The following is a 96,563-nucleotide window of genomic DNA, read 5'->3' on the forward strand; positions in this document are numbered from 1 at the left end:
AGGTCAGCGTAAAGTTTTTCGATACATTCTGGCAGGTTAGCGGATTAAGAGCGCAAATAATGTCCCGTTGGTACCATCCGTGGTTTGGCGTACCACGTTATTCCAGGTAGAATGAGCGGCTATTTCATTTAAAGCTGGTTAAATAATGCATCAGGAAAAAGATCTCTCCACCTGGCAGACATTCCGTCGCCTCTGGCCGATGATCAAGCCGTTCAAACCCGGATTGATTGTGGCTGCGGTAGCACTGATACTGAACGCGGCGGGAGATACATTAATGCTGTCCCTGTTAAAACCGTTACTGGATGACGGCTTTGGCAAGGCTGACTCCTCCGTGCTGCTTTGGATGCCACTGGCGGTGATTGGGCTGATGTTAATCCGCGGCATCACCAGCTATATCTCAAGTTACTGCATCTCATGGGTTTCCGGTAACGTGGTCATGGGGATGCGCCGCAGGCTGTTCAGCCACATGATGGGGATGCCGGTCGCCTTCTTCGATCAGCAGTCCACCGGGACGCTGCTCTCGCGTATCACCTATGATTCTGAACAGGTTGCTTCCTCCTCCTCCAGCGCGCTGGTGACCGTTGTGCGAGAAGGGGCCTCAATTATCGGCCTGTTCATCATGATGTTCTACTACAGCTGGCAGCTGTCGCTGATCCTGATTTTACTGGCGCCGGTGGTATCCTTTGCGATCCGCACCGTTTCCAGGCGCTTCAGAAACATCAGCAAAAGTATGCAGAACACCATGGGCCACGTCACGACCAGCGCCGAGCAGATGCTGAAGGGACACAAAGAAGTGCTGATTTTTGGCGGTCAGGAAGTGGAAAGCGAACGCTTCAACCGCGTCAGCAACCGTATGCGCCAGCAGGGGATGAAGCTGGTTTCCGCCTCCTCGATCTCTGACCCGATTATCCAGCTGATTGCTTCGCTGGCGCTGGCCTTTGTGCTGTATGCCGCCAGCTTCCCCAGCGTGATGCAGACCCTGACGGCCGGTACCATCACCGTCGTATTCTCCTCGATGATCGCCCTGATGCGCCCTCTGAAGTCGCTGACTAACGTCAACGCGCAGTTCCAGCGCGGAATGGCGGCCTGCCAGACGCTGTTCAGCATTCTGGATACTGAGCAGGAAGAGGATAAGGGCACTCGCGTCATTGAACGCGCAAAAGGGGATGTGGAATTCCGTAACGTGACCTTTACCTATCCGGGCCGTGAAGCGCCCGCGCTGCATAATATCAACCTGGCTATTCCGCCTGGAAAAACGGTCGCGCTGGTTGGCCGCTCCGGCTCCGGGAAATCCACCATTGCCAGCCTGATGACGCGTTTCTACGATATCCAGCAGGGCGAAATCCTGATGGACGGCTACGACCTGCGCGAATACACGCTAAGCTCCCTGCGTAATCAGGTCGCGCTGGTCTCGCAAAATGTGCATCTGTTTAACGATACGGTGGCTAATAACATCGCCTACGCCCGTAATGAGCAGTACAGCCGTGAAGACATTGAAAAGGCTGCCGTTATGGCTCACGCGATGGACTTCATCAATAAGATGGACAAGGGGCTGGATACGGTCATCGGTGAAAATGGCGTGCTGCTCTCTGGCGGTCAGCGTCAGCGCATCGCTATTGCCCGTGCACTGCTGCGTGACAGCCCAATTCTGATACTGGATGAAGCCACCTCCGCGCTGGATACCGAATCCGAGCGCGCAATTCAGTCTGCTCTGGATGAATTGCAGAAAAACCGCACCTCTCTGGTGATCGCTCACCGGCTTTCTACCATTGAAAAAGCGGACGAGATCATCGTGGTGGAAGATGGCCACATTGTTGAGCGCGGCAGCCACAGCGATCTGCTGGAGCAGCGGGGCGTGTATGCCCAACTGCATAAGATGCAGTTTGGTCAATGATTGAACGCATCTGGAGCGGCCGCTCCGCGCTTTACCTGCTGCTGGTGCCGCTAAGCTGGCTGTACGGGCTGGTCAGTAACCTGATCCGTCTCAGCTATGTCTGGGGCTGGCGTAAAGCTTGGCGCGCGCCGGTTCCGGTGGTGGTGGTCGGTAATCTTACCGCCGGTGGCAACGGCAAAACGCCGGTGGTCATCTGGCTGGTGCAGGCCTTGCAGCAGCGTGGCTTACGCCCAGGCGTGGTTTCACGAGGTTACGGCGGTAAGGCGGCAAGCTATCCGCTGGTGCTGGACAGCCGTACCACTACCGAGCAGGCGGGTGATGAGCCCGTGCTGATCTTCCAGCGTACCGCCGCCGCCGTTGCCGTTTCTCCAGTCAGAAAAGAGGCCGTTGAGGCGCTGGTCGGGCAGGGAAACATCGATATTATTATTACCGACGACGGCCTACAGCATTACGCGCTGGCAAGAGACTTTGAGATCGTGGTGGTGGATGGCAAGCGTCGCTTCGGTAACGGCTGGTGGCTCCCCGCAGGCCCCATGCGGGAGCGGGCTTCCCGGCTGAAAAGCGTCGATGCGGTGATTGTAAATGGGGGGGAGCCTTTGCCAGGCGAGCTTCCAATGCAGCTGGCGGCTGGTCATGCTGTGAATATCAACAGCGGTGAAGCCCGGCCAGTAGCCCTGCTTGAGAAGGTGGTGGCGATGGCGGGCATCGGTCATCCTCCGCGGTTTTTCGCCACGCTTGCCCAGCAGGGCGTGACGCCGCTCAAAGCGGTCCCGTTCGCCGATCATCAGGCTTATCAGCACGCCCAGCTTTCTGCGCTGCTGGGGCCGGGAGAAACGCTGCTAATGACCGAGAAGGACGCGGTAAAAGCTCGCGCTTTTGCTGACGATAGCTGGTGGTATCTGCCGGTAGATGCTGAGCTTCCTGAGGCTGCAGCCAGCTCGCTACTCAATAATATTATCGCGCTCACTTCTTCCCACAGAGGCTAACACGCTGAAAAAACGCGCTAACTTTTTCGCAGCGCGGCGATAAAGGCGTTAAACTCAGGACATCTTTGTGATGAAGGTGCATTATGTCCGCTCTCCAGCTTTCCCTTGCTCAGGCCCGTCAGCTGCATCTTGCTGCTCAGGGACTGCTTCGTCCTCCGAAGCGTAAAGCTCGCTTTGATGACCTGTTAAGCGCCATCCGCCAGATGTCCCTGCTGCAAATCGATACAATCCACGTTGTCGCCCGCAGCCCGTATCTGGTGCTGTTCAGCCGGCTTGGAGATTATCCTCAAGCATGGCTGGACGAGGCGTTAAGCCAGGGCCGCCTGTATGAATACTGGGCGCATGAAGCCTGCTTTATCCCTATCGAAGACTACCCGCTGCTGCGTCACCGCATGCTCAACCCGCAGCATCTCGGCTGGAAATATAACAGTGAATGGGTTGCGACCTGGCAGCAGGAGATCGCCGATCTGCTGAGACATATTGAGCAAAATGGCCCGGTACGCTCGGCCGACTTTGCCGCGCCGGAGGGGCAAAAGCCCGGCTGGTGGTCATGGAAACCACACAAGCGCCACCTGGAGAATTTGTTCACCGCCGGTGAGTTGATGGTGGCGGAGCGGCGTAATTTCCAGCGCGTGTATGATTTGCGCCAGCGGGTGATGCCGGACTGGGACGATGCGCTCCATGCGCTGGAGGAGCCTGCTGCGGTGATGGCGATGCTGCGCAACAGTGCGCAGAGTCTCGGCCTGTTTCGTGCGGCCTGGCTGGCCGATTATTATCGGTTGAAGCGGGCGCCGGTAAAAGAGGCGCTGGCGGAATGGCTGGCGCAAAAAGAAGTGATTCCTGTTGAGGTTGAATCGCTTGGGGAAGGCTATCTGCATACTTCGCTGCTGCCGTTGCTGGAAGAGGGAACGCGCGCGACCTATACCACGCTGCTTTCACCTTTTGATCCGCTGGTGTGGGATCGCAAGCGAGCGCTGGAGCTTTTTAACTTCGACTACCGTCTGGAATGCTATACGCCAGAGGCGAAGCGGCAGTACGGCTATTTTGTCCTGCCGGTTCTGCACCGGGGGGAGCTGAAAGGCCGGATCGATGCGAAAATGCTGCGTAAAGAAAAGGTCCTGCTGGTCAGGCAGTTCTGGCTGGAGGAGGGCGTGCGGCCAGGGCAGGGAATGCTCACCGATCTGCATCAGGCTCTTTCGCGCTTTGCCCGCTGGCAGGGCGCCGAAAGCGTGGCGCTGGACAAAATGCCGGAACCGCTGGCCAGTGCATGGCAAAAAGGGTGGACGCTGTGACATCTCGCGAGGCGAGGAGTAACCGCTCCCTTGCCAGCTATGATATTCTAAGATCCTGTCTGACCGGGTCCACCAGGGAGAAACCATGGATCATCGTTTACTTGAAATCGTTGCCTGTCCTGTTTGTCACGGCAAGCTGTATTACATCAAAGACCAGCAGGAGCTTATCTGCAAGCCTGATGGCCTCGCTTATCCTGTGCGCGATGGCATTCCAGTTCTGCTGGAGACCGAAGCGCGCGCGCTGACGTTGGAAGAGATCCACCCATGAGTTTTATTGCTATTATCCCGGCGCGCTATGCCTCAACGCGGCTGCCGGGGAAACCGCTGGTTGATATTCAGGGCAAGCCGATGGTGGTGCATGTGATGGAGCGGGCGCTGGAGTCCGGCGCCGACCGCGTCATTGTCGCTACCGATAACGAAGAGGTGGCGCGCGCCGTAGAGGCGGCGGGCGGAGAGTTTTGCATGACCCGCCCTGACCATCACTCGGGAACGGAACGCCTGGCTGAAGTGATCGATCGTTACCAGTTCCCTGACGACACGATTATTGTCAACGTGCAGGGCGATGAACCGATGATCCCGCCGGTGATCGTTCGCCAGGTAGCTGAAAACGTGGCGCAGAGTGAAGCCGGAATGGCGACGCTGGCGGTGCCTGTTGAAACGGCAGAGGAGGCATTTAATCCTAACGCGGTAAAAGTGGTGATGGACGCCAAAGGCTATGCGCTCTATTTCTCGCGTGCCACCATTCCCTGGGACCGTGAACGTTTTGCTCAATCGCGCGAGACCATCGGCGAGACCTTCCTGCGTCACATCGGGATTTACGGTTATCGCGCTGGCTTCATCCGCCGCTATGTCAGTTGGGAACCCAGCCCGCTGGAGCAGATAGAGCTGCTGGAACAGCTGCGGGTACTGTGGTACGGCGAAAAGATCCATGTGGCCGTTGCGAAGGCGATCCCCAGCGTTGGCGTTGATACGCCGGAAGATCTGGCGCGCGTGCGCGCCGCTATGCAGTCCTGGTAATCCCGTCGGGGCCAGCGACTGGCCCCCTCTCCACTTTGTTTAAAGGAGGAGTAAATGGAACAGCTCCGCTCAGAACTTTCTCTGGTATTGGGCGAAACCCTCAGCCGTCTCGAATGCATCAGCGAGCAACCCTGGTCCAGCCTCTACTCGCTCTATGATCAGCAGGGACATTCGTTTCCGCTGGTGGCAAAGTACTTCAACGTCAAAGGCATCGCGGCGCAGGAAGCTTATAAGCTTTCCATGCTGGCGCGCGACAGCACGGTGCGCCTGCCGACGGTTTATGGCCTGATCGTCAGCCAGCAGCCGCCGCAGCATGAGGTGCTGCTGATTGAGCGGATGGGGGGCGTGTCGGTCGAAGCGCCAACCCGCACGCCCCAGCGCTGGCTACAGCTACAGGATCAGATCGTTGCCGCCCTGCTGGCCTGGCACCGAATCGACAGCCATGGGTTGGTGGGCAGCGTCGACAGCACCCAGGAAAATAGCTGGGTGTCCTGGTATGCGCAAAGGGTGGAGGTGATTTGGTCTACGCTCAACTTTATGCGGCCCGACGGGCTTTCCATGGAGCAGCGGCGAGTGCTGTATCGCAGCCGTGAAAATCTGGGTAATCTGCTGGCGGATTTTAACGATCCCTGCGTATTGGTACACGGCAATCTCTCCCTCGGTAACATGCTGAAAGAGGCGTGGAGTGACCAGCTACTGTCGATGATTAACCCCGGCATGATGCTTTGGGCGCCAAGAGAGTACGATCTTTTCCGGCTGTGCGAAGAAGGGCTGTCGGAATCTTTGCTGTACCATTATCTGAAGCAGGCGCCGGTGGCCGATGGTTTCGTTGCCCGGCGCTGGTTATATACGTTATGGGACGAGGCCGATCGTCTGATTCATACCGGCCAGTTTGATTCATCCCGCTTTGAGCGCGCGGCAGCGTCACTGATTCCCTGGCTCAGCTGAGGGCGTGTCGCCGGAGGTTAGCGCCTGCCAGCTTCTCCCCAGCCACTCATAAATTGCCCGATCGCTGTGACCAAGCCAGACCGGAGAGGGGATCGCCCGTTCCCAGAAGTTCAGCGGCGAGGTAATGGCCAGCTGATTAGCCGGAGCCGGTAACGGGTTCAGGCCCTGCTGCTGGAAAAAGATCATCGCCCGCGGCAGATGGGAGGCTGAAGTCACCAGCAGGAAAGGGCGGTTTGCCACCACTTTAGCCACTTCAGCCGCTTCCTGGCGCGTGTCCCTTGGCTTATCCAGCGCCACGATCGCGTCAGGAGGTACGCCTAACGACTGCGCCACCCTTGATGTTACCTCCGCAGAGCTGACGGGATTGCCCGGCGCGGCTGCGCCGGTGAAAATCATCTTTGATCCAGGATTCTGCCGCCACAGGCGGATACCTTCGACCAGCCTTGGCAGGCTGTTGCCGATCATATTGGAGCCTGGCGCCCAGTCTGGATTCCAGGTATAGCCGCCGCCCAGCACGACCACGTAATCCACCTGTTGCTGGTTTCGCCAGGTCGGGTAGCGGCTCTCGGTCGGCGCCAGCAGGCGATCGGCGATCGGCTGCAAGCTGATCAGCGCCAGCATCAGGCAGCCTACGGAGAGGATAATTTTCCCGGTTTTCTGCCAGCGGCTGAACCAGAGCAACAAAAGCGCGATTATCATCAGCACCAGCAGCAAAGGCAGCGGCAGCAAAAGACTACCGACGAGTTTTTTTAAGGCAAAAAGCATGAAAACGGACTCCTTTTGTCCGAAAAAACGCCACCCGAGAGCCTGGCGATGACTGAAAGGTTCATTCCTGGTCAGTGTATGTCAAAATAGCCTCAGGTTTCATCCACTCACCAGCCGGGAACAGCTATGCAGGATCGCAACTTTGATGATATTGCCGAAAAATTTTCGAAGAATATCTACGGTACCACCAAAGGGCGTATCCGCCAGGCGATAGTCTGGCAGGAGCTGGACGAGATCCTCGCCACTCTGCCGCAAGGGCCGCTCCAGGTGCTGGATGCCGGAGGGGGAGAGGGACAAACCGGCTGTGGGCTGGCGGAGAGAGGGCATCAGGTATTACTCTGCGACGTGTCCGGGGAGATGTTGCAGCGCGCACGCGTTCATGCTGAGGAAAAAGGTGTGAGCGGGAACATGCAATTTAAACAAATTAGCGCACAGTCAGTCGCTCAACATTTGGATAAGCCAGCCAATCTGGTATTGTTTCATGCTGTACTTGAATGGGTCGCCGAACCTGAAGCCGTATTAAAGGCGCTGTATGATGCTCTGGCCCCAGGCGGCGTGCTGTCGCTGATGTTTTATAACCTCAATGGTCTGATGATGCAGACGCTGGTGCTGGGCAATTTCGGCTATATGCAGGCCGACTTGCAGAAACGAAAAAGAAAAACGCTATCGCCAGATTACCCACGCGAGCCTGAACAGGTGTATCGCTGGCTACGGGAAGCTGGCTTCATCGTTGAGAATAAAGCCGGCGTCCGCGTTTTTCATGACTATATGCGCGACAAACACAAGCAGAGTGAACGATTTGAGGAAGTTCTGGCGCTGGAGAAACGCTTTTGCCGCCAGGAGCCATTTTTAAGTTTGGGCCGTTATATCCACGTTACCGCGCGGAAACCCTTAAACAGGACGAACCATGAGTGAATTTTCCCAGACCGTACCGGAGCTGGTCGCCTGGGCGCGAAAAAATGACTTTTCCGTCACCTTGCCTACCGAACGCCTGACGTTTTTACTGGCGATTGCCACCCTTAACGGCGAGCGCATGGATGGCGAAATGAGCGAAGGCGAACTGACCGACGCCTTTCGTCACGTCAGCGAAGGATTCGAACAAACCAGCGAAACCGTTGGGGTCAGGGCCAATAATGCCATTAACGATATGGTGCGTCAGCGCCTGCTCAATCGCTTCGTCAGCGAACAGGCTGAAGGCAACGCGATCTATCGCCTGACGCCGCTGGCGATCGGCATTACGGATTACTACATTCGCCAGCGCGAATTCTCCACGCTCAGGCTGTCGATGCAGCTTTCCATTGTTGCCAGCGAGCTTAAGCGCGCCGCCGATGCGGCCGACGAAGATGGCGACGATTTCCACTGGCACCGTAACGTGTTCGCGCCGCTGAAGTACTCGGTGGCGGAAATCTTCGACAGCATCGATATTACCCAGCGCATCATGGATGAGCAGCAGCAGGCGGTGAAGGACGATATCGCCCAGCTGCTGAACAAAGACTGGCGCGCCGCCATTTCCAGCTGCGAGATGCTGCTTAATGAAACGTCCGGCACGCTGCGCGAGTTACAGGATACGCTGGAAGCCGCAGGCGACAAGCTTCAGGCTAACCTGCTGCGCATCCAGGACGCCACGCTAAGCAGCCCGGATCTGGGCTTTATCGATAAGCTGGTTTACGATCTGCAAAACAAGCTGGATCGCATTATCAGCTGGGGCCAGCAGGCTATCGACCTGTGGATCGGCTACGATCGCCATGTGCACAAATTTATCCGCACCGCAATTGATATGGATAAAAACCGCGTCTTCGCTCAGCGTCTTCGCCAGTCGGTACAAACTTATTTTGACCATCCCTGGGCCTTAACCTACGCCAATGCTGATCGCCTGTATGATATGCGCGATGAAGAGCTGACGCTGCGCAATGAAGAGGTGATGGGCGAGCTGCCTTCTGAACTGGAATACGAAGAGTTCAATGAAATTCGCGAACAGCTGGCGGCGATGATTGAAGAGGCGCTGGCTATCTACAAAGCGCAGCAAAAGCCGCTGAATCTGGGCGCGGTGATGCGTGACTATCTGGAACAGTATCCGCGCGCGCGCCATTTTGACGTGGCGCGAATTGTCGTCGATCAGGCCGTCCGCTTAGGCGTGGCCGAAGCAGATTTCTCCGGCCTGCCAGCAGAATGGCAGGTCATTAATGATTACGGAGCCAAGGTGCAGGCGCATGTCATCGATAAATATTGAACAAGTGATGCCGGTTAAACTGGCCCAGGCGCTCGCCAACCCGGTTTTTCCAGCGCTGGACAGCCAGCTGCGCGCCGGTCGCCACATTGGTATTGAAGAGTTGGATCAGCATGCTTACCTGATGGATTATCAGGAGTATCTGGAAGAGTTTTACGCGCGTTACAATGTGGAGTTAATCCGCGCGCCGGAAGGCTTTTTCTATCTGCGTCCTCGCTCCACCACGCTGATCCCACGCTCGGTGCTTTCCGAGCTGGATATGATGGTGGGAAAAATCCTCTGCTATCTCTACCTCAGCCCTGAGCGGCTTGCCAATGAGGGTATTTTTACCCAGCAGGAGCTGTACGATGAGCTGCTGTCTCTGGCGGATGAGAACAAGCTGATGAAGCTGGTCAACCAGCGTTCTACCGGCTCCGATCTCGATCGGCAAAAGCTACAGGAAAAAATGCGTGCCTCGCTGAACAGGCTGCGCCGCCTCGGCATGGTGTGGTTTATGGGCAACGACAGCAGCAAATTTCGCATTATTGAATCGGTGTTCCGTTTTGGCGCCGACGTGCGCAGCGGTGACGATGCCCGCGAAGCACAGTTAAGAATGATCAGAGATGGCGAGGCGATGCCGATCGAAGGCGGCCTGGCGCTTAATGATGAAAGCGATGAGGACGATGAGGCGCAGAACCCGTCGTCGGATAACGCGGAGAATGAGTAAATGATTGAACGCGGAAAATTTCGCTCGCTGACGCTGGTTAACTGGAACGGCTTTTTCGCCCGTACCTTTGACCTTGATGAGCTGGTCACCACCCTTTCAGGCGGGAACGGCGCGGGTAAATCCACCACCATGGCGGCCTTTATTACCGCGCTGATCCCCGACCTGACGCTGCTGCACTTCCGCAACACCACCGAAGCCGGAGCGACCTCTGGCTCGCGCGATAAGGGACTGCACGGCAAGCTGCGCCCCGGCGTCTGCTATGCGGCGCTGGACGTGGTGAACTCGGTGCATCAGCGGGTGATCGTCGGCGTACGCCTGCAACAGGTGGCTGGCCGCGATCGAAAAGTGGATATCAAGCCTTTCAGCATTCACGGCCTGCCGATGTCGATCAACCCGACGGAGATTCTGACCGAAACGGTCAATGCCCGTCAGGCCCGCGTGCTGCCGCTTAGCGAACTGAAAGAGAAGTTCGAGGCGATGGAAAGCGTGCAGTTCAGGCAGTTCAACTCGATCACCGACTATCACTCGCTAATGTTCGACCTGGGGATCGTGGCTCGTCGTCTGCGCTCCGCTGCCGACCGCAGCAAATATTACCGTCTGATTGAAGCCTCGCTGTACGGCGGTATCTCCAGCGCCATTACCCGCTCGCTGCGTGACTACCTGCTGCCGGAAAACAGCGGCGTGCGTAAGGCTTTCCAGGATATGGAAGCCGCGCTGCGCGAAAACCGCATGACGCTGGAAGCCATCCGCGTCACGCAGTCCGATCGCGACCTGTTCAAGCACCTGATTTCTGAAGCCACCAGCTATGTTGCGGCGGACTATATGCGTCACGCCAACGAACGCCGCATTCACCTGGACGGCGCGTTGCTGAACCGTAACGAGCTGTTTGGCAGCCGCAAGCAGCTGGCGGCTGAACAGTATCGCCATGTAGAAATGGCGCGCGAGCTGGCCGAACACAACGGCGCCGAGAGCGATCTGGAAACCGATTACCAGAGCGCCAGCGATCATCTGAATCTGGTGCAGACGGCGATGCGCCAGCAGGAAAAAATCGAGCGCTATGAAGGCGATATCGACGAGCTGACCTACCGTCTGGAAGAGCAGAACGAGGTGGTGGCCGAAGCTCGCGAAGTGCAGGAAGAGAATGAAGCCCGAAGCGAGGCCGCCGAGCTGGAGGTCGACGAGCTGAAAAGCCAGCTGGCGGACTACCAGCAGGCGCTGGACGTGCAGCAAACGCGTGCCATCCAGTACCAGCAGGCCCTGCAAGCCTTGCAGCGCGCGCAGGAGATTTGCCGGGTTGCCGACCTGACGGTCGACAATGCCGAAGAGTGGCAGGATACCTTCCGTGCGAAGGAGCAGGAAGCGACAGACAAACTGCTGCAGCTGGAACAAAAGATGAGCGTGGCGCAGGCAGCGCACAGTCAGTTTGAGCAGGCCTTTGAGCTGGTGGGACGCATCGCCGGCCCGGTCAGCCGTTCCGACGCTTATCAGACTGGCCGGGAGCTGCTGCGCGATGCCAGCAATCAGCGCTATCATGCTGACCAGCTCCAGTCTTTACGCTCCCGCGTCTCGGAAATGGAGCAACGCCTGCGCGAGCAGCAGGAGGCGGAGCGCCTGCTGAACGAATTCTGCAAGCGTCACGGTCAGCAGTTCGAACCGCAGGATCTGGAGGCGTATCAGTACGAACTGGAAGCCCGTATTGAGCAGCTTTCCGAGAGCGTTTCGGCGGCGGGCGAACGCCGCATGGAAATGCGTCAGGAACTGGAGCAGGTTCGCGAACGCATTGCCCGCCTGCTCAAACAGGCGCCTCACTGGCACGCCGCGCAGGAGATCCTGATTCAGCTCGGTGAGCAAACCGGCCAGGCGCTGGAAAGCAGCCAGCAGGTGACCGAGTACATGCAGCAGCTGCTGGAGCACGAGCGTGAAACCACGGTTGAACGTGACGAAGTGTCCACCCGCAAGCGCGAAGTAGAAAAGCAGATCGATCGTCTTAGCCAGCCCGGCGGGGCGGAAGATGCGCGGCTGAATCATCTGGCCGAACGCTTTGGCGGCGTGCTGCTGTCAGAAATTTACGACGATGTCACCATCGAAGATGCGCCTTATTTCTCGGCGCTGTACGGACCGGCGCGCCACGGTATCGTGGTTCCCGATCTCTCTCTGGTGCAGGAGCTGCTGGATGGTCTGGATGATTGCCCGGAAGATCTCTATCTGATTGAGGGCGATCCTCAGTCATTTGATGACAGCGTTTTTAACGTTGAAGAGCTGCAAAAGGCGGTGGTGGTCAAGTCTGGCGATCGCCAGTGGCGCTACTCCCGCTTCCCGAAAGTGCCGCTGTTTGGCCGCGCCGCACGCGAGAACCAGCTTGATCTGCTGCGTGCGGAGCGCGAAACCCTGGCCGAACGTTTTGCCACGCTGTCGTTCGACGTGCAGAAAACGCAGCGTCTGCATCAGTCCTTCAGCCGCTTTATCGGCAGCCACTTAGCGGTGGCCTTTGAGGCCGATCCTGAAGCCGAAATGCGGGTGCTCAACCTGCGTCGTGGCGAGCTTGAGCGCGGCCTGACTGCACATGAAAGCGAAAACCAGCAGCAGCGTCAGCAGTTTGACCAGGCGAAAGAGGGCGTGGCACAGCTGAACCGCCTGATGCCTCGCGTCAGCCTGCTGCTGGATGAAACCTTGCAGGATCGCTATGACGAGCTGTTGGAGCGGCTGGACGAAGCGCAGGAAGCCGCGCGCTTTATCCAGCAGCACGGTAATCAGCTGGCGAAGCTGGAGCCGCTGCTTTCCGTACTGCAAAGCGATCCGGAACAGCATGAGCAGCTCAAGCTGGATTACCAGCAGGCGCAGCAGGTTCAGCGCGATGCCCGCCAGCAGGCCTTTGCGGTGACCGAAGTGGTGCAGCGCCGCGCGCACTTTGGCTACGTTGATTCTGCCGGGATGCTGGACGGTAACAGCGATCTGAATGAGAAGCTGCGCAAACGCCTGGAACAGGCCGAGTCTGAGCGCGCCAGCGCTCGCGAGCAGATGCGCAGCCATCAGGCGCAGTTCACCCAGTATTCGCAGGTGCTGGCATCGCTGAAAAGTTCCTATGATGCCAAGCGCGATATGCTGAAAGAGTTGCAGCAGGAGATGCAGGATATTGGCGTGCAGGCCGACGCCAGCGCCGAAGAGCGCGCGCGTCTGCGTCGCGATGAACTCTATGCCGCGCTCAGCAACAACCGCGCCCGCCGCAATCAGCTTGAGAAGCAAATCACCTTCTGCGAAGCGGAAATGGACGCGTTGCAGAAAAAACTGAAGCGCGTCGAGCGTGACTACCACCAGGGGCGCGAGCAGGTTGTCCATGCTAAAGCGGGCTGGGTGGCGGTGCTGCGCCTGGTGAAAGACAACGGCGTCGAGCGCCGCCTGCATCGCCGCGAGCTGGCCTATCTGGGCGGCGAAGAGCTGCGTTCAATGTCGGATAAGGCGCTGGGTGCGCTGCGTCTGGCGGTAGCCGATAACGAGCATCTGCGTGATGTGCTTCGCCTCTCCGAGGACCCGAAACGTCCTGAACGTAAAATTCAGTTCTTTATTGCGGTCTATCAGCATCTGCGCGAGCGTATCCGTCAGGACATCATCCGTACGGACGATCCGGTCGAGGCGATCGAGCAGATGGAGATCGAACTGGGGCGCCTGACGGAAGAGCTAACCGCGCGCGAGCAGATGCTGGCTATCAGCTCACGCAGCGTGTCTAATATTATCCGTAAGACTATTCAGCGCGAGCAAAACCGCATTCGCCAGCTGAACCAGGGCTTGCAGGCGGTAAGCTTTGGTCAGGTGAAGAGCGTTCGCCTCAACGTTAACGTGCGCGAAACGCATTCGATGCTGCTGGACGTGCTGTCCGAGCAGCACGAGCAGCACCAGGACCTGTTCAACAGTAACCGTCTCACCTTCTCTGAGGCGCTGGCTAAGCTGTATCAGCGTCTCAACCCACAAATTGATATGGGCCAGCGCACGCCACAAACGATTGGGGAAGAGCTGCTGGATTACCGTAACTATCTGGAAATGGAAGTTGAGGTTAATCGAGGTTCAGACGGCTGGCTGCGTGCGGAAAGCGGTGCCCTGTCAACGGGTGAGGCTATCGGTACCGGGATGTCGATTCTGGTGATGGTGGTACAAAGCTGGGAGGAAGAGTCCCGCCGCCTGCGTGGCAAAGATATCTCTCCCTGCCGTCTGCTGTTCCTGGATGAGGCCGCGCGCCTGGATGCCAAGTCTATCGCCACGCTGTTTGAATTGTGCGATCGCCTTGAAATGCAGCTGATCATCGCGGCGCCAGAAAACATCAGTCCGGAGAAAGGCACCACCTATAAGCTGGTGCGTAAAGTGATTAATAATATTGAGCACGTACATGTGGTCGGGCTACGTGGTTTTGCCGCCGAGCCGACGGCAGCCAACTCCGCTACGCCGGAAGAGAGCCAGCAGGCCTCTTCCTGAAAAAATTCTGCCGGCAGATATAGTAAATAATCGGTCGGCGGATTACTCTAGCCGACGGCATCGGCTGTATTTGCAGCAAATGCCGTTTTCTTTTTCTATACTGATAACAATGACTAAAAACAGATGCAGCCATCTGTTTGGCACTTAACCTGGAGGCAAGGGATGATGCTGGCAAAATCATGTTCTGGAAGGTTGACGCTGCTGGGCGTATGTCTGGCGCTGGCGGCAGCACAGATGCAGCCAGCCATAGCGGGGATCCCGCCAGTTTCTGCTCCTGTTAAGCCTGAATATAGCGTCTCACAGGCTCAGAGCCAGCTGTTGTCCGTACTTCCCGTCGGCTATAAGCCTTACTACCTGACCGCACTGGCTCCGCTGTATTCCGGCAACGCTATGCAACCGATGTGGCAGGATCGTCAGGCCGTTCAGCAGTTCCAGCAGCAGTTGGCCGAGGTGGCTATCTCCGGCGTGCAGCCGCAGTTCAATCTCTGGGTCAAGCTGCTGACCGACCCTTCGGTCACCGGCATGGCGCGCGACGTGGTGCTGTCAGACGCGATGATGGGCTACCTGCAATTTGTCTCTACCGTGCCGGCTAAAGGGGAAACCTGGCTGTACAGCAACGTACCTTACAAACTGGCCGTACCGACAATGTCGGCGATCAACCAGTGGCAAAGCGCGGTTCAGCGTGGCGGAACGGGCGTTTTTGTCGCCTCTCTGGCCCCACAGCATCCGCAGTATGTCCTTATGCACCAGGCGTTGAAAACGCTGTTAGCCGATAATCATCCCTGGCCGCAGCTGGCCGGGAAGCAGACGCTGAAGCCGGGACAGCTGAGTGATGACGTCCCGGCTCTCAGAGAGATTTTACAGCGTACCGGCATGATGACGGCTGGCTCTGATGCGCCAAAGCCTGACGACGATGCCGTGCCAACCTCCAGCGTTCCGGCGGGCTTTGTCGATGAGGAAGTGGCGGTCAGCCCTTCGGCCACGCCAGTGCCAGACAGCCCGAACACCCAGGCTAATACCCCTGCGCCAGCTGGCCAGGTTCAGGGCGAAGCGGCCCCGGCCAACCCCACGCATATTTATTCGGCAGAACTGGTTGAGGCAGTGAAACGCTTCCAGCGCTGGCAGGGGCTGGAACCCGATGGCGCTATTGGCGCAAGGACCCGTGAATGGCTGAACGTTTCGCCTCAGCTCCGTGCTTCGCTGTTAGCCCTGAACATACAGCGTTTACGCCTGCTGCCTGACGATATGCATAACGGGATTATGGTCAACATCCCCAACTATTCGCTGATCTACTACCTGAATGGCAGCCAGATACTGGCTTCCCGCGTTATTGTTGGGCGTCCAGATCGTAAAACGCCGCTGATGCGCAGCGCGTTAAACAACGTGGTATTGAACCCGCCGTGGAACGTGCCGACGACGCTGGTCCGTCAGGATATTGTGCCGAAGGTGAAGCAGGACCCGGCCTACCTCTATAAGCATAACTACACGCTGCTTTCCGGCTGGAGTAGCGATGCCGAGGTGATCGATCCGTCGATGATTGACTGGAGCATGGTCTCTGCCACTTCGTTCCCGTATCGCATTCGTCAGGCACCAGGCGCCACCAACTCGCTGGGGCGTTACAAGTTCAATATGCCCAGCTCCGATGCGATTTATCTGCACGACACGCCGAACCATAATCTGTTCCAGCGGGATATTCGGGCGCTGAGTTCTGGCTGCGTGCGGGTAAATAAAGCCTCGGACCTGGCCAACCTGTTGTTACAGGATGCGGGGTGGAACGACACCCGAATTTCCAGCACGCTGAAAGAGGGCGATACTCGCTACGTGCCGATTCGTCATCGCATCCCGGTCAACCTCTACTATCTGACTGCCTGGGTGGCTGACGACGGTAAGGCGCAGTATCGTACAGATATTTACAATTATGATATGACCGCGCGCTCGGGCGTACAGAGCATGGCTGCGGCTGGTCAATTAATGCTCTAATGGTTGATTATGCTGGTATTCCCCTGCTATGCAGAGCGTGGACGCCGCGAACGGGCGTTGAGATAAGATGAATAAATCCCAACGCCCATCACATTTCGCGGGTTGACTCAATAGTTTTACCCGGTTATGGTTCCCGACGGTGACGTTTTGCACCATTTCAGAACAATCCAGCCAGGTAATACTGATCAATGAATGACTTCGACTCTCATCGCCGTAAGTGGTTGACCCTTGGCGGGGCCGCATTAGGTTTTGCGCTGTTGCCGCGACAGGCTTTCGCCTCACTCTCCACTTCCCGCCCTCGTATATTGACACTGAATAACCTCAATACCGGTGAAACGCTCAAAACGGAGTTTTTTAACGGTAAAAGTTACGACAAGGATGAGTTGACGCGGCTGAACCATTTTTTCCGTGATTACCGTGCTAACAAAGTCAAAAGCATTGACCCTCATCTGTTTGATCAGCTCTATCGCCTGCAGGCGATGCTGGATACGCGTAAGCCGGTGCAGCTGATCTCCGGTTACCGTTCACTGGCGACCAACAATTCACTGCGTACCCACAGCAAAGGCGTAGCGAAACACAGCTATCACACGCTGGGGCAGGCGATGGATTTCCACATTGAAGGCATTTCATTAAGCAACGTTCGCAAAGCCGCGCTTTCCATGCGGGCGGGTGGTGTAGGATACTATCCGAGTAGTAACTTTGTGCATATTGATACCGGGCCAACGCGGCACTGGTAAGATGAAATTCCGGTGGAGCCATGGCTCGCTGGTAACGGAGCGTTATGGACTATCAAATTATTCCGGTGACGGCGTTCGCGCAGAACTGTTCGCTGATCTGGTGCCCCACTACGCAACAGGCGGCTGTGGTTGACCCAGGCGGAGATGCCGAAACCCTTCAGGCCCGCATTGCCGAACAGGGCGTTACGATAACGCAGATTTTGCTGACGCACGGTCACCTTGATCATGTGGGCGCGGCGGCGGAGATGGCCGCTTTTTATGGCGTCCCGATTGTGGGGCCGCATAAGGCCGATGCCTTCTGGCTGGAAGGCCTGCCGACCCAAAGCCAGATGTTTGGTCTTCCGCACTGTGCCCCGCTGACGCCAGACCGCTGGCTGGAAGAGGGGGAAACCGTGCAGCTCGGTAACCTCACCCTTGAGATTCTCCTTTGTCCTGGCCATACACCCGGCCACATCGTCTTTTTCGATCGCGCGTCGCGCCTGCTGGTGTCTGGCGACGTCATCTTTAGCGGCGGCGTTGGGCGCTCTGACTTCCCGCAGGGCAGTCACGCAGACCTGATAGCCTCGATCAAGAACAAGCTTCTGCCGCTGGGCGATGATGTTACCTTCCTGCCAGGACATGGCCCGATCTCCACGCTGGGCCGTGAAAGGATCGCCAATCCTTTCCTGCAATAAATTTATTAAGCCGTGCGGCTAATAGCGAAAAAAAAGCCTGCTGATTAGCAGGCTTTTTTTGTTCAGACGCTCAGGTTACAGCACTGCGACAATCGCCTCGCACAGCGGAGCCATATTATCCGGCGTCATTCCCGCTACGTTCACCCGCCCGGAGTTCACCGCATAGACCCCGAACTCTTCACGCAGGCGAATCACCTGATCCTTCGTCAGCCCGCTGAAGGAGAACATACCGTTCTGACTGATGATAAAGCTGAAGTCGTCCTGCGCACCTTTTTCAGCCAGGGTATTCACAAACAGCTGACGCATACGCTGGATGCGCTGACGCATCTCGGTCAGCTCCTGTTCCCAGATGGCACGCAGCGCAGCATTGCCAAGGATGGTCGCCACGACCGCCGCGCCATGCGCCGGTGGGTTAGAGTAGTTGGCACGGATAGTGGCTTTCACCTGGCTGAAGGCGGTGTCCGCAATGGCGGACTCGCTGGCGACCAGGGTGAACGCGCCAACGCGCTCATTGTACAGACCAAAGTTCTTGGAGTAAGAACTGGCGACGATCAGCTCCTGATGGCTGGCGGCGAAAATGCGCAGGCCTTCGGCATCTTCTTCCAGACCGCGGGCAAAGCCCTGATAGGCGAAGTCGAACAGCGGCAGCCAGCCGTTAGCCAGCGACATTTCAGCCAGCTGAGTCCACTGTTCAGCCGTAGGATCGATACCGGTTGGATTATGGCAGCAGCCGTGGAACAGCACGATATCACCCGCCTTGGCGGCACTCAGAGCGCTAACCATGCCATCGAAATCGAGGGCGTGAGACGTCGCGTTGTAATACTGATATTCACAAACTTCCAGCCCAGCGGATTCGAAGACGTTTTTATGGTTAGGCCAGCTTGGGTTACTCACCCAGATCCGCTTTGCGCCGGTCTGAGTGGCAATAAAATCTGCGGCTACACGCAGCGCGCCGGTTCCACCTGGGGTCTGCGCCGTGCGGGCGCGCCTGGCGCTGACAATGGCGCTGTCGTTGCCGAACAGCAGCTCCTGAGTACACTTGCCAAAGTCGGCCAGGCCATCAATGCTCAGGTAGTTTTTGGTGGTCTCATTCTCCAGCAGATACTGCTCAGCTTTTTTCACGCTAGTCAGCACCGGCGTTTTGCCCGTTTCGTCTTTATAGACGCCAATACCCAGGTTGATCTTATTTGGGCGGTCGTCGGCACGGAAAAGATCGGCTAAACCAAGAATAGGGTCGGCGGGTGCGGCTGCAATGCGTTCAAACATAGTCGAAGTCCGTTAGGCTTAATCTAAGGCGAAATGAGGACTCAGGTTACCGCCACGGCGCACAAATTGCCAACCGTTTGCGTTAAAAATCGCGGGGAAATACCGGGGAAAGATCAAAGCAGAGGAAGATAGCAGGCTGAGGCAAACAAAAACGGGGCCGAAGCCCCGTTTTAGTACTCTGCGGCGGTGAACTACATCACCCCGACAGGCAATTAGAACTGGTAAACCAGGCCAACGGCTACGATGTCGTCGGTGTTCAGACCCAGTGGGTTGTCGTCATCCAGCAGGTTGATCTGGTAGTCCACATAGGTAGACATGTTTTTGTTGAAGTAGTAAGTCGCACCGACGTCAACATATTTGTACAGGTCAGCATCGCCAACCCCTTCGATATCCTTGCCTTTAGACTGTTCGTAAGCAATGGATGGACGCAGACCGAAGTCGAACTGGTACTGAGCTACGATATCAAAGTTCTGCGCTTTGTTAGCAAAGCCAGTTGCGTCATTGTTGTTCGCGTTGGTGATCCAGGTAGAATTACGGTTTTCACCATAAGAAGCGGCCAGGTATACGTTGTTCGCGTCATATTTCAGAGCGGTAGACCACTGCTCAGTTTTGTCGCCTCTACCGTAGGTCAGCTGGTTCTGTTCGTTGGTGCGGTCGCCAGAAGCATAAGCACCTACGATGGCAACGCCGATTGGTGAGGTATAAGAGGTTGAAACACCCCAGCCGTCGCCGTTAGCACGACGTGGATCGTCGGTACGCTCGTTTTTGCCCTGGTACTGTACAGCAAAGTCCCAGCCGTCAACCAGGCCGAAGAAGTTGGTGTTACGGTAGGTTGCCAGACCACTTGAACGGCCAACCATGAAGTTATCAGAGTAACCGGAATAACCACCGAACTCTGGCAGCATATCGGTCCAGCCGATTGCATCGTAAACAACGCCGTAGTTACGACCGTAGTCGAAAGAACCGGCATCGCCGAATTTCAGACCAGCAAAGCCCAGACGGGTTTTGTTGCCACTCTGCGCGTCATCTCCGCCTTCAGAATTGTTCGCCTGAATGTTGTATTCCCACTGACCATAACCAGTGATGGTATCGTTGATCTGGGTTTCACCTTTGAAACCAAAACGCACATAAGACTGGTCGCCGTCGTTGCCGCTATCGTCAGAGAAGTAGTGCAGGCCATCAACTTTACCGTACAAATCCAGCTTGTTGCCGTCTTTGTTATAGATTTCTGCTGCATTGGCTGCGCCAGCGGCTAACAGTGCTGGGATAACCAGTGCAAGAATGTTGCGCTTCATCATTTTTTATTACCCTCATTGGAGTTATTTGGACACCTGCCACTGCCATCAACAATTCTTTACAGAACCCTGAAGAGAGTTTGGTGTCTTCCTGTGTCTGCACGCATCTTTCCATTCACTGAAGGGATAATCTAGCCCGAAAATGCTACTAATCTCCTGTTCTGGTTACAAGAGGAAAATATGTATTACAAAATGTAAAAAATGCGGAACTTTGTGAACCATATCTAAATTTACAAAAATAAAAAAAGGCCAGCAGAGCTGACCTTGAATATATATATGAATTTCTTATGTTTAATGCACAAATTCAGAAGGTGGCGTTTCGCGGCGTTCTTGGGAATGCGATAACATCTCTTACATTTTGCACGCCGGTGACATAGGCGATTAACCGTTCGAAACCTAATCCAAAACCAGAGTGGGGTACGGTGCCATAACGACGTAAGTCACGATACCACCAGTAATCTTCCTTATTCAGCCCCATTTCCGCCAGGCGGGCATCCAGCACTTCCAGACGCTCTTCACGCTGTGAACCGCCGATGATTTCACCAATGCCTGGCGCCAAAACGTCCATTGCCGCTACTGTTTTGCCATCGTCATTAAGACGCATGTAAAACGCTTTAATATCTTTCGGATAGTTTTTCACCACTACCGGTGCTTTAAAGTGTTTTTCGGCCAGATAGCGCTCGTGTTCTGAAGAAAGATCGATGCCCCAGGACACCGCGTTTTCGAACTTTTCACCGCAGGCGATCAGGATCTCCACTGCTTCTGTATAATCTACCTGAGCAAAATCTGTGGTTACAAAACGTTCCAGGCGGGTGATGGCATCTTTGTCTACGCGCTCGGCAAAGAATTCCATGTCATCACGACGCTCTTCCAGCACGGCTTTAAACACGTACTTGAGCATCGCTTCGGCCAGTGCCGCGTTGTCTTCCAGATCGGCGAAGGCCACTTCAGGCTCCAGCATCCAGAACTCTGCAAGGTGACGGCTGGTGTTAGAGTTTTCCGCCCGGAAGGTTGGGCCAAAGGTGTAAATCCTGGAGATCGCGCTGGCGTAAGTTTCGCCGTTCAACTGGCCGGACACGGTCAGGAACGCCTCTTTACCAAAAAAATCCTGGTCATAATTGACCTTGCCTTCCGGCGTGCGCGGCAGGTTTTCCAGGTCCAGCGTGGAAACGCGGAACATTTCGCCAGCCCCTTCGGTGTCCGAAGCGGTGATCAGCGGCGTGGAAACCCAGAAGAAGCCCTGCTCATCGAAGAAGCGATGCAGCGCCTGCGCCAGCGTATGGCGAACGCGCGCCACGGCGCCAATCAGGTTGGTGCGCGGACGCAGGTGCGCCACTTCACGCAGGTATTCAATGCTGTGACGCTTGGCGGCCATTGGATAAGTATCGGGATCGTCCACCCAGCCCACCACTTCAACCGCCGTGGCCTGAATTTCATAGTTCTGGCCTTCGCCAGGCGATTCCACCACTTTACCGGTAATGATCACCGAGCAACCGGTGGTCAGTCGCAGCACTTCATCCTGATAATTATTCAACGAATTATTGACGACAGCCTGGACGGGATTAAAGCAGGAGCCGTCATACACGGCGATGAAGGAAATACCAGCTTTTGAATCTCTTCGTGTACGTACCCAGCCGCGTAGGGTGACCTCATTGTCAACCGCGACCCGGCCTTGCAGTACATCCGCTACAGGCACAACGCTCATAAAAGTCTCTCACTATTAATCAGGATTAAAAAAATACCCCGGAGTTGGGGTAGTGCTATGTTACTTACCCGAAGGCGAGACACAAGCAGAATTCGTGGTTGTGCGGGAGATTTATTCGCGGGGCGGCAGGCGGGTAAAGGAGAAGAGGGGAGCCCCCTTCTCCTGGCGTTGCGTCACTAGCTGGCTTTTTTAACCAGCGGCAGATCGAAGGCTTTACGCAGGGCGCGGACGAAGGCTTTGTCCTGGCAAATCGTTTTGCCCGGGCTGTCGGAGAGCTTGGCAACGGGCTTGCCGTTACACTCCACCAGCTTGATCACGATGTTCAGTGGCTTAACCTGGGGGATATCGCAGGTCAGGCGCGTGCCAATGCCGAAGATGACGTCGGCGCGCTGACCAAACTGGCGATAAAGCGCGACGGCTTTGTCGAGGTCCAGGTTATCGGAGAACACCAGCGTCTTGCTGCGCGGATCGATGCCCAACTGCTGATAATGCGCGATGGCTTTTTCGCCCCATTCTACCGGGTCGCCGGAGTCATGGCGCAGCCCCTGGTAATGGGTGGCAAAGTGCTGACCGAAATCGCGCAGGAAGGCATCCATAGTAATGCAGTCGGTCAGCGCAATCCCCAAACTGTCCGGGTACTCTTCCAGCCAGGCATGTAGCGCTGCGCGCTGGCTGTTAGCCAGCACCGGGCTAATCTGCTGATGAGCCTGGAACCATTCGTGCGCCTGCGTCCCCACGGGCGCAATATGCAGGCGACGGGCGATATCGTAGTTGCTTGAGCCAATCAGCCACGGGAATTCCTGCTGCAGTGTGCTGACAATGGCTAACTGCACATCGCGCGAGAAGCGGCGGCGGGTGCCGAAGTCCATCAGCTTAAAGCGCGACATATCAAGATCGTCGGTCAGCGCCTTAAAGTCGGTCAGCTTGCTTTGCAGACGCGCTACCGCCATCTCAGGCTTGACCAGCGGCGAGCGGTGGCGATGCACCACTTCGCTGATTAAGGCCAGCAGCGGCACCTCCCACATAATGACCTCCAGCCACGGGCCGCTGATACGAATATCCAGCTTGCCCTGATGGTTGCGGACCTGAACCTGAGACGGGTCATAGCGGAACTGGCGCAGCCAGGCCAGATAGTCCGCCTTGAAAAAGGGCAGACCAGCCAGATAACCGGCTTCTTCATCGGTCAACGCCAGCGTCTCCATGGTCGCGATCTGCTGGATAATCTCATCGGCATAAATACCCAGTAAATCGTCGCCCCGGCAGCGGAACTCGGCCACCACGGAAACGTTCTGGTAACGATGGAAAACCGCTTGCTGCATATGAAGCTTGTAGGCATCCGTGTCCAACAACGTGGTCAGGATCGGGGTAGCATGTCGTGTCATGGTGCGTTTCAGCATCCTCTGGCGAAGAGCGTTATCCCTGGTTCAAAAATTGGAAAAGACGCAGGAGTATAACTTGATTACTCATTTATTGAACCCGATCACAGCACAATTCAGCGGATAAGATCGAGGGCAATCCGTGCGCTTGTTAATGAATTGTGTCTTTTCGGGCGAATCCCCGGCGACGGCGTGATTCTACGTGGCAACATCGGCCTAACAAGAATAGACTTGAAAAGGTTAACTAATTATCGACGTGAGAAGGACTTATGACGCAACTGCCGCAAGCCAAAAATCGCCATGATTATCGTACGCCTGATTATACCATCACCGATATCGATCTGACTTTTATTCTGGATGCCAGCACTACGCAAGTGACCGCCATCAGCCGCGTTAAACGCCTGGGCGCCGAAGACGCTGAGCTGCGTCTGGACGGCGAGGATTTAACGCTACTTTCGATGGAAATCGACGATCGGCCCTGGCCGCATTATCGCGAGGTCGAAGGGGCGCTGATTATCGGACAGCTGCCGGAAACCTTCACGCTGAAGATCGTCAACGAAATCCATCCGGATAAAAATACCGCGCTGGAAGGCCTTTACCAGTCCGGCGAGGCGCTCTGTACCCAGTGTGAGGCCGAAGGCTTCCGCCATATCACCTGGTATCTTGACCGGCCTGATGTGCTGGCGCGGTTCACCACCACGATTATTGCTGAGCAGACGCGCTATCCCTATTTACTCTCCAACGGCAACCGCATTGACAGCGGGCAGCTGGAGGATGGCCGTCACTGGATGAAGTGGGAAGATCCGTTCCCGAAACCTTGCTATCTCTTTGCGCTGGTCGCGGGTGAATTCGACGTGCTGCGCGACAGCTTTAAAACCCGCTCAGGGCGTGACGTTGCGCTGGAGATCTTTGTCGATCGCGGCAATCTTGACCGCGCCGACTGGGCGATGACCTCGCTGAAAAACAGCATGAAGTGGGATGAAGAGCGCTTCGGCCTGGAGTATGACCTCGACATCTTTATGATCGTCGCGGTGGATTTCTTCAATATGGGCGCGATGGAGAATAAAGGCCTGAACGTCTTTAACTCTAAATACGTGCTGGCGAAGGCAGAAACGGCTACCGACAAGGATTACCTCGGCATCGAGGCGGTCATCGGCCATGAATATTTCCACAACTGGACCGGCAACCGCGTCACCTGCCGCGACTGGTTCCAGCTGAGCCTGAAAGAGGGACTGACGGTGTTCCGCGATCAGGAGTTCAGCTCTGACCTCGGCTCCCGCGCCGTGAACCGCATTGATAACGTGCGGGTTATGCGCGGCGCACAGTTTGCTGAAGATGCCAGCCCGATGGCGCATCCTATCCGTCCGGAGCAGGTGATCGAGATGAACAACTTCTACACCCTGACGGTGTATGAGAAGGGTTCAGAAGTGATCCGCATGATGCATACGCTGCTGGGCGAAGAGAACTTCCAGAAAGGGATGCAGCTCTATTTTGAGCGTCATGACGGCAGCGCGGCAACCTGCGACGATTTTGTCCAGGCGATGGAGGATGCCTCCAACGTCGATCTCTCCCAGTTCCGTCGCTGGTACAGCCAGTCCGGCACGCCGGTTCTGACCATTCGCGATGATTACAATCCTGAGCTGGAACAGTACACGCTGCATGTGACGCAGAGAACGCCAGCCACCGCCGACCAGAAAGAGAAGAAGCCGCTGCATATTCCGCTGGATATCGAACTGTATGACGGCGAAGGGAAGGTTATCCCGTTTCAGCATAACGGGCACCCGGTTCACCATGTGCTGAACGTCACCGAAGAGTTCCAGAGTTTCGTCTTCGACAACGTCTATTTCCAGCCGGTGCCCTCACTGCTGCGGGAGTTTTCAGCGCCGGTGAAGCTGGACTACAAATGGAGCGACGCTCAGCTGACCTTCCTGATGCGCCACGCGCGCAATGATTTTGCCCGCTGGGATGCCGCCCAGAGCCTGATGGCGACTTATATCAAGCTGAACGTCGCGCGGCATCAGCAGGATCAGCCGCTGTCGGTTCCACTGCACGTTGCCGATGCGTTCCGCGCGGTGCTGCTGGAAGAGAACAGCGATCCTGCGCTGATGGCGCTGATCCTTTCCCTGCCGGGTGAAAATGAAATTGCCGAGCTGTTTGAAACTATCGATCCTCAGGCGATCGCCGGGGTGCGTGAGTCGCTGGTTCGCCTGCTGGCAACTGAACTGGCTGACGAGTGGCTGGCGGTGTACAACGCCAGCCACACTGCCGAATACCGCGTCGACCATGCTGACATCGGCAAACGGGCACTGAAAAATGTCTGCCTGGGCTATCTGGCCTTTGGCGATGCGGAGCTGGCGGACAGGCTGGTGCAGGCGCAGTTTAACCAGGCGAACAACATGACCGACTCGCTGGCGGCCATGGCCGCTGCGGTGGCGGCGCAGCTACCCTGCCGTGAAACGCTGCTGGCGGCGTTTGATGAGCGCTGGCATCAGGATGGCCTGGTCATGGATAAATGGTTCGCGCTTCAGGCCACCAGCCCGGCGGCGGACGTGCTGAGCCGCGTCCGTGCGCTGCTGAGCCATCGCTCCTTTACCCTGAGCAATCCGAACCGCATTCGCTCGCTGATCGGGGCTTTCGCTTCCGCTAATCCTGCTGCGTTTCATGCGACGGACGGAAGCGGGTATCAGTTCCTGGTGGAGATCCTCACCGATCTGAACACGCGCAATCCGCAGGTTGCCGCGCGGATGATCGAGCCGCTGATCCGCCTCAAGCGTTATGATGCGGGGCGTCAGGCTTTGATGCGCAAGGCGCTGGAGCAGTTGAAAGGGTTGGATAAACTTTCCGGCGATCTTTACGAGAAAATCAGCAAAGCGCTGGGTGCCTGAGCAGGCTGAAATAAAATGGGAAGGGGCGAATGAATATTCGCCCCTTTTTTTAACGCTGCGCGAAGCGCTTTTCCGTTTCTACCGGCGAGCGCTTCATCACCCGATCCAGCACTTCCGCTTCAAGTTCTGCCAGCCTCACCGAGCCTTTGCGTCTGGGACGGGGTAAGTCTACCGGCAGGTCCAGCCCAATATTTCCCTGTTCAATCAGCAACACCCGATCGGCCATCGCCACGGCTTCGCTGACGTCATGCGTCACCAGCAGTACGGTGAAATGGTATTTTTGCCACAGGGACTCAATCAAATCCTGCATCTCAATGCGGGTCAGCGCATCCAGCGCGCCCAGCGGCTCGTCCAGCAGCAGCAGGCCCGGACGATGGATCAGCGCGCGTGCAAGCGCCACGCGCTGCTTTTGCCCACCGGAGAGCGCGGCAGGCCACTCTTTGGCGCGATCTGCCAGACCTACCGCTTCAAGCGCCTCCAGCGCGGCCGCTTTCCATGTTTTCCCCTTCAGACCGAGGCCAACATTATCAATGATGCTTTTCCACGGCAGCAGCCGCGCATCCTGAAACATCATGCGCGTATCGTCCCTGGCCTCGCTGAGCGGCCCGTTGCCGGCCAGCAGACTGCCGGAGGAGGTTTTTTCCAGCCCGGCCAGCAGACGTAACAGTGTGCTTTTTCCACAGCCGCTGCGTCCCACGACCGCCACAAACTGGCCAGAAGGAATATGCAAATTGATATTATTTAATACTGTCCGGCCCTTGTACTGCTTGCTTACGCCGTTGATCACCAGCGGCGTACCGGCATTGAGGCGAGCCGGAGAAGGCGTTAATTCGCTCATGCGTTTTCCTCTTTCAATTGATAGGCCGGGTGCCAGCGCAGCCATACGCGTTCAAGCAATTGTGCGCTGACGTCAGCAAGCTTACCGAGCAGGGCATAGAGAATGATGGCGACCATCACCACATCGGTTTGCAGGAACTCACGGGCATTCATCGCCAGATAGCCAATCCCTGAATTGGCGGAGATGGTTTCGGCGACGATCAGCGTCAGCCACATCAGCCCCAGGGCAAAGCGCACGCCAACCATGATCGAGGGCAGGGCGCCAGGCAGCACCACCTGAATAAATAAACGCCAGCCGGAAAGTCCGTAGCTGCGGGCCATTTCTACCAGACCACGGTCAATGTTGCGGATACCGTGGTAAGTGTTCAGATAAATGGGGAACATGGTGCCCAGCGCGACCAGGAAAATTTTTGCGGACTCATCAATGCCAAACCACAGGATCACCAGCGGGATCAGCGCCAGATGCGGTACGTTACGCAACATTTGTACCGAGGTATCCAGCAGCCTTTCTCCCACTCGCGACATGCCGGTGATCAGCCCCAGCAGCAGGCCAATCGAACCGCCAATACCGAAGCCAATCGCGGCCCGCCAGCTGCTGATCGCCAGATTCTGCAACAGCTCGCCGCTGACCGAGAGTCGCCAGAATGCGACGGCGATAGACTCCGGCGAGGGCAGAATTCGGGTAGAGAGCCAGCCGATCTGCGAGGCGATCTGCCAGACGGCGATCAGCAAAACCGGCAGCGCCCAGGGGACCAGCTGGTTGCCAATACGGGTAAGCTGTTTGTTCATCGTCACCTCTAGCTCTGCGAAACTTTTTGTGGAGTAAAATCGTTAGCCACCGCTTCGCCGTGGGCTGTAACCACTCGCGGCTGCGGAATTTCCGGTACCGCCAGATCCAGATGTGGGAACAGCAGCTCACCGACGCGATAAGCTTCCTCAAGGTGCGGATAGCCGGAGAGAATAAAGGTTTCGATGCCCAAATCGGCATACTCCTGCATTCTGGCCGCCACCGTTTCACCATCGCCGACCAGCGCCGTGCCTGCTCCTCCACGAACCAGACCCACACCAGCCCAAAGATTAGGGCTGATCTCCAGCTTGTCGCGGCGACCGCCGTGCAGGGCCGCCATGCGCTGCTGACCTACGGAGTCGGTTCTCGCCAGAGCCGCCTGGGCTTTTGCGATAGTGGCATCGTCGAGGTGTGAGATCAGGCGATCGGCGGCCTGCCAGGCTTCTTCGTTGGTTTCACGCACAATCACATGCAGGCGAATGCCGAATTTCACTTTGCGCCCCAGAGCGGCCGCTTTCTCCCGTACCTGAGCAATCTTCTCTTTCACTTGGGCTGGTGGTTCACCCCAGGTCAGATAGACATCAACCTGCTCAGCGGCCAGATTCTGCGCCGGTTCAGACGAGCCGCCAAACCAAAGCGGCGGGCGCGGCTGCTGCACCGGTTTGAACATCAGGCGGGCGCCACGAACGTGGACATGTTTGCCTTCAAAATCTACGGTTTCCCCCTCCAGCACGCGGCGCCAGACGCGCGTGAACTCGGCGGATTCGGCATAGCGTTCTTTATGGTCGAGGAACACGCCGTCGCCCGCCAGCTCTTCGGCATCGCCGCCGGTGACCAGATTGAACAGGGCTCTGCCGTTTGACAGCCGATCGAGCGTGGCAGCCTGGCGAGCGGCCTGGGTAGGCGATATCACGCCCGGCCTTAACGCCACCAGAAAGCGCAGCCGCTGGGTGACCGGAATTAGCGAGGCGGCGACCAGCCAGGCATCTTCGCAGGAGCGTCCGGTGGGGATCAGCACGCCGCCAAAGCCGAGGCGATCCGCAGCCTGAGCAACCTGCTGCAAATAACCATGATCGACCGGACGCGCGCCCTCAGCCGTACCTAAATAGTGTCCATCGCCGTGGGTGGGTAAAAACCAGAAAACGGAAAGGCTCATGGCGTAATTCCTTATTGATTAGCGCTGGTGGCGTGCCAGATGCGATCGGCAATCTCGACTTTCACCGGCATTAAATGGCTGCTGTAAAACAGATCGGCGGTTTGCTGCTGTGCCCTGGCCGTTTTTTCACTGACCGGCCCGATAGTGGTTGGCGGGCGATGGTCCAGATAACTGGCGATAACCGGCTTCGGTAACCCCATTGCCTGGGCAAGCAAATCGATACTTTGGCTACGATTGCTGATCGTCAGCGCATCGGCCTGGCTGAAGGTGGCGAGAACCTGAGTGATAAAGGCCCCGTTGGCTTCGGTAAAGGGTCGGGTAGCCAGATAGAACGAACCGGTTTGGTTGAGCTGGCTGCCGTCGGTCAGTACCCGCACATTCCCCTTTAGCAAGGCGGCGGAATAGTAGGGGTCCCAAATCGCCCAGGCATCAACATCGCCCTGCTGAAAGGCGGCGCGGGCGTCTGCCGGCGTCAGGTAGGCCGGTTGAATATCGCTGAACGAAAGCCCAGCCTTTGCTAAAGCTCTCAGCAGCAGGTTGTGCGAGCTGGAACCTTTCTGAAACGCGACTTTATGGCCTTTCAGATCGGCCACGGTTTTGAACGGACTGTCTTTGGCAACGAGAATCACCTCGGCCTTGGGCTTCGGCGGTTCAGCCCCGACATAGAGCAGATCGGCGCCGGCGGCCTGCGCAAAGATCGGCGGAATATCTCCGGTGCTGCCGAGGTCAATGCTATTAACATTCAGCGCTTCGAGCATCTGCGGCCCGGCGGGGAACTCCACCCATTTGATTTGCGTGGCAGGGAAACGCTGTTCCAGCAGGTGGTGCGATTTGGCCAATACCATGCTGACCGAGCCTTTCTGGTAGCCGATGCGGAACGTTTTGGGCGCGTCGACCGGCGCTGCCATTGCCGTGCCTGCCAGCAGGCTGGTTAGCGTAACGGCGGAAAGAAATCGTGCAAAAAACCTCATCAGGTCGTCCTTAAACAGCAAGCGCCAGCGGCTGATGGCGACGCGCCAGCGCCTGCCAAAACGTTTCCATCGACTCGTTAATTCGCTCCTCAAGGATTGGCGAAAGCTCCGGCTGACGATCGTAATGCGTTATCTGGCTGTCATCGGCGAACACGCCATGCAGGATCTCCTGAGCTTTCAGGGCGCTGAGCACCGGTTTAAGCGCGTAATCCACCGCCAGCATATGGGCGAGGGTCCCGCCGGTAGCCAGCGGCAGCACCACTTTATGCTCCAGCGCGCGTTCAGGCAGCAAATCCAGCAGCGTTTTCAGCGCGCCTGAAAACGAGGCTTTATAAACCGGGGTGGCCACGATCGCGCCGTCGGCCTGTTCCAGGTCCTCTTTCAGCGCCAGCAGGGCTGGAGAGTCGAAGCGGGCGTACAGGAGATCTTCGGGCGCGAAGTTATGCAGATTCCACGGAATGACCTCAACGCCACGCTGTTCAAGCAGGCGCTGACAGACGGTAAGCAGGGCAGTCGAACGCGAAGGATAGCGAGGACTTCCGGCCAGAGTAATAACGCGCATAACCTCTCCTTATAACTAAAAGTTATTGAACTGACGTTTTCTTAATTCGATGGCTCTATCCTGACAGAGCGCCCGGAGAGGCTTAAATGATTTATCTGGCATAGGTAAGTCGTTAAGCGGATAAGGAAATCGTTTGTTGGCTAATTAATAGGCAGCAGGTTTCTATTGCAGCAATGTTTTTAATTATGTATTACTAATTTTTTACATACAGACCAACTATGACATAAGGAATAACAAGTGAAAAAAGTACTTTTGGCTGTTAGCGCTGCTGTAATGCTGCTCTCCGTAGCAGGTTGTTCATCTACTCCGAATACCATGAAGTTGCAGCAGGGTACGACCAATCTGTTGGGTCTGGCCTCTACCGATGAGGTGACGCTGAGTAATATTCAGAAGGGAACGCCAAACGCCCTGGGCGGTAGCGATGTGACCTTTGATGCCACCACGGCGAAAGGCCGCAAGTTTAAATGCAAAACATTTATGATCCCAGGCCTGCTGGCCGAGCCTACCTATTCCGATTTCACCTGCGGGCAGTAATGCCGACAGTGTAGATATGCCTGTGCAGGCGGGGTGAATTTCCCGCCTGTTTTTATCGCTGATAAAACCTTCCTTTATTTACCGCTATCGTTTTACTTTCCCCGTAAAGGACTTTACCATTTTCACCCGCGCCTGCAGCGTCACTACGCCTTCTGCTGCTGCCCAGACAGCCCTTCCGCCGGAAACAGATCCTGTAAGAGGAGGAGAAGGGGCGACAGTGACGCAAAAACGCAGTATTCCAGGTTTATATCGCCATGCGATATCGACTGTTTGACTTAATCAGCCTGATATCGTCGGGCTCCAGGAGCGACCATGTATTACCCCTTTGTTCGTAAGGCGCTTTTTCAACTAGACGCTGAGCGCGCCCACGAGCTGACTTTACAGCAGCTGCAGCGCATTACCGGTACGCCTTTGCTACATCTGATCCGCCAGTCTCTCCCTTTTAAGCCGGTTAACTGCATGGGGCTGACATTTAAAAATCCCCTCGGACTGGCTGCCGGGCTGGATAAAAATGGCGAATGTATTGACGCTTTTGGCGCTCTGGGCTTCGGATCGATTGAGATCGGCACCGTCACGCCGAGGGCGCAGCCGGGTAATGACAAGCCAAGAATGTTCCGCGTGCTGCAAGCTGAAGGGATCATCAACCGGATGGGATTCAATAATCTCGGCGTGGATAATTTGGTTGAGAACGTAAAAAGATCCCACTTCGATGGCGTACTGGGGATCAACATTGGCAAAAATAAAGATACACCGGTGGAGTTGGGCAAGGACGATTATTTAACCTGCATGGATAAAATTTATCCTTATGCAGGCTATATTGCCATTAATATCTCATCACCCAACACCCCAGGATTACGCACGCTGCAATATGGCGAGGCGCTGGACGATCTTTTGATCGCGGTAAAACAAAAGCAGAAAGATCTTGAAACGCTTCATCATAAATATGTCCCGCTTGCGGTTAAGATCGCGCCGGATCTTTCTGAAGAAGAGTTGATCCAAATTGCCGACAGCCTGGTGCGTCATAATATAGATGGGGTGATTGCCACAAATACCACGCTGGACCGTTCGCTGGTCGAGGGATTACAACATGCCGGTGAGGCAGGGGGCCTGAGCGGCCGTCCGCTCCAGCTGCGCAGTACAGAAATTATTCGCCGCCTGTCGCAGGAGCTACAGGGCAAGCTGCCGATTATTGGCGTCGGTGGAATTGATTCGCTGGTTTCGGCTCGTGAGAAAGTGGCGGCGGGCGCTTCGCTGGTACAAATATATTCCGGCTTTATTTACAAAGGACCGTCGCTGATAAAAGAAATTGTGACCCACCTCTAAGCCAATTCTCACTTAAATATGCCAGGGGCTTTATTTTCGCCGCTGGCTCGTTTATATTTTATCCTGTTCACTCATTATTCAGCCTATTTTGATCTGTTGCGGATTGACATGAATGTTCACATCCACGGCAGGTTCAATAAATAGCAGGCCATTTTTATCACTACAGGACCCATCATGAGAATTAAACCTGACGACAGCTGGCGCTGGTTTTTCGATGCAGAACACGATCGCATGATGCTGGATCTGGCTGACGGTATGCTGTTTCGTTCGCGCTTCCCCCGCAAGATGCTGACGCCGGATGCTTTTGATACTTCAGGGTTTTGTGTCGACGACGCGGCGCTGTTCTTCACCTTTGAAGAGAATTGCCGCCGCTGTGAACTGAATGCGGACCAGCGTGCTGAACTGGTGCTGAACGCGCTGGTTGCCTGCCGCTTCCTTAAGCCGCTGATGCCAAAGAGCTGGCATTTTGAGACGCACCGCCACGGCGGCTGGGCGCCAGCCGAAGGCGAGTTAGTTACCGTGCAGCTGTGTGAAAATGGTGAGCAGGCCGCACTGCTGGTGGTTGAAAGCGGAGAAAGTGCCGCGCTCTGCCTGCTGGCGCAGCCCCAGCTGACCCTCGCCGGGCGTGGCATGGTGCTTGGCGACGCGATTAAAGTCATGAACGATCGTTTACAGCCGCGGCAGCAGTCCCAGTCGCTGCCGTATGCCCGAGCCGTTTAATCCTGTTCTACTGCGTCAGAACCAGGTCGCTGGCTGGAATGCAGCTACAGCTGAGTATTCTGCCGTTATCCTGAACGGCTCCTTGCTTCATTGGGCTGACCTCACCTGAAACCAGCGTCAGGTGGCAGCTGCCGCAGATCCCGGCGCGACAGGAGTAGGGGATGCGATAGCCCTGCATTTCCAGCTGCTCCAGCAAAACCTGCTGATTGTTACCGCTGAAGGTTTCCCCCTGCCAACTGATGGCGACGCGCTTCGCGCTGCTGCTTACTACCTCTACCGATTCCGTCACTTGTCCTGCGCCGTAAGGGCGCGGCGGCTTGGCGGACAGTACCTGAAGCTCGTCTCCGACCCGCAGAATGCCGCTGCTGCGGGCAATCAGATTGAGGCCAAAATCAATATCCCCGCTGCCATCCGCTGCGGTGCGAAACTTTTGCAGCGTGGCCAGCGGCTCGCCGCCCGGATGTTTGCGGCCGCGTTCCGGGCTGACCGTCGTCAGCACGCAGCGGCTACAGGGCTTGGGCACGTCAAACAGGATTTCGCCGATGCGCACTGTCGACCAGCTGTCTTCGGCCCAGCGCGCTGCGCCGGTGACCACAAGATTTGGCCGGAACTGCTCCAGCTTGACGCCCGCCGGGCAGCGCTGGCGCAAATCCTGTAAGGACGCTTCGTTGATCAGCAGAAAAGGGAAGCCGTCGGCGAAGCCTAGCGGCACCTGCCCGAAACGTTTTACCCGTCGCGTCATCTCAGGCCCGACCCAGCGCAGCTGAACGGCACGCGGGAAGAAGCCGCTGAGCCACTGATTAATCGCCTCCGGCGCAATCTGCGAGGTGAAAATATTTCCCCAGACTTCGGTCGGCGCGGCTTCATCTGAGAAGTCCGCCAGTCGGACAGTGGCGCTGGTGCCGTCCGGCGCAGAAAGAAACAGACCTTCAGGGGTCAGGGCTGGCGTGAACAGCACCATCTCCGGGTACTGACGTGCGGTAATAAAAGTGCCATCGGGCGTGGTGATCATAAAGACACGGTCAAAGGCCAGCCCACTCTCCAGCGCCTGCGCATGCGAAACCTGCATCCCCCGCAGCGATTTCACCGGATGGATAAACAGACGAGACAGGCTGATCATAAGGCCTCCAGCTAACTAAATGAGGAAAAAAGGCTTTGCAGGCAAGAAAAGCGGCGGGGTGCCTGGCGAAAAGAAGCTAACTTTATGACATGTGCCCGTGATTAGCTATAATGCGCAGCAATTTTCTGAAGACGATAAGTGACGCTATGAATTCTCTGTTTGCCAGTACGGCGCGTGGGCTCGAAGAGCTGTTAAAAAGTGAACTGGAAGCGATGGGGGCTCAGGCCTGCCAGGTCGTCCAGGGCGGCGTACATTATCAGGGTGACGATCGTCTGATGTACCAGAGTTTGATGTGGAGCCGCCTGGCCTCGCGCATCCTGCTGCCGCTGACCGAATGCGGCGTTTACAGCGATCTGGATCTCTATCTGGGCGTGCAGGCTATCGACTGGCCGGCGATGTTTGGCAGCGATAAAACCTTTGCCGTGCACTTCAGCGGCCTCAATGAGGTGATCCGCAACAGCCAGTACGGCGCGCTGAAGGTCAAAGACGCCATTGTCGACAGCTTTACCCGTAAAAATCTGCCGCGTCCGGATGTGGATCGCGAGCAGCCGGATATCCGCGTCAACGTCTGGCTGAATAAAGACACTGCCAGCATTGCTCTGGATCTGAGCGGAGCCGGTCTGCACCAGCGCGGCTACCGTCAGCAAACGGGCCTTGCCCCGCTGAAGGAGAACCTGGCGGCGGCTATCGTACTGCGTTCGGGCTGGCAGGCAGGAACGCCGCTGGTCGATCCGCTGTGCGGATCGGGAACGCTGCTGATCGAAGCCGCGATGATCGCCAGCGATCGTGCGCCAGGCCTGCACCGTCAGCACTGGGGGTTTACCGGCTGGGCCAAATTTGACGAGGCGCTGTGGCGTGAAGCGATCGCCGAGGCGCAGGTGCGCGCTAAGCGCGGGCTGCAGGAAACGACCTCGCGCTTTTATGGCTATGACATCGATTCACGGGTGATTGAGCTTGCGCGCGCCAATGCCCGCCGCGCTGGCCTGGCCGGGGTAATTAGCTTTGGCGTGCAGGATGTGCTGAAGCTGACCAATCCGCTGCCGGAAGGCCCAACGGGCACGGTGCTCAGCAATCCGCCATACGGCGAGCGTCTGGAAAGTGAACCGGCGCTGATTGCGCTGCACAGCCAGCTGGGCAGGCTGATGAAAAGCCACTTCGGCGGCTGGAACCTGTCGCTGTTCAGCGCCTCTCCAGAGCTACTGAGCTGTCTGCAACTGCGTGCGGATCGTCAGTTCAAGGCGAAGAATGGCCCGCTGGACTGCGTGCAAAAAAATTATCAGCTGGCGGTGAATTCTGCCGCAGGCGCGGGCGGGCAAATTGCCGAAGATTATGCTAACCGCCTGCGCAAAAACCTGAAGAAACTGGAAAAATGGGCGCGTCAGGAAGGCCTCGAATGCTACCGTCTCTATGATGCGGATCTGCCTGACTATAATGTTGCGGTCGATCGCTATGGCGACTGGATCGTGGTGCAGGAGTATGCGCCGCCAAAAACCATCGAACCGGCGAAGGCTCGTCAGCGCCTGTTTGATGTCATTACCGCCACGCTCAGCGTGCTGGATCTGCCGTCTGATAAGCTGGTGCTGAAAACCCGCGAAAGGCAGAAAGGCAAAAGTCAGTATCAGAAACTGGGCGAAAAGGGCGATTTCTTTGAGGTCTCCGAGTTTAACGCCAAAATGTGGGTTAATCTGACCGATTATCTGGATACCGGGCTGTTCCTCGATCACCGTATTGCCCGTAAAATGCTCGGCCAGATGAGTAAGGGGAAAGATTTCCTCAATCTGTTCGCCTATACCGGCAGCGCCAGCGTTCACGCGGGCCTGGGCGGCGCGCGCAGCACCACGACGGTGGATATGTCCCGTACCTATCTTGAGTGGGCGGAGCGTAACCTGCGTCTGAACGGCCTGACTGGCCGCCAGCATCGCCTGATGCAGGCCGACTGTCTGAGCTGGCTGCGTGAATCGAACGAGCAGTTCGACCTGATCTTTATCGATCCGCCGACCTTCTCCAACTCCAGGCGTATGGAAGAGAGCTTTGACGTACAGCGCGACCATCTGCTGCTGATGAAAGATTTGAAAAGGCTGCTGCGTAAAGGCGGCACCATGATGTTTTCCAACAACAAGCGCGGTTTCAAAATGGACCACGAGGGTCTGGCCGGACTGAATCTTGCTGCGCAGGATATTACCGCCAAAACTCAGTCGCAGGATTTTGCCCGCAATCGTCAAATTCATAACTGCTGGCTGATTACCCACGCCGGTAAGGAATAACGTTTTATGTCATTAATCAGTATTCATGGTGCGTATCTCTCCTTCAGTGATGCCCCGTTGTTGGATAATACGGAACTGCACATTGAAGAGAATGAGCGGGTCTGTCTGGTGGGTCGTAACGGCGCGGGGAAATCCACGCTGATGAAAATCATCAATCGCGAGCAGCCGCTGGATGATGGCCGCATCATTTACGAGCAGGATCTGATTGTCGCGCGCTTGCAGCAGGACCCTCCGCGTAATGTGAAGGGGTCCGTCTATGACTTTGTCGCGGAAGGCGTGGACGAGCAGGCCGACTACCTGAAGGCCTACCACGCCATTTCTCACCTGGTGATGACCGATCCGAGTGAAAAAAACCTGAATGAGATGGGACGCCTGCAGACGATTCTGGACCACCAAAACCTGTGGCAACTTGAAAGCCGCATTCACGATGTCCTCAAGCAGATTGGTCTGGACGCCGATGCGCCGCTCTCCTCACTGTCCGGCGGCTGGCTGCGTAAGGCAGCGCTGGGGCGCGCGCTGGTCAGTAACCCGCGAGTACTGATGCTCGATGAGCCGACTAACCACCTGGACATTGAAACTATCGACTGGCTGGAAGGCTTCCTGAAAACCTTCCAGGGCAGCATTATTTTTATCTCGCACGACCGTTCGTTTATCCGCAATATGGCTACCCGTATTGTCGACCTCGATCGCGGTAAGCTGGTTTCCTGGCCTGGCGATTACGATCAGTACCTGCTGAGCAAAGAAGAGGCGCTGCGCGTTGAGGAGATGCAAAACGCGGAGTTCGATCGCAAGCTGGCGCAGGAAGAAGTGTGGATACGTCAGGGCATCAAGGCCCGTCGTACCCGTAACGAAGGCCGCGTTCGCGCCCTGAAGGCGCTCCGTCGCGAGCGTTCCGAACGCCGTGAAGTGATGGGCAAAGCCAATATGCAGGTGGAAGAGGCGAGCCGCTCAGGCAAGATTGTGTTTGAGATGGAGAACGTCAACTACAGCATTGCTGGCAAACAGCTGGTGCGGAATTTCTCTGCCCAGGTACAGCGCGGTGATAAAATTGCGCTGATTGGCGCCAACGGCTGCGGTAAAACCACCCTGCTGAAGCTGATGCTGGACCAGCTGAAAGCCGACAGCGGCCGCGTGCACATCGGCACTAAGCTGGAAGTGGCTTATTTCGACCAGCACCGCGCCGAACTCGACCCGGATCGCACGGTAATGGATAACCTGGCGGAAGGTAAACAGGAAGTGATGGTGAACGGCAAGCCGCGCCACGTCCTTGGCTACCTGCAAGAGTTCCTGTTCCATCCTAAGCGCGCGATGACGCCGGTGCGCGCGTTGTCCGGCGGTGAGCGTAATCGCCTGCTGCTGGCCCGTCTGTTCCTGAAGCCCAGCAACCTGCTGATCCTCGATGAACCGACTAACGACCTGGACGTGGAAACGCTGGAGCTGCTGGAAGAGCTGATCGACGGTTATCAGGGCACCGTGCTGCTGGTGAGCCACGATCGTCAGTTCGTCGATAACACCGTGACCGAATGCTGGATCTTCGAAGGCGACGGCGAGATCGGCGCTTTTGTTGGCGGCTATCACGATGCCCAGCTACAGCGTGCGGCTTACAAGCAAAATCGTTCAGTCAGTAAGGGCGCGTCGACTCCCCGTCAGGAAAATGTCAAAGCCGGACCGGAGAAACGCGCGGCGAATAAACTAAGCTATAACCTACAGCGTGAGCTGGAACAGCTGCCGCAAAAGATGGAACTCCTTGAAACTCAGCTGGAAACGCTGCAGGCTAAGGTGGCGGACGGCGACTTCTTCAGTCAGCCCCATGACGTTACCCAGCCGGTGCTGGATGCGTTGGCGGCAGCCGGGCAGGATCTGGAAACAGCGTTTGAACGCTGGGAATATCTGGAGTCGTTGAAAAACGGCTGATGCTTAAGCAAGAGGTAGTTTATGTGCTCATCGCACCACGCTGATCAATGGATGCTTTGCCCGCAGTGTGACCTGATGACGCAGTTGCCAGCCCTCAAGCCTGGCAGCAAAGCCAGCTGTCCGCGTTGTGAAGCGACGCTGACGGCAAGTTGGGAGGAGCCGCGAAGGCGGCCCACAGGCTATGCGCTGGCGGCGCTGTTTATGCTGGTTCTGGCTAACCTGTTTCCTTTCGTTAATATGCATGTGGCGGGGTTAAGCAGTGAAATCACGCTGATGCGCATTCCGCAGGTGATGGTTTCGGAAGATTACAGCAGCCTGGCAACGCTGTTTATGCTGTTTGTCCAGGCGGTGCCAGCCGTCTGTATGCTGATCATTCTGCTGCTGGTCAATTCTTTCCGCTTATCTCTTCCTGTTAAGCGGGGCATGGCCAGGGTTCTGTTTCAGATCAAAACCTGGGGAATGGCTGAAATCTTCCTCGCCGGGGTGCTGGTCAGCTTCGTTAAACTGATGGCCTACGGCAATATTGGCATCGGTAGCAGCTTTGTGCCGTGGTGCCTGTTCTGCATCCTGCAACTGAGGGCGTTTCAGTGCGTCGACCGGCGCTGGTTGTGGAACCATATCACGCCGCCGCCGGAATTGCCGAAAAAGCCGATACCCGCAATCAGCGGCATTCACCAGGGATTGCGATCCTGCCGCTGCTGTACCGCTATTCTGCCTGCCGAACAGTTTATCTGCCCTCGCTGCGGTAACGGTGGCCATGCCCGCCGCAAGAACAGCCTGCAGTGGACGCTGGCGCTATTGATGACCTCAATTGTGCTCTATATCCCGGCCAATCTCATGCCAATCATGATCACCGAAGCTCTCGGGACGAAAATCACCTCAACCATTATGGCTGGCGTCGTGCTGCTGTGGAGTGAAGGATCGTTCCCGGTGGCGATGGTGATTTTTATTGCCAGCATCATGGTGCCCTCGCTGAAAATGATCGCGATTGGCTGGCTGTGTTGGGACGCTAACGGCAAGGGGGATACGCGGCATGACAGTGAAAGGATGCACAAAATTTACGAGGTGGTTGAGTTTGTCGGCCGCTGGTCGATGATTGACGTATTTGTGATTGCCGTGCTGTCTGCGCTGGTGCGTATGGGGCAGCTAATGAGTATTTATCCCGCGACGGGGGCGCTGCTGTTTGCCATGGTTGTTATTCTGACTATGTTCTCAGCGATGACCTTTGATTCCCGTCTGACCTGGGATCGTGTACGTGAAAAAAGTCTTGAGGAGCCAAGCATTGAAGGAAAATAATCACGGCGTGGCGACGGTTGAGAATATCAAGCGCTGGTCACCGGTCTGGATCATTCCCATTGTCACCGTTCTCATCGGTGCATGGATCCTGTTTTACCACTTTAGTCATCAGGGCCCGCTGGTCACGCTGATCACCACCAATGCGGAAGGTATTGAGGGCGGTAAAACCACCATCAAAAGCCGCAGCGTCGATGTAGGGACCGTGGAAAGCGCGGTACTGACCGATGACCTGCATCATGTTGAGATTACGGCTCGTCTTAACGCTGGCATGGAAAAGCTGCTGAAGAATGATAGCGCGTTTTGGGTGGTGAAACCGGCAATTGGCCGCGAAGGGGTTACCGGGTTAGGCACGCTACTTTCGGGGGCTTACATTGAGCTGCAGCCTGGCACCAAAGGGGAGAAAAAAGAGCAGTATGATCTGCTGGACGCGCCACCGCTTGCGCCGTTAGATGCGAAGGGCATCCGCATTACGCTGGACAGCGCCAAGGCGGGCCAGCTGAATCCTGGCGATCCGGTGCTGTTCCGTGGCTACCGCGTCGGGTCAGTGGAAACCAGCCACTTTGACGCTGACAAACGCATGATGACCTATCAGCTGTTTATCGCCGCGCCTTACGATCGCCTGGTGACCACCAACGTGCGGTTCTGGAAAGACAGCGGCATTGCTGTCGACATGTCCGCTTCCGGTATGAGGGTGGAGATGGGCTCTCTGACCACACTGTTCAGCGGAGGCGTCAGTTTCGACGTGCCTGACGGCTGGGAGCTGGGACAAATTGCGCAGAACAAGTCGGAATATAAGCTATTTGACGATCAGCGCAGTATTCAGGACTCGCTGTACACCGTGCATAAAGATTTCCTGATGTTCTTCAGCGACTCGATTCGCGGCCTGCAGCCGGGCGCGCCAGTCGAATTCCGCGGCATCCGTCTGGGCACGGTGGCGGAGGTTCCCTTCAAGTCAAGAGAGATTGCGCAGCAGTTGGATACGGATTACCGCATTCCGGTGCTGATCCGCATCGAACCCGATCGCTTTGAGAGCCTGCTGGGTAAAGACTTCAATATTGAGCAACATTTGAAAGACGGCATCAAAAATGGTCTGAGGGCGTCGTTGAAATCGGCGAACCTGCTGACCGGATCGCTGTATATCGATCTCGATTTCTATCAAAATGCGAAGCCGGTCACTGGCCCAACGCACCTTGCTAACTACGAGTTGATCCCAACGATGAGCGGCGGGCTGGCGCAGATCCAGCAGAAACTGATGGATGCGCTGGATAAGGTTAACAACCTGCCGATCAATCCGCTGCTGAATCAGGCTACGGGCACGCTGAAGGAGAGCCAGAAAACGATGCGCGAGCTGCAAAAAACGCTGGATAACATCAATCAGATCACCTCCAGCCAGTCGATGAAAGATCTGCCGCAGGATATGCAGAAAACGCTTCGCGAGCTGAACCGCAGCATGAAGGGCTTCCAGCCGGGATCGCCGGCGTACAGCAGGATGGTCGGTGATATGCAGCGGTTGGATCAGGTGATGCGCGAGCTGCAACCCGTGTTGAAAACCCTGAACAGTAAGAGCAATGCTCTGGTGTTTGAAGCGAAACCAGGACAAGACCCGCAGCCGAAGAGGGCGAAATAATGATGAAATGGATACCTGTAGCGCTGGCGCTGGGGTTGTCTGCCTGTAGCAGCACCCCGGAAACAACTTACTATCAGCTGCCGGCGGCGGGTAACGCAGCGCCAGCCAGCGGTCTGGCGACAGGAAGCCGCCCGGCGGTGTTTGTTCAGCACGTTTCCGTACCTGATTACCTGGCGGGTAACGGCCTGGTTTATCAGAGCAGCGACGTGAAGTATGTGATTGCCGCCAGTAACCTGTGGGCCAGCCCGCTGGATCAGCAGCTACAGCAAACGCTGGTGAGCAATCTCAGCGCGGCGCTGCCGGGTTGGCTGGTTTCTGCCTCTCCTCTCGGGCAGCAGCAGGATACCCTCAACGTTAACGTAACGGGATTTCATGGACGTTATGACGGTCATGTGGTGATTAGCGGCGACTGGCTGCTGGAGCATCAGGGCCAGATCGTCAAGCGCTCATTTGCCCTTACGCTGCCGCAGACGGAAGATGGGTACGATGCGTTGGTCAGAACGCTGGCGAAAGGGTGGCAGCAGGAAGCTGGCGATATGGCAAATGCGATTCGAACCCTTAATTAACTAAATTTAATCTTAAGCACTAAGCCTTTGATTGTCGAAATGTGAAATTTTCGGCGCTCGAAGGCTTTTTTATTGTTTAACAGCGAGTTGCTTAGCCGTTAAGCGGTTTTTTAAGCGTAAAGGTCGCCCCACACTGGCACAAATTTATGACATTGGCGTGAATTTTGCGCATTGATCTTTCGTCAGGTTGGCGTTAGAACTTAATAGTGGATGCACAGTGAGCGGCCACAGATTTCTTTCCACCAGATTCCACCTGACCTGAAGAGGGGATTACAGGCATGATGAAGAGACAGAAACGAGATCGGCTCGAACGGGCACATTCACGAGGTTATCAGGCCGGTATTACCGGACGCTCGAAAGAGATGTGTCCCTATCAATTAATTGATGCGAGATCTCACTGGTTGGGAGGTTGGCGACAAGCCATGGAGGACAGGACGATTACCGCGTAATCTGACTGTTTAATGCAGTAAGGATGAGAACCTCCGCTAAAGCGGAGGTTTCCGTTTAAGGCTTTAAAAAACCGTTGTATCTTTAAACAGGCCCACTTTCAAATCTGTAGCGGTATAGATGACGTTACCGTCTACCAGCACTTCACCGTCTGCCACACCCATCACCAGCTTGCGGTTAATCACGCGTTTGAAGTGAATGCGGTAGGACACTTTTTTCGCGACGGGTAGCACCTGGCCGGTGAACTTCACTTCACCCACGCCCAGCGCCCGACCTTTGCCTTCGGCGCCTAACCAGCCGAGGTAGAAGCCAACCAGCTGCCACATGGCATCCAGACCCAGGCAGCCGGGCATAACCGGATCGCCAATAAAATGACAGCTGAAGAACCACAGGTCCGGATTGATATCCAGCTCGGCCTCAACGAAACCTTTGCCGTAGTTACCGCCGTCTTCGGTCATTTTGACCACGCGGTCCATCATCAACATATTGCCTGACGGTAACGGTGGGCCTTCTGCACCGAACAACTCACCACGACCAGAGGCAATCAGGTCTTCTTTTGTATAGGATTCGCGTTTATCTACCATGTTCTCAATAAGCCTTATTTTAGTGAATCACGAAGGTTAGCTAACAGGTGTAAGCTGAACAAGTCCGATCAGCTCTGGTTAAACCAGTTAAGCCAGCGCAGCGGCCAGGGACGATGACGTCCATCGTGCTGACTCATCTGGGCGATGCGCTCCTGTATAGATCTTAGCAGACAAGGGCCTTCTTCCTTATCCCACTCTGCCCCTGTCAGTAATGGCAGGGCCTCTTCCACGCTGCTGACTGCCCAGATGTGGAATTTTCCTTCCCGCACGGCGTCGACTACCTCCTGCTGCAGCGAGAGGTGACGAACGTTGGCAAGAGGCATAATCACCCCCTGATTGCCGTTCAGCGTGCGCTGCTGGCAGATATGGAAAAAACCCTCAATTTTTTCGTTCAGCCCGCCAACCGGCTGCACGCGGCCAAACTGATCGACCGAACCGGTCACGGCAATTTGCTGCGTCAGCGGCCGACTGGAGAGGGCGCTGATTAGCGCACAAAGCTCGGCCAGCGAGGCACTGTCGCCGTCCACTTCAGAATAGGACTGCTCAAAGACGACCGAGGCGGAGAAAGGCAGCTGCTGTTCAAGCTCAAGCTCGGAAATCAGCCAGGCCTGCATGATCATCATGCCTTTCGCATGGATATTCCCGCCCAGCTCAGCCTTACGCTCAACGTCGGTAAACTCGCCGTCGCCGACGTGCACCACGCAGCTGATGCGGGAAGGTTCTCCGAACGCGCGCGGATGGCCTGGAAATTCGATGACCGAAAGAGCGTTAATTTGACCGACCATTTCGCCTTCGGTTTCTATCAGGATCTGATCGAGCAGAATTTCGTCGCGAATGCGCTCGGAAAGGAAGCCTTCCCGCCACGCGCGGCTTTCCAGCGCCGTTTGCAGCTGCTCGCCGTTAATCGACTGGTCCGGACTGTACATTGAGGCTTCCTGCAGCTGACGGACGATCCAGGCAGGGCACAGCGGCAGGGTATCCTGATCGCCAGTATAGCGAACCGCTTCGCGAATCAGCACTGGCCAGAAATCTGCAGCCAGCGGGCCATATCCCTCGCTTGCCGCAACGTTCAGCAGCCATTTCACCCACAGGCTTAGCTCTTCACTATCAACAATCTGGATATTTTCTTCAAACTCAGAATAGAGACACTGTGAGGCCAGCTCTGGCTCCATCTCCTGGAATTCAGCCAGTACGTCCCGATCGCCGGTGAGGACCAGCCGAAACTGCATCGGCATCGAGGGGAGGCTCACCGGCAGAGGGCGAGTTTCATCTGGAGAGTACCAGTCGAAGCGCTGTGTGGTAAGGATTTTCCGGATGCGCAGCCACAGTAATGGCTGTGCCATCAGCGTCCGCAGCGACAGGATTAGCGTGCCGCCATTCGCCCTGTGGACCAGTCCCGGCTCCAGCGTAATCGTGTTGTTGTGCACTCGCACGCAGCCCAGCAGCTGTTCGGCTTCAATCCAGTCGGCACGATGGACGCCGCCAGTGCTGGCAAAGTTATCCTGCTCAGACTTTGCCGGACGCCAGCTAACCGCCAGCCCTTCCGTGTGGTAGTGCCCCCCGTGGAGCTCCACCTCATCTTCTTCAGTAAGGGTAGAGAGAACCTCTTCCAGCAAAGCCTGATATTCGATATTTTCAGCGGTTTTCACCAGCATCAGCGGCAATTTAGCCGGCGTTTGCGTCAGCAGGCTCAGGCCATTAAACAGGCGTGACTGCACGGCATCAAAGCAGCTGGTATCGTCTTCAGCTATTTGCAGGACCACGGGCTGAACGCTTTCGGTATCGGGCTGTAGGGCACGCCATTCAAGTCTATTGTTGGTCAAAGTTATCGTATTTTTCTGAAATGAGTAAAAGCGGCATTATACAAGATTTCAGCCTGTTAAGCACCGTAGAGTAGCACTTCAGCCGATGTTGAGCTGCGGATTGCGATAACCGCCCCGTTTTCTTTACGGCACGCCTGAAAAAAGCTGTTATTCTAAACTTGTCACAAAGTCAGCATGAGATTCCGATGAAATATCAGCAACTGGAAAATCTTGAAAGCGGTTGGAAATGGAAATACCTGGTGAAAAAGCACCGGGAGGGGGAAGCGATCACCCGATATCTGGAATACAGCGCGGCTCAGGTTGCAGTGGATGAACTGCTGGCCATGGAAAACCGACCGGTAGAGGTTCTGACGTGGATTGCCCAGCATATCAATCCGGCGCTCGAAAACCGGATGAAACAAACCATTCGCGCTCGCCGTAAGCGTCACTTTAACGCTGAACATCAGCACACGCGCAAAAAATCTATCGATCTGGAGTACCTGGTCTGGCAACGCCTGGCTGGTTTGGCTCAGCGGCGTAACCGTACCCTGTCTGAAACCATAGTTCAGCTGATTGAGGATGCTGAACGAAAAGAAAAGTACGCCAATCAAATGTCCTCCCTTAAGCAGGACCTTCAGGCTATCCTCGGTAAACCTGAGTAACGGCCGCCGGAAACGCAGCGCTGCCGCTCACGTCATAAAATAAGATCAAAAAAAACCCCGCCGAAGCGGGGTTTTTCATCAAAGTGAACTTAGCCCTGTGGCTGAGTTACAACGTCTTTGATGCCTTTAACTTCGATTTCTACGCGACGATCCGGTGCCAGGCAATCGATCAGGGCGTTACGGCCTTTCACGCTGTCACAGGTGTTGCCGGTAACTGGGTTAGATTCACCCATACCGCGTGCAGAGATCTTGTTAGAAGGGATGCCTTTAGAAACGAGGTAGTCAACAACGGACTGAGCACGTTTCTCAGACAGTTTCTGGTTGTACTGGTCAGAACCGATACGGTCGGTGTAACCCAGAACAACAACTGAACCGTCTTTAGGATCCAGGGAGCTCAGCTGGGTGTACAGCTGATCCAGAGCCTGCTGACCTTCTGGCTTCAGAGTCGCTTTGTTGAAGGTAAACAGAACGTCTGACTTCAGAGTGAAACGCTTAGTTTCAACAACTGGCGCCGGAGCCGGAGCTGGCGCAGGTGCTGGAGCAGCTTCATCCTGACCGAAACGGTAAGAAACACCCAGTGCTAACATGCCGTTGTCTGGACGAGCGCCAACGGTCTGTGCATCACCGATGTTGTTAACCCACTGGTAGTCCAGACGGGTTGCCCAGTTCTGAGTCAGAGCATATTCAACACCAACCGCGGCCAGTGGAGAAACACCCGTGTCGTGGTCGCTGATGCGGCCAGTCGTTGGGTTAGTCTGAGTAGAGTCTGCGCGCCATACCATGCCGCCCAGACGAGTATAAATGTCCAGATCGTCAGTGATTGGGTAGCTCAGTTTAGCAGCCAGTTGAACGCCCTGTGCTTTGAACGCGCCGTTAGTCACGTTGCCTTTGTTAGGCATGCGACCCAGCCAGTCATAACCCAGTTCGAAGCCCAGGTATTGGTTCGCCTGGTAGCCACCGAATGCACCTGCACCGAGCTGGCTTTCGTGGGTTGGACCGTCGTTGTTCTCATAACCATGACCGTAGTAACCGGTGTCATGATACTGAGACCAACCCAGTTTTGCACCAGTGTACCAGGTGTTATCTTTAGGAGCGGCCTGCGCTACGGTAGCGAAGCCAGCCAGTGCCACTGCAATTGCGATAGCTGTCTTTTTCATTTTTGCGCCTCGTTATCATCCAAATAGGCAATGAGCTTTAATTAGCCCTTTGATTAATCCTTCGCCGGGGTTGAAAGCGCTCGATTATGACTCGTCCAAAAAAGGGAGATTATTGAGCACCCTGGCGACGTAAAGTCTACAACGTAACAGCAAACTTACAAGTATGATGTGACGAAGGTCAGCAAAAAAAAGGGCGTTTAGACACAAATTTACACATCTCCAGGCTAATTAAGCCTGAAAAAAGTCAGGGGAAAATGCTGCTAACCCATTGTCCAGCAGGGTCATAGCATAATCAGGGGCTTATCCGCTTCCCCGTAGAACTTTCTAATGGGAAAAATCTCATTTTTACTTAATGATACAAAGTAGAGTGAATTTTTAACCCGCCAAACGGTCTGGACGAAGCGATATTCACCCTATCAGGACGCATAATCAGCCCTAAAGCCTGGCCGGCCATCGCCGCTTCCTGGAGCCGCTGACGATCTGCCATAGTAATCTCACCGGGTAACCAGCCTAACACCACGCTGTAATTTCCTGTCTGGAGCGCTTTAATCATTGCTTCAACCGTGGTGATGGCGCCGGACTGATGTATCTGCATCACCTTATCCAGCGGTAACCCTGACTGGAGCAGCCAGCTGCGGCTCAATTTTTGCTGCGGCGTCAGCCAGAGCTGCCAGCGGGACTGAGTTCCCAACTGTTGCAGTAAAGGCAGCAGCAGCATTTGCGTCATACCAGGCTGATTCTCGCTGTAGGTCAGCTCACTGATTAACCCTGTCGCTGGGGCAGGCTGCGCGTTGTCGCACTGCGCAGCAGCGCGCAGACCAGTATTAACAGAAGAAGATTTCAGGGAATGAGTATGCATATTGGCTTCGCTCACAAGGTCACTGTATGAATATACAGTATAGCGAGGGTGCCCAAAGATCAACCTTATTTTTTGAAAACGCGTCGCAAAAACATCAGCCGATGGCTGATGAAGGCAAACATTCATTGAACTTGTAACGGCGATTGCCTATTTTTCTTGCCGGAAGGTGAAGTCGTAAGGACATCTCAAACGGAAAAGGACGCTGATTATGCAAGATTCAAAAAGTAATATCATCAGAGCAAAACGCCAACTTTCCTCGTTGGGAGTGATACACAGCCGGAGTCAATTTGGCGGCTACAGCCTGTCTGTTGAACGTGTTGTGTTTGCGCTTGTCAGCGAAGGAGAACTTTATCTGCGCGCCTGTGAAGAGGCCAGGCCCTACCTTATTGAACGCAAAATGGAGCCGCTGTTGTTCAATAAGCGCGGCATTCCGGTTGCGCTGGAGTATTACCGCGTCGACGGTTCTCTCTGGGAGGAGCCAGAACAGCTGGTTGCACTCTCTCAGCTTTGCCTGCGGGGCGCGTCGCAAGAGCGTACGCTTCAGCAAAAAAACCGTCGGCTGAAGGATCTGCCCAATCTTAGCCTGAAGCTGGAAGTTCAGCTCAGAAGAGTGGGCATTTCGACGGTGGAGATGCTGAAAGAGCAGGGGGCCAAGCGCAGTTGGCTGAAGCTACAGGCAAAGAATAAAAATATGGGCATTACCATTCTCTTTGCCCTGCAGGGGGCGATACAGGGCCTGCATTGCGAAGCGCTGCCGGTAGCAATAAAGGAAGAGCTCAGGCACTGGCACAGCGAAACGCTGCTGTCTCAATCCCTGAGCGAGCAGCGAAGCTGTTAATCCACCAGCACCTGTCTCTTTAACTGAGCGATTTCAGGCAGTAAAGCGATCAACAGGCCGACCTGCTGTAACACCAAAGGCTCTTTCGTTTCCGGGTCGGCCTCTGTGGCCGCAAGGCGTTCAGCGAGATTTGCCAGCAGCCGCTGCGCTTTTGCCTCATCAACCACCTCGATATGGAGCACGTCGTCGACGTAGCACACCGCGTCATCCATCAGTTGCAGCATCGAAGGCCTGGTCATTTTTTCACGGTGTGCGCCCAGGGCCGAAATGTAGCTGAGGAAGGAGTGATTCAGGCAGAGCAGGCGAAACGCCGCCTCGCGTAATGCCGGTGAGGTTTTTTTTTCCGCAGAGATGTTCGATACCACGGAAGCGAGTTCGGCATCGCCATTGTGCGCATCGCGGCGCGCTACCCGGTAGTCAAGCCGGTTATCTTTGCCCTGATGATACTGCACCAGAATGGCGTCCAGATAGCGGCAGTTAGCGGTTAGCGTTCGTTCGGCAACGGAAGATAAACGACGGAAGCGCCAGTCTGGCCAGATAAAGGCCACGGCAAGCCAGGCAATGCCGCAGCCCAGTAGCGTATCAAAAATGCGCGGCAGAGCGATCTCGAAGCCTTCCCCCAGCAGGTTAAAGCAGAACAGCACCAGCAGCGTGATAAACATCGTGGCATGGGCATACTGCGACTGTCTGAAGGCAAAAAACAGCACGCCGGTTATCACGATCAGGCACAGCTGCCCCTCTACCGAAGGGACCAGCCACAGCAGAGGCAGACCGATAACAATACCGGCGACCGTGCCCGCGATACGCAGCGCCAGCCTGCGCCTGGTCGCATTGTAATTGGGCTGACAAACAAACAGGCTGGTCAGCAAAATCCAGTAGCCGTGCTGAAGGCCGGTTAACTGGATAAAACTATAGCCAACGCAGAGCAGCAGGGACATGCGCACCGCATGGCGAAACAGCGGTGATTCTGGCGAAAGATGACGGCCAAGACGCAGTCTGATATCCGCCAGACCGGTCAGCCCCTCGCTGGAAAGCGTCAGATCATGGCCTGGCGCCTGGTTTTCGAGGAGCTGTTCAGACTCGATGGTTGCCAACTGAGCGTCGATGGCCTTCAGGTTATTCAGCAGATAGTCCATCGCTTTTACCTCACTGCTGCCGGGCCGGGCGGCGGACAGACGCTCAAGGGCGGCGTTGAGGTGGATAAACGCGCGCTCAAAGCGGCTGTTATGCAAATAGGTTTCGCGCAGCAGAATGCAGTTTGCCAACTGCTGGCAGGCTTTGGCCTGTAGCGTCAGCAGCCGTTGAAAGCGAAACAGGATATCGCTATAGCGATATTCCTGGCGCAGCGCCTGATACTGCGCGTGGGAGGAGCTGGCTCGCTCATGAATATCCTGGGCGACAAAATAATAGTGCAGCGTACGGCGGGTACTGCGCTGCCCCCGATCGCCCCTCAGGCGGGACTGAATGGATATTTTGGTCTGGTTCAGCGTGGCGACCAACTGACTGTTGGCCATTGCGACATCAATCAGCGAGGCATTATCGTTTTCTTCAGTATCCGGGTCGAACAGGCTGGCTTTGGCCTCAAGATAGACGGCAAGCCCGTCGAAACAGCGAGCGATGTTCTCCTGCAAAGGACGGACGGGAAAAATCAGGTGGCCGGTCAGCGTCAGCAGGTTGTACCAGATGGCGCCGAGCAGCAGCAGCGAAGGCTGGAGATACCACTGCGGAAACAGCCCAAGACCGAGCAGAGTATAAATCGCGATGAGCAGTGCGCCAAAGGCGATGGTGGCATAGCGCTGCCCCAGCGCCCCAAGCAGTATAAAACCCCAGGTGGAGAGCGCCAGACCAGCGGTAAAAAGCCAGGGGTAAGGGGAGAGCAGCTCCACCGAAACCGAGGCAACACAGAAGCAAACCAGGGTGATTAACAGGTTGCGCAGTCTGCCGCTGAGGCGATCGTCAAGGTCGGCAAGCGCGGCGGCTACCACGCCCAGCGTCAGCGGAATGGTCCAGGTTATCTGCCCCAGCCACCAGGGCACGCCTGCGGTGCCAAGCAGAGCAATGAAGATGCGCAGATTGTAGAGCAATGCGCTGTTGTAGGCGTAGCGCCGCATTCCTGTACTTAACGATAGGCGCATGGCGGCACTCAGTTGAACCGGCTACGGGCGTTAGCTTCGCGAGCGGCTTTTGCCACCTCAACACTCACCACCCGGCGGCCTACCGGCCACAGGGCGATGGCGGCGATTTTAAAATTCGCAATCCCTACCGGGATGCCAATGATGGTGATGCACTGGGCAATGCCGGTCATAATATGCATGATGCACAGCCACCAGCCGAACAGGACAAACCAGAAGATATTCAGCAGCGTGCCGCCCGTATTCATCAGCGCATTTTTACGGCCCGGCTCCAGCTCGTCGACGTGTATCGCCTCGTTGCCGTAGGGCAGCAGAGAAAGTCTGGTGATCTCCCAGCAGGAGCGGGTCAGCGGTAAGGTGAAGATCAAAATAATGCTGACCAGGGTGGCAATCAGCCAGGATAGCGTGGTCAGAAAACCACCTAAAACAAAATTCAGAATGTTTAAAACAGTACGCATTGGTTCACTTCCCTTACAGTGCGCGGAGCTTAGTAATACAATGCGTTGATTGTAGCGCGTTTTAACTCTGGAGCGGTACACTCCCGCCAGCTAAACTACAGCCCATTGAAACAACCACAGCCAGAGGCAGGTCATGGAACTGAAAGCAACGTCGCTGGGTAAGCATCTGGCGCAACATCCCTACAATCGGGTGCGGCTGTTGGCCGCAGGCGTTGAGGTGAGTGGTGAAAAGCATGAATATCTCATCCCCTTTAACCAGCTGATAGCAATTAAATGCAAGCGTGGCATGGTATGGGGCGAGCTGGAATTTGCTCTGCCGGAAGACAAAGTCGTGCGCCTGCATGGCACCGAGTGGCAGGAAACCCAGCGTTTCTACCATTACCTTAACCAGGCGTGGCAGCGCTGGAGTGAAGAGATGAGCGAGGTGGCGGCCGGGGTGCTGAATAAGCTGGTCGCCCAGCTTCGCGACGGTGAACAGCAGGATAAATGGCTGAAGCGCAGCGATATGGCGGGCTGGCGGGAGGCAATCCATGAGGCGTTCTCCTCGCTGCCTCTGCCGGTAGAGCGGCTGGATGAATTTGATAACTGCCGTGAGGCCTGGCAGTTCTGCCTTGCCTGGCTGGACGGCAGCGATGCGCAGCGGCAGAAGCGCAATGACCAGTGGTCAGAAAAAATGCTCAGTCAGTATGCTGACTTCTTTAATACCGTTGAAACCTCTCCGCTCAATCCTTCACAGGCGAAAGCCGTGGTGAATGGCGAGGACTCACTGCTGGTACTGGCCGGAGCCGGAAGCGGGAAAACCTCGGTGCTGGTGGCCCGTGCGGGCTGGCTGCTGATGCGCAACCAGGCGAGCCCAGGACAGATCCTGCTGCTGGCTTTTGGTCGCCAGGCGGCGGAGGAGATGAACGAACGGATCAAAGACCGACTGAAAACCGATGGTATTCAGGCGCGTACTTTCCACTCGCTGGCGCTGAATATTATCCAGCAGGGCAGTAATAAATCCCCTTCAATCAGCAAGCTTGAAACCGATGCCTCACTCCGCCATAAGCTACTGATTAACGTCTGGCGCCAGCAGTGCAGTGAAAAGAAGGCCCATGCCAACGGCTGGCGGCAGTGGCTGCAGGATGAGCTGGAGTGGGAGCTGACGGAAGGCGATTTCTGGAAGGAAGAGCGGCTGGCTAAACGTCTCGCCAGCCGTCTTGAGCGCTGGCTGGGGTTGATGCGTATGCACGGCGGCGCGCAGGCGGCAATGATTGATTCGGCGCCGGAAGAGGTTCGCGATCTCTTCGCAAAACGGGTGAAGCTGATGGCCCCGCTGATGAAGGCCTGGAAAAGCGCGTTGAAGGAAGAGGGCGCGGTAGATTTCTCCGGGCTTATCCATCAGGCGGTCAATATTCTGGATAAAGGGCGTTTTATCAGCCCGTGGAAACACATTCTGGTCGATGAATTTCAGGATATCTCCCCGCAGCGCGCTGCGCTGCTGGCGGCGCTCAGACGGCAGAATAAGCAAACCACGCTGTTTGCCGTGGGGGATGACTGGCAGGCCATTTACCGCTTCAGCGGCGCTGAGATGACCTTGACCACCGCTTTCCATCACCACTTTGGCGAAGGCGATCGCTGCGTGCTGGATACCACCTACCGTTTTAACGACCGGATTGGCGAGATTGCCAACAAATTTGTTCAGAGCAACCCTTATCAGTTGAAAAAACCGTTGAATAGTCTCAGCAAGGGCAACAAAAAATCGATTTCACTGCTGCCTGAAGCCCAGTTGGAAGCGCTGCTGAATAAAATAAGCGGCTATGCCACACCGGATGAGCGGGTGTTGATCCTCGCTCGCTATCACCATTTGCGACCGACGCTGCTGGACAAGGCGAAGACCCGCTGGCCGAAGTTGCGGATTGATTTCACCACCATCCACGCCAGCAAAGGCCAGCAGGCGGACTATGTCCTGCTGCTTGGATTACAGTCGGGCAAAGAGGGGTTTCCTGCGCCAGCCAGAGAGTCGGTGATGGAGCAGGCGCTGCTGCCGCAGCCGGAAGATTTCCCGGATGCCGAAGAGCGCAGGCTGGCCTATGTCGCCATCACCCGAGCCAAACAGCAGGTGTGGCTACTCTTCGATAAGGAGCATCCTTCGGACTTTGTTGATGAGATAAAGCGGCTGGGCGTGCCGGTATTACGCAAGCCTTAAAAGAAAAGCGTGCCGCGGCACGCTCAGAGGCTTACTTCAGACGTTGCTCGAGATAGCGCTGATAGTCCGGGATGAGGATATCGACAGACTGTGAGAACAGCGGAGACTGAATAATAAAATCAGCGGTTGCGCGATTGGTGGCAACGGGAATATTCCACACCGTGGCCAGCCGCAGCAGCGCTTTGACGTCCGGGTCGTGTGGTACAGCATTGAGCGGGTCCCAGAAGAAAAACAGCACGTCTATTTTCCCTTCCGAAATCAGCGCGCCTACCTGCTGATCGCCCCCCATTGGGCCGCTCAGCATCGAGGTGACCGGCAGGCCGGTGGCGCGCTGAATCAGATTGCCGGTAGTGCCAGTAGCATAGAGCGTGTGGGCTTGCAGCACGTTTTTATGAATATCAACCCACTGCATGAGCGAGGTTTTACAGTGGTCATGCGCAACCAGCGCGATATGTTTTTTTTCCTGAATCTTACGAGTGGTCTGATCCATTCCGGCTTCCTGGTTTTACGTCAATCAGAGTAGGGTAACTGCCTGATAAAGCGTATCGAGTGTAGGCTGAAGGGCTTCAGACATCAACTGGTACGCAGCGCGCGCATGAGCATAACAAAACGCTGACGGGTGGCGGAGTCGACCTGGTGATACCAGAGTTGCAGCACGCGGTTACCTGCATGATTGCCGCTGGCAAAATCCTGGGAGCCTTGACTCACCGGGGAATGGGAGGTTTGCGGCTGAGCAAAGCGGGGCACCGAAGCCACGTTGCCTTTCAGGTTGTACAGCACCATCACCTGCTCATAATTGGTGTCAGGCCGGGCCATCAAATGATCCTGCTGGCTCTCAACTACCGCGCCGTGCTCGTCCAGAAGCTGGAATTCAGGGTGTTTATCAAAGGCTTTCCCCTGACGTACGGTCAGCAAAGGAGGCAGCGTAATGGTGACGGATTTCGCCTGGGTGGTGAACGTCACAATCAGCGGCGTGGAGACCCAGGGTGCGGCCATTTGCGCATCTTTCTTCAGATTTTTTTCCACGCGAAAAAGAACCTGATGCTGGCCCTGCTCAAGTTCCAGTCCTTCAGCCCCTTTGAGTAATGAACCGGAAATTTTCCGGCCATCCAGCACTAACAGGTCAATATCAGAGGCAAGCTTAAGCGTGGTTGCATGGACCGAAGTCGCAACCAGCAAAGCTAAAGCGCCTGTAATGACCGAACGCAGCATCATTCTTTCTCCAGAAGCGCGGACACGCGAAAACAACGAATGTATCAAAGTCTTTCAGTATGGCAGCATATTAACATTTTAACATATATATTCGTGCTATATCTCAAGGAACTACGCGGTTATTTCAGCGTCGTTTTCTGAGCGGTATCTTAGCGCCTACACTGTTGTATCAGACTGACAAGGAGAGGGTTATGCAAGATCAAACGATTGCCGACATCCTGACCTCAACGCGACATATCGCGTTGGTCGGCGCCAGCGACAAGCCAGCCAGAGCGAGCTATGGGGTGATGGCCTATCTGCTGGCGCAGGGATATAAGGTAACGCCGGTAAGCCCTAAGCTGGCTGGACAAACTCTGCTGGGCCAGCAGGTGTATGCCACGCTGGAGGAGGTGCCAGAGCCGATCGACATGGTCGATGTCTTCCGTAATGCGGAGGCGGCCTGGGGCGTGGCTCAGGAAGCCATCGCGGTGGGAGCGAAATCACTGTGGCTCCAGCTTGGCGTGGTTAACGAACAGGCGGCGGTGTTGGCCAGCGAGGCGGGATTGAAAGTGGTGATGGACCGCTGTCCCAAAATTGAGATCCCGCGGCTGGGGTTGGAAAAAAGCTAAAAAAAACCCCGCGAAGCGGGGATTTTGCATTAATTCCTGAGACGCGGCGCCTGTAGCTGTTCGCGTATTGACGCGGCCAGCTCATCCATTGACGGCTGGTCAGGATGATCGCCCGGCAGTTCCCAGCTCAGCTGAGCTTCCGCCAGATAGGTATGAACGGTATCGCCGTCTTCGTTTTCCATCACTACGTGATACCAGGGGGCATCGCGCAGTGATGTGCTGCTGGAAACCTCATCGATTGCCGGATCTTCTAACGAATATTCCGGATCCACATCCACTACAACCCCCAGAAAACCGTGCAGCTGATGCCGTACCTGTTGGCCGAGTCCAAATTTGCTGGCTATCATGTGACCTCCTGATAAACATTGCCCTGCTACCAAAATGGGGGCGGGGACGGCGTTTTCAAGTCACAGCACGCGGCAGGCAAATCCTTTCAGATACATCCCTTCCGGATAGCTGGCGAGCACAGGGTGATCGGCAGCCTGGCGGAACTGCTCGATAAATTGTACATCACGCCCGGCATCCAGCGCGGCATCGGCGATGATTTTCTGAAATAAATCAGCAGGCATCAGGCCAGAGCAGGAGAAAGTCAGCAGCATCCCGCCGGGATTGAGCAGCTGCATGGCCAGCATATTGATGTCTTTATAGCCCCGGCAGGCGCCAGCCAGCTGATTTTTGTTTTCAACAAATTTCGGCGGGTCCATCACGATAAGGTCAAACTTCTCACCGCTATCGCGATAGCGACGCAGCAGTTTGAACACGTCGTCGCGCAGGAATTCAGCCTTCGACAAATCGAGATTATTCAACCCGACATTCTGGCGGGCAATATCCAGCGCGCTCTGAGAGGTATCCACACTGATGACCTGCTTACAGCCGCCGAGCAGGGCGGAGACGGCAAAACCGCCGGTGTAAGAGAAGCAGTTCAGCACCCGGCGATCTTTCGCATAGCGGCGCGTAGCCAGACGGCTGTCACGCTGATCTAGGTAGTAGCCGGTTTTATGGCCCGTCTGAATATCAACCAGCAGCTTCATCCCATGTTCGGTAATGGCTAGCTGTTCCGGCGGCTGTTCGCCCAGCACCACGCCCTGCGTCAGCTCAAGGCCTTCCTTTTTGCGCACGGCAACGTCAGAGCGATCGTAAATCGCAGATTCCGGGTAGCAGCGTTGCAGCGCGGAAATCAACGCCGCACGCTGATATTCCGCACCGGCTGACAGCAGCTGCAGCACCAGGAAGTTGCCGAAGCGGTCAATGGTGATGCCCGGCAGGCCGTCGGACTCGCCGGCAATCAGCCGGTAGCTGTCGAGGTCGTCGCGCCCGGCCAGCCAGTCACGCAGCGGCTGTGCGGCCTGGAGGCGGCGGATAAAGAAGTCGATATCAATCGACTCATCCTGTTCCCAGCTCCAGATGCGGGCGCGGATCTGCGAGTCAGGCGACCAGGCGGCGCGCGCCAGCCATTTTCCCTGGCTGTCACAGACGTCAATCGTTTCGCCCTGCTGGGCTTTCCCTTCCAGGCGGGCGACCGCGCCAGAAAAGACCCAGGGATGGCGGCGAAGTAAGGACTTTTCACGTCCTTTGGCAAGAATCAAACGAACAGTCATATTTGCTATGCTTACAGTCAGAAAATCAGCCGTTATTGTCCGGTGCGAACCGTCAAAATGCAATCTGCGTCGTGAAAGGAGACGAAATATGACAACTGTCTGCGTGAAAGTCTGGGTACACGGTGTGGTTCAGGGCGTGGGGTTTCGCTACAGCACTCAGCAGCAGGCAAAGGCGCTGCACCTGAAAGGCTATGCCAGAAACCTGGAGGACGGCAGCGTCGAGGTGCTGGCCTGTGGGGAGGAGAGCGACGTGCATTCGCTGATTAGCTGGCTGAAAGCGGGCGGCCCCAGAAGCGCCAGCGTCGACAGGGTGCTACAGGAGCCACACCAGCCGCGTGATTTGCCGAGCGGTTTCACCACCGGCTAGCGCTATCGCAGCATTTTTAAAGGCATTTAGCCGGTTTAGGCAGGCCGGCGATTTTGGTCGCCTGTTTTGCCGGACCCTTAGGAAACAGGCGGAACAGGTAGCGGCTGTTGCCTTTTTCTTCACCGTACTTTTTCGCCATCGCTTTTACCAGCATCCTCACTGCCGGGGAGGTGTTGAATTCCAGGTAGAAATCCCGGACAAAATGCACCACTTCCCAGTGGGCTTCGCTCAGCTCAATGGCTTCCTCTTCGGCCAGCAAAGGAGCCAGCGCTTCGCTCCAGTCCGCCGTAGACTTCAGATAACCCTGCGCGTCACGCTCAATCTCTTTACCCTGAAATAGCACCGTATTGTCTCTGTCTGGTTAGCGGGTTGCTAGTTTAGCAAAATGCCATCAGCGCTGGGTAGCCCGGAACTGCTTCCGATCTTGCCGCTGGCTGGCCTGAGCCAAAAAAAAGCCCCGCATGGTGGCGGGGCGCTTTTACTGCTGACAATGGCCGCGGAGTTAGTTGCTGCGCGACATGCCCAGAATGCTCAGCAGGCTGACGAAGATGTTATAGATCGACACGTACAGGCTGACGGTGGCGCGAATATAGTTAGTTTCACCGCCGTGAATGATGTTGCTGGTTTCCCACAAAATAGCCCCTGAGGAGAACAGGATAAACATCACGCTGATCGCCATATGCAGGGCTGGGATGTGCAGGAACAGGTTAGCCACGACGGCCACCAGCAGCACCACAAAACCAGCCATCATCATGCCGCCGAGGAAAGACATATCTTTGCGGGTGCTGAGCACGTAGGCAGAGCAGCAGAAGAACACCAGCGCGGTGCCGCCCAGCGCCAGTCCAATGACGTCACCCATGCCCGCCGAGAGCAGCGAGTTGAGGATTGGGCCCAGGCAGTAGCCCAGGAAACCGGTAAAGGCGAAGGCGGCCAGGATGCCGGTTGGGCTATCGGCCAGGCGGTAAGTCAGAAACATCAGTCCGTAGAAGCCAGCCAGCATAAGAATAAAGCCGGGCGCAGGCAGGGCAAAAACGGTACTTAACGTGGCGGTTACGGCAGAGAAGGCCAGCGTCAGTCCGAGCAGGAAATAGGTATTGCGCAGCACCTTGTGGGTGGTAATTAAGGAACTGCTGCGGCTGGTTGAAACAATGCGATCCATATTAAAACCTCTCAGGGTCACTAATTTATCACTGAGAATAAGGAGCGCGGCGAAGCCGGGAAAGGCGTTTTACCCTTCTTTACGCGATATGCGGCCGTTTATGGCGTCAGGATGGCGATATTACCAGCAAAAAAACGGCTATCGGCTGTTTTTCAGGCGATCGAACCGAAACGCACTTTACATCGCCAGGGAGGATGTTTATAGTTCGGCACATTGTGGAGGGGTGGCCGAGTGGCTGAAGGCACCGGTCTTGAAAACCGGCGACGGGAAACCGTTCCAGAGTTCGAATCTCTGCCTCTCCACCATCTATTTTAACGGGTCAGCGTAAGCTGGCCCGTTTTGCTATGGGCAGCAAAATATCCGGTTGATTATTTTGCGTACGGCCGCCAAATAAATTGCACAAAAGCGCATAAATTCAACAAAATAAGCAAATTTACGCTTGGCAAAATCCCCGGCATCCCCTATACTGCGCCCCATCAGTTGCACCGGAGGTTTTATCACTTCCATCAGCCGCAGCTGATAACGCGTGGAGGGGTGGCCGAGTGGCTGAAGGCACCGGTCTTGAAAACCGGCGACGGGAAACCGTTCCAGAGTTCGAATCTCTGCCTCTCCACCATCAAATTCAACGGGTTAGCTCAGGCTAACCCGTTTTGCTTTCTGTCTTTTCCGCCTGAACACGCCCACAACGACGCCAGCCCGGTTAGAGCATTCTGAAAAACATCTCTTTTCTTTTCAAACTCCTGATGCGCACAAACGGCAAAGGCGTTAGTCTGCTATATTCTCAACATAAATGTAATGTCTGCCGCAGGTCCGTTTTCCCTGGCTCGCCGTTGCGAGTATCATCTGCGTGGTCGCAAACCTTTTCCCTGCCGCATCGCCATTATACGGTCGGGTGATTTACCCTTTAATCAATGGAAAAACACATGATTAGAAAGTTCAGTCTTTGCGCGTTAGCAGTCTGCTCGGCACTCACCGGGATTTCAGCCTATGCTGCTGACGACGATTACCAGCTTGAGCAAGTGTTGATGATGAGTCGCCACAATCTGCGTGCCCCGTTGGCCGATAACGGCAGCGTGCTGGCTCAGTCCACTAAAAAAGCCTGGCCAAAGTGGGATGTTCCCGGCGGGCAACTGACGACTAAGGGCGGCGTGCTGGAAGTGTATATGGGCCGCTACACCCGCGAATGGCTGGCGCAGCAGGGGCTGGTAAAAGACGGCGAATGCCCAGGCTCCGATGATATCTATGCCTATGCCAACAGCCTGCAGCGTACGGTAGCCACCGCGCAGTTCTTTATTACTGGTGCGTTCCCCGGCTGTGACATCTCCGTCTCGCATCAGGATGAGATGGGCACAATGGATCCGGTGTTTAACCCGGTGATCGGCGACGATAGCGAAGCCTTCAACAAGCAGGCGTTGACTGATATGAACAGCGCGGCTGAGAAGCTGTCGCTGAAGCCTGCCTTCCAGCGCCTGGAAAAAATCATTGATTACAAATCGGCAGCGGCCTGCGACGGTAAAAAACAGTGCGATCTCACCAGCGATAATCAGAACAAATTCTCGGCGGAAAAGGGCAAAGAGCCTGGCGTTTCTGGCCCTCTGAAAGTGGGTAACTCGCTGGTGGATGCTTTCACCCTGCAATACTACGAAGGAATGCCGCTGGACCAGGTTGCCTGGGGCCAGATCAAAACGCCTGAGCAGTGGAAAGAGCTGTCGGCGATTAAAAACGCCTATCAGGATACGCTGTTCACCTCGCCAAAAGTAGCGCGTGACGTCGCGGCTCCGCTGGTGGATTACCTGCGCAGTATGTTGGTGGATGAGGATAAGGCCTCGGCGCCGAAAGTGACGCTGATGGTCGGTCATGATTCCAATATTGCCTCGCTGCTGACGGCGCTGGACTTCAAACCTTACACGCTGCCGGAGCAGAATGAACGTACGCCAATCGGCGGGATGATTCAGTTCCAGCGCTGGCATGATAAGAAAAACGATCGCGAGCTGGTAAAGGTTGAGTATGTCTACCAGACCATCGATCAGTTGCGTAACGCCACGCCGCTGTCGCTGGATACGCCGCCGAAGCGCGTAACCTTGCAGATGAACGGCTGTCCGACCGATGCCAATGGCTTCTGCGACTGGGATAAGTTTACTCAGGTGCTGAATAACGCCATTCAGGGGACGCCGCTGGCGGTTGCGCCTCAGCCAGCGGAAGCTACGCCAGCCCCTGCCGCTCCGGCCGATGCGAAAGATCAGGCGGCAGATAAAGTGGCCGCGGCGAAAGCCGCCGCCGATCAGGCTGCCGCAGACAAAGCGGCTCAGGCTAAAGCCTCTGCCGAGAAGGCCGCTGCGGATAAAGCTGCGGCTGAACAGGCGGCGAAAGAGAAAGACGCCGCTGATAAAGCGGCAGCGGATCGGGCAGCTAAAGAAAAAGCTGCCAGCGACAAGGAAAATGCTGATAAGGCTAAAGCGGACAAAGCTAAAGCCGACCAGCCAGCTGCCGCGCCAGCCCAGTCCGGGGAAGAAAAGTCTTCCTGATTACGTAGCCAGAAAAAGAGAAAAGGCCGACATTGTCGGCCTTTTTTTGCCTGAAGGGAGACTGGAATCAGTCGCTGTTCACGACCACCAACTTCTGATTAACGAACTCCTTAATCCCTAAATCAGACAGCTCACGGCCGTAGCCGGAACGTTTCACGCCGCCAAACGGTAGTTCTGCCGCCGTGTCGCTGGCAGAATTGATATAGACCATTCCGGTTTCAATTCTGGAAGCCAGCTTCCTGCCACGGGCGATATCCCTGGTAAACACCGCACCGCCAAGGCCGTAGTGCGAGTCATTGGCTAACCTGACCACTTCATCATCATCTTTCACCACGTAAACCTGCGCCACCGGACCGAAGAACTCCTCAAAATAGGCTGGGTTATCACGGGTGATGCCGGAAAGGATCGTTGGCTGATAGAAGCAGCCTTCACCATCAACCACTTTTCCGCCCAGATGCAACTTAGCACCTTTGGCGACGGCCTGCTCAACCTGCTTCGCCAGCGTATCGCGGGCTGTTGAGGAAGAGAGGGGGCCGAGCGTGGTGCTTTCGTCCAGCGGATCGCCGATTTTCACTTCCCGGAAGGCCTGGCTGAATTTTTCAAAGAATGCGTCTGCGACTTTCTCATGCACAATAAAGCGTTTTGCAGCGGTACAGACCTGGCCGCAGTTACTCAGTCGGGCACCAGCGCCAGCCTTCACCGCTTTATCAAGATCACAATCATCCAGCACCACAAATACGTCGTTCCCGCCCAGTTCAAGCGTGGTCTTCTTCAGATACTTCCCAGCCTGCTGGGCAACGGCGCTGCCTGCGCGTTCCGAACCGGTCAGCGCCGCGCCCTGTACACGATCGTCAGCGATCAGTGAAGCAATCTGCTCGTTACTGATAAACAGATTGGTCCATGCGCCGGCGGGAGCGCCCGCTTCGCTAACCAATTCGGCAAACAGCGTGGCGCAGTGGGGAACATTCGCCGCATGTTTCGCCAGCACCGGGTTCCCCGCCGCCAGGTTAGGGGCGAGGACGCGCATCAGCTGATAGAACGGGAAGTTCCACGGCTCAACGGCAACCAGCACGCCGATGGGATGATTTTCTACCCAGGCTTCACCCAGTTCGCTGGGGTAACGGGTAGGGGCCAGAAAACGCTCGGCGTTTTCGGCGTAATAACGGGCAATTTGCGCGCAAAGCTTCACTTCGCCACGGCTTTGATTGATCAGCTTACCCATTTCAACGCTGGCGGTTTTCGCCAGTTCTTCGACCCGACCATCAATCAGATCGGCAAGCTTTTTCAGCACCTGCAAACGCGGCTGGATAGCGCCTTTTGACCAGTCGGAGTGGTAAAGATCGTCGGCCGTTTTTAACGCCTGTTCAACCTGACGATCGTCATGATTTGGCCAGGATTTAATAAGCTTATTACTGGCGGGATTGATTGTCTGATAAGACATACAGCACTCCTTTTCGCGTAACCGGCCTGAGTCCAGGCTCATTGAGTCAGGCAGTAAGCCTGGTAGAGAAATGGTGGTTTCACAACGTTACCAGTTTGCCGCTTCGGCGATTTTTCAGGGTTCAAAACGGCAAAAGGGCGGATAAATCCGCCCTGAAAAGCCTTTTTTCTCACTAAACGTTTTTGCGCTCAACAACCTTATTGTCCCAGGTCAGCACGTCCTGGTCGGTTTTTTCGAAGGCCCGTAGTAACACTTCATCGCTGCCCTGCTGCTCCCAGATGCCTTCGGCAAGCTTTTCATCGTAATTTGCCACTTCAAAAATGGCTTCAGCAATTTCAGGGGAGGTGCTACGCAGGGTTGCCCACTCGCCTACACGATGTGCTTTCGATTGTTGCGTTGCCATAATAGTCTCCTGTAAGACGTTATCCGTTCAGTTTAACGGCGAGTCCAGCGACATATTCACCCTGATAACGGGCAATCTTCAGTTCTTCTTCGCTGGGCTGTCGCGAGCCGTCGCCGCCCGCAATGGTGGTGGCGCCGTAAGGTGTGCCGCCACGCACCTGTGAAATATCAAAGAGTTCTTTTGTGCCGTAGCCGATTGGCACAATAACCATGCCGTGATGGGCCAGCGTAGTCCAGGTCGAAGTGATGGTTAGCTCCTGGCCGCCGCCGGTGCCGGTCGACGCAAATACGCTGGCCAGCTTGCCGTAGAGCGCGCCGGAAGCCCACAGGCCGCCGGTCCGGTCGAGGAAGGTTCGCATCTGCCCGGCCATGTTGCCAAAGCGGGTTGGCGTGCCAAACAGAATGGCGTCGTACTGCGCCAGCTCTTCCGGCGTAGCCTCCTGCGCTGCCTGCTGCGTTTTGCCGCCAACCTGAGCAAATCGTTCGGCGTCCATGGTTTCCGGCACGCGCCTGATCGTCACTTCCGCTCCGCTGACCCGGCCTGCGCCTTCGGCAACGGCACTGGCCATGGTTTCAATATGTCCGTACATCGAATAATAGAGCACAAGAATTTTTGCCATTTGTTCCCTCACTAAGTGCGTTTGTTGATCGTAAGAAATCAAAAACGGTGATTTAAAGGAGTATAGAAGAGGCTGGCGACGCGTGCAGAAGGTTTGGCCGGCATTCGGGTTAAACGGCAGCGAAAGGGACAAATTTTGAGAAAAATCATTAGCCTTAATAATGTGATGGCTCAAGCGTCGCCCCAGCGTTCTGGGCCAGAGTGTGATAATTTTCTCGCCAGTCAACTCGGGTAATCTATGCTTAGTAACGCGGCGGGGTATCTTCCCTCAGGTGCCGTCACGGCGGCCGACAGGCCTGCCGTGGGTATGCAGTATGATTGCTTAACTCTATTCGGAGGTGTGAAATGCCCGAACATCGTGGTGGATCTGGAAATTTCGCTGAAGATCGTAAAAGAGCATCAGAAGCAGGCCGCAAAGGTGGCCAGGCCAGCGGGGGCAACTTTAAAAACGACCCTCAGCGCGCCTCGCTGGCTGGTGAGAAAGGGGGCCGTAACAGCCGTGGCAGCCGCAGCAAAACAGAAGGGGACGCCTAGCCTGACCTTTCACCTTAACCGCCGGGCCTGACCCGGCGGCGTAAAGGAGCGGTTGACCCGCGCTTAGCCTCCCTGCACACTGGCGCCAAATTCTGAACTGAGCGCGCTATGTCTGCCTTCCTCTCTCGCTATAAATTCGCCTTTACCCGCCAGGAAATAGTGCTGGTTCTGATCACCATGGTTTGGGGCGGAACTTTTCTGGCTGTGCATCACGCAATGACCGTCAGCGGGCCTTTCTTTTTTGTGGGAACCCGTTTCGCTACCGCCGCCGTTGTGCTGGGGATGCTTTCCTGGCGAACGCTGCGCGGCCTCACTCTGCGTGAGATCAAGTCCGGCGCGCTGATAGGTATCGCCATTGGCTTCGGTTACGGTCTGCAAACTTACGGTATGCAGACCATCAGCAGCAGTAAGTCTGCTTTTATTACCGCAATGTATGTGCCGCTGGTGCCACTGCTTCAGTGGCTGTTTCTGGGGCGTTTACCCGGCCTGATGTCGTGGATTGGCGTGGTGCTGGCTTTTATCGGCCTGCTGCTGCTGGCCGGACCGGACGGCGGTTCGTTGACTTTGGGCACTGGCGAAGTGGCTACGCTCCTCAGCACTCTGGCGATTGCCGCAGAGATTATCCTGATCGGTGCCAGCGCCGGTAAAGTCGATGTGCGGAGGGTGACCATCGTTCAACTGGCTTTTGCGTCGCTGCTGGCTTTCGTGATGATGGTGCCGAATGGCGAAGTCGTCCCCGCGTTCTCTCCCTACCTGTTGTTCAGCGCCATTGGCCTGGGACTGGCCAGCGCGCTGATTCAGGTCACCATGAACTGGGCCCAGCGCAGCGTTTCGCCGACGCGGGCCACGGTTATTTATGCGGGCGAGCCGGTCTGGGCTGGCATTGTGGGGCGGATCGCCGGTGAGCGCCTGCCTGGCGCCGCGCTGATCGGTGCGGCGCTGATCGTGTCTGGCGTGCTGGTCAGCGAGCTGAAGCTGAAGTCTAAAAAAAAGGCGAAGGGTCAGCCTTCGCCTGATAACGTCGAGATCAACTAGCTGTCCTGATGCGCCACGCCGTTGCCCTTAAGCGCAGCGGCGCGTTTGCGGGTCAGAATCGCGTTGAGGATAATCGCGCCAAAGGTCGCGGTGCCGATGCCACCCATGGTGAAGTTACCGATTTTCAGCGCAAAGTCTCCAGCGCCCAGCACCAGCGTCACCGCCACCATAATCAGGTTGTTATTCTGTCCAAGGTCGACGTTATTTTGCACCCAGATGCGTGCGCCAGCCACTGCGATCAGACCAAATACCACAATGGAAGCGCCACCAATCACCGGTCCGGGAATGGTGTGAATTAACGCGCCAAATTTCGGTGAGAAGCCCAGCAGAATTGCAATAGTTGCCGCCGCGACAAACACCAGCGTTGAGTAAACCTTGGTCACCGCCATTACGCCGATGTTCTCGGCATAAGTGGTGACGCCGCTACCGCCAACGCTACCCGACAGCAGGGTTGCCAGGCCGTCGCCCACAAAGGCCCGCCCCATGTAGGGATCGAGGTTTTTGCCCGTCATGCCGGCTACCGCTTTGATATGACCGAGATTTTCCGCCACCAGGATCACCGCTACCGGCGCAATCAGAAACATAGCGTGGCTGTCGAAGATTGGCGAAGTGGTGGTGGGCAAGCCAAACCAGGCAACGGAAGAGAGCAGGCTGAAATCAATCGGCTTGCCGAGACCCAGCCCGTTGGTTAACAACGCATAGATGACGCAGGCCACGATCAGGCCAACCAGAATCAGCAGCCGTTGCACTAAGCCACGGGTAAATACCGCAACCACGCCGATACAAAGCACGGTCATCACTGCCATCCAGCTGTCGAACATGGAAGATGATACGCTATGAACGGCAATAGGCGCGAGATTCAATCCAATGGCCATTACCACGGCGCCCGTGACCACCGGCGGCATCAGTTTCTCAATCCAGCGGGTGCCTGCCTTCATCACCACAAAACCGATCAGCGTATAGACCAGACCGCAGGCAATAATACCTCCCAGCGCAATGCCAAGATTGGGGTTGATGCCCTGACCGTTAAAGCCCGTGACCGCGATGACTACTCCGACAAACGCCGCGCTCGATCCTAAATAGCTGGGCACCCGACCACCGGTAATCACGAAGAACAGCAGCGTGCCGACGCCAGACATCAGGATCGACAGGTTGGGGTCCAGTCCCATCAGCAAAGGCATCAACACCGTGGCGCCAAACATTGCCACCGCGTGCTGAAGACCCATAATTACCGTTTGTCCCAGCGGTAACGTTTCATCAGGCGCAACTATTCCCTGCGCCGTTGCGGACTGTTTACGCCATTGAGGGAACCAGGAATTAGCCATCGTCTTCTCCAGAGAAGTGAATAAAGCATTAACCGCAGGGCGCGGGAGATCAGGCTTCCTGCCGCCTTAAAGGGTAATAGCCACGAGCGAGAACCTACTCCAGGCTACAGGCTTCAGCAAAGGAGAGGCGCGGCAGCCGCTGATACACTTTGCTGGCATCGCCATAGCCGATATTGATCAGCAGGTTGCTCTTCCAGCCGCTATCAGCAAAGAAAGCCGCATCGACCGCCGCCCGGTCAAAGCCGGACATTGGGCCGGTATCCAACCCCATCGCGCGGCAGGCGCTTATCAGATAAGCCGCCTGAAGTGAACTGTTGCGAAAGGCGGTTTCCTGCGCCAGCTCCGGACTGCTGGTAAACCAGGCCCTGGCATCGGCATGAGGAAACAGCTGCGGTAGCCGGTCATAAAACTGAGGATCCCAGGCTACGATGACGGTGACTGGCGCGCTCATGGTCTTCTCCACGTTGCCGCTGGACAGGGTCTGCTTCAGCCTGGCTTTACCTTCTTCGCTGCGCACGAAGCAAAAACGGGCGGGACTACAGTTCGCGGAGGTCGGTCCCATCTTCACCAGCTCATACAGCGCCTGGAGCTGCTCGTCGGTGACAGGGCGGTCCAGCCAGCTACTGTGGGTACGTGCGGAGGTAAACAGCGTCTCTAACGCTGCGGAATTCAAGGCTTCTGCCATAGCGGCTCCAGTTCAACGGGTAGGGTTTCTGGCGCGGTCTCTTCCAGCCAGTTCAGTAAAAGTTGGTTAAAGGTGCTGCTGTCGGTGACGCTCATGGCGTGACCGCCCCAGGCCATTTTTTCCAGGGTGGCGTGAGGCAGCGCCTCGCACAGCGCCTGCGAGCAGGTCCACGGAACCAGCAGATCGTCATGCGAACACAGCAGCAGCACCGGCTGGGTAATGGCGCTGGCCTGCCGGGTAAAATCGCAGGCCATCAGCGCGTTCAGGCGGCGGAGCAGATTCTCCATGCCCTGGAAATGCGCCACATGCAGCGTCTCTTCCGCCTCAATGCGCGCCTCGTTATCCGCCAGCCAGTCGGCGGGATAGAGGAACAGGGGCTGAGCGCGGACCCAGGCCTCCACGCCAACGTTAAGCAGCAGGTCCTGGCGGACGGTAAAACAGCGGCGGGTATGCGCATTGAGCCGCAGCCAGCCGTTGACGATGACCAGCCTGGCGACGCGCTGCGGATAGTCGATCGCCAGCTGCATGGCAACCATGCCGCCGAGCGCGTGCCCGATGACGTCATAGTTATCAATGCCCAGCGCAGACAGTTCTTCAGCCAGTTCGTCGGCCATATCGCGCATACTGTAACCTTCCGGCAACGCGTCCGGGCTGCGCCCGGTTCCTCGCTGATCGTAGATGACAACGCGGTAGGTCTGACGCAGATCGTTCAGCTGAGGTAGCCAAAAACTGCCCAATCCGCCCAGCCCTGCCGACAGGACCAGCGTTCTGGCCTTGGGATCGGTCGATCCTGAAAGCTCAATATGCATAACGCTCTCCGCTACTTGCCGATGTGGGCGACGCTGGCAATCTCCACCAGCGCATCAGGTTTCACCAGACCGCACTGAATGCAGAAGCGAGCTGGTTTTTCGCCGGGAAAATAGTCGGCGTAAACGGCATTTACCGCTGCGTAATTGCTCCAGTCGGTAATAAATATCGAGTTAAAGGTTACGTCATCCATGGTGCCACCAGCGGCTACAATCACGCTTTTGATGGTCTCCAGCACATGACGAGTCTGTGCCGCCGCATCGCCAACGTGGACGACATTGTTATCTTTATCAAAAGGCAGCGTACCTGAAACATAAACCACGCCGTCAGCCAGGGTCCCAGGAACAAACGGGGCAATTGGAATGCTGGTGCCTGGTGGGGTAATAATGGTTTTTGGCATTGCGTTTTCTCCACTAAGGTATGCAGGTTTTATGCCGTTTGTTTATGCTGCGCGGGTTCAGCTTGTACCGCTGTACAGAAGCTATTGACGTCTGAAACCCAGCCAAAGAACGTTTCAATATTGAAAATGGCGGCCTGCTGGGCGAAAAGCGGCCCGGCCTGATAAGTCGCGTCTTCCAGCACGATGCCGAAATACTCCAGGAAGAAGCCGTCGCGCAGGGTCGACTCGACGCAGACATTGGTCGCGATGCCGGTAAACACCAGGTGGCGGATACCGCGGCTGCGCAACATGCTGTCGAGCGGGGTGTTGAAGAAGCCGCTGTAGCGGGGTTTGGGCAGTACGATATCGCCCGGCTGCGGCTGGAGCTGATCGACCAGCTCATAATCCCAGCCGCCTTTAGCCAGCAGCTTGCCTTGCAGCTCCGGACGCTGGCGCATGGTCTTCAGCGCATTGGATTTGTGCCAGTTTGGCGATCCTGGCCCGCCAGCCTCGACGTACTGATCGTCCCAGCCGTTCTTGAACCAGATAATCTGAATACCAGCCTCACGGGCGGCTTTGACCGCCACATTAATCTGGTCGATTACCGGGCTGGTGGTTGAGACGTCAAACCCGGCCAGGTCCAGATAGCCCCCGGTGGTGGCATAGGCGTTTTGCATATCCACGACGATCAGCGCGGTTTGCTCAGGTGGAAAGGCAATTGGCTCCGGCCTGGCCGGCAACGTGACGCTGTTTTTGCTGGATGCGGTGGTACAGACGACGGTCTCTTTACTGCTCATTACGCCACCTCCTGCGCGGCTTCAATGATACCGATACGGCACTGCATCAGCGGCTGAATGCGCTCGCCAAAATTCTCAATGCCCTGCAAAAAGTCATCAAAGGTCAACAGCACGCCCTGAGTGCCTTCCACGCTGGCCACCTCGTCCAGCATACGGGCCACATTGGCGTAAGAGCCTACCAGCGTGCCCATATTGATATTGACTGCCGAGGTCGGATCGGCCATCTGGCGAACGTTAGTATCGCTGCCCGATCGCTTATCCTGCTGGCTTTGGGTGGTCAGCCAGGCGAGCGCCTCTTCGTCCGCCCCTTCTTTATAATGTTCCCACTTCGCGCGAGCGGCCTCGTCCGTCTCATCGGCAATAATCATAAACAGCACGAAGGAACCCACCTCACGACCCGCTTCCTCTGCGGCGCTTTTCATGCGGGCTGCGGTCGGCGCAAAGGCGGTTGGCGTGTTGACGCCTTTGCCAAAGCAGAAGTTGTAGTCCGCGTGTTTTGCGGAAAAAGCCATGCCCGCATCGCTCTGACCGGCGCAGATAACTTTGATCGGCTGCTCAGGTCGCGGGCTGAGGCGGCAGTCGTTCATGGTAAAAAACTCGCCTTTCAGATCGGATTGACCAGTGCCCCACAGATCTTTCAGCACCGAGACATATTCGGTCAGGTAGTCATAGCGGCGGGAAAAATATTCGTCGCCTGGCCAGAGACCCATCTGGTCATACTCTGGCTTTTGCCAGCCGGTCACCAGATTGACGCCAAAGCGACCGTTGGCGATCGAATCCACGGTGGAAGCCATTCGCGCCACAATGGCGGGAGGCAGCGTCAGCGTGGCGGCAGTCGCATAAATTTGAATGCGCGAGGTGACGGCGGCCAGGCCAGCCATCAGCGTGAAAGATTCAAGATTATGATCCCAAAACTCGGTTTTACCGCCGAAGCCACGGAGCTTGATCATCGATAGCGCGAAATCGAAGTGATACTGCTCGGCCTTCAGCACGATGGCCTTGTTCAGTTCAAAGGTTGGCATGTACTGCGGCGCCGTGGTGGAGATCAGCCAGCCGTTGTTGCCGATTGGAATAAACACACCGATTTTCATTGGGATACCTCTGGGTTTGCGTTAGGGTAAAGTGCTGCGCTGCGGTGCTTCCTGCACTCTCCCTGAAGCGGCGCTCAGAAAGAATTTTGCAAAGGCTGTGCCAGTTTACTAAAAGGGTTTATTTTCATCAGGTTGAGGGATTTACGTTAAATGAATGTAGAGCAAGTGGTCTAAAGCAGACCGTTTGGTAAAAAAATTGTGCACAAAAATCAGGCGGCCGTGGTCAATTTAAGTGCATTAGTGCTAACCAGACCGTTTTGCTATTATCCTGGCAACCCACATGGATCATGAGGTCTCAGTGAATTCGACAGACAAGGCAACGGTGAAAGCCCCAACGCGCCGCTCGCGAGCGGTAGCGGCAAAAAGAACGGCGATCCTCAGCGCCGCGCTGGCGCTTTTTTCGCAATATGGCGTGCATGGCACCAGCCTGGATAAAGTGGCGGAAGGGGCGGACGTCTCTAAAACCAATCTGCTCTACTACTTTCCCTCCAAAGAGGCGCTCTATATCGCGGTACTAAAAAATATCCTCGATGTGTGGCTCGCGCCGCTTCGCGCGCTGAGGGAAGATCAGCAGCCGCTGGAAGCGATCAGGGATTACATCCGACTTAAGCTGGAGGTGTCACGCGATCATCCGCAGGCTTCGCGTCTGTTCTGTATGGAGATGCTACAGGGCGCGCCGCTGCTTAAGGGTGAGCTGGAGGGCGATCTTAAAAGGCTGGTGGATGATAAGTCGGCGGTGATAGAGGGCTGGATCAATCAGGGTAAGCTTGCGGCGGTAGAACCTCATCACCTGATCTTTATGCTGTGGGCGACCACGCAGCACTACGCGGACTTTTCCACTCAGGTTGAGGCGGTGACCGGGCAAACGTTAAATGATGACGTTTTTTTCAATCAGACGGTAGAAAACGTGCAGCGGATGGTGATTGAAGGCATTCGTATCCGTGAATAAACGACGGGCCAGTGCGACCCGCCGGCATGATATCAGGCCTGTTTTCTCTGACGGAGCCACCAGCCGATCCCCAGCAGGATAAACCAGACGGGGGTGACCATCAGCGCCTGGCGGGTATCCTCTTCGAGCGTCAGCAACACCAGTACAAACGCGAAGAATGCCATACACACCCAGCACATCAGCTTGCCCAACGGCATTTTGTAGCTGGATTCGGCGTGCAGTTCAGGCCGCTTCTTACGGTAGGCCAGGTAAGAGCAGAGGATGATGGTCCAGACGAACATAAAGAGGATCGCCGAGACGGTGGTGACCAGCGTGAATACCTGCATCACGTTCGGGATCAGATAAATGAGCGCGACGCCGCCAAGCAGGCACAGGCAGGAGAAGAACAGCCCGGTAGTGGGCACGGCCCGGCGAGAAAGCAGACCGAAACGGCGGTGCGCGACGCCCTGCTGGGACAAGCCATAAAGCATACGGCTGGTGGAGAAGATGCCGCTGTTTGCCGATGAGGCCGCCGAGGTCAGCACCACAAAATTAACGATGCTGGCGGCGGCAGGCAGACCAATCAATACAAACATTTCAACGAACGGGCTGCGGTCGGCGACCACTTTATCCCAGGGCGTGACCGCCATGATCACCAGCAGTGCCAGCACGTAAAACATGATAATACGCAGCGGAATGGCGTTGATGGCGCGCGGTAGCACCTTTTTCGGATCGTGGGTTTCTGCGGCGGCAGTTCCAACCAGCTCAATTCCCACAAAGGCGAACACCGCTATCTGGAATCCGGCAAAGAAACCGCTTAGCCCTTTCGGGAACATGCCACCGTGCTCCCAGATATTGCTGATTGCCGCCTTAGCGCCGCCCGGTGAAGGATAGTGCATGGCAACCAGTACAATACCGGTCACAATCAGCGCCACAATGGCGACGATTTTAATAATCGCAAACCAGAATTCCATCTCGCCAAACAGCTTCACCGTGGCGATGTTCAGCGACAGGAACACCGCGATGCAGAGCAGGGCGCTCATCCACACCGAAAAGTTGGGGAACCACAGCTGAAAATAGGAACTGATAGCCACCACGTCGGCGATGCCGGTGACCACCCAGCAGAACCAGTAGGTCCATCCGGTGAAATAGCCTGCCCAGGGGCCGAGCAAATCGGCGGCAAAATCGCTGAACGACTTATATTCCAGGTTGGACAGCAGCAGTTCACCCATGGCGCGCATGACGAAAAACAGCATAAAACCGATGATCATATACACAAAAATGATCGACGGTCCCGCCAGGCTGATGGTTTTTCCTGAGCCCATAAACAGGCCGGTGCCGATAGCGCCGCCAATAGCAATCAGCTGGATATGGCGATTGTGCAGGTTACGCCGGAGCTCGTCCGGGGCTTCTTCAGCGAGAAGCGTCTCTTTTGATTGGTCAACCATAACGTGTTCTTTGTCCTTTATATGATGTTGTGTAAGCTCTGAAGGCTTTTACGGCGCAAAGCTTAACGTAAAACGCCCTGAATGGCAGGTAAAGTTCTGGAGAATCCGACTGATTGTACAAAAAGGCCGCGACATTTTTCCGGTCTGCTGCCTGACGGGGAAAGCCCTGAGGGCGTTATTGCTCATCGCAGATGAAAGTCATTCTGGATATCAAAAGGAAGTTGTCAGGCCGCAGAGGTTAGCGTGCCTGGGGGCCTGGCTTTTGCCGTCACACAACAGTTTTAATTCCACGCTGTAACAAAAATTTATTGGCAGGCCAGGCGAAGATAAAGCCGGTGAACAACGCGATTTGCAGCATAAACCAGAACCTCAGCACGCGGGGTTCAATTTGCCCATGTAAAATAAAACAAAACGCCAGTTCCATATAGAGAAACATCCCGACCTGGTAAACAACCAGCGAAAAGAAATCGGTTTTAATCGCCTGCCACAGAGCGCGAAATATAGAGAACCCCTCTAATTGACGCAGGGCGAAAAATTGCAGCAGCACGCCAAAAACAAAGGAAAGCGCCAGCGAAAAAATAGCGTGGCTGAGAAGTAGGGAATGAAAAGGACTATAGTTCAGTATTGAAACTATCGGGATGGCAACTATATCACCCAGCGCGCAGCCCGCTGCACAATGGCTGGTAGAGGAGAAAATCTGTCTTATTTCAGGGGATTGCCTCCGGCTCGCAGGAGTCAACCACGACTTCTGGCGACTTTTCCGAGCAAAAAACCACCAGGCCAGCCAGCCGAAAAAAGGCATATAGAGTCCGGTGATGGGCCAGACCAGGTTCATTATCCTTACGGGATGCGGGCGGCGTAGAATATCTTTCACAATCATCAGGGAAGTGCAGACGCCTAACAGGATAAACACCATTGCCAGTCTGTCTAACATCGCTATTTCCTTATCGGCACAATGCGCAGAGGGAAGTTTGATTTATATTATCCATTCAGCCAGCTAGATTATGACTCCGCTGAGGTGAAATGCCAGCGTGATGAACAAAAATCCGCCGCAGTCGCCTGAAGATCTCTGCAAAAAAAGTGGAGTGAGAAGGCTGGTCAGACCCTTCAATGATGTGTGTACTCTGCGCTTAGTGCAACCTTTTTTACCAGTGATAAAAAAGGCAAACGGGACAAGGTAGGGTTTTTAATTCCAGTTTAATTAGATGGTTATGCGATTTTGTGCCCATTTTTCTTATCTCTATTTCAGAAAAGTATCGCGTCATACAGTAAAATTTTAGTCGCCATTGCTCGGTCCGGAACGGTCAAAATTATTGAATCTTGCCTGGAAAAATCCTATTCTAGCCATGCAGGTGAATGAGCAGAGCCGCTTTTTTTTATTGCTGCTGTGACCGTACAGTGAAAGCCTCTTACTGGTTCTTTTATAAATTAAATTGACTGGATTTTAATGACTGAACGATTCTTGCCGTCATTCAATGGATGCATACACCCGTAATTTTAGTTATTATCTTTTTCGCGTTCGATTAACACTATTCATTAAAATTTTTTCTCGTTTACATTCATTTTTTTCCCGCATTATCGAAAAATTATAAGCAGGATTTTACGGCGTTCGCACAATCCTGGTGAGGAATTAATGACTTCTGAGAACTATTTCAGTTGGCGTGATGAAGTACAGCTTGCCTTCCATCAAGTATCAGACTCGACAGATATAACACGTCTTATCGAGCAGCAGACGATCAGGCTGGGGTTCGATTTTTATGCACTGTATATTCGTCATCCTGTGCCTTTTACCCGACCCAAAATCTTTATTTACTCCAGTTACCCTGAGAAATGGCTCTGCGATTATCAGCAGCAGAACTTTGCGGCTATCGACCCGGTTATCAAAAATTGCCAGATTCCGGGGAAAATACTGTTGTGGGATGCGTCTTTGAACCGCAGCGGCCGGAGGGTGTTTGAGGCAGCAAAAGAATATGGCATTAATTCGGGTTTTTCCGCTTGCACAATGGCTAAAAACAGGGCCATTGGTATATTGTCTATGGCATCAGGTGAGGCTTTTGAAAAGATGAAGTTAACGCCTGATAAGCAACTTAAGCTTCAATATTTATCGGTACTGATTATGGATGCGTTACAGCGCGTAAAAGATATTTCCATGGCGATGATGAAGATGGAATTAAGCCAGCGTGAGCTGGAAATTCTCAAATGGACGGCTGAAGGGAAAACCTCAGCAGAAATATCGCTGATCCTGTCGATTTCGGAGAACACGGTTAATTTTCATCAGAAAAATATGCAAAAGAGGTTCAATGCACCTAATAAAACTCAGGTCGCTGCTTATGCTGCCGCAATCGGTTTACTTTGAAGGGATGCAACTACCAGATCTGGTAGTTTCGAATTGCTAATCGGTTGTCTACCCTGCGCCCTGGGTGAGAACCCCGAACGAGCCGCCAGCAGTGGCGTTCACGAGGGAATGCGAAAGAGGATCAATGATGAAGATTATCCAGACCAAGCTTAAGGATATGCCATCCTCATTGCTGGCCGAGCTGGGGAGTTACCGGTACAACGTGTTTGCTCGTGGGGAAGGATGGTCAATTCCTTCCCGGTTGAACACGCCCGGGCAGGAGTACGATCGTTTCGATCGTTCTGATGTGATCTGGCTGATCGCCTGGCAAGCCCAGTACGGCATCTGTGGCTGCGCGAGGCTGATGCAGTGGCAGGCCCCGGCGACGGGGCCGGAGATGGAGAACCGCGAGAAGCGCGGTAAAGCGCCCGCTCCCGTTTGGGAAATGTCGCGCTTCTCTGCCAGGCTGGATATCGATGAGGAGCTGCCGTTAAGCATTCTGTGGCATGGCGTCCAGCTGGCTGAACAGTCGGGGATTGAGTCTCTCTACAGTGCCGCCACGCCGATGCTTGAACAGATGTTTGAACAGAACCACGTTGTTTATGAGCCGTTAAGCGCGGGCGTTATCCAGTCAGAGGACAATCTGTTTGCCGTACGTATTCCGGTCAGCCAGCCTCAGCTGGCCGGAAAGTTTCAGGGCGCACGCCGCTTCAGCCCGGAAGAAGTGTTGCCAACCTTAGGCGTTTCCGTGAGCTGGAACTCACGCAGCCGTTAACTCTGCCATTTCGCCCACAGGACGATCAGCAGCCAGGCGGCCAGGCACCAGCAGGCTACTGCGCCAGCCAGCGCAAAGGGCAGCCGCGTCATGCCGACAAAATACCAGAGTGACAGGAGATAGATAAAATAAGGAACGATCGCCCACATACCAAACACGATGGTGGTGCGCAGGGCGTCAATACCGCGCTCGCTGGCGACGATATAGTGAGCTATCAGCGCGAAGGTGGGAAAAAGAGGCAGAAGGCCTGCGATATAGTAGCTACGGGTCTTCGATAGCAGGGCGATCAAAACCACCACCAGCGCACCCAGTACTGCTTTGAAAAGTAAGCCCATTGTTCCCTTCAGCTCAGGAGAAAGCTTAACCATCTTATAACGCTGAAGGAAAAGCAATGGGCTGGCGCTGATTGACCCGAATTATTGGCGATAGGCCAGTTTAATTTGTTTGATAGTGCTGCTGAACACGTCTGCCTGGCGCCGATCGGTCAACTGGTCAATATACCTTTCCATGTTAATGATGACTTTACCGGCATCGGCCTGGCCCATTCCTTTTAACATGAAGGTGACCAGCGCTTTCATGCAGGCCATTTCCTCGGCCAGGGTTTTGGTCTCTTCGCTGGTAGAAAAGTCAGTATTACTCATGATTTCTCCTTGTTGTTGTCTTCTGAATCATCGGCCTGGGGCGTGACCGGGGAACATGTAAATCGCTAACAAGTATATCACATAACCCACACCGTGAAGTCAGACTGACGGCGGGTTGCCTGAAATGCTTTCAACTGGTCCGGCTCATTATTTCAGTTCTATCAACCGTTAAAAAGAGGTAAGATCGCTTTCTTATAGCGTTCTGAAACCTTCTGGCAGAACCCACTTGGAGAGACCGGTTTGATTAGCGTTTTTCTTGTTGATGACCATGAACTGGTGCGTGCTGGGATCCGTCGCATCCTGGAAGATATCAAAGGTTTCCAGGTGACCGGAGAGGCAAACTGCGGTGAAGACGCGGTGAAGTGGTGTCGTGCCAACAGTGTCGACGTGGTGCTGATGGATATGAATATGCCCGGCATTGGCGGCCTTGAGGCTACGCGTAAAATTGTGCGCTACAGCCCGGACATTAAAGTCATCATGCTGACTATTCATACTGAAAATCCGCTGCCTGCGAGGGTGATGCAGGCGGGCGCTTCAGGCTATCTCAGCAAGGGCGCCGCCCCTCAGGAAGTGGTTAACGCCATTCGTCAGGTAAACTCTGGCCAGCGCTATATTGCTTCAGACATTGCTCAGCAGATGGCGCTGAGCCAGATAGAACCGCAGAAAACGGACTCGCCGTTCGACAGTTTGTCGGAACGGGAATTGCAGATTATGCTGATGATCACTAAAGGTCAGAAGGTGGCGGACATTTCCGAACAGCTCAACCTCAGTCCAAAAACCGTTAACAGCTATCGTTACCGCATGTTCAGCAAGCTTAACATCAGCGGCGACGTTGAGTTAACGCACCTGGCCATTCGCCATGGCCTGTTCAATGCGGAGTCGTTAATCAGTAGTGAATGAACAGTTTGATGCCAAATCTTTCCTGAAATCGGTCACCAGCCAGCCAGGCGTATATCGCATGTATGACGCGGGCGGCACGGTGATTTATGTCGGCAAAGCGAAAGATCTCAAGAAGCGGCTGACCAGCTATTTTCGCGGCAACCTTGCCAGCCGAAAGACGGAAGCGTTGGTCGACAGCATTCGCCAGATTGATGTCACCGTAACGCATACCGAAACCGAAGCCCTGCTGCTTGAACACAACTACATCAAGCTGTATCAGCCGCGCTATAACGTGCTGCTGCGCGATGATAAATCCTATCCCTATATCTTTCTGAGCGCGGATTCGCATCCGCGCCTGGCCAGCCATCGCGGCGCCAAACACGCCAAAGGAGAGTACTTCGGTCCTTTCCCAAACGGCTACGCGGTGCGCGAAACCCTGTCGCTACTGCAGAAAATCTTTCCCGTGCGTCAGTGCGAGAACAGCGTCTATCGCAACCGTTCGCGTCCGTGCCTGCAATACCAAATTGGCCGCTGTCTGGGGCCCTGCGTTGCCGGGCTGGTCAGTGAAGAGGAGTACGCTCAGCAGATTGAGTACGTGCGGCTTTTTCTCTCCGGTAAGGATGACCAGGTGCTTAATCAGCTGGTGTCACGCATGGAGATCGCCAGCCTCAACCTGAAATTCGAGGAGGCGGCGCGCCTGCGCGATCAGATCCTCGCCGTGCGTCGCGTCACTGAGCGCCAGTTTGTGTCGAATAACGGCGATGATTTAGATGTTATCGGCGTGGCGTTTGAGAGGGGAATGGCCTGCGTGCATGTGCTGTTTATTCGTCAGGGTAAGGTTCTGGGCAGCCGCAGCTATTTCCCAAAGGTGCCGACTGGCACCGAACAGGCGGAAGTGGTGCAGACCTTTGTCGGGCAGTTCTATCTACAGGGGAGCCAGGCGCGGACCCTGCCGTCCGACATTCTGCTGGATTTCACCCTGCCGGAAAAAGATCTGCTGGCCGAATCGCTGACCGGGCTGGCCGGGCGTAAAGTGTCGATTCAGAGCCGACCGCGCGGTGACCGCGCGCGCTACCTGAAGCTGGCGCGAACCAATGCCAGTACCGCGCTGGTCAGCCGCTTATCGCAACAGTCGACGATTCATCAGCGGCTGAAGGCGCTGGCTGAAATCCTCGACCTGCCTGAGATCAAAAGGATGGAGTGTTTTGATATCAGCCACACCATGGGAGAGCAAACCGTGGCGTCCTGCGTGGTGTTTGATGCCAACGGTCCGCTTCGAGCCGAGTACCGCCGCTACAACATTAGCGGTATTACTCCAGGCGACGACTATGCGGCGATGGATCAGGTTTTACGTCGTCGCTACGGCAAGGCGCTGGAGGAGAGCAAGATCCCCGACGTGATCCTTATTGATGGGGGGAAAGGGCAGCTGTCGCAGGCGATGAACGTATTTGCTGAACTGGAGGTGCCATGGGACAAAGATCGCCCCATTTTATTAGGCATTGCCAAAGGGACCGATCGTAAAGCCGGGTTGGAAACGCTGTTCTTTGAACCAGAAGGCGAGGGGTTCTCGCTGCCGCCGGACTCGCCAGCGCTGCATGTGCTTCAGCATATTCGTGACGACTCTCACAATCACGCAATTACTGGCCACCGTAATAAGCGCGCAAAAGTGAAAAATACCAGCGCCCTGGAAACCATCGAGGGGATTGGTCCAAAGCGACGCCAGATGCTGCTTAAGTATATGGGGGGCCTGCAACCACTGATGAATGCCTCGGTTGATGAAATAGCAAAAGTCCCCGGTATTTCCCAACTGCTGGCGGAGAAAATCTTTTATTCGCTGAAACACTAAGCATTGCAACCCCTGCTGCAATGTAGGAACATAGGGACAAATTCTACTCTGCCCAAACAGTTAGCGTATCTATGCATTTTAACATACCGACGTTGCTTACCCTGTTTCGTGTCGTTTTGATCCCGTTCTTTGTTCTGGCATTCTACCTGCCATTTCAATGGGCCCCCCTTGCCTGCGCGCTGATCTTTATTTTTGCGGCGATCACCGACTGGTTCGACGGTTATCTGGCGCGCCGCTGGAAACAAACTACCCGTTTTGGCGCGTTTCTGGACCCGGTAGCGGACAAAGTCATGGTGGCTATGGCGCTGGTGCTGGTGGCAGAGTACTTCCACTCATGGTGGATCACTTTACCTGCTGCGACCATGATTGCCCGTGAAATCATTATTTCCGCCCTGCGCGAGTGGATGGCGGAAATCGGCAAGCGCAGCAGCGTGGCGGTCTCCTGGATTGGCAAAGTGAAAACCACGGCGCAGATGCTGTCGCTCTTCGCTCTGCTGTGGCGCCCGGACAATAGCGTGGTAGCGGTAGGTATCGTCGCACTGTACATCGCCGCCGTACTGACTTTCTGGTCCATGTTCCAGTATCTTAATGCCGCACGCGGCGATTTGTTTGAACAGTGATCGATGCGATTTAAAAAGCAGCAAACGGAAGGAATGTGAGGATAATTGTGTTGACTCATTTTTCCATGTCAGTAGAATGCAACGCATCGAAAGGCAGGTAGTCTGCCAGAAGACAAAGTAAATCAGCAAGTTCTGCGCCTGGCAGAGGCTGAATGCGGGAATAGCTCAGTTGGTAGAGCACGACCTTGCCAAGGTCGGGGTCGCGAGTTCGAGTCTCGTTTCCCGCTCCAAATTTTAATCATCAGCTAGCCTGGTGATGTAACAAGTTTAAGGCGCGTTGGCAGAGTGGCCATGCAGCGGATTGCAAATCCGTGAACCTCGGTTCGACTCCGGGACGCGCCTCCACTTTACACCCATGCCCGGGTGGTGAAATCGGTAGACACAAGGGATTTAAAATCCCTCGGCTTATGGCTGTGCGGGTTCAAGTCCCGCCCCGGGCACCATCCTGAATACCGATTTAAAACCGAATAAAATCAAAGCAATAAGTAGTAATGTCGTTAACCGCCTAAGGGCGGTTTTTTTGTGACTTTGACTCGGCTTCAGAATATTCCTTCAGAATATCCATCATTATTTTTGTCCTCCAACGACGGGAACAACAGTGATTTTCCTGTCATAGCGTGCGGTTTTCTGTGCATTTTATGCCCTGAAATCGCCTGGTTTTCGTACAGATTGCCACTCGGATCAGATATGCCTTTGGCTTTCAGGTCGTGAAAAGTGAAGTTAAAATCCAACTCCGGGAATTAGGTGTTAGCCTCTAATGACGCGAAAACTGATGCAGAAGTAAAGGCTGCAACTATTGAGCTTCAGAGCAAACTAATCACTCTTCAGACCGAGTCTTTCACGCTTGGTGATGTGATCCGCCTTCGTGACGAAGAAGCAGTGCATCTCAAAACAACAATTGCAGAGTTCGAAAACTTTAAATCCGAGTCTGAAGGTTATGTTCTTAACCAACTTGATTCTGGTACTTTTGTTTATTCGAAGAAGCAGATAGTGAATGAATCTGAGACAACTGTGCACCTTTGCCTACGCTGCTTTTCCAAACGCGAAATATCTATACTTCAGCCGGTAGGTGAGGTTGTTTATGATCTTAATTTGGAAATGAATTTTCATAAGGGTATATGTCATGGCTGCAAGGCTTTTTTTTGGTAAATAAATCCGACTATGAACCAGATCGTTGGATTTCATAAATCTTCGGGATATCCAGATTGCTAAAGAGCGAAGCGTCCAACGGGGCGCTTTTTTTGCGAATCATCCGGTCATTCATATGCCACCTGCGGCGACTTCGTGGGGGTCCTGCCTGTTCGCTGTTGATATTTATGTGTTAAGTAATGCCTGTCATTTTGTTAATAGGCTATGCCTGATATGAATGGGGGCGTTTTCCTGATGGGTGAATGCATGGATTTTGCATCAAATTTTTAGGAGGAAGGGGGACAGAAAGATAGACCAACATGGGAATCGCAGGCACAAAAAAGCCCGCGATCAGCAACCACAGCTTTTAAGAGGTGGGGAAGACTAAACAACGTCAGAAAAGGGCCGTCATGCTTAATATTTGAAGAGGATCTTTAAGTATGGAGGTTGGCAGTCAGGGGCAATAGTGTTGATAAGTTACCGAAACACCATTTTTTCTTTATTGATGGCGTGCTACCGGTTCATTCCCGCCAAACATGATTGAGCTATGAGTGAGCTCGATGCGATGGCAGGGGATGGTTCACGTAGATACTGGTTAAAATAATTAATGATAGAAATTTGGCTTATGGTAATATTTGTGTGTTTTTTGTGCGTGTAATGATGTGTGTCTTACCTTTGTAACCATAAGGAGATATGAGTGAAAGCAAAAATTGCTATGTTATTAATGTTGTCTTCACTGGCATCTGGAGCAATTGCAGCTCCAGCCCCCGGTGAACCTGCTGGAGCCGAGGCGTCGACAATGGCTGAGGGGTCATCAGATGCTATCGGTGTTGGCGTTATAGCAGCGCTTACAGGTATTTTCATCGCGTCAGCTGGCGGTAGTGACGGTTCAAGTACCGGAACCACCACCACGACAACAACCTCAACATCGCGGTAACAGATTAATGGCCCGCTTGTGTTGTTCGGGCCATATTAAATGCACAAATACAAGCACTATGTATGGGGAAGACTGAATTAGGTGGAGCTTGGAATCTGAGGATTTACTCCGCAGTAAGGAAAGTCAGCCATCGGGCATGTATCTGACCCCATACCTTGTCCGCCAGACCCCATACCTTGTTCTCCATCGTTATATTGAGTGGATTTGGATGCATTTTGAATTGGATCTAAAGCTGTAGGTGACGAGGCGAATGCAGCGCCTGCGGACAGAGTGAGGATGATTCCGAGTGATGCAATTGTTGTTTTCATAGTATCTCCATGTGTTCAATTCGTTGGGGTGAGGCTTTACGAGGTACTCATATTGCGTGGGGTAATTTGGGATAAGGTTCCAATTGCCTTGAGATAGGCAAAAAAAAGCCCGCGACCGGCGGGTAAAGCTTTTGATAAAGGGTAATACTAAGATGTTTGACTTAAGTGTGTAAGTGTAGCCAGGAAGGTATGGTGAATCGCTACGGATTTGTTAGACATCTCAGAGTCATTTAAAATGGCTTAAAAAAGAGGTGCCCATGAGCGGTAAGCGCTATTCCGACGAGTTTAAAATTGAAGCGGTCAAACAGGTTGTTGGTCGTGGCCATTCCGTTGCAAGCGTGGCGACAGGTGCAGACTGAATCCGCTGCAGAAACCCGGAAGGCTAAAGAAGATAATAGATTGAGCACGTCAGCAGGCGAAAATAACGATGTAATAAGACGATTTGTCTGAGATGCAGCGGAATTCAACGATCATATTGATCAACCCGCCACCCGACGGGTTGATTACGACATCTTTTCTTATTCAGGACTGCTTATATCGAATGTTATTCTAAAGCGGCAGCCTGCGGTTTGAATAAACTTTTCCCCATTTTCATCATTGGTTTCTCTATGAATGAATAGGTGAATATTGAAATAATAATAGTCAGGCTTACCACCACTAATGGTGCCAATACATAAGTGTAACTATGAATGCCGCTATAGTGTCCGATAAAATAAAATACCACATAAAGTACAATCATATGCAGCATATATACAGAGTAAGATATTTTTCCAAGAAATATCAGTTTCGAGTTGCTTAATACTTTGTTAATGACCCCATTTTCATGTCCGGACTGGAATTTAAGAATGTAGTAAAATGAGGTTACCCATATAAGACATGCTAAGGAATCCTGTTTTAAAACGACAACAGAAGACAGGGCGAATATTGAGAAGACATACTTGATATGGATAAGTTTAACTTTAGGGTAAACATGCTTGTAAAAGAAAAATGACAGGTAACCAATTGAAAAGCTAGTGATATTTCCACCGTAGAATCCCTTATCCATTCCTCTGGAAACAAACAGAAGGGATACTATTAAAAATATGGTTAGTAAAGCATGTGCTTTCTTATCTATGTTGGTAATAATATAAAACAGGATTGGCGCAATGAGATAGAATTGCCATTCTACTGAAACGCTCCATGCCTGGCCAAGGATAAGATATGATGAATGAGAAAGTATCGATGGCGGAATAATTCCCTGAAGAAGAGGTAAATGTGACAGAACCGCTGCCTGAGGATGACTAAAGTAATCTGAGATGAGTGTTAATCTCATATTTGTTGATGCTGAGGTCGGTAATGCCTGTATGACATCGCGGCTAAAACCTATCATGATTAATGAAATTATCAACGCTACCAGGTATATAGGGAATATTCTAAAGAAACGTTGAGTTATATAGGGTAAATAATCTTGTTTCCTGTTGTCTATCATGAAAAAGATAACAAAACCACTGAGAATGATAAAAACATCTACTGCGGTCGTATTTATCAGATTAGGGGGGATGTGTTTAATGGTGGGGAGTGTGGCAAATACATGACCAAACACAACCCATACTGCCATCAACCCACGTAACCCATCTAATTCTTTAATGTGCTTCATGACGCATTCCCACATAACAGGTTTCAATTGTTAAAATAAACATACAATATATTTACGATTTCTTTCAATGTCAGTGGAGCAGGGCCAACCCCTGGATAGTGTCATTTAACGCACTTATTGGAGTTAAATTCTTAATTTTAGTTTTAAATGGTTTATTGTTTTGTTTTACTGAGAATAATGGTTTTTTTGTTGGAGTGTTTAGGAATATCCTTAAGCGTTGCTAAAGTCAGCTTTTACCTGGTTAACGGCATCCTTTGGACGAGAAATTGCAACTTTGTAGGGCTTTGTTGATATGGATATGGCGGCTGATGATGAGAAACACTGCGGACAGCCCGGAAGAAATGTCGTATGTTACTTAACAGTATTGAAACATCAGTAGCACAGGATTGTAGATTGGCAGCACCTGATATCAATTAGCCGGATAAACCTAATCCCTGACAGGAAAAAAATATGAGCGCATACGATAACTCAGTTAACCCTGATTTTTTCCGTAATATGCTGTATTTAAAAGATAACTCTCTTTCTGTTGACCAGTGTGTTAATCAGACCGCTGGCACCACTGTTAACCGCCTGGTGACGCAACTCGCTGCTTTGCAGGATCAGGTCAATACCCACGTTAGCGAACTAATTCATCGAGTTTTTTTAAGTGTTCTGGAGGCTTCCGATGAATCAGGCCAGTGATGCGTTAAACGCTGCAAGTGCTACTGCAGGTTCGTATGATGGACTGAATGACCAGTGCCCTGATTACGCGACACTGAGTGGAATTACACCAGACTCTGCCGGTCAGCGGATTTTTCTGAGAGAGTATACGGTGGGCACTGGATATGGCGGCGGTCAGTTTCAGGCAGTGAGTGGAGCCGGTACGGAAGACAATGGCGTTACCTGTGTGGTCAGCTCATCCTGGTATTGGAAACGAGTTGGCGATCCACACGATTACGATGTCACGCATTTCGGGGCAGTTCCAGGCACCAGTGATAGCGCCGCGGCTATTGACAGAATGTTTGCCTGGTCAGGCGGTGTTGCTGCGCCAATTGTCAATATTGGCGTGCAGTTTCCACCCGGCAATTTTTCCACCTCCACCCTGGACTGGAGCGGCACCTACAGATCGCATGTTCGAATTTCGGGTAAATTCAGCCCATCATTTGGATATAATTCAGCAACAAAACTAACGCTTATTGGAGCTGCAGGAAGCATTGCCTTTACAGTACAGGCTCGCAATACGGAAATCACAAATCTGTGGATTTATGGACAGTATGATTCTGATTCATTATTGCGTCATTTTTTCAAAAATACCGTCACGGCGGGTCAATATGTCAGGATAAATAATATTTACCTGACATATGTTGGTCGCGGGTTTCAGCTTCAGGATACGCTGGACTGCAAATTCGACCAGTTTTATACGTCGCACACTTATGACAATATTTTTCGTATTCTCGCTTCCGGTACGAGCACGGGGTCATGGAATCACAGTACCGCTGTTGAATTAAGTAACTTTAACATTCAGAATCATCTTGGTGAATCCGATCAGGCGGGGGCTTTGTTTATGCCGAATTGTGGGCAGAGTCTTATTCACAACGGCTGGATTGAACATACTACTTACCCGGGAAATATTACTCTTGGGCAGTGGAATATTCAGTCGCTGTCTATGGAAACCTGCACAAATCCGCTGTACGCGATTTATTCAAAAATTATTAATACCTTGTTCAGTAACCCTAATAATGCTGGTATTGACACGACAACTAATATGACCGTCAATTACCAGACGGGCGAGTATGAGACTCGCACCTTATCTGCTTATGAACGAGGCACCCTGGATTTTAATTCCCACACTATTACTGCAAATGCGGCGGTCAGGCAGCAGTGGCTGGCCAGTTATAAGAAAATCAGCAACCTGACGGCAAGCGCAATATGGGTTTCTGTTGGTCATGTTTATCTGCCGTCGCTGGCGAACCATGTGGTGATGAGATTTCTCGGTCGTACTGGATACAGTTCCGGCTCAAGCACGTCACCGATATCCTCAGAAGGCGTCGTGAGTATCCAGAACCGTGGAAACACCTCAGCGACAGTGTCGTGGGAATGCCCCTACGGCGGCCCCCTGTCAGACGTTAAATATACTCAACCGTATAACACAGACACCAATATTTATGTTCAGGTTCCGGCTTATTCAGTGGTGGGGATTTTCATTGAGTCAACCGGTCCAACCCGCACCGAAACGGGCGCGCCTGTTAATTTTACGTGGGACATGGCGACAGTCGAAGATATAACTTCAATCAGTAACATTACGGATGCGCCATCAGTAAGTTCGGTGGGCACAACCACAGCCGGATTTGTTTTCGATGGTGAAAATAGCCAGGTGCGTATACGCGGTTCACATGCTGCTTTCGGAGGGTTAGAGAACTTTTTGATGGTGATGAATGGCACGACTGCGTATATTCCTTATCAGAATGGTAACGCGACAAAGTTCCAGAAATATACCTACAGTACACTCCCCGCGGCATCATCAAACGCTTACTCACAGGTATTTTGTACCGCATTCAAGTGCGCTGATGGCAATAGTTATCCGGCACAAATGGTGTTTTCTGATGGTACTAACTGGCGTCCATCGTCAGCACCATCAACTTATTTAACTTCTGCGGCGTAAGGGGGAATAAATGAGCATTTCGCGTAAAGAGAAAATTGAGCAGACCATCTATAACGATGGCGTGGCTGTTAGCAATGACACGCTGGATATTGATGTTTCTTACACAATAAGAAGCGTCGATAATTTTAATGGGACAACGGCAACAGGCGTATTTGTTCGTGAAGTTAATGGCGTCGCTTACAGTGAACCATTCCGGTTTATTTTCAAATATTCGGGGGCAGGAAATCCACTTGAACAGGCTGAACCAGCGCTTCAGAAATACTTTGAGACCCAGGACGCGCCGGCATCAAGCACGTCGACCGAAGCCTCCAGTTGAGCATTCTGCCCGGTTCGCCGGGCGGTTCCAACATGAACATTCCCTTATCTGGATTGTTAAAAGAACCCTAAGCAATAAGGGAGGGGGAAATGTCGGGCCAGTTTCTGGAACTGTTGCAGCTGGTTATGTATTAACCGGTATCAATATGATGGCGCTGGGCTGGTAGGTTCTCCTTCAGCGTTTTTATGCAGGGAGCGGGAAAGTGATTTCTTGCACTGAGCGATCGTCGCGGAAATGGCTGTGCTGACGTCGGGTCTCTACATGCGATTAACTCTTTAAATGAAATGTAAACGTTGAGTTCGCATCACTCATTAAGGCCCACTGCAGTGGACCTTTTTAACGCTGGACCTTATTTCTCGATCATATGGGTGATCTGATCCCGGTTAATTTCATGCGTGGAACCACCTGCATCTTTATAGGTCACCAGGCCGGTGGATTTGTCGGTTTCAGGCTTTCCTTTAGTCACAATCATGTCACCACTTTTGGTCTGAATGACGTAATCGCTGGAACAGCCAGCAAGTAAAGCTGCGGCAGCAAATACGGCCAGCAATGAATATTTTTTCATTATATTTCCCTTTTAATTAATAGACGCGAACCATCTCGCGCCGTAATGCTACAACTTATTATATACAGGGACTACCAGCAGCCCGCTATTTGAACATTTTGTTACGACGAGGTTTAGTTTTGCTGGCGCAGTCGGGCTGGTTAAGATCCTCAGGTTTGCTATCATGTAGCGGATTTTTACTTATAAGGACATAGATATGCGTAAGTTACTGGTCGTCGCGATAGGCGTGATTACCCTGGGTGGATGTGCTTCAGAGAGTGCGCCTGCGGTTGCCAACGATAAGTCATCGGCTGCCCAGGCTAATACCAAAGAGTGGAAAGAGTTTGTGGCCCCGCTCTCGGTAAAAACGCAAACGCCTTCTGAAAGGATGATGAAGCGTGCAGAGCGTTAGTGCTGAGGGTGAAAACTCCCGTCAGATGGCTTTGTGAAGGGCGATATCTGGCGAATAAATCTGCTCTGACTGACGAGCTCGTAAGTTCAGGCGGGTATGTGGAATGGCTACTCCAAAAATTGCCCCGGTTTTGCACGTTTTCCGGGGCGGCTTGCAAATTTCTTAAATTCTTTTGGCTTCTTTAAGAACAGCCTTCAGCTCAATTTTGGTCATCCGAACACAGTATGAAGGCATACCTCTCTCAAAACGCCATCCTTCGGAAAGTAAACCGGCGTCAACTGCGTCAAAACCGAATGATTCGTAAAATTCTTCGACAACTTTTTTTCCTTCTTCATCATCACCAGCAAGCGGTAAAGCTCGCCTGGCTGAAGAGCCAGCCGGAAGTCCGTCGCTTTCAAGCTCTGTCATCGGTATCGCATTAAATGCCTTGATAATTTTAGTATCAGGTAAGTAACTGGCCAGAAGTTCACTGGTTGTTATCTGGCCTTTTTCCAGAACATCCACTTTCCCATCACGATCGGGATAATAATTGACGCTATCAATGATCAACTTTCCTGTAAGTTCTCCGATCGGCAGTTCCTTAATGGCCAGCAATGGCACCGCAATAATGACAACATCGCCAAATCTGGCCGCTTCAGAGGAGGTCCCCGTTTCGCATCCAATCATGGCACGCAGGCTGAAAAGTGTCTGTGGGCCGCGAGAATTACTCAGCATAACGCTGTGCCCTGCTTTAATCGCAAGCTTCGCAACAGCCCTGCCAACAAAGCCTGCCCCGATTATTCCGATCTTCATTTTAAACCCCGGTTAGTCACTGAACAATGAACGACCACTATGATTCACTATCATATGGAGATAAATAGTATTATTTTTGTTTTATAAACAACCTCAGTGAGTGAATATGGACAGGCTAACCAGCATGAAAGTTTTTGTTAAGGCGGCTGAAACCGGGTCTTTTGCCGCCGTGGCTGACTTAATGGGGATGTCGCCACAGATGGTTGCCAGGCATGTCGCGACGCTTGAAACCCATCTCGGGACAACATTAATTAACCGTACGACACGGCGTCAGCAGCTGACGGAAATAGGCCGTAATTATTATGACCGCTGTCGGATTGTACTTTCCGAGGTGGAAGAAGCCGATGCGGTAGCGATGGAAATGAAAGCTACCCCTGCTGGCGTGATCAGGGTTAATGCACCGGTGACTTTTGGGTCCCATGTGCTTTCCCCATTTATCACTCGTTATCTTCAGCGCTACCCGGATGTTCAGGTTGATCTGACCTTAAGCGATCGAATCGTAAATCCTATGGAAGAAGACTATGAAGTCATTATTCGTCTGGGCGAGTTAGCCGACAGTACCATGGTAGCCTGGCAATTGTCGCCTTACCGGCTGATTGCCTGCGCTTCACCGTCGTATATTGCCCGGCAGGGGATGCCATTGGTACCAGCAGATCTTTCCCGTCATTCCTGTCTGGTGTATGGATTCTGGTCTTCATTCACCCCATGTCGCTGGGTTTTTCAAAAGGAGGACAGGACAGAAGAGATCAGGCCGGAGGGACGATACAGATCGAATGACTGGAATGCACTTATGCATGCGGCTATTGAGGGGTACGGCATCACTCTTGGCCCTGAAAGCGTGCTCAGAAATGAAATCAGCAGGGGGAACCTTGTCAGAGTCCTGCCTGACTATGATGGCCCATCCCGACCTTTGCATGTGCTTGTCCCACCGGCAAAAAAACAGACGGTTAAAATCAGATGTTTTATTGACGCGCTCAGAAAAACATTTCCCCCATGATGCATCGAATATCGGCCATCTACCAAACCGCCTGCGTGGCGTGCCCCTGCATTCATCGACAAATCTGCCCGTCCTTATCGGGAGTACACCTTTTGCCGCAGAATTCACAAGGGCGATTTGGTGCCTGAAATCCTCTGCCACACCCGCGGTTCAGCATCAGGTCTGAATGCCTGAAGCCTGCTTATCTTAACCAAACAGCTTTAATTTACTCGTCAGCTTGCGCAGCGCTTTTTTCTCGCCAACGATCCCCAATCCTGCATGATGGAGATCGGCGGTTGAAATCTGCCGTACGGCTTCGAGGAAAGCGGCATAGTCGACGGTCATTTGCCCCTCGACGGGAAATAAAACGCTGTCGAAACCAGACGCATGGCACTGGCTGAGCAGCGAACCGATCTGTTGATTACTGGCGGCCAGCACGGGAATACCAACGGAAATGAGTCCTGGGTGAGACTGACCGTCCGCATCAATCAGCTCCGGTCCGACAAATTCGGGGCAGCGTTGCCCAAGGGTTAGCGAGATCACGGCTGCCGCGTTGGCGGCCTTACCGATGGGCAGCTCTGAGTTCAGAATAATAGCGCAGCGCAGATCGTTCATTTAGCTCTTCTCTCTATGCAGATGAAAAAGAGCAGGGTAGGGGAGAAGCGAAAATCAGTCTGGAAGATTTGTGCAGCGCTGCTGATAGTAAGCTGGCGTAAGCTGATAGGCGCGGCGGAACCAGCGGCCAAGATGGCTTTGATCGGCAAAGCCCAGCTGGGCGGCAACGTCGGCCGGTGTGACGCCCCCGGCCAGCAGCCGACGCGCATGGGTCAGGCGAAGCTGGATCAGCCATGCATGGGGCGGCAGGCCAAACTGTGCCTGGAACTCGCGCGACAGGCGAAAGCGATCGACGCCAAGCGCCTGTGCGACATCGCTCAGGCCTATATTCTCATCAAGACGATCGTGCAGGTACGATCTGGCCTTCAGCGCCAGCGCCTTTTCCTGCTGAGGGATAGCAAGCGATTTTCGCCAGTGCTGATGCTGAGTCAGGGCGGAAAATAACTGCTGCATGGCGGCTTCCTTAACGATTTTCAGTTCCCGATCCTGCAGGCACTGGAAAGCGTGAAAGGTGGCGTGCGCCAGGCGACGATCGCCGGAGAGCGTTCGGGCGAAATTCAGTTCGAAGCTGTCCGGCACCTGGCTAAAAACGGCCCCCAACTGCTGGCGCATAAAATCGGCGTCGATATACAACATGCGGTAGGTAAATCCGCTGTCATCGATCGCATCCCCGTCATGCAGTTCGCCTGGCTCAAGCAAAAAGACCGTACCAGGACGGCTCTGGTGTTTCTTCCGCCGTGAGTGAAACTGCTGCACACCCTGCTCGGTAACGCCGACAAGATAAGTATCGTGCCAGTGCGGATCGTAGGCATGGCCGGTAAAATGCGCGCGGATAGCCTCCACCGGCATTTCATTATCTCTGGAGAGTTGCACCCATCCAGGCTTCGCGATCATTCATACCCCCCGCAGATTCTTGTCAGTGCATCAGGTTATCTTCCCCTGTGTCCGCTCCGCAAGACTTCTTGCGAGAAGATATTCGTCCCGAAAGCGTAACTATTTATCTCTTTTTTTACTTATTAGTTACGCCTTCCTCTTCCTGGCGGCTAAGATCCTTGATTATAATTACCTTACTCTATTAGTTAGATCTCTAATCATCAGGTCTCTATATTTTGAATGCTCAGGAACTCAACTTTTCCCGCCTGCTTCACCTGACGGCACACGCCTGGCGTCAGGCAATCGATCGCCGGATGAAGGACAACGGGCTGAGCATGAGCAGTTGGATGGCGGTAGCCACCATTGCTATTCAGCCCTCGCCAATCAGCCAGAAAGAGCTGGCCCAGGCGCTGGGTTTAGAAGATGCCAGCGTGGTGCCACTGATTGACCGGCTGGTTAAGCAGCAGCTGGTTGAGCGCTTCCAGCCGGAAGAAGATCGCCGCAAACGACTGCTGCACGTAACGCCACAGGGGCAGGTGCTTTATCAGAAGTTAAAAATTGAGGCCGATAGCCTGCGTAGCGAGCTGCTGGCGGATATCAACAGTGATGAGCTGGCTATTACCCAACGCGTGCTTCAGCAACTTCTGGCTGCCACCGAGGCGAAATAACATGCGGGCAAATCGTCCAGATCCCTTTGCCCCGCGCGAGTGGGCGCCAGGCGAAAAGCCGATGCTTCCCGGGTCACCCTCTACGCCGCTCCATCCAGGTCATAAGCGCATTGCTTTCGGCCTGATTGGTCTGCTGATCTCCATCACCGGCGCGTTAAGTAACGCGTTGGTGACGGCGAACCTCAGCAATTTGCAGGGCGTATTCGGCGCCTACAACAATGAAATCGCCTGGCTGCCAGCGGTTTACGTGATGGGGAACATCTCTATCAACCTGCTGCTGGTCAAGTTCCGCCAGCAGTTTGGCCTGCGCGCCTTTACCGAAGCTTTTCTGGTGCTCTATGCGCTGGTGTCGTTCTTCCACCTGTTCGTCAACGATCTCAGCTCCGCCATCGTGGTTCGCACGGCGCACGGCATGGTGGGCGCGGCGCTCAGCTCGCTGGGCATCTACTACCAGATTCAGGCGTGGCCGGCGAAACACCGTCTGAAGGCGCTGACCATCGGGCTGGGTGCTTCGCAGCTGGCGATCCCGCTGGCGAGGCTGTTTTCCAGCGAGCTGTTGCAGCTTGACGAATGGCGCGGCCTGTACCTGTTTGAACTGGGGCTGGCGATGATTTGCCTGGGCGCGGTGCTGATACTGAAGCTGCCGCCGGGCGACCGCATCAAGGTTTTCGAAAAAAAAGACTTTCTGACCTTCTTTTTGATGGCGCCAGGGATGGCGCTGTTCTGCGGCGTGCTGTCGCTGGGGCGCATTGAATGGTGGACCAGCACGCCGTGGCTCGGCATCTGCCTCGCGCTGGGTTTAGTGCTGGTGATTGCGGCGGTGGTGCTGGAGCATAACCGCAGCAACCCGCTAATCAACACCCGCTGGCTGCGTACGGGCGCCATCTTCCGCCTGGGGATTGTGATGATCATGCTGCGAGTCACGCTTGCGGAGCAGAACACCGGCGCGATTGGCTATCTTCAGCAGGTTGGCTTGCTCAACGATCAGATGCAGCATCTGGCGATGGCGATCCTCGCCGGGGTCATTTCCGGCATCGTCGTCAGCGCGCTGACAATTAATCTGAAGCACCTGAGCTGGCCAATCGTGATGTCGCTGGTGCTTATTATGGTCGCCTCGCTGATGGATTCCCAATCCAGCCCGCTGACCCGCGCTGACAACATGTACTTCAGCCAGTTTTTACTGGGTTTTAGCAGCACGTTCTTTATTGCTCCGGCTTTGCTGATCAATATTGGCAGCGTAGTGACGCAGCCCAAAAATCTGGTGAGCCTGGTGGTGCTGTTCGGCATGAGTCAGAACATTGGCGGGCTGATAGGGGCGGCGCTGTTAGGAACGTTTCAGACCTGGCGTGAAAAATATCACTCCAGTCTGTTGGCCGATCAGCTGTCGTACCTCAATCCTAACGTGACGGAAAGACTTTCTCAGTATACCAGCCTGTTTAACGGCCTGATCGACGACAGTCTGTTACGCAGCGCGGAAGGGACAGTTCAGCTGCAATCCGTTGCTACGCTACAGGCCAACGTACTGGCTTATAACGATACTTATCTGCTGACCGCCGGCATGGCCTTTATCACGCTGATCTGGGTGCTGTGGCGGCTTGCGCGCCTGCGCTACCTCAACTGGCAGCAGGCAAAACGCGAAGCGGAAGCAGAACGACGAGCAATGCAGATGACCACTACTTCAATGAGCACGGGGCAATAATGAGTCAGCAGGACGAGAGTCAACGCACTGAACGCGAAAGAACTAACAAACTGCGTATTCTGTCGATCGCCTTCGGGTCCGGCATCGCGCTGGTCGGGGTGCTGGTGATCCTCTACGCCTGGCAACTGCCGCCATTCACCAGCCAGATCCAGTCAACGGAAAACGCCTACGTACGCGGCCAGGTGACCTTTATCAGCCCGCAGGTTAACGGCTATCTGACGGCGGTGAACGTGCTGGACTATCAGCCGGTTCACAAGGGTGACCTGCTGATGACTATCGATGATCGCATCTATAAACAGCGGGTGCATCAGGCCCAGGCGCAGCTGGCAATGAAAAAGGCCGCGCTGGCGAACAATATTCAGCAGCGCCGCAGCGCTGAGGCGGTGATCGAGCGCAATCAGGCGGCGCTGGATAACGCCAGGGCGCAGGCGGTGAAAAGCGGGCTGGATCTGAAGCGCGTTGAGAACCTGGTCTCCGACGGCTCGCTGTCAATCCGCGAGCGCGACGCTTCACGCGCCAGCAACAGCCAGACGGTAGCGGATGTGCAGCAGGCGAAGGCCACGCTGGACGTGTCGCGCCAGGACTTGCAAACGGTGATCGTCAACCGCGCCTCGCTGGAAGCGGACGTGGCCAGCGCGGCGGCGGCGCTTGAGCTGGCTCAGATCGATCTGGACAACACAAAAATAATTGCTCCGCGCGACGGCCAGCTAGGGCAAATCTCCGTCCGGCAGGGCGCTTACGTGACGGCGGGAACCCGGCTGACTTCGCTAGTGCCGCAGCAGCTCTGGGTAGTGGCGAATATGAAAGAGACGCAGATGGCACGCATCAGACCAGGTCTGCCGGTGACCTTTACCGTCGACGCACTGGACGGGGAGCGTTTCAAGGGAGAGGTGGAGTACATCTCCCCGGCCGCCGGTTCTGAATTCAGCGCCATCTCGCCGGATAACGCCACCGGCAACTTTGTGAAGATTGCCCAGCGTATTCCGGTAAGGATCAAAATCACCGGCGAAAATGCGCTTCGCCTGCGGCCTGGGATGTCAGTGGAAGTCAATATAGATACCACGGATGCGGCAAAAGACCGGGAGGCGAAATAATGCGCTGGTCAACCTCGCTGCTGGCGGCCATTCTGACCGCTACCCTCGCTGGCTGCGCAACGGAAGTGGAACAAGCCCCAGGCTCGCTGCCCATTCCTCAGCAGTGGCGAAATCAGGTGGGGCCAGCCGCGCCGGTAGAGGCTGACTGGTGGCGCGCTTTTGGTGATGCCGATCTGAACCGGCTGGTCGAGATGGGGCTGCGTAACAACCTGGACATTCTGACGGCGCGGTCGCGGGTCGATCAATATCGTGCCGAGCTTCGTGCGGCGCAGGGCGATAACTACCCTACGCTGGACGCGGGCGTAGCGGCGTCTCATGCCCGTGCGCTCTCTTCGGTAACCGGGCAACCATACGAATACGCGGTCTTCCAGGGGCTGCTTCAGGCCAATTACGATGTGGATCTATGGGGCGCGCGGGGTAGCAGCATTGATGCGGCTAAAGCAACGCTCGCCGCCCAGCAGGCCGCCGCTACCGCTGCGGAGCTGACGGTTGCCAGCTCGGTAGCGTCCGGGTATATGACGCTGGTCTCGCTGGATGAACAGCTGCGGGTCACCCAGGCTACGCTCGCCTCGCGGGAGAATTCATTAAAACTGGCCCAGCGACAGTATGAAACCGGCTATACCTCAAAGCTGGAGTGGGTGCAGTCAGAATCCGAGTACCAGACCGCTAAGGCGCAGATCCCGGTATTACAGCATCAGATTGCTCAGCAGGAGAACGCCCTGAGCATTCTGGTGGGAATGAATCCGCGTGAAATTGCGCGCCAGAGCCAGTTTGAGCACGTTGCGCCACAAACGCTGCCCTCCGTGCTGCCGTCCGACCTGTTACGGCGTCGCCCGGATATCGTACAGGCTGAACGGTTGCTGCTGGCCGCCGACAGCTCGCTGGCTTCCTCCCGCGCCAGGCTGTTGCCTTCGTTGAACCTCACCGCCACCGGCACCCTGCAAAGCTCGGTGCTGCATCAGCTGGTGGATAATCCTTTCCGCTTGTGGAGCATCGGCGGCAGCGTGCTGGCCCCGCTGCTGAACAGGGAGGCGCTGACCGCGCAGGTCGACGTCTCAATGGCTTCACGTAATCAGGCGCTCTACGGTTATGAGAAAGTTGTGCGTACCGCGTTCAGCGAAGTGAATAACGATCTGGACGCGATAGACCGTTACCAGCAGCAGCTGACGGAGCTGCAGAAGCAGGAGCAGGTGGTCGGCGAAGCCCTGCGCATTGCCCGCAACCGCTACCAGAATGGCTATGCCTCCTACCTTGATGAACTTGATGCGCAGCGCACGCTCTTTACTACCCAGCTCAATGTAGTTCAGGTGAAAAATAACCTGCTGCTGGCGCAAATCGACCTTTACCGGGCGTTAGGCGGCGGCTGGGAGATAAAATAACCTGACGCCGACCGCGGCGCTAAATTTTTGCAGTTCACATTCTTTAGCAACGAGTGCTATTATGCGCGCCATTAGAGTAATGAAACGCCACATTCCGTTGTGAACTGCTTTTCTCCTTGTTCGCTTTTAAACAGCATGCGGTTGTCAGGTTGTATTATTTTTTAGGGATAATAATGAATAAGACTCGTGTCATTTCTGCGCTGACGGTGATCTTTGCGCTGGCTGGCTGCGCCCGTACCGAACCGGTGCACAATATCAATGAAACCGTCTCCTCGCATTACAGCGACGAGCAGATGAAAAGCGCTATTATCCAGGCCGGTCTCTCCCGCCAGTGGGTGATGAAGGCTGAAGCTCCGGGCGTTATCGCCGGACATCTGTCACAGCGTGGTCATACTGTCGACATCCGCGTTACGTATTCCGCAAGCCGCTACAGCATTAATTACGTCAGCAGCAGCAACTTACTGGCTGAGAATGGCCAGATTCACCGTAATTATAATCGCTGGGTGAATAACCTCGACCAGGATATAAAACTGCGTCTTGCTTCTCAGCCGGCTAATTAAGCCGTCAGCGCCCGTTACCGCGTAAAATGCCTCCGCAGCGCTAAAGATAAGGAGTTGTCTGCCGACAACTCCATTTATCATTGCCCCACGGCTAAGCAGGGATCCCCTCAATTGCGGGTAATTCTGAGTGCCATTGCGACAGCGCTGACGCTATGCTGTAGCTCTATGTCCTGCCGTCATGCTGCCAGGGCGCTTTAAGAAGATCTGACGTATGAAACTAGCTTTTACACTCCTCGCCTGGCAGGCCAGCGCGCCAGGGCTGAATGAGCCGGCCGACTGGCTGCAATGGGCGGCCCGGACTCCCTGCATTGATGCCACGCAGCCGTTAGCCAGGCCGCGCTTTCTGCCGATGATGACGGCCCGGCGACTGACGGGCGGAAGTCGTGCTGCCGTAGAGTGCGGGCTGGCGCTGCTGAAGCGCGAGCGGGTCGATGCCGTGGTGTTTACCAGCCGCCACGGCGAGCTGGAACGGAATCTGCGTATCCTCACTGCTCTGGCTCATGAGGAAGATCTGTCCCCCACTGATTTTGCCATGTCGGTACACAATGCCGCCGTCGGAAGCCTGACGATTGCCGCCGCCGCGCCATTGGTCAGCAGCTCGCTGGCAGCGGGCGTCGACTCCTTCCAGCAGGGGCTGGTTGAGGTTGCTACGCTGCACGCGGCGGGCTATCAGCAGGTTTTGCTGGTGGATTTTGATGGCGCCATCCCGGACTTTTATCATCCTCATCTTCCAGCCGGCGCGCTGCACAGCCCGTACGCGGTGGCGTTACTTTTAGCGGCGGGCGACGGCTGTCGCTGCACCTCCAGCCCGGCAGAGAATGTCGAGAGCGGGGAGCTGCCGCAAAGCCTGCTGTTTTTACACGCTTACCTGGCCCGAACTACGGCCTTTACCCTGAAGGGGGACCGGC

At 54.7% G+C, this 96,563-nt stretch carries 93 protein-coding genes, 5 tRNA genes and 2 pseudogenes (1 of these 100 only partly in view); 57 read left to right on the plus strand and 43 right to left on the minus strand.

The annotated features are described in order from the left end of the window. From NG99_RS10050 to NG99_RS10080, 7 genes are all read left to right on the plus strand, one after another. A protein-coding gene (locus NG99_RS10050; RefSeq protein WP_034891752.1) for a ComEC family protein crosses the window boundary here: on the plus strand, positions 1-110 show its 3' end. The gene continues 2,155 nt to the left of window position 1, outside the view; only the last 110 of its 2,265 coding nucleotides appear in the window; its start codon lies beyond the left edge, outside the window; its stop codon occupies positions 108-110. 35 nt (positions 111-145) lie between these two features. Beyond that, positions 146-1,894: a lipid A ABC transporter ATP-binding protein/permease MsbA gene (msbA, locus tag NG99_RS10055; protein ID WP_034891755.1), complete on the plus strand. Its 1,749-nt coding sequence runs from the start codon at positions 146-148 to the stop codon at positions 1,892-1,894. Next, positions 1,891-2,880: a tetraacyldisaccharide 4'-kinase gene (gene lpxK / locus NG99_RS10060; RefSeq protein ID WP_034891757.1), complete on the plus strand. Its 990-nt coding sequence runs from the start codon at positions 1,891-1,893 to the stop codon at positions 2,878-2,880. Before msbA ends, lpxK begins: the two co-directional genes overlap by 4 nt. A gap of 83 nt (positions 2,881-2,963) precedes the next feature. Further along, positions 2,964-4,172, plus strand: a complete 1,209-nt coding sequence (locus tag NG99_RS10065) for a winged helix-turn-helix domain-containing protein (RefSeq protein WP_034891760.1) — start codon at positions 2,964-2,966, stop codon at positions 4,170-4,172. 85 nt (positions 4,173-4,257) lie between these two features. After that, entirely contained in the window at positions 4,258-4,440 is a 183-nt protein-coding gene (locus tag NG99_RS10070; protein WP_034891763.1) for a Trm112 family protein, read from the plus strand. Next, positions 4,437-5,189 (plus strand): 3-deoxy-manno-octulosonate cytidylyltransferase, encoded by a 753-nt coding sequence (gene kdsB, locus NG99_RS10075; RefSeq protein WP_034891767.1) that lies wholly within the window; start codon positions 4,437-4,439, stop codon positions 5,187-5,189. The genes NG99_RS10070 and kdsB overlap by 4 nt, the downstream gene beginning before the upstream one ends. Positions 5,190-5,243: 54 nt before the next feature. Beyond that, entirely contained in the window at positions 5,244-6,137 is an 894-nt protein-coding gene (locus tag NG99_RS10080) for a YcbJ family phosphotransferase (RefSeq protein WP_034891770.1), read from the plus strand. On the opposite strand, the gene elyC is transcribed toward NG99_RS10080, so the two are convergent. Further along, a complete protein-coding gene (elyC, locus tag NG99_RS10085) occupies positions 6,114-6,902 on the minus strand; it encodes an envelope biogenesis factor ElyC (RefSeq protein ID WP_034891772.1) in 789 nt (262 codons plus the stop codon). The two genes, NG99_RS10080 and elyC, sit on opposite strands and share 24 nt — an antisense overlap. 126 nt (positions 6,903-7,028) lie before the next feature. On the opposite strand from elyC, the gene cmoM reads away from it, so the two are divergent. From cmoM to NG99_RS10120, 7 genes are all read left to right on the plus strand, one after another. After that, positions 7,029-7,817 carry a tRNA uridine 5-oxyacetic acid(34) methyltransferase CmoM gene (gene cmoM / locus NG99_RS10090; RefSeq protein ID WP_034891774.1) on the plus strand — a complete coding sequence of 263 codons (789 nt, stop codon included), beginning with the start codon at positions 7,029-7,031 and terminating at the stop codon, positions 7,815-7,817. Then, entirely contained in the window at positions 7,810-9,132 is a 1,323-nt protein-coding gene (mukF, locus tag NG99_RS10095; RefSeq protein ID WP_034891777.1) for a chromosome partition protein MukF, read from the plus strand. Before cmoM ends, mukF begins: the two co-directional genes overlap by 8 nt. Then, positions 9,113-9,835 carry a chromosome partition protein MukE gene (mukE, locus tag NG99_RS10100; RefSeq protein WP_034891780.1) on the plus strand — a complete coding sequence of 241 codons (723 nt, stop codon included), beginning with the start codon at positions 9,113-9,115 and terminating at the stop codon, positions 9,833-9,835. Before mukF ends, mukE begins: the two co-directional genes overlap by 20 nt. Beyond that, the gene (gene mukB / locus NG99_RS10105; protein ID WP_034891783.1) at positions 9,836-14,299 is read left to right on the plus strand and encodes a chromosome partition protein MukB; all 4,464 of its coding nucleotides are present in this window, start codon (positions 9,836-9,838) and stop codon (positions 14,297-14,299) included. A gap of 162 nt (positions 14,300-14,461) precedes the next feature. After that, positions 14,462-16,279: a L,D-transpeptidase gene (ldtD, locus tag NG99_RS10110; RefSeq protein ID WP_034891786.1), complete on the plus strand. Its 1,818-nt coding sequence runs from the start codon at positions 14,462-14,464 to the stop codon at positions 16,277-16,279. A 188-nt stretch (positions 16,280-16,467) separates the two neighbouring features. Then, positions 16,468-17,016, plus strand: a complete 549-nt coding sequence (locus NG99_RS10115; RefSeq protein ID WP_034891788.1) for a YcbK family protein — start codon at positions 16,468-16,470, stop codon at positions 17,014-17,016. Between the two features lie 44 nt (positions 17,017-17,060). Next, on the plus strand, positions 17,061-17,690 hold the full coding sequence (locus tag NG99_RS10120; RefSeq protein WP_034891791.1) for an MBL fold metallo-hydrolase: 630 nt from the start codon (positions 17,061-17,063) through the stop codon (positions 17,688-17,690). Positions 17,691-17,765: 75 nt separating this feature from the next. Here the strand turns inward: NG99_RS10120 and NG99_RS10125 are convergent, their stop codons facing one another. From NG99_RS10125 to pncB, 4 genes are all read right to left on the minus strand, one after another. Beyond that, complete coding sequence (locus tag NG99_RS10125; protein ID WP_034891794.1) at positions 17,766-18,956, minus strand: amino acid aminotransferase; 1,191 nt, start codon at positions 18,954-18,956, stop codon at positions 17,766-17,768. A gap of 212 nt (positions 18,957-19,168) precedes the next feature. Further along, positions 19,169-20,254, minus strand: coding sequence for a porin OmpF (gene ompF, locus NG99_RS10130; protein WP_034891796.1), 1,086 nt, complete (start codon positions 20,252-20,254; stop codon positions 19,169-19,171). Positions 20,255-20,555: 301 nt separating this feature from the next. Further along, positions 20,556-21,956, minus strand: a complete 1,401-nt coding sequence (gene asnS / locus NG99_RS10135; RefSeq protein WP_034891799.1) for an asparagine--tRNA ligase — start codon at positions 21,954-21,956, stop codon at positions 20,556-20,558. Positions 21,957-22,132: 176 nt separating this feature from the next. Next, positions 22,133-23,338, minus strand: coding sequence for a nicotinate phosphoribosyltransferase (gene pncB, locus NG99_RS10140; protein WP_034891963.1), 1,206 nt, complete (start codon positions 23,336-23,338; stop codon positions 22,133-22,135). 263 nt (positions 23,339-23,601) lie between these two features. On the opposite strand from pncB, the gene pepN reads away from it, so the two are divergent. Beyond that, positions 23,602-26,217: an aminopeptidase N gene (gene pepN, locus NG99_RS10145; protein ID WP_034891802.1), complete on the plus strand. Its 2,616-nt coding sequence runs from the start codon at positions 23,602-23,604 to the stop codon at positions 26,215-26,217. A gap of 49 nt (positions 26,218-26,266) precedes the next feature. Here the strand turns inward: pepN and ssuB are convergent, their stop codons facing one another. From ssuB to ssuE, 5 genes are read right to left on the minus strand one after another with little or no spacing between them, the layout of a single operon-like run. Further along, on the minus strand, positions 26,267-27,055 hold the full coding sequence (gene ssuB / locus NG99_RS10150; protein WP_034891806.1) for an aliphatic sulfonates ABC transporter ATP-binding protein: 789 nt from the start codon (positions 27,053-27,055) through the stop codon (positions 26,267-26,269). Further along, positions 27,052-27,843 carry an aliphatic sulfonate ABC transporter permease SsuC gene (gene ssuC / locus NG99_RS10155; RefSeq protein ID WP_034891810.1) on the minus strand — a complete coding sequence of 264 codons (792 nt, stop codon included), beginning with the start codon at positions 27,841-27,843 and terminating at the stop codon, positions 27,052-27,054. The genes ssuB and ssuC overlap by 4 nt, the downstream gene beginning before the upstream one ends. A gap of 8 nt (positions 27,844-27,851) precedes the next feature. Further along, positions 27,852-28,997 (minus strand): FMNH2-dependent alkanesulfonate monooxygenase, encoded by a 1,146-nt coding sequence (ssuD, locus tag NG99_RS10160; RefSeq protein WP_034891813.1) that lies wholly within the window; start codon positions 28,995-28,997, stop codon positions 27,852-27,854. Positions 28,998-29,008: 11 nt separating this feature from the next. Beyond that, positions 29,009-29,968, minus strand: coding sequence for a sulfonate ABC transporter substrate-binding protein (locus NG99_RS10165; RefSeq protein ID WP_034891815.1), 960 nt, complete (start codon positions 29,966-29,968; stop codon positions 29,009-29,011). A gap of 10 nt (positions 29,969-29,978) precedes the next feature. Then, positions 29,979-30,530: an NADPH-dependent FMN reductase gene (ssuE, locus tag NG99_RS10170; RefSeq protein ID WP_034891817.1), complete on the minus strand. Its 552-nt coding sequence runs from the start codon at positions 30,528-30,530 to the stop codon at positions 29,979-29,981. 237 nt (positions 30,531-30,767) lie between these two features. On the opposite strand from ssuE, the gene NG99_RS10175 reads away from it, so the two are divergent. The 3 genes from NG99_RS10175 to NG99_RS10185 all read left to right on the plus strand — a co-directional run bounded on the left by NG99_RS10175 (position 30,768) and on the right by NG99_RS10185 (position 33,107). Further along, positions 30,768-31,064, plus strand: coding sequence for a peptidylprolyl isomerase (locus NG99_RS10175; RefSeq protein ID WP_034891820.1), 297 nt, complete (start codon positions 30,768-30,770; stop codon positions 31,062-31,064). Positions 31,065-31,376: 312 nt separating this feature from the next. Beyond that, positions 31,377-32,387, plus strand: coding sequence for a quinone-dependent dihydroorotate dehydrogenase (pyrD, locus tag NG99_RS10180; protein ID WP_034891823.1), 1,011 nt, complete (start codon positions 31,377-31,379; stop codon positions 32,385-32,387). A 174-nt stretch (positions 32,388-32,561) separates the two neighbouring features. Further along, the gene (locus NG99_RS10185; protein WP_034891826.1) at positions 32,562-33,107 is read left to right on the plus strand and encodes a cell division protein ZapC; all 546 of its coding nucleotides are present in this window, start codon (positions 32,562-32,564) and stop codon (positions 33,105-33,107) included. A 7-nt stretch (positions 33,108-33,114) separates the two neighbouring features. Here the strand turns inward: NG99_RS10185 and NG99_RS10190 are convergent, their stop codons facing one another. Further along, positions 33,115-34,227: a YcbX family protein gene (locus tag NG99_RS10190; protein WP_034891829.1), complete on the minus strand. Its 1,113-nt coding sequence runs from the start codon at positions 34,225-34,227 to the stop codon at positions 33,115-33,117. Positions 34,228-34,373: 146 nt separating this feature from the next. Here NG99_RS10190 and rlmKL point away from each other — a divergent pair, with 146 nt between their 5' ends. The 6 genes from rlmKL (at position 34,374) to rmf (ending at position 42,343) form a co-directional block, all read left to right on the plus strand. After that, a complete protein-coding gene (rlmKL, locus tag NG99_RS10195) occupies positions 34,374-36,491 on the plus strand; it encodes a bifunctional 23S rRNA (guanine(2069)-N(7))-methyltransferase RlmK/23S rRNA (guanine(2445)-N(2))-methyltransferase RlmL (protein WP_034891965.1) in 2,118 nt (705 codons plus the stop codon). Positions 36,492-36,497: 6 nt separating this feature from the next. After that, complete coding sequence (locus NG99_RS10200; RefSeq protein ID WP_034891833.1) at positions 36,498-38,405, plus strand: ABC transporter ATP-binding protein; 1,908 nt, start codon at positions 36,498-36,500, stop codon at positions 38,403-38,405. A gap of 21 nt (positions 38,406-38,426) precedes the next feature. Next, positions 38,427-39,701 carry a membrane integrity-associated transporter subunit PqiA gene (pqiA, locus tag NG99_RS10205; protein WP_034891836.1) on the plus strand — a complete coding sequence of 425 codons (1,275 nt, stop codon included), beginning with the start codon at positions 38,427-38,429 and terminating at the stop codon, positions 39,699-39,701. Next, the gene (gene pqiB / locus NG99_RS10210) at positions 39,688-41,328 is read left to right on the plus strand and encodes an intermembrane transport protein PqiB (protein WP_034891839.1); all 1,641 of its coding nucleotides are present in this window, start codon (positions 39,688-39,690) and stop codon (positions 41,326-41,328) included. Before pqiA ends, pqiB begins: the two co-directional genes overlap by 14 nt. Beyond that, entirely contained in the window at positions 41,328-41,894 is a 567-nt protein-coding gene (pqiC, locus tag NG99_RS10215; protein WP_034891841.1) for a membrane integrity-associated transporter subunit PqiC, read from the plus strand. Before pqiB ends, pqiC begins: the two co-directional genes overlap by 1 nt. Before the next feature lie 281 nt (positions 41,895-42,175). After that, positions 42,176-42,343 carry a ribosome modulation factor gene (gene rmf, locus NG99_RS28180; protein WP_072017578.1) on the plus strand — a complete coding sequence of 56 codons (168 nt, stop codon included), beginning with the start codon at positions 42,176-42,178 and terminating at the stop codon, positions 42,341-42,343. A 63-nt stretch (positions 42,344-42,406) separates the two neighbouring features. Here rmf and fabA read toward each other — a convergent pair whose 3' ends face one another. Next, positions 42,407-42,925, minus strand: a complete 519-nt coding sequence (fabA, locus tag NG99_RS10220; protein WP_034891844.1) for a bifunctional 3-hydroxydecanoyl-ACP dehydratase/trans-2-decenoyl-ACP isomerase — start codon at positions 42,923-42,925, stop codon at positions 42,407-42,409. Positions 42,926-42,993: 68 nt separating this feature from the next. Further along, positions 42,994-44,748: an AAA family ATPase gene (locus NG99_RS10225; RefSeq protein WP_034891847.1), complete on the minus strand. Its 1,755-nt coding sequence runs from the start codon at positions 44,746-44,748 to the stop codon at positions 42,994-42,996. Between the two features lie 185 nt (positions 44,749-44,933). On the opposite strand from NG99_RS10225, the gene matP reads away from it, so the two are divergent. Continuing rightward, entirely contained in the window at positions 44,934-45,389 is a 456-nt protein-coding gene (gene matP, locus NG99_RS10230) for a macrodomain Ter protein MatP (RefSeq protein WP_034891849.1), read from the plus strand. Between the two features lie 89 nt (positions 45,390-45,478). Here matP and ompA read toward each other — a convergent pair whose 3' ends face one another. Both ompA and sulA read right to left on the minus strand, forming a co-directional pair. Further along, on the minus strand, positions 45,479-46,546 hold the full coding sequence (ompA, locus tag NG99_RS10235) for a porin OmpA (RefSeq protein WP_034891852.1): 1,068 nt from the start codon (positions 46,544-46,546) through the stop codon (positions 45,479-45,481). 349 nt (positions 46,547-46,895) lie between these two features. Next, complete coding sequence (sulA, locus tag NG99_RS10240) at positions 46,896-47,405, minus strand: SOS-induced cell division inhibitor SulA (RefSeq protein ID WP_034891855.1); 510 nt, start codon at positions 47,403-47,405, stop codon at positions 46,896-46,898. A 208-nt stretch (positions 47,406-47,613) separates the two neighbouring features. On the opposite strand from sulA, the gene NG99_RS10245 reads away from it, so the two are divergent. After that, entirely contained in the window at positions 47,614-48,243 is a 630-nt protein-coding gene (locus NG99_RS10245; RefSeq protein WP_034891858.1) for a TfoX/Sxy family DNA transformation protein, read from the plus strand. Here NG99_RS10245 and yccS read toward each other — a convergent pair. Both yccS and NG99_RS10255 read right to left on the minus strand, forming a co-directional pair. Continuing rightward, positions 48,240-50,378 (minus strand): YccS family putative transporter, encoded by a 2,139-nt coding sequence (gene yccS, locus NG99_RS10250; protein WP_034891861.1) that lies wholly within the window; start codon positions 50,376-50,378, stop codon positions 48,240-48,242. The two genes, NG99_RS10245 and yccS, sit on opposite strands and share 4 nt — an antisense overlap. 8 nt (positions 50,379-50,386) lie before the next feature. Then, entirely contained in the window at positions 50,387-50,833 is a 447-nt protein-coding gene (locus NG99_RS10255) for a YccF domain-containing protein (protein WP_034891863.1), read from the minus strand. 133 nt (positions 50,834-50,966) lie between these two features. Between NG99_RS10255 and helD the strand changes: the two genes are divergently transcribed. Next, a complete protein-coding gene (gene helD, locus NG99_RS10260) occupies positions 50,967-53,021 on the plus strand; it encodes a DNA helicase IV (RefSeq protein ID WP_034891865.1) in 2,055 nt (684 codons plus the stop codon). A gap of 31 nt (positions 53,022-53,052) precedes the next feature. On the opposite strand, the gene NG99_RS10265 is transcribed toward helD, so the two are convergent. Further along, positions 53,053-53,511 (minus strand): methylglyoxal synthase, encoded by a 459-nt coding sequence (locus NG99_RS10265; RefSeq protein ID WP_034891866.1) that lies wholly within the window; start codon positions 53,509-53,511, stop codon positions 53,053-53,055. An 83-nt stretch (positions 53,512-53,594) separates the two neighbouring features. Beyond that, a complete protein-coding gene (locus NG99_RS10270) occupies positions 53,595-54,236 on the minus strand; it encodes a YccT family protein (RefSeq protein WP_034891870.1) in 642 nt (213 codons plus the stop codon). 188 nt (positions 54,237-54,424) lie between these two features. Between NG99_RS10270 and NG99_RS10275 the strand changes: the two genes are divergently transcribed. Further along, entirely contained in the window at positions 54,425-54,841 is a 417-nt protein-coding gene (locus NG99_RS10275; protein ID WP_034891873.1) for a CoA-binding protein, read from the plus strand. Between the two features lie 29 nt (positions 54,842-54,870). Here the strand turns inward: NG99_RS10275 and hspQ are convergent, their stop codons facing one another. Beyond that, the gene (hspQ, locus tag NG99_RS10280) at positions 54,871-55,188 is read right to left on the minus strand and encodes a heat shock protein HspQ (RefSeq protein WP_034891876.1); all 318 of its coding nucleotides are present in this window, start codon (positions 55,186-55,188) and stop codon (positions 54,871-54,873) included. A gap of 60 nt (positions 55,189-55,248) precedes the next feature. Further along, on the minus strand, positions 55,249-56,439 hold the full coding sequence (rlmI, locus tag NG99_RS10285) for a 23S rRNA (cytosine(1962)-C(5))-methyltransferase RlmI (RefSeq protein WP_034891879.1): 1,191 nt from the start codon (positions 56,437-56,439) through the stop codon (positions 55,249-55,251). Between the two features lie 88 nt (positions 56,440-56,527). Between rlmI and yccX the strand changes: the two genes are divergently transcribed. Further along, complete coding sequence (yccX, locus tag NG99_RS10290) at positions 56,528-56,806, plus strand: acylphosphatase (RefSeq protein ID WP_034891881.1); 279 nt, start codon at positions 56,528-56,530, stop codon at positions 56,804-56,806. Between the two features lie 16 nt (positions 56,807-56,822). Here the strand turns inward: yccX and tusE are convergent, their stop codons facing one another. After that, entirely contained in the window at positions 56,823-57,149 is a 327-nt protein-coding gene (gene tusE / locus NG99_RS10295) for a sulfurtransferase TusE (RefSeq protein WP_034891884.1), read from the minus strand. A 159-nt stretch (positions 57,150-57,308) separates the two neighbouring features. Further along, positions 57,309-57,965, minus strand: a complete 657-nt coding sequence (gene yccA, locus NG99_RS10300) for an FtsH protease modulator YccA (protein ID WP_034891886.1) — start codon at positions 57,963-57,965, stop codon at positions 57,309-57,311. A 217-nt stretch (positions 57,966-58,182) separates the two neighbouring features. Between yccA and NG99_RS10305 the strand changes: the two genes are divergently transcribed. The 3 genes from NG99_RS10305 (at position 58,183) to agp (ending at position 60,490) form a co-directional block, all read left to right on the plus strand. Next, positions 58,183-58,270: transfer RNA gene (locus NG99_RS10305), tRNA-Ser, on the plus strand. A 223-nt stretch (positions 58,271-58,493) separates the two neighbouring features. Further along, positions 58,494-58,581: transfer RNA gene (locus NG99_RS10315), tRNA-Ser, on the plus strand. Between the two features lie 307 nt (positions 58,582-58,888). Beyond that, entirely contained in the window at positions 58,889-60,490 is a 1,602-nt protein-coding gene (gene agp, locus NG99_RS10320; protein WP_034891892.1) for a bifunctional glucose-1-phosphatase/inositol phosphatase, read from the plus strand. Between the two features lie 67 nt (positions 60,491-60,557). On the opposite strand, the gene NG99_RS10325 is transcribed toward agp, so the two are convergent. From NG99_RS10325 to wrbA, 3 genes are all read right to left on the minus strand, one after another. Next, on the minus strand, positions 60,558-61,931 hold the full coding sequence (locus tag NG99_RS10325; RefSeq protein ID WP_034891895.1) for an NAD-dependent succinate-semialdehyde dehydrogenase: 1,374 nt from the start codon (positions 61,929-61,931) through the stop codon (positions 60,558-60,560). A gap of 172 nt (positions 61,932-62,103) precedes the next feature. Beyond that, positions 62,104-62,334 carry a YccJ family protein gene (locus NG99_RS10330; RefSeq protein ID WP_034891897.1) on the minus strand — a complete coding sequence of 77 codons (231 nt, stop codon included), beginning with the start codon at positions 62,332-62,334 and terminating at the stop codon, positions 62,104-62,106. 19 nt (positions 62,335-62,353) lie between these two features. Beyond that, the gene (wrbA, locus tag NG99_RS10335; protein WP_034891898.1) at positions 62,354-62,953 is read right to left on the minus strand and encodes an NAD(P)H:quinone oxidoreductase; all 600 of its coding nucleotides are present in this window, start codon (positions 62,951-62,953) and stop codon (positions 62,354-62,356) included. 344 nt (positions 62,954-63,297) lie between these two features. On the opposite strand from wrbA, the gene NG99_RS10340 reads away from it, so the two are divergent. Both NG99_RS10340 and NG99_RS10345 read left to right on the plus strand, forming a co-directional pair. Further along, positions 63,298-63,486 carry a con-10 family general stress protein gene (locus NG99_RS10340; RefSeq protein ID WP_034891899.1) on the plus strand — a complete coding sequence of 63 codons (189 nt, stop codon included), beginning with the start codon at positions 63,298-63,300 and terminating at the stop codon, positions 63,484-63,486. A gap of 108 nt (positions 63,487-63,594) precedes the next feature. Next, positions 63,595-64,521 (plus strand): DMT family transporter, encoded by a 927-nt coding sequence (locus tag NG99_RS10345; RefSeq protein ID WP_034891900.1) that lies wholly within the window; start codon positions 63,595-63,597, stop codon positions 64,519-64,521. Here NG99_RS10345 and rutG read toward each other — a convergent pair. The 6 genes from rutG to rutA form a co-directional block, all read right to left on the minus strand. Then, a complete protein-coding gene (rutG, locus tag NG99_RS10350) occupies positions 64,518-65,846 on the minus strand; it encodes a pyrimidine utilization transport protein G (protein WP_034891901.1) in 1,329 nt (442 codons plus the stop codon). The genes NG99_RS10345 and rutG overlap by 4 nt on opposite strands. A 94-nt stretch (positions 65,847-65,940) precedes the next feature. Further along, positions 65,941-66,531, minus strand: a complete 591-nt coding sequence (locus tag NG99_RS10355; protein WP_034891902.1) for a malonic semialdehyde reductase — start codon at positions 66,529-66,531, stop codon at positions 65,941-65,943. After that, positions 66,516-67,340 carry a pyrimidine utilization protein D gene (gene rutD / locus NG99_RS10360; protein ID WP_034891904.1) on the minus strand — a complete coding sequence of 275 codons (825 nt, stop codon included), beginning with the start codon at positions 67,338-67,340 and terminating at the stop codon, positions 66,516-66,518. The genes NG99_RS10355 and rutD overlap by 16 nt, the downstream gene beginning before the upstream one ends. A gap of 11 nt (positions 67,341-67,351) precedes the next feature. Then, positions 67,352-67,738, minus strand: a complete 387-nt coding sequence (gene rutC, locus NG99_RS10365) for a pyrimidine utilization protein C (protein ID WP_034891907.1) — start codon at positions 67,736-67,738, stop codon at positions 67,352-67,354. Between the two features lie 29 nt (positions 67,739-67,767). Continuing rightward, complete coding sequence (rutB, locus tag NG99_RS10370) at positions 67,768-68,514, minus strand: pyrimidine utilization protein B (protein WP_052130642.1); 747 nt, start codon at positions 68,512-68,514, stop codon at positions 67,768-67,770. Then, positions 68,514-69,605 carry a pyrimidine utilization protein A gene (gene rutA / locus NG99_RS10375; RefSeq protein WP_034891910.1) on the minus strand — a complete coding sequence of 364 codons (1,092 nt, stop codon included), beginning with the start codon at positions 69,603-69,605 and terminating at the stop codon, positions 68,514-68,516. Before rutA ends, rutB begins: the two co-directional genes overlap by 1 nt. A gap of 280 nt (positions 69,606-69,885) precedes the next feature. Here rutA and rutR point away from each other — a divergent pair, with 280 nt between their 5' ends. Further along, positions 69,886-70,554, plus strand: coding sequence for an HTH-type transcriptional regulator RutR (rutR, locus tag NG99_RS10380; protein WP_034891912.1), 669 nt, complete (start codon positions 69,886-69,888; stop codon positions 70,552-70,554). A 32-nt stretch (positions 70,555-70,586) separates the two neighbouring features. Here rutR and cycA read toward each other — a convergent pair whose 3' ends face one another. Next, positions 70,587-71,981, minus strand: a complete 1,395-nt coding sequence (gene cycA, locus NG99_RS10385) for a D-serine/D-alanine/glycine transporter (RefSeq protein ID WP_034891913.1) — start codon at positions 71,979-71,981, stop codon at positions 70,587-70,589. A gap of 268 nt (positions 71,982-72,249) precedes the next feature. Next, entirely contained in the window at positions 72,250-72,861 is a 612-nt protein-coding gene (locus NG99_RS10390; RefSeq protein ID WP_232298253.1) for a DUF4396 domain-containing protein, read from the minus strand. Between the two features lie 753 nt (positions 72,862-73,614). Here NG99_RS10390 and sdiA point away from each other — a divergent pair. Beyond that, complete coding sequence (gene sdiA, locus NG99_RS10395) at positions 73,615-74,337, plus strand: transcriptional regulator SdiA (protein WP_034891915.1); 723 nt, start codon at positions 73,615-73,617, stop codon at positions 74,335-74,337. A gap of 127 nt (positions 74,338-74,464) precedes the next feature. Then, positions 74,465-75,091, plus strand: a complete 627-nt coding sequence (locus NG99_RS10400) for an acyl-homoserine-lactone synthase (RefSeq protein ID WP_034891916.1) — start codon at positions 74,465-74,467, stop codon at positions 75,089-75,091. On the opposite strand, the gene NG99_RS10405 is transcribed toward NG99_RS10400, so the two are convergent. Both NG99_RS10405 and NG99_RS10410 read right to left on the minus strand, forming a co-directional pair. Then, positions 75,088-75,426, minus strand: coding sequence for a GlpM family protein (locus NG99_RS10405; RefSeq protein WP_034891917.1), 339 nt, complete (start codon positions 75,424-75,426; stop codon positions 75,088-75,090). The two genes, NG99_RS10400 and NG99_RS10405, sit on opposite strands and share 4 nt — an antisense overlap. A gap of 81 nt (positions 75,427-75,507) precedes the next feature. Next, positions 75,508-75,732 (minus strand): DUF2594 family protein, encoded by a 225-nt coding sequence (locus NG99_RS10410; protein ID WP_034891918.1) that lies wholly within the window; start codon positions 75,730-75,732, stop codon positions 75,508-75,510. 240 nt (positions 75,733-75,972) lie between these two features. Between NG99_RS10410 and uvrY the strand changes: the two genes are divergently transcribed. The 6 genes from uvrY (at position 75,973) to NG99_RS10440 (ending at position 79,520) form a co-directional block, all read left to right on the plus strand. Beyond that, positions 75,973-76,632 carry a UvrY/SirA/GacA family response regulator transcription factor gene (gene uvrY, locus NG99_RS10415; protein WP_034891919.1) on the plus strand — a complete coding sequence of 220 codons (660 nt, stop codon included), beginning with the start codon at positions 75,973-75,975 and terminating at the stop codon, positions 76,630-76,632. Further along, positions 76,625-78,457, plus strand: coding sequence for an excinuclease ABC subunit UvrC (gene uvrC / locus NG99_RS10420; RefSeq protein WP_034891921.1), 1,833 nt, complete (start codon positions 76,625-76,627; stop codon positions 78,455-78,457). Before uvrY ends, uvrC begins: the two co-directional genes overlap by 8 nt. A gap of 71 nt (positions 78,458-78,528) precedes the next feature. After that, positions 78,529-79,077, plus strand: a complete 549-nt coding sequence (gene pgsA, locus NG99_RS10425; protein WP_034891923.1) for a CDP-diacylglycerol--glycerol-3-phosphate 3-phosphatidyltransferase — start codon at positions 78,529-78,531, stop codon at positions 79,075-79,077. A gap of 154 nt (positions 79,078-79,231) precedes the next feature. Further along, positions 79,232-79,307, plus strand: a tRNA-Gly gene (locus tag NG99_RS10430). A 41-nt stretch (positions 79,308-79,348) separates the two neighbouring features. Then, a tRNA-Cys gene (locus NG99_RS10435) sits at positions 79,349-79,422 on the plus strand. Between the two features lie 12 nt (positions 79,423-79,434). Then, positions 79,435-79,520: transfer RNA gene (locus NG99_RS10440), tRNA-Leu, on the plus strand. A gap of 124 nt (positions 79,521-79,644) precedes the next feature. Here NG99_RS10440 and NG99_RS29910 read toward each other — a convergent pair. Then, positions 79,645-79,817, minus strand: a pseudogene (locus NG99_RS29910) (integrase); the annotation flags it as partial. 4 nt (positions 79,818-79,821) lie between these two features. Here NG99_RS29910 and NG99_RS10445 point away from each other — a divergent pair. Then, the gene (locus NG99_RS10445; protein ID WP_072017574.1) at positions 79,822-80,226 is read left to right on the plus strand and encodes a hypothetical protein; all 405 of its coding nucleotides are present in this window, start codon (positions 79,822-79,824) and stop codon (positions 80,224-80,226) included. A gap of 676 nt (positions 80,227-80,902) precedes the next feature. After that, positions 80,903-81,142, plus strand: coding sequence for an exopolysaccharide production protein YjbE (yjbE, locus tag NG99_RS28190; RefSeq protein ID WP_408606400.1), 240 nt, complete (start codon positions 80,903-80,905; stop codon positions 81,140-81,142). Between the two features lie 77 nt (positions 81,143-81,219). Here yjbE and NG99_RS29200 read toward each other — a convergent pair whose 3' ends face one another. Next, a complete protein-coding gene (locus NG99_RS29200; RefSeq protein ID WP_157032601.1) occupies positions 81,220-81,450 on the minus strand; it encodes a hypothetical protein in 231 nt (76 codons plus the stop codon). 257 nt (positions 81,451-81,707) lie between these two features. Between NG99_RS29200 and NG99_RS27555 the strand changes: the two are divergent. Continuing rightward, positions 81,708-81,794 (plus strand): annotated as a pseudogene (locus tag NG99_RS27555) (transposase); the annotation flags it as partial. 200 nt (positions 81,795-81,994) lie between these two features. Here NG99_RS27555 and NG99_RS10455 read toward each other — a convergent pair. Beyond that, positions 81,995-83,086, minus strand: a complete 1,092-nt coding sequence (locus NG99_RS10455) for an acyltransferase family protein (protein ID WP_034891924.1) — start codon at positions 83,084-83,086, stop codon at positions 81,995-81,997. 450 nt (positions 83,087-83,536) lie between these two features. Between NG99_RS10455 and NG99_RS10460 the strand changes: the two genes are divergently transcribed. From NG99_RS10460 to NG99_RS10470, 3 genes are read left to right on the plus strand one after another with little or no spacing between them, the layout of a single operon-like run. After that, positions 83,537-83,767 carry a hypothetical protein gene (locus NG99_RS10460; RefSeq protein WP_034891925.1) on the plus strand — a complete coding sequence of 77 codons (231 nt, stop codon included), beginning with the start codon at positions 83,537-83,539 and terminating at the stop codon, positions 83,765-83,767. After that, positions 83,751-85,727 (plus strand): hypothetical protein, encoded by a 1,977-nt coding sequence (locus NG99_RS27560; protein ID WP_052130643.1) that lies wholly within the window; start codon positions 83,751-83,753, stop codon positions 85,725-85,727. The genes NG99_RS10460 and NG99_RS27560 overlap by 17 nt, the downstream gene beginning before the upstream one ends. 10 nt (positions 85,728-85,737) lie before the next feature. After that, positions 85,738-86,043, plus strand: coding sequence for a hypothetical protein (locus tag NG99_RS10470; RefSeq protein ID WP_052130644.1), 306 nt, complete (start codon positions 85,738-85,740; stop codon positions 86,041-86,043). 349 nt (positions 86,044-86,392) lie between these two features. Here NG99_RS10470 and NG99_RS10475 read toward each other — a convergent pair whose 3' ends face one another. Then, a complete protein-coding gene (locus NG99_RS10475) occupies positions 86,393-86,608 on the minus strand; it encodes a YgdI/YgdR family lipoprotein (RefSeq protein ID WP_034891926.1) in 216 nt (71 codons plus the stop codon). Positions 86,609-86,804: 196 nt separating this feature from the next. Between NG99_RS10475 and NG99_RS10480 the strand changes: the two genes are divergently transcribed. Next, positions 86,805-86,999, plus strand: coding sequence for a hypothetical protein (locus tag NG99_RS10480; protein ID WP_034891929.1), 195 nt, complete (start codon positions 86,805-86,807; stop codon positions 86,997-86,999). Between the two features lie 162 nt (positions 87,000-87,161). Here NG99_RS10480 and NG99_RS10485 read toward each other — a convergent pair whose 3' ends face one another. Next, positions 87,162-87,791: an NADPH-dependent F420 reductase gene (locus NG99_RS10485; RefSeq protein ID WP_034891931.1), complete on the minus strand. Its 630-nt coding sequence runs from the start codon at positions 87,789-87,791 to the stop codon at positions 87,162-87,164. 106 nt (positions 87,792-87,897) lie between these two features. Between NG99_RS10485 and NG99_RS10490 the strand changes: the two genes are divergently transcribed. Then, positions 87,898-88,788 carry a LysR family transcriptional regulator gene (locus NG99_RS10490; protein ID WP_034891934.1) on the plus strand — a complete coding sequence of 297 codons (891 nt, stop codon included), beginning with the start codon at positions 87,898-87,900 and terminating at the stop codon, positions 88,786-88,788. A 186-nt stretch (positions 88,789-88,974) separates the two neighbouring features. Here NG99_RS10490 and NG99_RS10495 read toward each other — a convergent pair whose 3' ends face one another. Together NG99_RS10495 and NG99_RS10500 are read right to left on the minus strand one after the other, a co-directional pair. Then, complete coding sequence (locus tag NG99_RS10495) at positions 88,975-89,382, minus strand: DUF2000 domain-containing protein (protein ID WP_034891937.1); 408 nt, start codon at positions 89,380-89,382, stop codon at positions 88,975-88,977. 54 nt (positions 89,383-89,436) lie between these two features. Then, a complete protein-coding gene (locus tag NG99_RS10500) occupies positions 89,437-90,276 on the minus strand; it encodes an AraC family transcriptional regulator (protein WP_034891939.1) in 840 nt (279 codons plus the stop codon). A 215-nt stretch (positions 90,277-90,491) separates the two neighbouring features. Here NG99_RS10500 and NG99_RS10505 point away from each other — a divergent pair, with 215 nt between their 5' ends. The 6 genes from NG99_RS10505 to NG99_RS10530 all read left to right on the plus strand — a co-directional run. Then, positions 90,492-90,923, plus strand: coding sequence for a MarR family winged helix-turn-helix transcriptional regulator (locus NG99_RS10505; protein WP_034891941.1), 432 nt, complete (start codon positions 90,492-90,494; stop codon positions 90,921-90,923). 1 nt (position 90,924) lies between these two features. Continuing rightward, entirely contained in the window at positions 90,925-92,622 is a 1,698-nt protein-coding gene (locus tag NG99_RS10510; RefSeq protein WP_034891944.1) for an MFS transporter, read from the plus strand. Beyond that, positions 92,622-93,716 carry an HlyD family secretion protein gene (locus tag NG99_RS10515; RefSeq protein ID WP_034891946.1) on the plus strand — a complete coding sequence of 365 codons (1,095 nt, stop codon included), beginning with the start codon at positions 92,622-92,624 and terminating at the stop codon, positions 93,714-93,716. Before NG99_RS10510 ends, NG99_RS10515 begins: the two co-directional genes overlap by 1 nt. After that, entirely contained in the window at positions 93,716-95,095 is a 1,380-nt protein-coding gene (locus tag NG99_RS10520; RefSeq protein WP_034891949.1) for an efflux transporter outer membrane subunit, read from the plus strand. Before NG99_RS10515 ends, NG99_RS10520 begins: the two co-directional genes overlap by 1 nt. Positions 95,096-95,268: 173 nt before the next feature. After that, positions 95,269-95,655 (plus strand): hypothetical protein, encoded by a 387-nt coding sequence (locus NG99_RS10525; protein WP_034891952.1) that lies wholly within the window; start codon positions 95,269-95,271, stop codon positions 95,653-95,655. 211 nt (positions 95,656-95,866) lie between these two features. Then, positions 95,867-96,563, plus strand: a 697-nt coding sequence (locus tag NG99_RS10530) for a beta-ketoacyl synthase chain length factor (protein WP_034891954.1), incomplete at its 3' end; no start/stop codon positions are given.

Origin of the sequence: Erwinia typographi (assembly GCF_000773975.1) — a bacterium.
Classification (GTDB): Bacteria; Pseudomonadota; Gammaproteobacteria; order Enterobacterales; family Enterobacteriaceae; genus Erwinia; species Erwinia typographi.

Coding starts and splice junctions, on each gene's coding strand:
- msbA (WP_034891755.1), top strand. CDS start 146: ATGCATCAGGAAAAAGATCTCTCCACCTGGCAGACATTCCGTCGCCTC.
- lpxK (WP_034891757.1), top strand. CDS start 1,891: ATGATTGAACGCATCTGGAGCGGCCGCTCCGCGCTTTACCTGCTGCTG.
- NG99_RS10065 (WP_034891760.1), top strand. CDS start 2,964: ATGTCCGCTCTCCAGCTTTCCCTTGCTCAGGCCCGTCAGCTGCATCTT.
- NG99_RS10070 (WP_034891763.1), top strand. CDS start 4,258: ATGGATCATCGTTTACTTGAAATCGTTGCCTGTCCTGTTTGTCACGGC.
- kdsB (WP_034891767.1), top strand. CDS start 4,437: ATGAGTTTTATTGCTATTATCCCGGCGCGCTATGCCTCAACGCGGCTG.
- NG99_RS10080 (WP_034891770.1), top strand. CDS start 5,244: ATGGAACAGCTCCGCTCAGAACTTTCTCTGGTATTGGGCGAAACCCTC.
- elyC (WP_034891772.1), bottom strand. CDS start 6,902: ATGCTTTTTGCCTTAAAAAAACTCGTCGGTAGTCTTTTGCTGCCGCTG.
- cmoM (WP_034891774.1), top strand. CDS start 7,029: ATGCAGGATCGCAACTTTGATGATATTGCCGAAAAATTTTCGAAGAAT.
- mukF (WP_034891777.1), top strand. CDS start 7,810: ATGAGTGAATTTTCCCAGACCGTACCGGAGCTGGTCGCCTGGGCGCGA.
- mukE (WP_034891780.1), top strand. CDS start 9,113: ATGTCATCGATAAATATTGAACAAGTGATGCCGGTTAAACTGGCCCAG.
- mukB (WP_034891783.1), top strand. CDS start 9,836: ATGATTGAACGCGGAAAATTTCGCTCGCTGACGCTGGTTAACTGGAAC.
- ldtD (WP_034891786.1), top strand. CDS start 14,462: ATGATGCTGGCAAAATCATGTTCTGGAAGGTTGACGCTGCTGGGCGTA.
- NG99_RS10115 (WP_034891788.1), top strand. CDS start 16,468: ATGAATGACTTCGACTCTCATCGCCGTAAGTGGTTGACCCTTGGCGGG.
- NG99_RS10120 (WP_034891791.1), top strand. CDS start 17,061: ATGGACTATCAAATTATTCCGGTGACGGCGTTCGCGCAGAACTGTTCG.
- NG99_RS10125 (WP_034891794.1), bottom strand. CDS start 18,956: ATGTTTGAACGCATTGCAGCCGCACCCGCCGACCCTATTCTTGGTTTA.
- ompF (WP_034891796.1), bottom strand. CDS start 20,254: ATGATGAAGCGCAACATTCTTGCACTGGTTATCCCAGCACTGTTAGCC.
- asnS (WP_034891799.1), bottom strand. CDS start 21,956: ATGAGCGTTGTGCCTGTAGCGGATGTACTGCAAGGCCGGGTCGCGGTT.
- pncB (WP_034891963.1), bottom strand. CDS start 23,338: ATGACACGACATGCTACCCCGATCCTGACCACGTTGTTGGACACGGAT.
- pepN (WP_034891802.1), top strand. CDS start 23,602: ATGACGCAACTGCCGCAAGCCAAAAATCGCCATGATTATCGTACGCCT.
- ssuB (WP_034891806.1), bottom strand. CDS start 27,055: ATGAGCGAATTAACGCCTTCTCCGGCTCGCCTCAATGCCGGTACGCCG.
- ssuC (WP_034891810.1), bottom strand. CDS start 27,843: ATGAACAAACAGCTTACCCGTATTGGCAACCAGCTGGTCCCCTGGGCG.
- ssuD (WP_034891813.1), bottom strand. CDS start 28,997: ATGAGCCTTTCCGTTTTCTGGTTTTTACCCACCCACGGCGATGGACAC.
- NG99_RS10165 (WP_034891815.1), bottom strand. CDS start 29,968: ATGAGGTTTTTTGCACGATTTCTTTCCGCCGTTACGCTAACCAGCCTG.
- ssuE (WP_034891817.1), bottom strand. CDS start 30,530: ATGCGCGTTATTACTCTGGCCGGAAGTCCTCGCTATCCTTCGCGTTCG.
- pyrD (WP_034891823.1), top strand. CDS start 31,377: ATGTATTACCCCTTTGTTCGTAAGGCGCTTTTTCAACTAGACGCTGAG.
- NG99_RS10185 (WP_034891826.1), top strand. CDS start 32,562: ATGAGAATTAAACCTGACGACAGCTGGCGCTGGTTTTTCGATGCAGAA.
- NG99_RS10190 (WP_034891829.1), bottom strand. CDS start 34,227: ATGATCAGCCTGTCTCGTCTGTTTATCCATCCGGTGAAATCGCTGCGG.
- rlmKL (WP_034891965.1), top strand. CDS start 34,374: ATGAATTCTCTGTTTGCCAGTACGGCGCGTGGGCTCGAAGAGCTGTTA.
- NG99_RS10200 (WP_034891833.1), top strand. CDS start 36,498: ATGTCATTAATCAGTATTCATGGTGCGTATCTCTCCTTCAGTGATGCC.
- pqiA (WP_034891836.1), top strand. CDS start 38,427: ATGTGCTCATCGCACCACGCTGATCAATGGATGCTTTGCCCGCAGTGT.
- pqiC (WP_034891841.1), top strand. CDS start 41,328: ATGATGAAATGGATACCTGTAGCGCTGGCGCTGGGGTTGTCTGCCTGT.
- rmf (WP_072017578.1), top strand. CDS start 42,176: ATGAAGAGACAGAAACGAGATCGGCTCGAACGGGCACATTCACGAGGT.
- fabA (WP_034891844.1), bottom strand. CDS start 42,925: ATGGTAGATAAACGCGAATCCTATACAAAAGAAGACCTGATTGCCTCT.
- matP (WP_034891849.1), top strand. CDS start 44,934: ATGAAATATCAGCAACTGGAAAATCTTGAAAGCGGTTGGAAATGGAAA.
- ompA (WP_034891852.1), bottom strand. CDS start 46,546: ATGAAAAAGACAGCTATCGCAATTGCAGTGGCACTGGCTGGCTTCGCT.
- sulA (WP_034891855.1), bottom strand. CDS start 47,405: ATGCATACTCATTCCCTGAAATCTTCTTCTGTTAATACTGGTCTGCGC.
- NG99_RS10245 (WP_034891858.1), top strand. CDS start 47,614: ATGCAAGATTCAAAAAGTAATATCATCAGAGCAAAACGCCAACTTTCC.
- yccS (WP_034891861.1), bottom strand. CDS start 50,378: ATGCGCCTATCGTTAAGTACAGGAATGCGGCGCTACGCCTACAACAGC.
- NG99_RS10255 (WP_034891863.1), bottom strand. CDS start 50,833: ATGCGTACTGTTTTAAACATTCTGAATTTTGTTTTAGGTGGTTTTCTG.
- helD (WP_034891865.1), top strand. CDS start 50,967: ATGGAACTGAAAGCAACGTCGCTGGGTAAGCATCTGGCGCAACATCCC.
- NG99_RS10265 (WP_034891866.1), bottom strand. CDS start 53,511: ATGGATCAGACCACTCGTAAGATTCAGGAAAAAAAACATATCGCGCTG.
- NG99_RS10270 (WP_034891870.1), bottom strand. CDS start 54,236: ATGATGCTGCGTTCGGTCATTACAGGCGCTTTAGCTTTGCTGGTTGCG.
- NG99_RS10275 (WP_034891873.1), top strand. CDS start 54,425: ATGCAAGATCAAACGATTGCCGACATCCTGACCTCAACGCGACATATC.
- hspQ (WP_034891876.1), bottom strand. CDS start 55,188: ATGATAGCCAGCAAATTTGGACTCGGCCAACAGGTACGGCATCAGCTG.
- rlmI (WP_034891879.1), bottom strand. CDS start 56,439: ATGACTGTTCGTTTGATTCTTGCCAAAGGACGTGAAAAGTCCTTACTT.
- yccX (WP_034891881.1), top strand. CDS start 56,528: ATGACAACTGTCTGCGTGAAAGTCTGGGTACACGGTGTGGTTCAGGGC.
- yccA (WP_034891886.1), bottom strand. CDS start 57,965: ATGGATCGCATTGTTTCAACCAGCCGCAGCAGTTCCTTAATTACCACC.
- agp (WP_034891892.1), top strand. CDS start 58,889: ATGATTAGAAAGTTCAGTCTTTGCGCGTTAGCAGTCTGCTCGGCACTC.
- NG99_RS10325 (WP_034891895.1), bottom strand. CDS start 61,931: ATGTCTTATCAGACAATCAATCCCGCCAGTAATAAGCTTATTAAATCC.
- NG99_RS10330 (WP_034891897.1), bottom strand. CDS start 62,334: ATGGCAACGCAACAATCGAAAGCACATCGTGTAGGCGAGTGGGCAACC.
- wrbA (WP_034891898.1), bottom strand. CDS start 62,953: ATGGCAAAAATTCTTGTGCTCTATTATTCGATGTACGGACATATTGAA.
- NG99_RS10340 (WP_034891899.1), top strand. CDS start 63,298: ATGCCCGAACATCGTGGTGGATCTGGAAATTTCGCTGAAGATCGTAAA.
- NG99_RS10345 (WP_034891900.1), top strand. CDS start 63,595: ATGTCTGCCTTCCTCTCTCGCTATAAATTCGCCTTTACCCGCCAGGAA.
- rutG (WP_034891901.1), bottom strand. CDS start 65,846: ATGGCTAATTCCTGGTTCCCTCAATGGCGTAAACAGTCCGCAACGGCG.
- NG99_RS10355 (WP_034891902.1), bottom strand. CDS start 66,531: ATGGCAGAAGCCTTGAATTCCGCAGCGTTAGAGACGCTGTTTACCTCC.
- rutD (WP_034891904.1), bottom strand. CDS start 67,340: ATGCATATTGAGCTTTCAGGATCGACCGATCCCAAGGCCAGAACGCTG.
- rutC (WP_034891907.1), bottom strand. CDS start 67,738: ATGCCAAAAACCATTATTACCCCACCAGGCACCAGCATTCCAATTGCC.
- rutB (WP_052130642.1), bottom strand. CDS start 68,514: ATGAGCAGTAAAGAGACCGTCGTCTGTACCACCGCATCCAGCAAAAAC.
- rutA (WP_034891910.1), bottom strand. CDS start 69,605: ATGAAAATCGGTGTGTTTATTCCAATCGGCAACAACGGCTGGCTGATC.
- rutR (WP_034891912.1), top strand. CDS start 69,886: ATGGATCATGAGGTCTCAGTGAATTCGACAGACAAGGCAACGGTGAAA.
- cycA (WP_034891913.1), bottom strand. CDS start 71,981: ATGGTTGACCAATCAAAAGAGACGCTTCTCGCTGAAGAAGCCCCGGAC.
- NG99_RS10390 (WP_232298253.1), bottom strand. CDS start 72,861: ATGATTGTGAAAGATATTCTACGCCGCCCGCATCCCGTAAGGATAATG.
- sdiA (WP_034891915.1), top strand. CDS start 73,615: ATGACTTCTGAGAACTATTTCAGTTGGCGTGATGAAGTACAGCTTGCC.
- NG99_RS10400 (WP_034891916.1), top strand. CDS start 74,465: ATGAAGATTATCCAGACCAAGCTTAAGGATATGCCATCCTCATTGCTG.
- NG99_RS10405 (WP_034891917.1), bottom strand. CDS start 75,426: ATGGGCTTACTTTTCAAAGCAGTACTGGGTGCGCTGGTGGTGGTTTTG.
- NG99_RS10410 (WP_034891918.1), bottom strand. CDS start 75,732: ATGAGTAATACTGACTTTTCTACCAGCGAAGAGACCAAAACCCTGGCC.
- pgsA (WP_034891923.1), top strand. CDS start 78,529: ATGCATTTTAACATACCGACGTTGCTTACCCTGTTTCGTGTCGTTTTG.
- NG99_RS29200 (WP_157032601.1), bottom strand. CDS start 81,450: ATGAAAACAACAATTGCATCACTCGGAATCATCCTCACTCTGTCCGCA.
- NG99_RS10455 (WP_034891924.1), bottom strand. CDS start 83,086: ATGAAGCACATTAAAGAATTAGATGGGTTACGTGGGTTGATGGCAGTA.
- NG99_RS10460 (WP_034891925.1), top strand. CDS start 83,537: ATGAGCGCATACGATAACTCAGTTAACCCTGATTTTTTCCGTAATATG.
- NG99_RS27560 (WP_052130643.1), top strand. CDS start 83,751: ATGAATCAGGCCAGTGATGCGTTAAACGCTGCAAGTGCTACTGCAGGT.
- NG99_RS10470 (WP_052130644.1), top strand. CDS start 85,738: ATGAGCATTTCGCGTAAAGAGAAAATTGAGCAGACCATCTATAACGAT.
- NG99_RS10475 (WP_034891926.1), bottom strand. CDS start 86,608: ATGAAAAAATATTCATTGCTGGCCGTATTTGCTGCCGCAGCTTTACTT.
- NG99_RS10480 (WP_034891929.1), top strand. CDS start 86,805: ATGCGTAAGTTACTGGTCGTCGCGATAGGCGTGATTACCCTGGGTGGA.
- NG99_RS10485 (WP_034891931.1), bottom strand. CDS start 87,791: ATGAAGATCGGAATAATCGGGGCAGGCTTTGTTGGCAGGGCTGTTGCG.
- NG99_RS10490 (WP_034891934.1), top strand. CDS start 87,898: ATGGACAGGCTAACCAGCATGAAAGTTTTTGTTAAGGCGGCTGAAACC.
- NG99_RS10495 (WP_034891937.1), bottom strand. CDS start 89,382: ATGAACGATCTGCGCTGCGCTATTATTCTGAACTCAGAGCTGCCCATC.
- NG99_RS10500 (WP_034891939.1), bottom strand. CDS start 90,276: ATGATCGCGAAGCCTGGATGGGTGCAACTCTCCAGAGATAATGAAATG.
- NG99_RS10510 (WP_034891944.1), top strand. CDS start 90,925: ATGCGGGCAAATCGTCCAGATCCCTTTGCCCCGCGCGAGTGGGCGCCA.
- NG99_RS10515 (WP_034891946.1), top strand. CDS start 92,622: ATGAGTCAGCAGGACGAGAGTCAACGCACTGAACGCGAAAGAACTAAC.
- NG99_RS10520 (WP_034891949.1), top strand. CDS start 93,716: ATGCGCTGGTCAACCTCGCTGCTGGCGGCCATTCTGACCGCTACCCTC.
- NG99_RS10525 (WP_034891952.1), top strand. CDS start 95,269: ATGAATAAGACTCGTGTCATTTCTGCGCTGACGGTGATCTTTGCGCTG.